Annotated in this window: 81 protein-coding genes, 6 tRNA genes and 3 rRNA genes; 69 read left to right on the top strand and 21 right to left on the bottom strand. The window is 52.5% G+C overall.

The window, feature by feature from the left end; translation table 11 throughout:
* The 4 genes from NNO02_RS01965 to NNO02_RS01980 form a co-directional block, all read left to right on the top strand.
* Positions 1–235: ribosomal RNA gene (locus tag NNO02_RS01965) — 23S ribosomal RNA — on the top strand; the annotation flags it as partial.
* Positions 236–331: 96 nt separating this feature from the next.
* Positions 332–447, top strand: a 5S ribosomal RNA gene (gene rrf / locus NNO02_RS01970).
* A 55-nt stretch (positions 448–502) separates the two neighbouring features.
* A tRNA-Asp gene (locus NNO02_RS01975) sits at positions 503–579 on the top strand.
* A gap of 52 nt (positions 580–631) precedes the next feature.
* A tRNA-Trp gene (locus NNO02_RS01980) sits at positions 632–707 on the top strand.
* 101 nt (positions 708–808) lie between these two features.
* Here the strand turns inward: NNO02_RS01980 and hdfR are convergent.
* Positions 809–1,654: an HTH-type transcriptional regulator HdfR gene (gene hdfR / locus NNO02_RS01985; RefSeq protein WP_271449840.1), complete on the bottom strand. Its 846-nt coding sequence runs from the start codon at positions 1,652–1,654 to the stop codon at positions 809–811.
* Between the two features lie 106 nt (positions 1,655–1,760).
* On the opposite strand from hdfR, the gene maoP reads away from it, so the two are divergent.
* Complete coding sequence (gene maoP, locus NNO02_RS01990) at positions 1,761–2,099, top strand: macrodomain Ori organization protein MaoP (RefSeq protein ID WP_003018025.1); 339 nt, start codon at positions 1,761–1,763, stop codon at positions 2,097–2,099.
* Positions 2,100–2,124: 25 nt separating this feature from the next.
* Here the strand turns inward: maoP and NNO02_RS01995 are convergent, their stop codons facing one another.
* Positions 2,125–3,645 carry a YifB family Mg chelatase-like AAA ATPase gene (locus NNO02_RS01995; RefSeq protein ID WP_271454117.1) on the bottom strand — a complete coding sequence of 507 codons (1,521 nt, stop codon included), beginning with the start codon at positions 3,643–3,645 and terminating at the stop codon, positions 2,125–2,127.
* A 352-nt stretch (positions 3,646–3,997) separates the two neighbouring features.
* On the opposite strand from NNO02_RS01995, the gene ilvL reads away from it, so the two are divergent.
* The 6 genes from ilvL to ilvA all read left to right on the top strand — a co-directional run bounded on the left by ilvL (position 3,998) and on the right by ilvA (position 10,549).
* Positions 3,998–4,096: an ilv operon leader peptide gene (gene ilvL / locus NNO02_RS02000; RefSeq protein ID WP_001311244.1), complete on the top strand. Its 99-nt coding sequence runs from the start codon at positions 3,998–4,000 to the stop codon at positions 4,094–4,096.
* 139 nt (positions 4,097–4,235) lie between these two features.
* Positions 4,236–5,882 carry an acetolactate synthase 2 catalytic subunit gene (ilvG, locus tag NNO02_RS02005; protein WP_271454118.1) on the top strand — a complete coding sequence of 549 codons (1,647 nt, stop codon included), beginning with the start codon at positions 4,236–4,238 and terminating at the stop codon, positions 5,880–5,882.
* Positions 5,879–6,142, top strand: a complete 264-nt coding sequence (gene ilvM / locus NNO02_RS02010; protein ID WP_003018017.1) for an acetolactate synthase 2 small subunit — start codon at positions 5,879–5,881, stop codon at positions 6,140–6,142. The genes ilvG and ilvM overlap by 4 nt, the downstream gene beginning before the upstream one ends.
* A 17-nt stretch (positions 6,143–6,159) precedes the next feature.
* Complete coding sequence (locus NNO02_RS02015) at positions 6,160–7,089, top strand: branched-chain amino acid transaminase (protein ID WP_271440989.1); 930 nt, start codon at positions 6,160–6,162, stop codon at positions 7,087–7,089.
* Between the two features lie 60 nt (positions 7,090–7,149).
* A complete protein-coding gene (ilvD, locus tag NNO02_RS02020) occupies positions 7,150–9,000 on the top strand; it encodes a dihydroxy-acid dehydratase (protein ID WP_271440990.1) in 1,851 nt (616 codons plus the stop codon).
* A 4-nt stretch (positions 9,001–9,004) separates the two neighbouring features.
* Positions 9,005–10,549 carry a threonine ammonia-lyase, biosynthetic gene (gene ilvA, locus NNO02_RS02025; RefSeq protein WP_271454119.1) on the top strand — a complete coding sequence of 515 codons (1,545 nt, stop codon included), beginning with the start codon at positions 9,005–9,007 and terminating at the stop codon, positions 10,547–10,549.
* A 32-nt stretch (positions 10,550–10,581) separates the two neighbouring features.
* Here the strand turns inward: ilvA and ilvY are convergent, their stop codons facing one another.
* A complete protein-coding gene (gene ilvY / locus NNO02_RS02030; protein ID WP_271440992.1) occupies positions 10,582–11,472 on the bottom strand; it encodes an HTH-type transcriptional activator IlvY in 891 nt (296 codons plus the stop codon).
* A 153-nt stretch (positions 11,473–11,625) separates the two neighbouring features.
* On the opposite strand from ilvY, the gene ilvC reads away from it, so the two are divergent.
* The 3 genes from ilvC (at position 11,626) to NNO02_RS02045 (ending at position 14,095) form a co-directional block, all read left to right on the top strand.
* Positions 11,626–13,101: a ketol-acid reductoisomerase gene (gene ilvC, locus NNO02_RS02035; RefSeq protein WP_048214056.1), complete on the top strand. Its 1,476-nt coding sequence runs from the start codon at positions 11,626–11,628 to the stop codon at positions 13,099–13,101.
* A gap of 192 nt (positions 13,102–13,293) precedes the next feature.
* Positions 13,294–13,737 (top strand): Rrf2 family transcriptional regulator, encoded by a 444-nt coding sequence (locus NNO02_RS02040; protein ID WP_271440993.1) that lies wholly within the window; start codon positions 13,294–13,296, stop codon positions 13,735–13,737.
* The gene (locus NNO02_RS02045) at positions 13,730–14,095 is read left to right on the top strand and encodes a DUF1360 domain-containing protein (protein WP_137383186.1); all 366 of its coding nucleotides are present in this window, start codon (positions 13,730–13,732) and stop codon (positions 14,093–14,095) included. Before NNO02_RS02040 ends, NNO02_RS02045 begins: the two co-directional genes overlap by 8 nt.
* A 76-nt stretch (positions 14,096–14,171) precedes the next feature.
* On the opposite strand, the gene ppiC (NNO02_RS02050) is transcribed toward NNO02_RS02045, so the two are convergent.
* Both ppiC (NNO02_RS02050) and ppiC (NNO02_RS02055) read right to left on the bottom strand, forming a co-directional pair.
* A complete protein-coding gene (ppiC, locus tag NNO02_RS02050) occupies positions 14,172–14,453 on the bottom strand; it encodes a peptidylprolyl isomerase PpiC (RefSeq protein WP_003017999.1) in 282 nt (93 codons plus the stop codon).
* Between the two features lie 51 nt (positions 14,454–14,504).
* The gene (gene ppiC, locus NNO02_RS02055) at positions 14,505–14,786 is read right to left on the bottom strand and encodes a peptidylprolyl isomerase PpiC (RefSeq protein ID WP_035896545.1); all 282 of its coding nucleotides are present in this window, start codon (positions 14,784–14,786) and stop codon (positions 14,505–14,507) included.
* 116 nt (positions 14,787–14,902) lie between these two features.
* Here ppiC (NNO02_RS02055) and rep point away from each other — a divergent pair, with 116 nt between their 5' ends.
* The gene (gene rep / locus NNO02_RS02060; protein ID WP_271449835.1) at positions 14,903–16,924 is read left to right on the top strand and encodes a DNA helicase Rep; all 2,022 of its coding nucleotides are present in this window, start codon (positions 14,903–14,905) and stop codon (positions 16,922–16,924) included.
* A gap of 48 nt (positions 16,925–16,972) precedes the next feature.
* On the opposite strand, the gene gppA is transcribed toward rep, so the two are convergent.
* Both gppA and rhlB read right to left on the bottom strand, forming a co-directional pair.
* Entirely contained in the window at positions 16,973–18,454 is a 1,482-nt protein-coding gene (gene gppA, locus NNO02_RS02065; protein WP_271454120.1) for a guanosine-5'-triphosphate,3'-diphosphate diphosphatase, read from the bottom strand.
* Between the two features lie 136 nt (positions 18,455–18,590).
* Positions 18,591–19,859 carry an ATP-dependent RNA helicase RhlB gene (gene rhlB / locus NNO02_RS02070; protein ID WP_137383183.1) on the bottom strand — a complete coding sequence of 423 codons (1,269 nt, stop codon included), beginning with the start codon at positions 19,857–19,859 and terminating at the stop codon, positions 18,591–18,593.
* A gap of 239 nt (positions 19,860–20,098) precedes the next feature.
* On the opposite strand from rhlB, the gene trxA reads away from it, so the two are divergent.
* From trxA to NNO02_RS02170, 20 genes are all read left to right on the top strand, one after another.
* A complete protein-coding gene (gene trxA, locus NNO02_RS02075) occupies positions 20,099–20,428 on the top strand; it encodes a thioredoxin TrxA (protein WP_001280776.1) in 330 nt (109 codons plus the stop codon).
* Between the two features lie 176 nt (positions 20,429–20,604).
* Positions 20,605–20,688: a rho operon leader peptide gene (locus tag NNO02_RS02080; RefSeq protein ID WP_101743114.1), complete on the top strand. Its 84-nt coding sequence runs from the start codon at positions 20,605–20,607 to the stop codon at positions 20,686–20,688.
* Between the two features lie 78 nt (positions 20,689–20,766).
* Positions 20,767–22,026, top strand: a complete 1,260-nt coding sequence (gene rho / locus NNO02_RS02085) for a transcription termination factor Rho (RefSeq protein ID WP_002437993.1) — start codon at positions 20,767–20,769, stop codon at positions 22,024–22,026.
* A gap of 239 nt (positions 22,027–22,265) precedes the next feature.
* Positions 22,266–23,369 (top strand): UDP-N-acetylglucosamine--undecaprenyl-phosphate N-acetylglucosaminephosphotransferase, encoded by a 1,104-nt coding sequence (wecA, locus tag NNO02_RS02090; RefSeq protein WP_005133353.1) that lies wholly within the window; start codon positions 22,266–22,268, stop codon positions 23,367–23,369.
* 12 nt (positions 23,370–23,381) lie between these two features.
* A complete protein-coding gene (gene wzzE / locus NNO02_RS02095) occupies positions 23,382–24,428 on the top strand; it encodes an ECA polysaccharide chain length modulation protein (protein WP_137383182.1) in 1,047 nt (348 codons plus the stop codon).
* 55 nt (positions 24,429–24,483) lie between these two features.
* Positions 24,484–25,614: a non-hydrolyzing UDP-N-acetylglucosamine 2-epimerase gene (wecB, locus tag NNO02_RS02100; protein ID WP_271440996.1), complete on the top strand. Its 1,131-nt coding sequence runs from the start codon at positions 24,484–24,486 to the stop codon at positions 25,612–25,614.
* Positions 25,611–26,873: a UDP-N-acetyl-D-mannosamine dehydrogenase gene (wecC, locus tag NNO02_RS02105; protein WP_271440997.1), complete on the top strand. Its 1,263-nt coding sequence runs from the start codon at positions 25,611–25,613 to the stop codon at positions 26,871–26,873. Before wecB ends, wecC begins: the two co-directional genes overlap by 4 nt.
* Positions 26,873–27,940: a dTDP-glucose 4,6-dehydratase gene (gene rffG / locus NNO02_RS02110; protein WP_271440998.1), complete on the top strand. Its 1,068-nt coding sequence runs from the start codon at positions 26,873–26,875 to the stop codon at positions 27,938–27,940. Before wecC ends, rffG begins: the two co-directional genes overlap by 1 nt.
* Before the next feature lie 33 nt (positions 27,941–27,973).
* Entirely contained in the window at positions 27,974–28,855 is an 882-nt protein-coding gene (rfbA, locus tag NNO02_RS02115; protein ID WP_202037315.1) for a glucose-1-phosphate thymidylyltransferase RfbA, read from the top strand.
* Positions 28,833–29,510 carry a dTDP-4-amino-4,6-dideoxy-D-galactose acyltransferase gene (gene rffC / locus NNO02_RS02120; protein WP_271454121.1) on the top strand — a complete coding sequence of 226 codons (678 nt, stop codon included), beginning with the start codon at positions 28,833–28,835 and terminating at the stop codon, positions 29,508–29,510. Before rfbA ends, rffC begins: the two co-directional genes overlap by 23 nt.
* Positions 29,511–29,514: 4 nt before the next feature.
* Positions 29,515–30,645, top strand: coding sequence for a dTDP-4-amino-4,6-dideoxygalactose transaminase (gene rffA / locus NNO02_RS02125; protein ID WP_040230067.1), 1,131 nt, complete (start codon positions 29,515–29,517; stop codon positions 30,643–30,645).
* Position 30,646: 1 nt separating this feature from the next.
* On the top strand, positions 30,647–31,897 hold the full coding sequence (wzxE, locus tag NNO02_RS02130) for a lipid III flippase WzxE (RefSeq protein WP_271454122.1): 1,251 nt from the start codon (positions 30,647–30,649) through the stop codon (positions 31,895–31,897).
* Positions 31,894–32,973, top strand: coding sequence for a TDP-N-acetylfucosamine:lipid II N-acetylfucosaminyltransferase (locus NNO02_RS02135; RefSeq protein ID WP_271449829.1), 1,080 nt, complete (start codon positions 31,894–31,896; stop codon positions 32,971–32,973). Before wzxE ends, NNO02_RS02135 begins: the two co-directional genes overlap by 4 nt.
* Positions 32,970–34,325, top strand: coding sequence for an ECA oligosaccharide polymerase (gene wzyE / locus NNO02_RS02140; RefSeq protein WP_271454123.1), 1,356 nt, complete (start codon positions 32,970–32,972; stop codon positions 34,323–34,325). The genes NNO02_RS02135 and wzyE overlap by 4 nt, the downstream gene beginning before the upstream one ends.
* Positions 34,325–35,065, top strand: a complete 741-nt coding sequence (gene wecG, locus NNO02_RS02145) for a lipopolysaccharide N-acetylmannosaminouronosyltransferase (RefSeq protein WP_005133328.1) — start codon at positions 34,325–34,327, stop codon at positions 35,063–35,065. The genes wzyE and wecG overlap by 1 nt, the downstream gene beginning before the upstream one ends.
* 279 nt (positions 35,066–35,344) lie before the next feature.
* Entirely contained in the window at positions 35,345–36,730 is a 1,386-nt protein-coding gene (gene thrP / locus NNO02_RS02150; RefSeq protein ID WP_271449827.1) for a bifunctional threonine/serine APC transporter ThrP, read from the top strand.
* 102 nt (positions 36,731–36,832) lie between these two features.
* Positions 36,833–36,909 (top strand) — tRNA-Arg (locus NNO02_RS02155).
* 56 nt (positions 36,910–36,965) lie between these two features.
* A tRNA-His gene (locus NNO02_RS02160) sits at positions 36,966–37,041 on the top strand.
* Positions 37,042–37,061: 20 nt separating this feature from the next.
* Positions 37,062–37,148 (top strand) — tRNA-Leu (locus NNO02_RS02165).
* A 41-nt stretch (positions 37,149–37,189) separates the two neighbouring features.
* Positions 37,190–37,266 (top strand) — tRNA-Pro (locus NNO02_RS02170).
* 424 nt (positions 37,267–37,690) lie between these two features.
* Here the strand turns inward: NNO02_RS02170 and hemY are convergent.
* The 4 genes from hemY to hemC are packed head-to-tail and all read right to left on the bottom strand — an operon-like array spanning position 37,691 to position 41,777.
* Positions 37,691–38,890 (bottom strand): protoheme IX biogenesis protein HemY, encoded by a 1,200-nt coding sequence (gene hemY, locus NNO02_RS02175; RefSeq protein ID WP_271441037.1) that lies wholly within the window; start codon positions 38,888–38,890, stop codon positions 37,691–37,693.
* A 2-nt stretch (positions 38,891–38,892) separates the two neighbouring features.
* Entirely contained in the window at positions 38,893–40,077 is a 1,185-nt protein-coding gene (gene hemX / locus NNO02_RS02180; protein ID WP_271441005.1) for a uroporphyrinogen-III C-methyltransferase, read from the bottom strand.
* A gap of 21 nt (positions 40,078–40,098) precedes the next feature.
* Complete coding sequence (gene hemD, locus NNO02_RS02185) at positions 40,099–40,839, bottom strand: uroporphyrinogen-III synthase (RefSeq protein WP_271441006.1); 741 nt, start codon at positions 40,837–40,839, stop codon at positions 40,099–40,101.
* The gene (gene hemC / locus NNO02_RS02190) at positions 40,836–41,777 is read right to left on the bottom strand and encodes a hydroxymethylbilane synthase (RefSeq protein WP_271441007.1); all 942 of its coding nucleotides are present in this window, start codon (positions 41,775–41,777) and stop codon (positions 40,836–40,838) included. Before hemC ends, hemD begins: the two co-directional genes overlap by 4 nt.
* A gap of 395 nt (positions 41,778–42,172) precedes the next feature.
* Between hemC and cyaA the strand changes: the two genes are divergently transcribed.
* Positions 42,173–44,719, top strand: coding sequence for a class I adenylate cyclase (gene cyaA, locus NNO02_RS02195; protein ID WP_202039645.1), 2,547 nt, complete (start codon positions 42,173–42,175; stop codon positions 44,717–44,719).
* A 75-nt stretch (positions 44,720–44,794) separates the two neighbouring features.
* Here cyaA and cyaY read toward each other — a convergent pair whose 3' ends face one another.
* On the bottom strand, positions 44,795–45,115 hold the full coding sequence (gene cyaY / locus NNO02_RS02200; protein WP_271441008.1) for an iron donor protein CyaY: 321 nt from the start codon (positions 45,113–45,115) through the stop codon (positions 44,795–44,797).
* Positions 45,116–45,252: 137 nt separating this feature from the next.
* Here cyaY and lptM point away from each other — a divergent pair, with 137 nt between their 5' ends.
* From lptM to corA, 8 genes are all read left to right on the top strand, one after another.
* On the top strand, positions 45,253–45,456 hold the full coding sequence (gene lptM, locus NNO02_RS02205) for an LPS translocon maturation chaperone LptM (protein WP_005133315.1): 204 nt from the start codon (positions 45,253–45,255) through the stop codon (positions 45,454–45,456).
* A gap of 36 nt (positions 45,457–45,492) precedes the next feature.
* On the top strand, positions 45,493–46,317 hold the full coding sequence (gene dapF / locus NNO02_RS02210) for a diaminopimelate epimerase (protein ID WP_040230073.1): 825 nt from the start codon (positions 45,493–45,495) through the stop codon (positions 46,315–46,317).
* Positions 46,314–47,021 carry a DUF484 domain-containing protein gene (locus tag NNO02_RS02215; protein WP_271441009.1) on the top strand — a complete coding sequence of 236 codons (708 nt, stop codon included), beginning with the start codon at positions 46,314–46,316 and terminating at the stop codon, positions 47,019–47,021. Before dapF ends, NNO02_RS02215 begins: the two co-directional genes overlap by 4 nt.
* Entirely contained in the window at positions 47,018–47,920 is a 903-nt protein-coding gene (gene xerC, locus NNO02_RS02220; protein WP_271454124.1) for a tyrosine recombinase XerC, read from the top strand. Before NNO02_RS02215 ends, xerC begins: the two co-directional genes overlap by 4 nt.
* Positions 47,920–48,636 (top strand): 5-amino-6-(5-phospho-D-ribitylamino)uracil phosphatase YigB, encoded by a 717-nt coding sequence (gene yigB, locus NNO02_RS02225; RefSeq protein ID WP_271454125.1) that lies wholly within the window; start codon positions 47,920–47,922, stop codon positions 48,634–48,636. Before xerC ends, yigB begins: the two co-directional genes overlap by 1 nt.
* 88 nt (positions 48,637–48,724) lie before the next feature.
* Entirely contained in the window at positions 48,725–50,887 is a 2,163-nt protein-coding gene (gene uvrD / locus NNO02_RS02230) for a DNA helicase II (RefSeq protein WP_045449113.1), read from the top strand.
* 264 nt (positions 50,888–51,151) lie between these two features.
* Positions 51,152–51,208: a YsgD/CorL family protein gene (gene ysgD, locus NNO02_RS02235; RefSeq protein ID WP_212723238.1), complete on the top strand. Its 57-nt coding sequence runs from the start codon at positions 51,152–51,154 to the stop codon at positions 51,206–51,208.
* A 154-nt stretch (positions 51,209–51,362) separates the two neighbouring features.
* The gene (gene corA / locus NNO02_RS02240) at positions 51,363–52,313 is read left to right on the top strand and encodes a magnesium/cobalt transporter CorA (RefSeq protein ID WP_003017920.1); all 951 of its coding nucleotides are present in this window, start codon (positions 51,363–51,365) and stop codon (positions 52,311–52,313) included.
* An 88-nt stretch (positions 52,314–52,401) separates the two neighbouring features.
* On the opposite strand, the gene rarD is transcribed toward corA, so the two are convergent.
* Together rarD and yigI are read right to left on the bottom strand one after the other, a co-directional pair.
* Positions 52,402–53,295 carry an EamA family transporter RarD gene (rarD, locus tag NNO02_RS02245; RefSeq protein ID WP_271449822.1) on the bottom strand — a complete coding sequence of 298 codons (894 nt, stop codon included), beginning with the start codon at positions 53,293–53,295 and terminating at the stop codon, positions 52,402–52,404.
* Between the two features lie 51 nt (positions 53,296–53,346).
* Complete coding sequence (yigI, locus tag NNO02_RS02250; protein ID WP_005133301.1) at positions 53,347–53,814, bottom strand: acyl-CoA thioesterase YigI; 468 nt, start codon at positions 53,812–53,814, stop codon at positions 53,347–53,349.
* Between the two features lie 165 nt (positions 53,815–53,979).
* On the opposite strand from yigI, the gene pldA reads away from it, so the two are divergent.
* The 3 genes from pldA (at position 53,980) to rhtC (ending at position 57,450) form a co-directional block, all read left to right on the top strand.
* Positions 53,980–54,849: a phospholipase A gene (gene pldA, locus NNO02_RS02255; protein ID WP_271441015.1), complete on the top strand. Its 870-nt coding sequence runs from the start codon at positions 53,980–53,982 to the stop codon at positions 54,847–54,849.
* 87 nt (positions 54,850–54,936) lie between these two features.
* On the top strand, positions 54,937–56,766 hold the full coding sequence (gene recQ / locus NNO02_RS02260; protein ID WP_271441016.1) for an ATP-dependent DNA helicase RecQ: 1,830 nt from the start codon (positions 54,937–54,939) through the stop codon (positions 56,764–56,766).
* Positions 56,767–56,829: 63 nt separating this feature from the next.
* The gene (gene rhtC, locus NNO02_RS02265; RefSeq protein ID WP_271441017.1) at positions 56,830–57,450 is read left to right on the top strand and encodes a threonine export protein RhtC; all 621 of its coding nucleotides are present in this window, start codon (positions 56,830–56,832) and stop codon (positions 57,448–57,450) included.
* A 38-nt stretch (positions 57,451–57,488) separates the two neighbouring features.
* Here the strand turns inward: rhtC and NNO02_RS02270 are convergent, their stop codons facing one another.
* Entirely contained in the window at positions 57,489–58,373 is an 885-nt protein-coding gene (locus NNO02_RS02270) for an Rpn family recombination-promoting nuclease/putative transposase (protein ID WP_271441018.1), read from the bottom strand.
* Between the two features lie 162 nt (positions 58,374–58,535).
* Positions 58,536–59,156: a homoserine/homoserine lactone efflux protein gene (gene rhtB / locus NNO02_RS02275; protein ID WP_271441019.1), complete on the bottom strand. Its 621-nt coding sequence runs from the start codon at positions 59,154–59,156 to the stop codon at positions 58,536–58,538.
* Positions 59,157–59,266: 110 nt separating this feature from the next.
* On the opposite strand from rhtB, the gene pldB reads away from it, so the two are divergent.
* The 3 genes from pldB (at position 59,267) to NNO02_RS02290 (ending at position 62,079) form a co-directional block, all read left to right on the top strand.
* The gene (pldB, locus tag NNO02_RS02280) at positions 59,267–60,283 is read left to right on the top strand and encodes a lysophospholipase L2 (protein ID WP_271441020.1); all 1,017 of its coding nucleotides are present in this window, start codon (positions 59,267–59,269) and stop codon (positions 60,281–60,283) included.
* Positions 60,284–60,298: 15 nt separating this feature from the next.
* Complete coding sequence (gene yigL, locus NNO02_RS02285) at positions 60,299–61,099, top strand: sugar/pyridoxal phosphate phosphatase YigL (RefSeq protein WP_202037303.1); 801 nt, start codon at positions 60,299–60,301, stop codon at positions 61,097–61,099.
* A gap of 80 nt (positions 61,100–61,179) precedes the next feature.
* Entirely contained in the window at positions 61,180–62,079 is a 900-nt protein-coding gene (locus tag NNO02_RS02290; RefSeq protein WP_271441021.1) for a carboxylate/amino acid/amine transporter, read from the top strand.
* On the opposite strand, the gene metR is transcribed toward NNO02_RS02290, so the two are convergent.
* The gene (gene metR / locus NNO02_RS02295; protein WP_271449819.1) at positions 61,967–62,920 is read right to left on the bottom strand and encodes an HTH-type transcriptional regulator MetR; all 954 of its coding nucleotides are present in this window, start codon (positions 62,918–62,920) and stop codon (positions 61,967–61,969) included. The genes NNO02_RS02290 and metR overlap by 113 nt on opposite strands.
* Positions 62,921–63,155: 235 nt before the next feature.
* Here metR and metE point away from each other — a divergent pair, with 235 nt between their 5' ends.
* Positions 63,156–65,417, top strand: coding sequence for a 5-methyltetrahydropteroyltriglutamate--homocysteine S-methyltransferase (gene metE / locus NNO02_RS02300; protein ID WP_271454126.1), 2,262 nt, complete (start codon positions 63,156–63,158; stop codon positions 65,415–65,417).
* 77 nt (positions 65,418–65,494) lie between these two features.
* Here the strand turns inward: metE and NNO02_RS02305 are convergent, their stop codons facing one another.
* Entirely contained in the window at positions 65,495–66,301 is an 807-nt protein-coding gene (locus NNO02_RS02305) for a dienelactone hydrolase family protein (RefSeq protein WP_271454127.1), read from the bottom strand.
* A 265-nt stretch (positions 66,302–66,566) separates the two neighbouring features.
* Here NNO02_RS02305 and udp point away from each other — a divergent pair, with 265 nt between their 5' ends.
* From udp to tatD, 9 genes are all read left to right on the top strand, one after another.
* Positions 66,567–67,328 (top strand): uridine phosphorylase, encoded by a 762-nt coding sequence (gene udp / locus NNO02_RS02310; RefSeq protein WP_006686084.1) that lies wholly within the window; start codon positions 66,567–66,569, stop codon positions 67,326–67,328.
* A gap of 140 nt (positions 67,329–67,468) precedes the next feature.
* The gene (gene rmuC / locus NNO02_RS02315; RefSeq protein WP_271454128.1) at positions 67,469–68,899 is read left to right on the top strand and encodes a DNA recombination protein RmuC; all 1,431 of its coding nucleotides are present in this window, start codon (positions 67,469–67,471) and stop codon (positions 68,897–68,899) included.
* Positions 68,900–68,993: 94 nt separating this feature from the next.
* Positions 68,994–69,749, top strand: coding sequence for a bifunctional demethylmenaquinone methyltransferase/2-methoxy-6-polyprenyl-1,4-benzoquinol methylase UbiE (gene ubiE, locus NNO02_RS02320; RefSeq protein WP_202037298.1), 756 nt, complete (start codon positions 68,994–68,996; stop codon positions 69,747–69,749).
* 14 nt (positions 69,750–69,763) lie between these two features.
* Positions 69,764–70,369 (top strand): ubiquinone biosynthesis protein UbiJ, encoded by a 606-nt coding sequence (gene ubiJ, locus NNO02_RS02325; RefSeq protein WP_271454129.1) that lies wholly within the window; start codon positions 69,764–69,766, stop codon positions 70,367–70,369.
* Complete coding sequence (gene ubiB / locus NNO02_RS02330) at positions 70,366–72,006, top strand: ubiquinone biosynthesis regulatory protein kinase UbiB (RefSeq protein ID WP_271441027.1); 1,641 nt, start codon at positions 70,366–70,368, stop codon at positions 72,004–72,006. Before ubiJ ends, ubiB begins: the two co-directional genes overlap by 4 nt.
* Positions 72,007–72,084: 78 nt before the next feature.
* Positions 72,085–72,339, top strand: coding sequence for a Sec-independent protein translocase subunit TatA (gene tatA / locus NNO02_RS02335; RefSeq protein ID WP_003017888.1), 255 nt, complete (start codon positions 72,085–72,087; stop codon positions 72,337–72,339).
* Positions 72,340–72,342: 3 nt separating this feature from the next.
* Positions 72,343–72,891, top strand: a complete 549-nt coding sequence (gene tatB, locus NNO02_RS02340) for a Sec-independent protein translocase protein TatB (RefSeq protein ID WP_271441028.1) — start codon at positions 72,343–72,345, stop codon at positions 72,889–72,891.
* Between the two features lie 2 nt (positions 72,892–72,893).
* Positions 72,894–73,685: a Sec-independent protein translocase subunit TatC gene (gene tatC, locus NNO02_RS02345; RefSeq protein ID WP_137383148.1), complete on the top strand. Its 792-nt coding sequence runs from the start codon at positions 72,894–72,896 to the stop codon at positions 73,683–73,685.
* Positions 73,686–73,726: 41 nt separating this feature from the next.
* Positions 73,727–74,509 (top strand): 3'-5' ssDNA/RNA exonuclease TatD, encoded by a 783-nt coding sequence (tatD, locus tag NNO02_RS02350; protein ID WP_137383147.1) that lies wholly within the window; start codon positions 73,727–73,729, stop codon positions 74,507–74,509.
* A 6-nt stretch (positions 74,510–74,515) separates the two neighbouring features.
* Here tatD and rfaH read toward each other — a convergent pair whose 3' ends face one another.
* Entirely contained in the window at positions 74,516–75,004 is a 489-nt protein-coding gene (gene rfaH / locus NNO02_RS02355) for a transcription/translation regulatory transformer protein RfaH (RefSeq protein ID WP_137383146.1), read from the bottom strand.
* Positions 75,005–75,170: 166 nt separating this feature from the next.
* Here rfaH and ubiD point away from each other — a divergent pair, with 166 nt between their 5' ends.
* From ubiD to NNO02_RS02375, 4 genes are all read left to right on the top strand, one after another.
* A complete protein-coding gene (gene ubiD / locus NNO02_RS02360; protein WP_040230095.1) occupies positions 75,171–76,664 on the top strand; it encodes a 4-hydroxy-3-polyprenylbenzoate decarboxylase in 1,494 nt (497 codons plus the stop codon).
* Between the two features lie 40 nt (positions 76,665–76,704).
* A complete protein-coding gene (gene fre / locus NNO02_RS02365; RefSeq protein WP_271449816.1) occupies positions 76,705–77,406 on the top strand; it encodes an NAD(P)H-flavin reductase in 702 nt (233 codons plus the stop codon).
* Between the two features lie 248 nt (positions 77,407–77,654).
* Entirely contained in the window at positions 77,655–78,563 is a 909-nt protein-coding gene (locus NNO02_RS02370; RefSeq protein WP_271454130.1) for an ROK family protein, read from the top strand.
* Between the two features lie 16 nt (positions 78,564–78,579).
* Positions 78,580–79,560 (top strand): LacI family DNA-binding transcriptional regulator, encoded by a 981-nt coding sequence (locus tag NNO02_RS02375; protein ID WP_271454131.1) that lies wholly within the window; start codon positions 78,580–78,582, stop codon positions 79,558–79,560.
* A 213-nt stretch (positions 79,561–79,773) separates the two neighbouring features.
* Here NNO02_RS02375 and fadA read toward each other — a convergent pair whose 3' ends face one another.
* Both fadA and fadB read right to left on the bottom strand, forming a co-directional pair.
* Entirely contained in the window at positions 79,774–80,937 is a 1,164-nt protein-coding gene (fadA, locus tag NNO02_RS02380) for an acetyl-CoA C-acyltransferase FadA (protein ID WP_271454132.1), read from the bottom strand.
* Positions 80,938–80,946: 9 nt separating this feature from the next.
* A complete protein-coding gene (gene fadB / locus NNO02_RS02385) occupies positions 80,947–83,136 on the bottom strand; it encodes a fatty acid oxidation complex subunit alpha FadB (RefSeq protein WP_271454133.1) in 2,190 nt (729 codons plus the stop codon).
* Positions 83,137–83,325: 189 nt separating this feature from the next.
* Between fadB and pepQ the strand changes: the two genes are divergently transcribed.
* From pepQ to NNO02_RS02410, 5 genes are all read left to right on the top strand, one after another.
* Complete coding sequence (pepQ, locus tag NNO02_RS02390; RefSeq protein ID WP_271454134.1) at positions 83,326–84,657, top strand: Xaa-Pro dipeptidase; 1,332 nt, start codon at positions 83,326–83,328, stop codon at positions 84,655–84,657.
* Entirely contained in the window at positions 84,657–85,271 is a 615-nt protein-coding gene (locus tag NNO02_RS02395; RefSeq protein ID WP_271441035.1) for an IMPACT family protein, read from the top strand. Before pepQ ends, NNO02_RS02395 begins: the two co-directional genes overlap by 1 nt.
* Positions 85,272–85,309: 38 nt before the next feature.
* Positions 85,310–86,761, top strand: a complete 1,452-nt coding sequence (gene trkH, locus NNO02_RS02400; protein ID WP_003017848.1) for a Trk system potassium transporter TrkH — start codon at positions 85,310–85,312, stop codon at positions 86,759–86,761.
* 11 nt (positions 86,762–86,772) lie between these two features.
* On the top strand, positions 86,773–87,318 hold the full coding sequence (gene hemG / locus NNO02_RS02405) for a menaquinone-dependent protoporphyrinogen IX dehydrogenase (protein WP_271449812.1): 546 nt from the start codon (positions 86,773–86,775) through the stop codon (positions 87,316–87,318).
* A gap of 377 nt (positions 87,319–87,695) precedes the next feature.
* Positions 87,696–87,820: ribosomal RNA gene (locus tag NNO02_RS02410) — 16S ribosomal RNA — on the top strand; the annotation flags it as partial.

Below are 87,820 nucleotides of genomic sequence, written 5' to 3' on the forward strand. Positions count from 1 at the left end.
AGTGGACGCATCACTGGTGTTCGGGTTGTCATGCCAATGGCATTGCCCGGTAGCTAAATGCGGAAGAGATAAGTGCTGAAAGCATCTAAGCACGAAACTTGCCCCGAGATGAGTTCTCCCTGAGACTATAAGTCTCCTGAAGGAACGTTAAAGACGATGACGTTGATAGGTCGGGTGTGTAAGTGTAGCGATACATTGAGCTAACCGATACTAATGAACCGTGAGGCTTAACCTTACAACGCCGAAGATGTTTTGGCGAAGAGAGACATTGATTTCAGNTTGATTACAGATTACATCAGAACGCAAAAAGCGGTCTGATAAACAGAATTTGCCTGGCGGCTGTAGCGCGGTGGTCCCACCTGACCCCATGCCGAACTCAGAAGTGAAACGCCGTAGCGCCGATGGTAGTGTGGGGTCTCCCCATGCGAGAGTAGGGAACTGCCAGGCATCAAATTGCAGTAAACCGGGATGAATAATCCGGGTGGTGACAAAGAAATTCGGTGGAGCGGTAGTTCAGTTGGTTAGAATACCTGCCTGTCACGCAGGGGGTCGCGGGTTCGAGTCCCGTCCGTTCCGCCACTTATTAGAAAATTAAGCCTGCTACTAAGCAGGCTTAATGATAAGAAAATTTAGGGGCGTAGCTCAGTTGGTAGAGCACCGGTCTCCAAAACCGGGTGTCGCGAGTTCGAGTCTCTCCGCCCCTGCCAGAAACAATCCTTAGCATTTTTGCTAAGGATTTTTTTTACCTGAACATTTTGTTTGAGATCTTCCTGTTCATTGTTTCCCGGCATCCTTGCCAGCGTTTTCATTAATCTTCCAAAATATTTGTTTTCAGCAGATCACGAATTAGCGCATGTTTGTCGCTATTTTGCAGCCAAACCGCATATAGCGGACGTGAAAGCGTCGTACTGTCAGTAACCGTGTGAAGATCGCTTTTGGTTCTGGCCCAGTTGACGGGAAGCCAACTAAACCCCTTAATTACAGAAAGTTGCTGTCTTGCCAGTTCTGCAGAACTGGTGGTAAGTACCGGCACTTCATCTCCTGCAATCAATCCCGCTTCGTGTTGCTGAAAGTCAGGTCCCCATTCCAGACGCAGATAATTCAGTTCATCTTTGGTTTGTGAAGGAGAACTGCAATAGAGCGCCAGCGTGAAATATCCCAACAGTTGGCTGCTAAATTCGTCCATTTTGGGCGTTTCGGTAGTAATCAGTAGATCAAGCTGTCGTTCATGGAGCTGTTTTACTAACGACTGTCGCTGAGCGATCCTCGCTTCAAACTGCAGGCTGGATTGTGGCTCCTGAGATTGGTATAAACGCCGCAACCAGTCATTGAGCATGCATTCCCAAAGGGATGCACTGGCACCGATCGAAAACTCGTTGTGCCGCGAGGTATTTGCGACCTCCTTACGTGCTGCTTGCCACGTATTCATCAGCGTTTCTGCGTAAGGCAATAATTTCTCACCCGCAGCGGTCAAACGAATATTGTTTCTGTGTCGGGTGAACAGGTTCACACCCAGTTGATTTTCCAGTTGTCTGATCCGAAAACTTACTGCCGACTGGGTCAGGTAGAGCGCTTCAGCTGCCCGACCAAAGTGGCGTGTCCGGCTAACTTCCAGGAAAGTTTTTAACAATTCCGTATCCACAACGCGCTCCATAAAATTATTTGTCGTGATGATTTAAATCTTTTGTTTGACGCTCTGTCAAGCGTAACTAATACTCCGCGCCATAAATAGCTCGGCCAAAGAATTAGGAGCGTGCAGGATGGCGGAAAGCTTTACGACGACTAATCGATATTTCGACAATAAATATTACCCCCGCGGATTCTCCCGTCATGGTGATTTCACCATTAAAGAGGCACAGCTGCTCGAGCGTCATGGCTATGCCTTCAACGAGCTGGATCTGGGCAAACGTGAGCCAGTAACGGAAGAAGAAAAATTGTTTGTTGCGGTATGCCGCGGTGAACGTGAACCGGTTACTGAGGCTGAACGTGTGTGGTCCAAGTACATGACGCGTATTAAGCGTCCGAAACGCTTCCACACTCTGTCTGGCGGGAAACCTCAGGTAGAAGGTGCAGAAGATTACACCGAATCTGATGATTGATAAAAAAAGGGCGTAAGCCCTTTTTTTATGCCTGTAATTTCTGCAGGTGAATTAATAACCGATCTATCGCCCGATAAGCAACGGCCTCCTGTAAGTGCAGGCGGGTGATATGGTTGCACTGTTCAATATCCGCAATTGTACGTGCGACTTTTATCAGACGTAGCCAGGCGCGGATGGACAATCCAAGACGAGCTAACGTGTCCTCAAGCCAGTGCGCATCATCTCTACGAAGCATGCAAAATTTATGTATATCCTGACTGTCCAGATACGCATTTAACTTATTTTGCCGCTGGTACTGACGTTCCCGTGCAGCCAGAACGCGTTGTTTTACCGTAGCGCTGTCTTCTCCTTTCACCGCGCACTGGCTGAGTATGCCTGGGGGTGGCAAGGGGATTTCGAGGGAGAGATCAAAGCGGTCAAGAAAAGGCCCTGATAGTCGATTGAGATAACGCAGCGTCTGTTCTGAACTGCTGCGGTTATGGTTCCCCTGATAATGGCCCGTTGGGCTGGGATTCATAGCAGCAATCAGTTGAAAACGCGCTGGGTAGGTTATTTTAGCCCGCGTGCGGGACAAATGGATCTGTCCAGACTCAATAGGCTCGCGTAGTGCATCCAGCGTGCGTCGCTCAAACTCAGGTAATTCATCCAGAAATAATATACCGTTATGCGCCAGGGAGATCTCTCCCGGGGCGGGAATAGAACCACCCCCCACCATTGCGGTTAATGAAGCACTGTGATGGGGAGAACGAAAAGGGCGTTGCTTCCACTGTTTTTGTATTGTATCGGAATTGACCAGACTGAGGATCGCTGCACTTTCCAGCGCCTCATCGTTGCTAAGTGGAGGAAGCAATCCCCTGAGGCGGCTGGCCAGCATGGTCTTGCCCGTACCCGGAGGGCCGATAAGCAGGAGGTTGTGACCACCTGCGGCGGTGATCTCCAGCCCCCGTTTGCCCTGTTCCTGACCGATGACATCACTGAGATCCTCTGGCGAAGGTTCGGCGGTAAAGTCTGCAGATTGCGGTTTATCTAAATCATGCTTTCCTTCCAGAAATGCGCATACCGCCTGAAGGTGATCGGCAATCAAGCACCCTTCACCGTGTATTAGGCCAACTTCTGCGGCATTCTCTTTAGCGACAATGATTCGCCGGCCTGCACGAATCGCTTCGGTTGCACTTGATATAGCGCCTGGAACGCCGCGTAAAGCGCCTGTAAGCGCTAATTCGCCTACCAGCTCATAGGTATCGAGATTATGGGTTGTAAGCTGCTCAGAGGCGGCCAGAAGCGCAACGGCGATAGGTAAATCATATCGCCCACCTTCTTTGGGGAGGTCAGCCGGAGCCAGGTTGATGGTTATCTTCCTGGCGGGGAATTCATACCCGCTATTAATAATTGCACTGCGTACCCGATCGCGAGCCTCTTTCACTGTCGTTTCAGGTAACCCCACCATGGTTAAACCAGGCAGGCCATTACTAATATGTACTTCGATGGTAATGGCTGGTGCATTCACGCCGAGGGCGGCGCGTGTGTGAACAATCGATAGTGACATAACCCCTCCTGATAGGAATATTATGTCTCAATAGATATTGGCAAGATTCTGCATAATTGGTGTTTTTAGATGCTTATTCCTGTGTTTTTGTGTACTCAGGTATTGTTTGCACTATGTCTGGAATCTCGCTCGCAAATGCGTATGAGTGTGCTGAGAGAAGGGATCGCAGATTGTGCTGATGCGCTGAAACGTGAAATATTTTCATTTTATATTTTTTGTATAAAAAACAACGGTATTTATCTAAACCGTTAACGGCGTCAGAAAAATGAAAACAAAAATATCTTGTGCTATTCGCAAATTCTATGGTAACTCTTTAGGCATTCCTTCGAACAAGATGCAAGAAAATACAAAAATGACAGCCCTTCTACGAGTGATTAGCCTGGTCGTGATTAGCGTGGTGGTGATTATTATCCCACCGTGCGGGGCTGCACTTGGACGAGGAAAGGCTTAGAAAACAAGCCTTAACGAACTAAGACCCCCGCACCGAAAGGTTCGGGGGTTTTTTTTGACCTTAAAAACAGACACGAGGAGCAGAAAGTGAACGGTAGCATAAAATTCTGTTTCTCAAGATTTACGGCGGGGATGTAACTATGAATGGGGCTCAGTGGGTGGTACATGCGTTGCGTGCACAAGGGGTTAAAACCGTTTTCGGTTATCCCGGTGGCGCAATTATGCCGGTTTACGATGCGTTGTATGACGGCGGCGTAGAACACCTGTTGTGCCGTCATGAGCAGGGCGCGGCGATGGCGGCTATTGGCTATGCCCGCTCTACAGGTAAAACCGGTGTATGCATCGCCACTTCCGGTCCAGGTGCTACCAACCTGATTACGGGTCTTGCTGATGCGCTGTTAGATTCCGTTCCTGTTGTGGCCATCACCGGCCAGGTTGCTGCACCATTCATCGGAACCGATGCGTTTCAGGAAGTGGACGTGCTGGGTATGTCGCTGTCCTGCACCAAACATAGCTTCCTGGTCCAGTCACTGGAGGAGTTGCCGCGCATTATGGCGGAAGCTTTCAACGTGGCTAACTCCGGCCGTCCGGGGCCTGTTCTGGTTGATATCCCGAAAGATATCCAGTTAGCCAGCGGTATGCTGGAACCGTATTTCACGACCGTAGAAGATGCGGCCGCATTCCCTCATGCTGACGTTGAGCTGGCGCGTAACATGCTGGCGCAGGCGCAAAAACCAATCCTGTACGTAGGGGGGGGCGTTGGTATGGCGCAGGCGGTTCCTGCCCTGCGTGAATTTATCGCGCTGACCCAATTACCGGTCGCTTGTACGCTGAAAGGTCTGGGCGCCGTTGACGCTGATTATTCGTATTACCTGGGAATGCTGGGGATGCACGGAACCAAGGCCGCGAATTTTGCGGTGCAGGAATGCGACTTACTGATCGCTGTCGGGGCTCGTTTTGATGACCGGGTGACTGGCAAGCTGAACACCTTCGCTCCGAACGCCAGCGTGATCCACATGGATATCGATCCGGCTGAGATGAACAAACTGCGTCAGGCGCACGTAGCGTTACAGGGCGATTTAAATACGCTGTTACCGGCATTACAACAACCTCTGAACGTTGACGCCTGGCGTCAGCACAGTGCAGAACTGCGCGCAGAGCATACCTGGCGCTACGACCATCCGGGTGAGGCCATCTATGCGCCGTTGTTGTTAAAACAACTGTCGGACCGTAAACCTGCGGAAAGCGTTGTTACAACGGATGTTGGCCAGCATCAGATGTGGTCGGCACAGCATATGACCTATACCCGCCCGGAAAATTTCATTACTTCCAGCGGGTTGGGAACGATGGGCTTTGGTTTACCTGCTGCGGTTGGCGCGCAGGTAGCTCGCCCGAACGATACGGTAATCTGTATCTCCGGTGACGGTTCCTTCATGATGAATGTACAGGAGCTGGGCACCGTAAAACGCAAGCAATTGCCGTTGAAGATCGTCTTACTCGACAACCAACGGTTAGGCATGGTTCGACAATGGCAGCAGCTGTTTTTCCAGGAACGTTATAGCGAAACTACCCTTACCGATAACCCCGATTTCCTCATGTTGGCCAGTGCCTTCGGCATCCCAGGTCAACACATCACCCGTAAAGACCAGGTTGAAGCGGCTCTCGACACTATGCTGAACAGTGAGGGGCCATACCTGCTTCATGTCTCAATCGACGAACTTGAGAATGTCTGGCCTCTGGTACCACCAGGTGCCAGCAACTCAGAAATGCTGGAGAAATTATCATGATGCAACATCAGGTCGCCGTTGAGGCTCGTTTCAACCCGGAAACGTTAGAACGTGTTTTACGCGTGGTACGCCATCGTGGTTTTCAGGTGTGCTCCATGAATATGGAAGCCGCCAGCGATGCGCAGAATATAAATATCGAATTGACCGTTGCCAGCCCCCGGTCGGTCGACTTACTGTTTAGTCAGTTAAGTAAACTGGTAGATGTTGCACACGTTGCTATCTGCCAGAGCACAACCACATCACAACAAATCCGCGCCTGAGCGCAAAAGGAAGAAAAATGACGACGAAAAAAGCTGATTACATTTGGTCTAATGGCGAGATGATTCGTTGGGAAGACGCGAAGGTTCACGTGATGTCCCACGCGCTGCATTACGGTACTTCGGTATTTGAAGGCATCCGTTGCTACGACTCTCACAAAGGGCCGGTGGTGTTCCGTCATCGCGAACATATGCAGCGTCTGCGTGATTCAGCCAAGATCTATCGTTTTCCGGTCTCTCAGAGCGTTGATGAACTGATGGAAGCGTGCCGCGCGGTGATCCGCAAAAACAATCTGACCAGCGCCTATATCCGTCCGCTAGTTTTTGTTGGCGATGTAGGTATGGGCGTTAACCCGCCTGCGGGATACACCACTGATGTGATTATTGCTGCGTTCCCATGGGGGGCTTACCTCGGTGCAGATGCTCTGGATCAGGGGATTGATGCCATGGTTTCTTCCTGGAACCGTGTTGCACCAAACACTATCCCTACTGCGGCTAAAGCTGGTGGTAACTATTTGTCTTCGTTGCTGGTGGGTAGCGAAGCGCGTCGTCATGGTTATCAGGAAGGTATTGCGCTGGACGTGAATGGCTACATCTCCGAAGGTGCCGGTGAAAACCTGTTTGAAGTTAAAGACGGCATTCTGTTCACCCCGCCATTTACCTCTTCTGCGCTGCCAGGCATCACGCGTGACGCGATCATTAAGCTGGCGAAAGATCTCGATATCGAAGTGCGTGAGCAGGTACTTTCCCGTGAATCGCTGTATCTGGCCGACGAAGTGTTCATGTCCGGCACCGCAGCGGAAATCACACCAGTACGCAGCGTTGATGGTATTCAGGTCGGTGAAGGCCGCTGCGGTCCAGTCACCAAACGCATCCAGCAAGCCTTCTTTGGCCTCTTCACCGGTGAAACGGAAGATAAATACGGCTGGTTGGATCAGGTTAATCAATAAACATAAATTTGGGACGGCACGCACCGTCCCAATTATTAGACAGACGGGAGTTAATCAAGCATGCCTAAGTATCGTTCTGCCACCACCACCCATGGCCGTAATATGGCGGGTGCCCGCGCATTGTGGCGCGCCACCGGGATGACCGATGACGACTTCGGTAAACCGATTATCGCTGTGGTGAACTCCTTTACCCAGTTCGTGCCAGGGCACGTGCATCTGCGCGATCTCGGTAAGCTGGTTGCCGAACAAATTGAAGCTTCAGGCGGCGTAGCAAAAGAGTTCAACACCATTGCTGTGGATGACGGAATTGCCATGGGCCACGGGGGCATGCTGTATTCACTGCCGTCGCGCGAGCTGATTGCCGATTCGGTCGAGTACATGGTTAACGCCCACTGTGCCGATGCGATGGTCTGCATCTCCAACTGCGACAAAATCACCCCCGGGATGTTAATGGCCTCTTTGCGCCTGAATATTCCGGTGATCTTTGTTTCCGGTGGCCCAATGGAAGCCGGGAAAACCAAGCTTTCTGACCAAATCATCAAGCTCGACCTGGTTGATGCGATGATTCAGGGCGCGGACCCGAAAGTCTCTGACTCACAAAGCGAACAGGTTGAGCGTTCCGCCTGTCCGACTTGCGGCTCCTGCTCGGGGATGTTCACCGCCAACTCGATGAACTGTCTGACCGAAGCGTTGGGTCTGTCGCAGCCGGGTAATGGTTCGCTGCTGGCGACCCACGCTGACCGTAAGCAACTGTTTCTCAATGCCGGTTCGCGTATTGTCGAGTTGACCAAACGCTATTATGAGCAGGATGACGCTTCCGCTCTGCCGCGCAACATTGCCAGCAAGGCGGCGTTTGAAAACGCTATGACCCTGGATATCGCAATGGGCGGCTCCACCAACACCGTTCTGCACCTGCTGGCGGCAGCGCAGGAAGCGGAAATCGACTTCACTATGAGTGACATCGACAAGCTGTCCCGCAAAGTCCCGCAACTGTGTAAAGTGGCGCCGAGTACGCAGAAATACCATATGGAAGATGTGCACCGTGCGGGCGGCGTACTGGGCATTTTAGGTGAACTGGACAGAGCAGGCCTGCTGAACCGTGACGTGAAAAACGTGTTGGGTCTGACGCTGCCGCAAACGCTCGATCGCTATGACGTGATGCTGACCAAAGATGACGCGGTGAAAAAGATGTTCCGCGCAGGCCCGGCCGGCATCCGTACCACCCAAGCGTTCTCGCAGGACTGCCGTTGGGATACGCTGGATGACGATCGCGCCGAAGGTTGTATCCGCTCGCTGGAACACGCCTACAGCAAAGACGGCGGCCTGGCTGTGTTGTACGGTAACTTCGCGGAAAACGGCTGCATCGTGAAAACCGCAGGCGTGGATGACAGCATCCTGAAATTCACCGGCCCGGCAAAAGTGTATGAAAGCCAGGACGATGCGGTTGAGGCTATTCTTGGCGGCAAAGTGGTTGCCGGCGACGTGGTAGTTATTCGCTATGAAGGGCCGAAAGGCGGGCCGGGCATGCAGGAAATGCTCTACCCAACCACCTTCCTGAAATCGATGGGTCTGGGCAAGGCCTGTGCCCTGATAACAGATGGCCGTTTCTCTGGCGGTACTTCGGGCCTCTCTATCGGTCACGTTTCACCGGAAGCGGCCAGCGGCGGTAATATCGCGATTATCGAAGATGGCGACATGATTGCTATCGATATCCCGAATCGTGGCATTCAACTGCAACTGAGTGATGCGGAAATCGCTGCGCGCCGTGAAGCGCAGGAAGCACGCGGTGACAAAGCCTGGACACCAAAAGATCGTCAGCGTCAGGTCTCTTTTGCCCTGCGCGCCTATGCCAGCCTGGCAACCAGCGCCGACAAAGGTGCGGTGCGCGATAAATCGAAACTGGGGGGTTAAGACGATGGCGGATTCACAACCCCTGTCCGGCACACCGGAAGGTGCTGAATATCTCAGAGCGGTACTGCGTGCGCCGGTGTACGAAGCGGCGCAGGTCACACCGTTACAAAAAATGGACAAGCTCTCTTCGCGCCTCGATAACGTCATTCTGGTGAAACGCGAAGACCGACAGCCCGTGCACAGTTTCAAGCTGCGCGGAGCCTATGCCATGATGGCGGGACTGACTGAAGCGCAGAAAGCGCATGGCGTGATCACTGCATCAGCAGGAAACCATGCCCAGGGCGTGGCGTTCTCCTCTGCGCGTTTAGGTGTGAAAGCGCTGATTGTCATGCCGACGGCTACCGCTGATATCAAAGTCGATGCCGTGCGCGGTTTCGGTGGCGAAGTATTGCTGCACGGCGCGAACTTTGATGAAGCCAAAGCCAAAGCAATTGAGCTGTCGCAACAGCAAGGCTTTACCTGGGTCCCGCCGTTCGATCACCCGATGGTGATTGCCGGGCAAGGTACGCTGGCGCTGGAATTACTGCAGCAGGATGCCCATCTTGATCGCGTTTTTGTACCGGTCGGTGGCGGTGGTCTGGCCGCCGGTGTCGCAGTACTGATTAAACAGTTGATGCCACAAATTAAAGTGATTGCCGTGGAGGCTGAAGATTCTGCTTGCCTGAAAGCGGCGCTGGAGGCCGGTCATCCGGTGGATCTCCCACGCGTCGGTCTTTTTGCTGAAGGCGTAGCGGTTAAACGCATTGGTGATGAAACCTTCCGTCTGTGCCAGGAGTATCTCGATGACATTATCACCGTCGATAGCGATGCTATTTGCGCGGCGATGAAAGACCTGTTTGAAGATGTGCGAGCCGTGGCTGAGCCATCGGGCGCGCTGGCGCTGGCAGGAATGAAAAAATACATCGCCCAGCACAATATTCGCGGTGAACGGCTGGCGCATGTGCTTTCTGGTGCCAACGTTAATTTCCACGGCCTGCGCTACGTTTCTGAACGCTGCGAGCTCGGGGAGCAACGTGAAGCATTGCTGGCAGTGACCATCCCGGAAGAGAAGGGCAGTTTCCTGAAATTCTGCCAATTGCTGGGTGGGCGCTCGGTTACTGAGTTTAACTACCGTTTTGCTGATGCCAAAGACGCTTGTATTTTTGTCGGGGTACGTCTGAGTCGTGGGCTGGAGGAACGTAAGGAAATTCTTCAGTTGCTCAACGAGGGTGGCTACAGTGTGGTGGATCTTTCCGACGATGAAATGGCAAAACTGCACGTGCGCTATATGGTCGGTGGACGTCCGTCAAAACCCTTGCAGGAGCGACTGTACAGCTTCGAATTCCCGGAATCGCCGGGGGCGCTGCTGAAGTTTCTGCATACTCTGGGGACGCACTGGAATATTTCATTGTTCCACTACCGCAGTCATGGAACTGACTACGGCCGTGTTCTGGCGGCGTTTGAACTGGGCGATCATGAGCCGGATTTTGAAACGCGACTAAATGAGCTGGGCTACGACTGCCATGATGAGAGTCATAACCCTGCGTTCAGGTTCTTTCTGGCAGGGTAGGCCGGATAAGGCGCTTGTGCCGCCATCCGGCATTAGTGCCCAGGTAGCAAGCTCCAGAACGCATCAATAAGCGGCTCATGCAGCCGCTTTTTTTGTGCGCATACGCCCAGCTCGAACGGTGTTTTTTCGTCGCTACGTTCCAGTATCATCACGCGGTTACGTACCGGCTCCGGGCTGTTTTCCAGCACCACTTCTGGCAACAATGCTACGCCGCAGCCCAGTGCGACCATGGATACCATTGCCTCGTGACCGCCCACCGTGGCGTAAATTGACGGATTGCTGATTTTATTGCGCCGGAACCATAGCTCAATACGGCGGCGAACCGGCCCCTGGTCAGCCATGATAAAGGGTACTGTGGACCAGTCAGGTTCCTCTACGGAAATCTGATTGCGTACCGGGCAAGGCAGTGCTGGCGCTATCAATACCACAGCCAGGTTCTCCAACATGGAAAAGGCCACCGCGCCAGGCAGCGTTTCTGGCTTCCCGGCAATCGCCAGGTCAGCCTCGCCAGTGACCACTTTATCCATCGCATCAGCGGCATCACCGGTAGTGAGTTTGATTTCCACCGACGGGTGTTCGGCACGGAAGCGATCAAGGATCGGTGGTAAATGGCTGTAGGCGGCAGTCACCGAGCAGAAGATATGCAGTTCACCGGACAACGACGGTCCTTGCTGATCAATGGTATGGCGTAATTGCTGATACTGCAGCAGCGTCTGTTGGGCAAAAACGCGCAGCTCTTCACCCGCTTCGGTGAGCGTGACCGTGCGGTTATCACGGACAAATAGCGCCTGACCAAGATCCTCTTCCAGGCGTTGAATCTGCCGGGAAAGCGTAGAAGGACTGACGTGCATGGCCCGTGCACTTCGGCCAAAGTGGCGACTTTCCGCCAGGTGCAGGAAGGTTTTTAGATCGCGTAAATCCACAGACGAGCCTCCGGGTTTCTACGTTGCATAAATTGCAATGTAATGTTGTGAATATATCAATTTCCGCAATAAATTTCCTGTTGTAATGTGGGTTCATTCTCGCTGAAACGCGAACCGAACAATAAGACACACAACATCACGGAGTACACCATCATGGCTAACTACTTTAATACACTGAATCTGCGTCAGCAGCTGGCTCAACTGGGCAAATGTCGCTTCATGGGCCGCGAAGAATTCGCCGACGGCGCAAGCTACCTTCAGGGTAAAAAAGTGGTCATCGTCGGCTGTGGCGCGCAGGGTCTGAACCAGGGCCTGAACATGCGTGACTCCGGTCTGGATATCTCCTACGCCCTGCGTAAAGAAGCGATCGCTGAGAAACGTGCTTCCTGGCGTAAAGCGACCGAAAACGGCTTCAAAGTGGGTACCTACGAAGAGCTGATCCCGCAGGCGGATCTGGTCGTGAACCTGACGCCAGACAAACAGCACTCCGACGTTGTGCGTTCCGTACAGCCGCTGATGAAAGACGGCGCGGCGTTGGGTTACTCCCACGGCTTTAACATCGTTGAAGTGGGCGAGCAGATCCGTAAAGACATCACCGTAGTGATGGTGGCACCGAAGTGTCCGGGTACCGAAGTACGTGAAGAGTACAAACGTGGTTTCGGTGTGCCGACGCTGATCGCTGTTCATCCGGAAAACGATCCGAAAGGCGAAGGTATGGCCATTGCTAAAGCCTGGGCTGCGGCAACCGGCGGTCACCGTGCGGGCGTACTGGAATCCTCTTTCGTTGCGGAAGTGAAATCTGACCTGATGGGCGAGCAGACTATCCTGTGCGGTATGCTGCAGGCGGGCTCTCTGCTGTGCTTCGACAAGCTGGTGGAAGAAGGTACCGACCCGGCTTACGCAGAAAAACTGATTCAGTTCGGTTGGGAAACCATCACCGAAGCGCTGAAGCAGGGCGGCATCACTCTGATGATGGACCGTCTGTCTAACCCGGCAAAACTGCGCGCTTATGCGCTGTCCGAACAGCTGAAAGAGATCATGGCGCCGCTGTTCCAGAAACACATGGATGACATCATCTCCGGTGAATTCTCTTCCGGCATGATGGCTGACTGGGCTAACGACGATAAGAAGCTGCTGACCTGGCGTGAAGAGACCGGTAAAACCGCGTTCGAAACCGCACCGCAGTTTGAAGGTAAAATCGGCGAGCAGGAATACTTCGATAAAGGTGTTCTGATGATTGCGATGGTGAAAGCGGGCGTTGAGCTGGCGTTCGAAACCATGGTGGATTCCGGCATCATCGAAGAGTCTGCTTACTACGAATCACTGCACGAACTGCCGCTGATCGCGAACACCATCGCCCGTAAGCGTCTGTACGAAATGAACGTGGTTATCTCCGATACCGCAGAATACGGTAACTACCTGTTCTCTTACGCTTGCGTACCGCTGCTGAAAGAGTTTATGACTACCCTGCAGACCGGCGACCTGGGCAAAGCGATTGCTGAAGGCGCGGTAGACAACGCCCAGCTGCGCGACGTGAACGAAGCTATTCGCGGCCACGCTATCGAGCAGGTTGGTAAGAAACTGCGCGGCTACATGACCGATATGAAGCGTATCGCAGTAGCAGGCTAATAAAACCTCGTTATCATCCGGCCCGGTCAGCGCCTCGCTACCGGGCCGTTTTTTTATCTGCGTTTGACGGGATCGCTCGCTCCACTCTCTTATCATCTAAATTCATCTTTTTATCATGTAGATAGCTTTTATTTGTACAGATGATCATTTCTGGGATTGCTCATATCTATCTTATGTAATATTGTAAGTTACATGAAAACAAACAACTCATTCTCAGCAACGCTGCACATCCTGCTTCACCTGGAGCAGATGGACAAACCTCTGACATCCGAACAGATGGCTGCCTTTATCGACGGCAATCCGGCATTCATCCGCAAGCTGCTTGCCGGGCTCAGGGAAAACAACATTGTCTGTGCCACTAAGGGGCACCACGGCGGCTGGCGGCTGTGTCGGCCGGTTAGCGACATCACGCTTTACGATATCTACATGGCGCTCGGCGAACCGGCGCTGTTTGCGTTGGGCAACCGCAGCGAAAACCCGCAGTGCCTGGTAGAACAGGGGGTAAACCGGGTGATGTCAGAGACGCTCGCCGATGCGCAGACGCTGATCCTCGATCGTTTTAAACGCCTGACGCTACAGGATATCGGCAGCGAATTTATTAGCTACTTCAACGACAAAGGCCACGACCATGATTGAAAATTTAACCACCTGCCTGATGATTGCGATGGCGGCGAGCAGTATTTCGATGACGGTGACGCAGACGGAGCTGTTTGCCGCGTTTCGCGAATGGACGACGGAAAAGAACGCGCTGATGGGGCACTTATTCCACTGCTTCTATTGCTTAAGCCACTGGGTGGTATTTGGCGGGATGGCGGTATATCGCCCGGCGCTGTTGAACAGCGGGTTTGCGCTGATTGACTGGGTGATGACGGCGTTTATCGTGATTACTATCACTACGCTGATTAACGGCCTGATGTTTAAGGTGTTCCAGGCGGCGGTTAGCACCCACGTGATGAAGCATAACGCCCAGCAGACGCTGCAATCGCAGAAATAAAAATCCGGCGTTGCCTCGTCCGGGCTACGAACGACCGGTAGCCCGGACGAGGCAACGCCGACGCCGGGGATACACCTTAGTTACGGTACAACACCTTAATGATGTGGTAACCGAACTGAGTGTGCAGCGGGCCGGTTGGCTCCAGCACTGGGCAGGAGAAGACCACTTTATCGAACGCCGGAACCATCTGGCCCTGGCGGAATTCACCTAAGTCACCGCCGCGTTTGCCCGATGGGCAGATGGAGTGCTTCTTCGCCAGCTTGCCGAAATCTGCGCCGTTTTTAATCTGTTCCAGAAGATCCAGTGCCAGTTTCTCTTCTTTCACCAGGATATGCACTGCTGCTGCTGTTTTTGCCATGATCGAGCCTTTCTATAAGCGAGTCTGTAAGGCTGGCGATTTTAGCATGGCTTATCGCCGATACAGCACCTTGATGATGTGATAGCCAAATTTGGTTTTGACCGGCCCGAAAGGCTTAAGTAGCGGACAGCTAAAAACGGCGGCGTCGAATGGCCCCACCATCATCCCCTGCTTAAATTCGCCAAGATCGCCACCGTTGCGCCCGGAAGGGCAGCGGGAATAGCGTTTTGCCAGATGATCGAAGCTGATTCCTCGCTCCAGTTTGCTGAGGATCTCCAGCGCCAGTTTTTCTTCTTTTACCAGGATGTGCAGGGCTGCCGCGCTCTTTGCCATAAGGTCACTCTTATCGTTGATTTGCTACCCAACACTTTACCATTCGGCGGGTAAATCTCAGCCTGACTTTCTGCTACAATCCACACCCCCGTGTTTACAGATTGAGCAATGCCCCTATGCGTTTAAACCCCGGACAACAACAAGCCGTCGAATTCGTCACTGGCCCTTGCCTGGTGCTGGCGGGGGCGGGTTCCGGTAAGACGCGCGTTATCACCAATAAAATTGCGCACCTGATTCGCGTTTGTGGCTATCAGGCGCGGCATATCGCGGCGGTGACGTTTACCAATAAGGCCGCCCGTGAAATGAAAGAGCGTGTAGCGCAGACGCTCGGTCGTAAAGAAGCACGTGGATTGATGATCTCCACCTTCCACACTCTGGGGCTGGATATCATCAAGCGTGAATTTGCGGCGTTGGGGATGAAGTCGAACTTCTCGCTGTTTGACGATACCGATCAGGTCGCCCTGCTTAAGGAACTGACCGAAGGGTTAATTGAGGACGATAAACTGATCCTCCAACAGCTGATCTCCACGATCTCCAACTGGAAAAACGATCTGATGACCCCGGCGCAGGCAGCGGCCAGCGCTAAAGGCGAACGCGATCGTATTTTTGCGCACTGCTATGGTCTGTACGACGCGCATATGAAGGCGTGTAACGTTCTTGACTTTGACGATCTGATCTTACTCCCGACGCTTCTGCTTCAACGTAATGAAGAGGTTCGTGAGCGCTGGCAAAACAAGATTCGCTACCTGCTGGTGGATGAATATCAGGATACCAACACCAGCCAGTACGAGTTGGTGAAGTTATTGGTGGGCAGCCGTGCACGCTTCACCGTCGTGGGTGATGACGATCAGTCGATTTACTCGTGGCGTGGTGCGCGTCCACAAAACCTGGTGCTGCTGAGCAAAGATTTTCCGGCGCTGCAGGTGGTTAAGCTGGAGCAGAACTATCGTTCTTCCGGGCGTATCCTGAAGGCCGCGAACATCCTCATTGCCAATAACCCGCATGTATTTGAAAAGCGGTTGTTCTCTGAGCTGGGCTACGGACCTGAGCTGAAAGTACTGAGTGCCAACAACGAAGAGCATGAAGCGGAACGTGTGACCGGGGAGTTGATTGCTCATCACTTCGTGAATAAGACGCAGTATAAGGACTATGCGATCCTGTATCGTGGCAACCACCAGTCACGAGTGTTCGAAAAATTCCTGATGCAGAACCGCATCCCGTACAAAATTTCCGGGGGGACATCGTTTTTCTCGCGTCCGGAAATCAAAGATCTGCTCGCCTATCTGCGCGTGCTGAGCAACCCGGATGACGACAGCGCGTTTCTGCGTATTGTTAATACACCGAAGCGTGAGATCGGCCCGGCGACACTGCAAAAGTTGGGTGAGTGGGCCATGACGCGTAATAAAAGCCTGTTTACCGCCAGTTTTGATATGGGGCTTAGCCAGACGCTGACCGGCCGCGGTTATGATTCTCTGACCCGCTTTACGCACTGGCTAGGGGAAATCCAGCGCCTCGCGGAGCGTGAACCGATTGCCGCCGTGCGTGACCTGATCCATGGCATTGATTACGAATCCTGGCTGTATGAGACTTCGCCGAGCCCAAAAGCGGCGGAAATGCGTATGAAGAACGTCAACACGCTGTTCAGTTGGATGACGGAGATGCTGGAAGGCAGCGATCTGGAAGAGCCGATGACCCTGACTCAGGTTGTTACCCGTTTTACCCTGCGCGATATGATGGAGCGTGGAGAAAGCGAAGAAGAGTTGGATCAGGTGCAGCTGATGACGCTACATGCTTCAAAAGGGCTGGAGTTCCCCTATGTGTTTATGGTGGGAATGGAAGAGGGCTTTTTACCTCATCAGAGCAGCATTGATGAAGACAACATTGATGAGGAGCGTCGTCTGGCCTACGTCGGCATTACCCGCGCACAGAAAGAGCTTATCTTCACGTTGTGTAAAGAGCGCCGTCAGTACGGGGAGCTGGTGCGCCCGGAGCCGAGCCGCTTCCTGCTGGAACTGCCACAGGATGACGTAATCTGGGAACAGGAGCGTAAAGTGGTGAGCGCTGAGGAGCGGATGCAAAAGGGGCAAGCCAGTATCGCGAATATTCGGGCCATGATGGCGAAAGCAAAAGAGAAGTAGGTTTTTGTAGGCCGGATCAGCGTAGCGCCATCCGGCAATACTTGAAGTTTAGTGCACTTCTAAAGGCCAGTGAACATAGCTTTGCCACTGGCTTTCTTGATCGATGAGCTCTTTACCCAGTGGGTGATGCGCCAGCCATCCGGCAGGTAGCGTTACCGTAAGGTGTTCATCTCTTGCATCCAAATGAACCTCCGGCACTAAATCGTCACGGCGGCGGCTTGCGAAGATGATCGCAAGCCGTAACAAGCGACAAAGATGCTCAGCGATACGCGGAGGCACGGCGTTTTGCTGGTGGAGCGAAGAGAGATCGACTGGGTTGGTCTGATTTAATAACAGCGTGGCTAACAGTTTTTTTTGCGCGGGGGTAAATCCCGGGAGATCGAGGTTGCGTACCAGATACGCCGCATGCTGTGGTGCCTGCTTAAAATCGACGCTCAGCCCAATTTCATGTAACTGGCAGGCGCTAATCAGTAGTTCACGACTTATCGCTTCAAGATGCCACTTTTTTTCTACCTGATCGAGGAATTTAGTCGCCAGATTGGCAACCCGATGCGCTTGCTCAGTATCGACCATAAATCGACGCTGAATATTACGCAACGTACGGCTGCGAATATCCTGATCCACTGCCAGATGTAACATGCCGTAGACCAGACCTTCGCGTAAAGCGCCACCTGCGAGGGTCATGCACTGAATGTTCAGTTCCGTGAAAATAGCGATCAGAATGGCCAGTCCGCTGGGGAACACCAATGCGCGTTCCAGCGTTAGGCCCTCTATTTCCAGCTCTTCCAGGCGTCCACAATGAATGGCGCGCTGTCTTAACTGCTGGAGTTTCGCCAGCGTAATACGCTCATCCATTCCCTGCGCCATCATGATTTCCTGTAGTGCCTGCACGGTACCAGAGGCACCAACACAGACTTTCCAGCCATGAAAGCGCAGTTTATCTGCTACCGGGCGTAGAACCTCACGCGCCGCCTTCTCTGCTTCGTCAAAATTTTCCTGCGCCAGATTACGATCGGTGAAGTACCGTTCGAGCCAGGTAACGCAGCCCATTGACAGACTAAACAAGGAGGTGGTTTGTGCGCCGGAACCGGTGACCAGTTCAGTACTGGCACCACCAATATCAACGACCAGGCGCTGATCGGCTCCGCCGGTAGTATGGGCGACACCCTGATAAATCAGTCGGGCTTCTTCTTCGCCGCTAATCACCTGGACAGGACAGCCGAGGATCTCTTGTGCTTTAGCGATAAACGCGTTGGCGTTTACGGCAATACGTAGTGTCGCGGTGGCGACGACGCGGATTTGCGGGTGTGGGATATCCTGCAGACGTTCTGCAAACAGGCGCAGACATTGCCAGCCGCGTTCCATGGCTTCAGCGGAGAGAACGTTGTCGTTGTTCAGGCCGGCAGCCAGACGCACCTTGCGTTTGATACGCGTGAGCGTCTGGATGCTTCCCGCCACCTCGCGTACAACCAGCATATGAAAACTATTAGAGCCGAGATCTATTGCCGCATACAGCGAAGTAGAATTCATACACTTCATCCTTCAACCTGTATCTGTGTTGGCTGCGTTCTCTCACCCGAATCACTGACTAAAGTAAGCTCATCGGGATTCGTTTTCTTGCCGCCTTGATACAGGCTGAATGATTTTGTGTATGGCATAACTTTTCTTAACCTGAACGACGACGATTACGTGGGGCACCGCCGGTACGACGCGGGCCATTGCCTGGGCGTGGGCGCGTCAGGCGCAGCGGCTTCGGCAGGTCGGTCATCAGCGCGTCCGGGTTGTACTTACTGACCGGAATCGAGTGGCCAATGTAGGTCTCGATTGCAGGTAAATTCAGCGCGTACTCTTCACAAGCCAGGCTAATAGAATGACCACTTGCGCCTGCACGACCTGTACGACCAATGCGGTGGACGTAATCTTCACAATCATCCGGCAGGTCATAGTTAAACACGTGCGTTACGGCTGGAATGTGCAGGCCACGTGCCGCGACATCGGTCGCGACGAGAATATCGAGATCGCCACGGGTGAACTCATCAAGGATACGCAGGCGTTTTTTCTGCGCCACATCACCGGTAAGCAGGCCTACGCGATGTCCGTCAGCAGCAAGACTGCCCCAGATCTCTTCACAGCGATGTTTGGTGTTCGCAAAAACAATGGCGCGATCTGGCCACTCTTCTTCAATCAGCGTTTGCAGCAAACGCATTTTCTCTTCGTTTGAAGGATAGAAGAGTTCTTCTTTAATACGGTGGCCCGTCTTCTGTTCCGGTTCAACTTCAACGTACTCGGCGTTGTTCATCTGTTCAAACGCCAGTTCACGGACGCGGTAAGAGAGGGTTGCGGAAAACAGCATGTTCAGGCGTTGAGTGGTTGGCGGCATACGGCGGAACAGCCAACGAATATCTTTAATAAAGCCAAGATCGTACATACGATCGGCTTCATCCAGTACCACGACCTGAATCGCGCCCAGGTTGATATGGTTCTGCTTTGCGTAGTCAATGAGACGACCGGTAGTGCCGATAAGAATATCGACGCCGCTTTCCAGCACTTTCAGCTGTTTGTCATAGCCATCACCGCCATAAGCCAGGCCTAATTTCAGACCAGTGGTCTGTGCCAGCGGCTCAGCGTCGGCGTGGATCTGCACGGCTAACTCACGCGTTGGCGCCATAATTAACGCACGCGGTTGGTTCACCTTACGATCGGCAATCGCGGGATGAGAGAGAAGATAATGAAACGTTGACGTCAGGAACGCCATCGTTTTTCCGGTACCGGTTTGCGCCTGCCCTGCAACATCACGGCCTGCCAGCGTTAGCGGCAGCGCGAGGGCCTGAATGGGCGTGCAGTTATGAAACCCTTTATTTTCAAGGGCTTCTATCACCTTTGGGTGCAGGGCGAAGTCGGAAAACTTCTGTTCTGTTAAATGTGTTTTGCTCATAGTGTGGTAGAATATCAGCTTACTATTGCTTTACGAAAGCGTATCCGGTGAAATAAAGTCAACCTTTAGTTGGTTAATACTGTACACAATTCATTCATGATGCGTCGAGATGGCAAGTGAATGGGTCCACAGAAGCGTACTGAGTACGTAACTGGGACACAGCGCACAGCCAACAAAAAGGCGGCTTGAAGGATGATGTGTAAACACCAACACACCAGGCTTATTCCTGTGGAGTTATTATGAGCGATAAAATTATTCACCTGACTGACGACAGTTTTGACACGGATGTACTCAAAGCGGACGGAGCGATCCTCGTTGATTTCTGGGCAGAGTGGTGCGGTCCGTGCAAAATGATCGCTCCGATTCTGGATGAAATCGCTGACGAATATCAGGGCAAATTGACGGTTGCTAAACTGAACATTGACCAAAACCCAGGCACCGCGCCGAAGTATGGTATTCGTGGCATCCCGACCCTTCTGCTGTTTAAAAACGGTGAAGTTGCGGCGACTAAAGTTGGCGCACTGTCCAAAGGTCAGTTGAAAGAGTTCCTCGACGCTAACTTAGCGTAAGGAAGTATCATGATCGGGCGGCCATACTTCGAAATGATTCGGATGACTGGACGCCCGACTTGAGTCGTGCTAAGTTAGTGTTGACTTCGTATTAAACATACCTTATTAAGTTTGAATCTAGCTTTATCCAATACTTCCCGTTGTTTCTCGTGCGAGAAGTTGACAGATTCAGGGCCTTGTCACTCAATCCGTCTTGTCGTTTCAGTTCTGCGTACTTTCCTGTGACCAGACAGCGAACAGACATGAGTCGATGGCCGTAAACAGGCATGGATGACCCTGCCATACCATTCACAACATTAAGTTCGAGATTTACCCCAAGTTTAAGAACTCACACCATTATGAATCTTACCGAATTAAAGAATACGCCGGTTTCTGAGCTGATCACTCTCGGCGAAAATATGGGCCTTGAAAACCTGGCTCGTATGCGCAAGCAGGACATTATTTTTGCCATCCTGAAGCAGCACGCAAAGAGTGGCGAAGATATCTTTGGTGACGGTGTGCTGGAGATATTGCAGGATGGATTTGGTTTCCTCCGCTCTGCAGACAGCTCCTACCTCGCCGGTCCTGATGACATCTACGTTTCCCCAAGCCAAATCCGCCGTTTCAACCTCCGCACTGGTGATACCATTTCTGGTAAGATTCGCCCGCCGAAAGAAGGTGAACGCTATTTTGCGCTGTTGAAAGTTAACGAAGTTAACTACGACAAACCGGAAAACGCCCGTAACAAAATCCTCTTCGAAAACTTAACGCCGCTGCACGCAAACTCCCGTCTGCGTATGGAGCGTGGTAATGGTTCTACCGAGGACTTAACGGCGCGCGTACTGGATCTGGCATCGCCGATCGGTCGTGGTCAACGTGGTCTGATTGTAGCACCGCCGAAAGCGGGTAAAACCATGCTGCTGCAGAACATTGCGCAGAGCATTGCCTACAACCACCCGGACTGCGTGCTGATGGTTCTGCTGATTGACGAACGTCCGGAAGAAGTGACCGAGATGCAGCGTCTGGTTAAAGGTGAAGTTGTGGCTTCTACCTTTGACGAACCCGCATCTCGCCACGTTCAGGTTGCGGAAATGGTAATCGAGAAGGCGAAACGTCTGGTTGAACATAAGAAAGACGTTATCATCCTGCTCGACTCCATCACGCGTCTGGCGCGTGCTTACAACACCGTGGTCCCGGCTTCCGGTAAAGTACTGACCGGTGGTGTGGACGCTAACGCCCTGCACCGTCCGAAGCGTTTCTTCGGTGCGGCACGTAACGTGGAAGAGGGTGGCAGCCTGACCATCATCGCAACTGCGCTTATCGATACCGGCTCTAAAATGGATGAAGTTATCTACGAAGAGTTTAAAGGTACCGGCAACATGGAACTGCATCTCTCTCGTAAGATTGCTGAAAAACGCGTCTTCCCGGCTATCGACTACAATCGTTCCGGTACCCGTAAAGAAGAGCTGCTTACCACCCAGGAAGAGCTGCAGAAAATGTGGATCCTGCGCAAAATCATCCATCCGATGGGTGAAATTGATGCGATGGAGTTCCTCATTAATAAGCTGGCGATGACGAAGACCAATGATGACTTCTTCGATATGATGAAGCGCTCATAATTCAGACATCATCCGAAAACGCCACGTTTTTACGTGGCGTTTTGCTTTTATAGCTGTAATCTTAACGACACAATAACAATAATACGGTATGACATACCGCCAGGTTGAAAAAGATTCGTAATTTGTATCTTGTGGTTGATAATTATACAGAACCATCGGATATGGAGGCGGGTTTCCCTTCTGAATAAAGGTCTTCGTGGTTATACTTCTGCTATTAATTTTCTCTGAGAGCATGCATTGTGAATTTACTGACAGTAAGCACTGATCTCATCAGTATTTTTTTATTCACAACACTGTTTCTTTTCTTTGCGCGTAAGGTCGCAAAAAAGATTGGTTTAGTGGATAAACCCAACTTTCGCAAACGGCATCAAGGATTGATCCCGTTGGTTGGGGGGATTTCGGCTTACGCAGGTATTTGCTTTACGTTTGTGATTGCTGATTATTACATCCCGCATGCATCTCTCTATCTGGCCTGTGCCGGCGTGCTGGTTTTGGTTGGCGCGCTGGACGATCGTTTTGATATCAGTGTAAAAATTCGCGCAACTATCCAGGCCGCGATCGGCATCATCATGATGTCGGTTGGCAAACTCTATCTTCTTAGCCTTGGGTATATTTTTGGCCCCTGGGAGATGATTCTTGGTCCGTTTGGCTATTTACTGACGCTGTTTGCCGTCTGGGCGGCAATTAATGCTTTCAATATGGTGGACGGCATTGACGGCCTGCTAGGTGGGCTGTCCAGCGTTTCATTCGCGGCGATGGGGTTTATCCTGTGGTTCGATGGGCAGACGAGTCTGGCCGTATGGTGTTTTGCGATGATCGCCGCCATTCTGCCTTATATTCTGCTGAACCTGGGCGTTCTTGGGCGCCGTTATAAAGTCTTCATGGGTGATGCCGGCAGTACGCTGATTGGTTTTACCATCATCTGGATCCTGCTGGAAACCACGCAGGGCAAAACGCATCCTATAAGCCCAGTTACCGCACTGTGGATTATCGCCATCCCATTGATGGATATGGTGGCAATCATGTATCGGCGTTTGCGTAAGGGCATGAGCCCGTTCTCAGCCGATCGCCAGCACATTCATCATTTGGTGATGCGAGCTGGGTTTACTTCCCGCCAGGCATTTGTTCTGATTACGCTGGCTGCGGCCGTGTTGGCATCGATCGGTGTGCTGGCTGAATATTTCCGTTTGGTTCCGGAATGGGCCATGCTGGTGCTGTTTTTAATGGCATTTGGCCTCTACGGATACTGTATCAAGCGTGCCTGGAAAGTGGCGAGATTTATCAAGCGAGTGAAGCGCAGACTGCGAAGAATTCGTGAAGGCAAACCAAACTTAACCAAGTGAATTGAGGATGCGATGACACAACCATTACCGGGGGAAGACGCCGTGAGCGCTGAAAATGAACTGGATATCCGTGGGTTGTTTCGTACCTTATGGGCAGGGAAGGTGTGGATTGTCGGTATGGCGCTCGCATTTGCACTTGTTGCTCTCGCCTATACTTTTTTCGCCCGTCAGGAGTGGAGCGCAACGGCTATTTCAGACAAGCCTACGGTCAATATGTTGGGGGGGTATTATTCTCAACAACAGTTCCTGCGCAACCTGGATATTAAGGCCAGCCTCGCGTCAACCGACCAGCCGTCGGTGATGGATGAAGCCTATAAAGAATTTATCATGCAGCTTGCCTCCTGGGATACGCGTCGTGAATTCTGGCAGCAGACTGATTACTATAAGCAGCGTATGGTTGGAAACAGTAAAGCCGATGCCGCGCTGCTGGATGAACTGATCAATAACATTCAGTTTATGCCTGGTGATGCGTTGCGGAACACCAATGACAGCGTGAAGCTGATTGCGGAAACGGCACCTGATGCCAACAATCTGCTGCGCCAGTACGTGGCCTTTGCCAGTCAGCGTGCAGCACGTCATCTGAACGATGAGCTGAAAGGCGCGTGGGCTGCGCGGACGGTGCAAATGAAAGCGCAGGTCAAACGGCAGGAAGAGGTAGCAAAATCGATTTTCTCTCGCCGTGTTCATAACATTGAACAAGCGCTCAAAATTGCTGAGCAGCATAATATTTCGCGTACTTCTACTGATGTCCCTGCTGAAGAGTTACCTGATTCTGAGTTGTTTTTACTCGGACGTCCTATGCTACAGGCGCGACTCGAAAACCTGCAGTCTGTTGGCCCAGATTTTGATATGGACTATTTTCAAAACAGGGCCATGCTGAACACGCTGAACGTAGGCCCGACCCTGGATCCGCGTTTTCAGACCTATCGTTATTTGCGGACGCCGGAAGAACCGGTAAAACGTGATAGCCCACGTCGTGCCTTCCTGATGATTATGTGGGGCATCGTTGGGGCCCTGATCGGTGCCGGTGTCGCGTTAACCCGTCGCCGTTCGATTTAGCAATACCGTTGCAGTGAGGGGCTGGGCTCTCACTGCCAATCCGAAGAGAATCGATGTGAAAGTACTGACTGTATTTGGTACGCGACCGGAGGCCATTAAGATGGCTCCTCTGGTTCATGCGCTGGCTAAAGATCCTGATTTCGACGCGAAAGTTTGCGTCACTGCACAGCATCGGGAGATGCTCGATCAGGTATTGCACCTCTTTTCCATCGTACCTGACTACGATCTCAATATTATGCAGCCAGGTCAGGGACTGACAGAAATTACCTGTCGAATTCTGGAAGGATTAAAGCCAATCCTCGCTGAGTTCAAACCTGATGTGGTGCTAGTCCACGGTGATACAACAACAACGCTTGCTACCAGTCTGGCCGCGTTTTATCAGCGTATTCCGGTGGGACATGTTGAGGCTGGGTTGCGAACGGGCGATCTCTATTCTCCCTGGCCGGAAGAGGCAAACCGTACACTGACCGGGCGCCTGGCAATGTATCACTTTTCCCCAACTGAAAATTCACGCCAAAACCTGCTGCGTGAAACCATTCCGGATGATCGTATTTTTGTCACGGGGAACACGGTTATTGATGCGTTGATCTGGGTTCGCGATCGTGTACTGGGAAATGAAGCGCTGCGTGCTGAACTGGCTGAGCGCTATCCTTTCCTGGATGCTGATAAAAAGATGATCCTGGTGACCGGTCATCGTCGGGAAAGCTTTGGTCGCGGTTTTGAGCAAATCTGCCATGCTCTGGCGGAAATTGCCGCGGCTAATCAGGATGTACAGATTGTCTATCCGGTACACCTGAACCCCAACGTTAGCGAGCCGGTAAATCGTATTTTGGGTCACGTTGATAACGTGATGCTAATTGAACCGCAGGACTATCTGCCATTCGTCTGGCTGATGAATCATGCCTGGCTTATCCTTACCGATTCTGGTGGGATTCAGGAGGAAGCCCCTTCTCTGGGCAAACCTGTGTTGGTGATGCGCGAAACAACGGAACGGCCAGAAGCTATTACCGCAGGCACAGTACGTCTGGTTGGGACTGACCCTCAGCGGATTGTGGCAGAAGTCACGCGCTTGCTGCATGACGAAAATGAATATCAGACCATGAGCCGCGCCCATAATCCGTATGGTGATGGGCAGGCGTGTGGCCGCATTTTACACGCGTTAAAAAATAATCGGATATCGCTATGAGTTTTACGACCATTTCTGTCATTGGGCTGGGTTATATCGGACTGCCAACGGCGGCCGCTTTTGCTTCCCGTCAAAAACATGTTATTGGCGTAGATGTAAATCAACATGCGGTGGATACCATTAACCGCGGTGAAATCCACATCGTCGAACCCGATTTGGGTGCTGTGGTGAAAACGGCTGTCGAAAATGGCTTTCTGCGTGCGGTTACGGCACCCGTCGAAGCAGACGCTTATCTGATTGCTGTGCCGACTCCCTTCAAGGGGGAGCATGAACCCGATATGGTCTATGTTGAAGCCGCAGCGAAGTCGCTTGCACCGGTGTTGAAAAAAGGGGCGTTGGTGATCCTTGAATCGACGTCACCCGTCGGGGCAACGGAACAGATGGCAGCATGGCTTGCAGAAATGCGCCCTGACCTGACTTTCCCGCAGCAGGCGGGGGAACAGGCTGACGTGAACATTGCTTATTGTCCGGAGCGCGTGCTGCCAGGCCAGGTGATGGTTGAACTGATTAAAAATGACCGTGTGATTGGCGGAATGACCCCCGTCTGTTCTACGCGTGCCAGCGAACTGTACAACATCTTCCTCGAAGGTGAATGCGTGGTGACTAACGCCCGCACCGCAGAAATGTGTAAGTTGACCGAAAACAGCTTCCGCGATGTCAATATCGCCTTTGCTAATGAACTGTCGCTGATTTGCGCCGATCAGGGGATTAACGTTTGGGAACTGATCCGTCTGGCAAACCGCCACCCGCGGGTTAATATTTTGCAGCCTGGACCAGGCGTTGGCGGACACTGTATCGCGGTCGACCCGTGGTTTATTGTGGCGCAGAACCCGCAGCAGGCGAGATTGATCCGCACCGCGCGCGAGGTAAATGATAGTAAGCCTCATTGGGTTGTCGATCGGGTAAAAGCCGCTGTAGCAGATTGTCTGACGGAGACCAATAAACGTGCCAGCGAAGTAAAAATTGCCTGTTTTGGTCTGGCGTTCAAACCGAATATTGATGATTTACGTGAAAGCCCGGCAATGGGGGTGGCGCAAAGTATCGCACGTTGGCACAGCGGCGAGACGTGGGTGGTTGAACCGAATATCCATCAGTTGCCGAAAAAACTGGATGGCCTGTGTCAACTGGCGAAACTGGATGCTGCGTTGGCAAGTGCCGATGTGCTGGTGATGCTGGTTGACCATAATGAATTTAAAGCGATTAAAGGCGATGCGGTTCACCAGCAATATGTGGTTGATACCAAAGGAGTCTGGCGCTAATGAAACGAATTCTGGTTACCGGTGGTGCAGGATTTATTGGCTCAGCGGTTGTGCGTCACATCATTAATGAGACTCGGGATGCCGTGGTAGTGGTTGATAAGTTAACCTATGCCGGAAACCTGATGTCGCTGACGCCGGTTGCACAGAATGCCCGTTTTGCCTTTGAACACGTGGATATCTGCGATCGCGTAGCGCTCGACAACGTGTTTCAACAGTATCAGCCGGATTGCGTGATGCATCTGGCGGCAGAAAGTCATGTTGATCGTTCTATCGATGGCCCCGCCGCATTTATTGAAACCAATATTGTCGGGACCTACACGTTGCTGGAAGCCGCTCGCGCATACTGGAATGTGTTAACCGATGATAAAAAGCAGGCGTTTCGTTTCCACCATATATCAACCGATGAGGTGTACGGCGACCTGCATTCTACGGATGATTTCTTTACCGAAACGACGCCGTATGCACCGAGTAGTCCTTATTCTGCGTCAAAGGCCAGTAGCGATCATCTGGTTCGAGCCTGGTTGCGTACCTACGGGCTGCCAACGTTAATTACTAACTGCTCCAACAACTATGGTCCCTATCATTTCCCGGAAAAACTGATCCCGCTGATGATACTCAATGCACTGGCGGGAAAACCTCTACCGGTGTACGGCAACGGACAGCAGATTCGTGACTGGCTGTATGTGGAAGATCATGCCCGGGCGCTCTATTGCGTCGCGACAACAGGTGCAGTTGGCGAGACCTATAATATTGGTGGTCATAATGAGCGTAAAAACCTGGACGTGGTCGAAACGATTTGCAGCTTGTTGGAAGAACTGGCGCCGCAAAAACCACGAGGTGTCATGCGGTATCGTGAATTGATCACTTATGTTGACGATCGCCCCGGTCATGATTTGCGCTATGCCATTGATGCGTCAAAAATTGCGCGTGAACTTGGCTGGGTGCCGCAGGAAACGTTTGAAAGTGGGATGCGCAAAACCGTGCAATGGTATCTGGCAAATGAGGCCTGGTGGAAACCCGTGCAGGATGGCAGTTACCAGGGTGAGCGTTTGGGTCTGAAGGGCTAACAGCCTGATTTTGGCGCCCGGAGGAGGGATCATATGAAAGGTATCATTCTGGCTGGTGGCTCAGGTACTCGCCTGTACCCCATTACGCGCGGCGTATCGAAGCAGCTATTGCCTATTTACGATAAGCCCATGATCTATTACCCGCTATCGGTACTGATGCTGGCGGGAATTCGCGAGATCCTGATTATTACCACACCGGAAGATAAAGGGTATTTCCAGCGTTTGCTGGGGGATGGCTCTGAGTTCGGTATTGATTTGCACTATGCAGAGCAGCCCAGTCCGGATGGTTTAGCACAGGCGTTCATTATTGGTGAAGCGTTCCTTAACGGCGAACCGTCATGTCTGGTGCTTGGGGACAATATCTTCTTTGGCCAGGGATTTAGTCCAAAACTACGCCACGTCGCTGCCAGAACGCAAGGTGCGACGGTATTTGGCTATCAGGTGATGGATCCTGAGCGTTTCGGTGTGGTGGAGTTCGATGACAATTTTCGTGCAGTCTCGCTGGAAGAGAAGCCGAAAGAACCGAAATCAAACTGGGCGGTGACAGGACTCTATTTCTACGACAGTAAGGTCGTGGAATACGCAAAGCGCGTGAAACCTTCTGAGCGTGGGGAACTGGAAATTACCTCCATTAACCAGATGTACCTTGACGATGGCAATCTGACCGTTGAACTGCTTGGCCGTGGCTTTGCCTGGCTGGATACCGGTACGCACGACAGTCTGATTGAAGCGAGCACGTTTGTGCAGACGGTAGAGAAACGTCAGGGCTTTAAAATCGCCTGCCTGGAAGAGATAGCATGGCGCAATGGCTGGCTGGATGATGAAGGCGTAAGACGTGCCGCCAGCTCGCTGGCTAAAACAGGCTACGGCCAATATTTGCTGGAGCTTCTCCGTGCCCGTCCGCGCCAGTATTGAGTCTCTGGATTGGGAAAATACGTTCTTTGGTGTGAATAGCGCCATCGTACGGTTTGACCCGCATGCACCGATTCTGACAGCAGAAGTCTTACAGCGCTGGGACCGGGTGCAGGCAAAAATTCCTGCTGCAAATACGAATGAAATTGATGCTTTACAGCAGTTGGGTTTTTCACTGGTAGAAGGTGAAATGGACTTTGTTCTGCCGGTTACGTGCGCCCGTGAAAATCCCGGTGCTCAGGTGGCACAAGCTGCGGATATTCCGCTACTGCGTCAACTGGCGGGAGAGGCGTTCGCCCAAAGTCGTTTCCGCGCACCGTGGTATCCCGTGGAGGCCAGTGCGCGTTTTTATGCACAGTGGATAGAAAACGCTGTGCTGGGCACGTTCGATCATCAGTGCCTCATTTTTCGCACACAGACTGGTGGGATTCGCGGTTATGTCTCACTACGTGACGTCAATGATACTGATGCACGAATTGGCCTGCTGGCTGGTCGTGGTGCGGGCGCAGAACTCATGCAAGCTGCGCTTTGCTGGGCGCTGGCTCGCGGTAAAACAACATTGCGGGTGGCGACCCAGATGGGCAACACCGCCGCGCTTAAACGTTATATACAGAGTGGTGCAAATGTGGAAAGCACCGCGTACTGGTTATACAGGTGACAAAATGATTCCATTTAATGCGCCGCCGGTGGTGGGAACCGAGCTTGAATACATGCAGTCAGCGATGAGCAGCGGTAAGCTGTGTGGCGATGGCGGTTTTACCCGTCGTTGCCAGCAATGGCTGGAGCAGCATTTTGGCAGTGAGAAAGTGCTGCTGACGCCATCCTGTACCGCGTCACTGGAGATGGCGGCATTATTGCTGGACATCCAGCCCGGCGATGAAGTCATCATGCCCAGCTACACATTTGTATCTACCGCGAATGCATTCGTGCTGCGTGGCGCAAAAATCGTCTTTGTCGATATCCACCCGGATACCATGAACATTGATGAAACGCTGATTGAAGCGGCGATTACTGAGAAAACCCGCGCTATCGTGCCGGTGCACTACGCCGGGGTTGCCTGTGAAATGGATACCATTATGGCGTTGGCGTCACAGTACAACCTGTTCGTGGTGGAAGATGCTGCTCAGGGCGTAATGTCGACCTACAAAGGCCGTGCGCTGGGGACCATTGGGCATATTGGCTGCTTTAGCTTCCATGAGACCAAAAACTATACCGCAGGCGGTGAAGGCGGGGCGACGCTGATCAACGACCGTAAATTAGTTGAACGTGCAGAAATCATCCGTGAAAAAGGGACGAATCGCAGTCAATTTTTCCGCGGTCAGGTTGATAAATATACCTGGCGTGACATTGGCTCCAGTTATTTGATGTCCGATCTCCAGGCTGCCTATCTGTGGGCGCAACTGGAAGCGGCAGAGCGTATTAATCATCAGCGACTGGTACTGTGGCAGAATTATTATGATGCCCTCGAACCGCTGGCGCGCGCCGGGCGCATTGATTTACCCGTCATCCCGGAAGGTTGTGCGCAGAATGCCCATATGTTTTATATCAAGCTGCGTGATATTGATGATCGCACGGCGTTGATTAACTTCCTGAAAGAAGCCGAAATTATGGCGGTATTCCATTATATTCCGCTGCATGATTGTCCGGCTGGCGATAAATTTGGTGTGTTTTCCGGAGTCGATCGTTACACCACCAAAGAAAGTGAACGTTTGTTGCGTCTGCCGCTGTTTTACAACCTGTCGCCGGTTAACCAGCGCACAGTGATTACGACCTTACTCAACTACTTTTCCTGATATGTCGCTGGCTAAAGCGTCCTTGTGGACGGCTACCAGTACGCTGGTAAAAATTGGTGCGGGTTTGTTGGTGGTAAAACTGCTGGCGGTCTCTTTCGGCCCTGCGGGTGTGGGCCAGGCGGGAAACTTCCGCCAGATGGTCACCGTGCTTGGCGTGTTGGCGGGCGCTGGGATTTTCAACGGCGTCACGAAATACGTTGCGCAGCACCATGATGATCCGGCGCGGTTGCGTAAGGTGGTGGGGACATCATCCGCAATGGTGCTGGGATTCTCTACGCTGATGGCGGCGATTTTTTTGCTGGCAGCAGCGCCCATCAGTCAGGGATTGTTTGGCCATACGCATTTTCAGGGATTGGTGCGCCTGGTTGCGCTGGTACAGATGGGGATTGCCTGGGCAAACCTGTTGCTGGCGTTGATGAAAGGATTCCGTGATGCCGCAGGTAATGCGCTATCGCTGATTATTGGCAGCCTGGTCGGCGTCGTGGCCTACTACGGCTGCTATCGGTTGGGCGGATACGAAGGTGCCTTGTTGGGGCTGGCGCTGGTGCCGGCGCTGGTGGTGGTGCCCGCCATGCTTATGCTGATCAAGCGTGGAACCCTCCCTGTGCAATACCTGAAACCTTCCTGGGATAACGGCCTGGCAGGGCAACTCAGCAAGTTTACGTTGATGGCGCTCATTACCTCTGTGACGCTACCAGTGGCGTATGTGATGATGCGAAACCTATTGGCGGCGCAATACAGCTGGGATGACGTGGGGATCTGGCAGGGGGTGAGCAGTATCTCTGATGCGTACCTGCAATTTATTACTGCTTCATTCAGTGTGTACCTACTGCCAACACTGTCTCGCCTGACTGAAAAGCGCGACATCACGCGTGAAGTTATCAAGTCGCTGAAATTTGTATTGCCGGCAGTTGCCGCCGCGAGTTTTACCGTCTGGCTGTTACGTGATTTTGCTATCTGGCTGCTTTTCTCCGCTAAATTCACCGCTATGCGTGATTTATTTGCCTGGCAATTGGTGGGGGATGTTCTGAAAGTAGGTGCCTACGTATTTGGCTATCTGGTGATCGCGAAGGCCTCGCTGCGGTTTTATATTCTGGCCGAGATTAGCCAGTTCATTTTGTTGACGGCATTTGCCCACTGGTTGATCCCCGCGCACGGTGCTCTCGGCGCGGCACAGGCCTATATGGCAACGTACATCGTCTATTTTTCTCTTTGTTGTGGCGTGTTTTTACTCTGGCGTAGGCGGGTATGACTGTACTGATTCACGTTCTGGGATCGGATATCCCTCACCATAACCAAACCGTGCTGCGGTTCTTCAACGACGCGTTGGCTGTAACAAGTGAGCACGCGCGCGTGTTTATGGTTGCTGGTCAGGATACGGGATTAAGCGAGAGCTACCCGGCGTTATCACTGAGTTTCTACGGCGGAAAAAAGGCGCTGGCAGAGGCCGTTATCGCCAAAGCTAAGATGGATCGCCAGCAGCGTTTCTTCTTTCATGGGCAGTTCAATACTAGCCTGTGGCTGGCATTGCTGAGCGGGGGCATTAAACCTGAGCAGTTTTACTGGCATATTTGGGGTGCCGATCTGTATGAAGTCTCCAGTGGGCTGAAATTCCGTCTGTTTTACCCAATTCGTCGAATAGCGCAAAACCGCGTGGGATGTGTCTTTGCCACGCGAGGAGATCTGAGCTATTTCGCTGAGCAGCATCCGCGTGTACGTGGGGAATTGCTCTATTTCCCAACGCGTATGGATCCATCGCTGAACAATATGAGTAATGAGCGCCTGCGACGCGGGAAAATGACGATCCTGGTCGGAAACTCTGGCGATCGCAGTAATGAGCATGTAGCCGCGCTACGCGCTGTTCATCAGCAGTTTGGTGATACGGTGAATGTGATTGTGCCAATGGGTTACCCGGCAAATAATGCAGGCTATATTGATGAAGTACGCCAGGCAGGTCTGGCGTTATTTAGCGCCGATAATCTGCAAATTCTCAGCGAAAAGCTGGAGTTTGATGACTATCTGGCGCTACTGCGTCAGTGCGATCTGGGTTACTTTATTTTTGCCCGTCAACAGGGGATTGGTACATTGTGTCTGCTGATTCAGGCGGGGATTCCGTGCGTGCTCAACCGTGAAAACCCATTCTGGCAGGATATGGCAGAGCAAAATATCCCGGTTCTGTTTACGACAGATGTACTCAATGAAGGTATTGTACGCGAAGCGCAGCGCCAGCTGGCATCGGTTGATAAAAGTGCAATTACTTTCTTTAGCCCGAATTATCTGCAACCGTGGCATAACGCGCTGCGCATTGCCTCAGGAGAAACCGTATGAGTCTGATGCAATTCAGCGGTCTGCTGGTGGTGTGGCTACTCTCTACTTTGTTTATCGCCACGCTGACCTGGTTTGAATTCCGACGCGTGCGGTTTAACTTCAATGTCTTCTTTTCATTGCTGTTTTTATTGACGTTTTTCTTTGGTTTCCCGTTGACCAGCGTGCTGGTCTTTCGCTTTGATGTGGCGGTGGCCCCACCGGAAATTCTGCTGCAGGCGTTGCTGTCTGCTGCCTGTTTCTACGCAGTGTACTATGTGACCTATAAAACACGCCTGCGTAAACGGAGCCCGGAGAGAACGCGCAGACCGCTGTTTACGATCAATCGCGTTGAAGCACATTTGACCTGGATTATCCTGATGGCGATTGCGCTGGTGAGCGTGGGCATTTTCTTTATGCACAACGGTTTCCTGCTATTCAGGCTGCAATCCTATAGCCAGATTTTCTCCAGTGAAGTCTCCGGGGTGGCTCTGAAACGCTTCTTCTACTTCTTCATTCCGGCGATGCTGGTGGTCTACTTCCTGCGTCAGGACAGCAAAGCGTGGTTGTTCTTCCTGGTAAGTACCGTTGCATTTGGTTTGCTGACGTACATGATTGTTGGCGGAACCCGCGCCAATATTATTATCGCGTTTGCCATTTTCCTGTTTATCGGCATTATTCGTGGCTGGATTTCACTATGGATGCTGGTCGCCGCGGGTGTACTGGGTATTGTCGGGATGTTCTGGCTGGCGCTGAAGCGCTACGGGATGAACGTCAGCGGTGATGAGGCGTTCTATACTTTCCTGTACCTCACGCGCGATACCTTCTCGCCGTGGGAGAATTTGGCGCTATTGCTGCAAAATTACCACAATATTGAGTTTCAGGGGCTGGCGCCGATCGTCCGTGATTTCTACGTCTTTATACCGTCCTGGCTGTGGCCGGGCCGACCGAGCATTGTGCTCAATTCCGCGAACTATTTTACCTGGGAAGTGCTGAACAACCACTCGGGCCTGGCTATCTCCCCGACGCTGATTGGTTCGCTGGTGGTGATGGGCGGTGCCTTGTTTATACCGTTAGGTGCGATTGTGGTCGGCCTAATTATTAAATGGTTCGACTGGTTGTATGAATTAGGTAACCGGGAGACTAATCGCTATAAGTCAGCGATTTTGCACAGTTTCTGTTTCGGCGCCATTTTTAATATGATCGTTTTGGCACGTGAAGGGTTAGATTCGTTTGTCTCGCGAGTTGTCTTTTTCCTCGTGATTTTCGGCGTCTGTCTGTTGGTGGCAAAATTGTTGTACTGGCTGTTTGATAGTGCGGGACTCATCCATAAACGAATAAAGTCGGTGCCCCGGACACAGGTTGAAGGATCGTAATGACAGATAACACAACTGCGCCGCTGTATTCACTGCGCGGATTAGAACTGATTGGCTGGCGCGATATGCAGCATGCGCTGAATTACCTGTTTGCTGAGGGACGCCTCAGGCAGGGGACGCTGGTAGCGATTAACGCCGAGAAAATGCTGACAGCGGAAGATAACCCAGAGGTTCGGACGTTGATCGAGGCCGCTGAGTTTAAATATGCGGATGGGATCAGCGTGGTGCGTTCCGTGTGTAAAAAATTCCCGCAGGCTCAGGTATCACGTGTGGCGGGGGCCGATCTCTGGGAAGCGCTGATGGCACGCGCAGGGAAGGAAGGAACGCCCGTATTCCTGGTTGGCGGTAAGCCTGATGTTCTGACACAAACAGAGGCAAAACTGCGTGCACAATGGCACGTCAATATTGTTGGCAGTCAGGACGGCTATTTTACCGCCGATCAGCGTCAGGCGCTGTTTGAGCGTATTCATGCCAGCGGCGCACAGCTTGTTACCGTGGCGATGGGATCGCCGAAACAAGAAATTTTTATGCGTGATTGCCGCCAGGTCCATCCGCATGCGCTGTATATGGGGGTGGGTGGCACCTACGATGTGTTTACCGGGCACGTAAAGCGCGCGCCCAAATTCTGGCAGAGCCTGGGATTGGAGTGGCTGTATCGCTTGCTGCTGCAACCGAGTCGTATCACCCGCCAACTTCGTTTATTACGTTATCTCCGCTGGCACTATACCGGCAATCTCTGACATCACCTCTGCGTTGTTCAGTAGCGCGTTATGCTAAACGCGCTACTTATTCACAACATAATCGCTGCTTTCTCGCACAATCTATTCATTTTTTGAATGCTTTAATTGCCATTTAGACGATTTTAAGAAACCATTCGCAACAATCATTGCAGTGCCGTGGTGTTTTTGGTGCCAACCGTAAGCGGTCGGTGCTGAATGGCCTGTTATGGCAAAAAAAACGATGTACCCATAACGATAACCGGAAATACCGGAAACAATGCAATCACAACAAGAGGATCTATGGCAGAGAATAAATCTGAGCTACAGCGTGGGCTGGAGGCTCGTCATATCGAATTGATAGCCCTTGGGGGGACCATTGGTGTCGGACTGTTTATGGGGGCTGCCAGTACCCTGAAATGGGCTGGACCATCGGTTCTGCTGGCGTATATCGTCGCTGGGCTGTTCGTCTTCTTCATCATGCGTTCCATGGGGGAGATGTTGTTCCTGGAGCCGGTCACTGGCTCATTCGCCGTTTACGCTCACCGTTATATGAGCCCCTTCTTTGGCTATCTTACCGCATGGTCATATTGGTTTATGTGGATGGCGGTGGGGATCTCGGAGATTACCGCCATTGGGGTCTACGTGCAGTTCTGGTTCCCGGAAATGGCGCAATGGATACCCGCGTTGATTGCGGTGGGTCTGGTAGCGCTGGCAAACCTGGCAGCAGTTCGCTTGTATGGTGAAATCGAATTCTGGTTTGCCATGATTAAAGTGACCACCATCATTGTGATGATTGTCATTGGCGTAGGGGTTATTTTCTTCGGTTTTGGTAATGGTGGTCAGGCGATTGGCTTTGGCAATTTGACCGAGCATGGCGGCTTCTTCGCGGGGGGCTGGAAAGGGTTCCTGACAGCACTGTGTATTGTTGTTGCTTCCTATCAGGGCGTGGAGCTTATCGGCATCACGGCTGGTGAGGCTAAAAACCCGCAGGTCACGCTACGTAGCGCCGTGGGTAAGGTTCTGTGGCGCATTCTGATTTTCTACGTAGGTGCGATTTTTGTTATCGTCACTATCTTCCCGTGGAATGAGATTGGTAGTAACGGCAGCCCGTTCGTTCTCACTTTTGCCAAGATTGGTATTACGGCAGCCGCTGGGATTATCAACTTTGTGGTCCTGACGGCCGCGCTATCTGGCTGTAACAGCGGGATGTACAGCTGTGGCCGTATGCTCTATGCGCTGGCAAAGAACCGCCAATTACCTGCCGCCGTCGGAAAAGTCTCTCGTCACGGAGTGCCAGTCGCTGGTGTGGCGATTTCTATCGTGATCCTGCTGATTGGCTCGTGCCTGAACTACATCATTCCCAATCCGCAGCGGGTGTTCGTTTATGTCTATAGCGCCAGCGTGTTGCCGGGCATGGTTCCGTGGTTTGTGATCCTGATTAGCCAGTTGCGTTTCCGTCAGGCACATAAGGAAGCGATAGCCAGCCATCCGTTCCGTTCCATTCTGTTCCCGTGGGCGAATTATTTGACGATGGCATTCCTGATTTGCGTATTAATTGGGATGTACTTTAATGAAGATACCCGAATGTCGCTTTTTGTTGGCATTGGCTTCCTGTTGGCAGTAACGCTCATTTATAAGGTTTTTGGCCTGAATCGCCATGGTGTAGCCCAAAAACTGGAGGAATAAGCGACAAAACGCACAAAGCGTGACCAAACGATAATTTATTTTAAAAAAGCACTAGACAGCAGACCGAGACCTCCGTAATATCCAGCCCCGCAACGGCGCTAAGCGCCCGTAGCTCAGCTGGATAGAGCGCTGCCCTCCGGAGGCAGAGGTCTCAGGTTCGAATCCTGTCGGGCGCACCATTTAGTAGGGTGCCAGAGCTGCGGTGGTTTTAATACCGCGTAAAAGATTTGCAGTGGTGGCTATAGCTCAGTTGGTAGAGCCCTGGATTGTGATTCCAGTTGTCGTGGGTTCGAATCCCATTAGCCACCCCATTAATTTAAAGTTGTGAAATGCGAAGGTGGCGGAATTGGTAGACGCGCTAGCTTCAGGTGTTAGTGTTCTTACGGACGTGGGGGTTCAAGTCCCCCCCCTCGCACCACGACTTAAAGAATTGAACTAAAAATTCAAAAAGCAGTAAAACGGCGAGTAGCGCAGCTTGGTAGCGCAACTGGTTTGGGACCAGTGGGTCGGAGGTTCGAATCCTCTCTCGCCGACCAATTTTGAACCCCGCTTCGGCGGGGTTTTTTGTTTTCTGTTCCTCACTTTTGTACCTCTTCTCCCCCAAATGTCATGAAGTCTTAAAAAGCCGCAATCCCTGGTTTTTACAGTGCAATCACCACAGACGCTGTGTAATAATATGCGTGTAGATGCTCATTCCATCTCTTATGTTCGCCATCAGGCCTCATAAACTCAGGAATGATGCAGAGCCGTTTACGGTGCTTATCGTCCACTGACAGATGTCGCTTTAGCTTCATCAAACACCATGGACATAACGTTGAGTGAAGCACCCATTTATGTTGTCATACAGACCTGTTTAGCGCCTGCTCCAAAAGAGCGGGCGTTTTTTTATGCATATCCGTCCGGAATGATTTTGTGTATGCGGTAGGCCCGGTAGGCGAAGCGCCACCGGGCAAGGGGGAATTACTGCGGGGGATTGTTGTTCTGCAGCGTCAACATCAGGCCATCACGACGCATTGTTGCGGCCTCTTCCGGCTGATGTAGTCTGTCCAGCGCGTCAGCAAGCCAGGCGTAGTCGTATGCATCCGGGCGTTGTTTAAGCGCGGCACGGAAGGCGAGCGTAGCTTCCTGCCATTCACCGTGCTTCATCAATGACTGACCAAGCGTACTCCACAGCAGTGGGCGGTCGCCCACCACTTTAATTTGCTGGCGCAGCACTTTTTCTATCTGTTCCGGGTTGTTGGTTTTCAGACGTGGGATCGGCAGCACCAGGCGGTCGTCATACTGACGTTTCAGACCATCGATGATGATTTGCTGTGCCGTATCGTGATCGTCACACTCAATCAGATGTTCTGCCATCGCCACCTGTAGGGCAACCTGCTGACGAGTCTTACGGCTCTGGTTTTTCCACCATGCGCGTAATCCCTCGCTGCCCTGATCGGCGCGAACCTGATCCATCAGACCCACCCATGCCTGCTGTTCCAGCATCGCACGGTGTTCTTCATCACCCACATGCGCCTTCGCCATTGATGGAATGATATCCAGCAAAGAACTCCACGCACCGGTGCGAATGTAAGCCTGTTCAGCCAGGCGCAAGACTTCCGGATGGCGTGGCGTCACTTCCAGCAGTTTGTCTACACTGTGGCGTGCGGCATGGTTTTCATTACGGGCCAGCTGCAAACGAACACGGGCGATTTCGACCGGGATCGTATCATTTCCGGCGAGTTCGGCTGCGCGTTCAAGGTGTTGATTAGCGCGAGCTTCATCACCACGCTGCTGAGCCGCTTCTGCCGCCAGAAGGTAATTCACCACCGGTTGTTCTGCGTGATCGGCATTTTTTGACATCAGCTTTTCAACCTGCTGATAGTCGCCTTCTGCCAGTTTAAGCAGCGCCTGCTCGGTCTGCTTGCGCGCACGACGGCGTTTACGCCCCACAAACCAGCCGCGGGTATGCGCACCCGTACGGAATATACGGCGCAGCAGCCACTCAATCGCAAAAAGAATAACCATTGCGACGATCAGAATGATCACCAGACCTGTCACGCTGGTTTCGATGTTGTAGTTATCCGTCTGGATCAGAACATAACCCTGATGACCAGCAATCATCGGACCAACGACGATCCCGGCGATCAACAGCACAAAGAGTAATAATACTTTTAGCATCATTATTCTCCCTGCGGCGCGGTTGCCGGAGCATCTGCCTGAGGTACTGGTGCAGGTGCGGCTTCAGCCGGTGATGTGGATGGCTGGGCCAGCAAATTACGCACGCGAGTCTGCATTAGCTTCTCAAGAACAGCCTGGCTCTGAAGTGTTTCCGGTACGTCCATGCTGATGCTTTGCTGGCTCAGTTGATCGACCTCTTCAAGGAACGCTTTTGTCGCTGCATCGTCAGTGTCGTAATAGGCGCGAACCCACGTGGAGACATTTTCCAGCGCCTGGCGGTATGTTTCTTCCTGATGGCGAGGAACGGCTTGCGCCGCTACGAGCAGGCGTGAGCGGATGTTCTCACGTAAGTAAACATCCTGGTTTGGCGCCAGTAGCGGGACGGCGGTTTCATCACGACGGCGAATGGTGATAAAGCTGTCCATAAAGTTCTGCCAGCTTTTTTGTAGATTGACGCGCCATTCGCTAATGGAGCTGGAAAGCTCGCTGCTGTCCGAATCCATCGGTGAATCATCGGTATCGTTATCAGCCAGACGCAGGTTATCAATTTGGTTAGCGAGCTGGTTTACCTTGAGGATAATGCCGTCATAGTCGACCTGAGTTACCGCAGAGAGGCTGGCGATATCGTCGGTAATCGCGCGACGAGCGGCAATTAAACTGGGGTCATTCATGTCAGCCAGGCTGGCGTCGGCGCTTTTCAGCAACGCTGCGGCGGTGGTAACGTCCTGATCGCTCCATAATTTACGCCCCGCCAGTTTCACCAGAAAATCGGCCTGCGCCAGCAGCCAGGTTTTGGCATCGCTTCCGGAGATAGTGGCGATTTTTTGCTGAACCTCATCAAGCTGTTTGGCCAGCGCAGTCTGCTGGCGATTGGCTTCATCCAGCTGTGTTGCCTGCTGCTTAATAATGCCTTCCAGCTCAGTCTTTTGGGTTTCTTGCGCTTTTTGCAGCGCCATGAGCTGGTTTGCCAGCGCATCACTGGTTGCTGTCTGCGTAGTGGCCTGCTGCTTCCCCCAGCCATACAGCCCCACGCCTGCCGCCAGCGCAATAGCAATCGCCACAGCGCTCAGAATCAGTGCGGTACTGTTCTTACTCTTTTTTTCAGTGTTGTTGACTGGCTGTGATGTGGTGTCCACGGCCTCCCTGGTCTCTTCAACCACGGCGGAGGTTTTTTCTTGTTCCGTCATTATGGCATCCCATTATGAGAGTTATTGTAATGCGCGTAGTAGCGCATCGTTGTCGGCGTTATCAGCGACCTTAATATCTTGCCAGCCCAGTTCCCGGGCGAGGTTCGCCAGACGCTCACTGACGACCAGCAGCCGACAGCGTAGTAACCAGTGCTCACGATACCACTGCGGAATAAGCGCCCAGAGCTGCTGTAGCATCTCTCCGCTGGTGACAACCACTGTTTTCACACCGCGTGATTGCCAGCGCATCGCTTCCTCTGCACCATCGTAATGTTTTGCACTGCGTTGATAACATTCACAAAAATCAACATCGGCTCCGCGCGTTATCAGGGTTTCACCGATCAACTCCCGACCGCCGTTGCCACGTAAAATCAGCGCGCGTTTTCCCGCAATATTTTGTAATTCAGGTAATTGTAGCAAGACTTCGCTAATTTCCCGATCCAACGGATAGTGAATATTGCATCCGCTCACGGTGTGCAACGCCAGCGCCGTTGTACGGCCGATGGCAAAATAGCGCGGGAGAGTGGACCAACTTACCCCTTGCCGCTGAAGTTGAGCATCGGCAAAGGTCACGGCGTGCTGTGAGAGAGCAAAAACCAGATCGTTTTCGGTGAGCGCCGAAAGACGGGGAGCCAGCGTTGGCAGTTCCCGGCCCGGCGCGAACTCAATAAGCGGAAAACTCCAGGCCACCTGCCCCAGTGTGCGCAGACGGCTCACTAACTCTTCCCCTGCGGGAGATGGGCGGGTGACCAGAATACTCATGCGGGGGCATCTCCGTTATAAACTTCAGCCAGAATGGCGCGTGCACCGTTTTCCAGCAGTTCTTCTGCCAGAGATATACCCATTTTTTCCGCATCCTGCGCAGCGCCACGACGTTCTCCACATACCATCTGTGAACCATCTGGCGCACCGACTAACGCGCGTAGCCAAATCTCACCGTTGATGAGTTCCGCATAGCTGCCGATAGGAACCTGACATCCCCCTTCGAGGCGGGTGTTCATGGCGCGTTCTGCTTTTACGCGCAGGGCTGTTTCTTCATGGTTGAGTGGCGCTAACAGTGCCTGAGTGCGCTGATCGTCGAGTCGACATTCGATACCCACAGCGCCTTGTCCGACCGCAGGCAGAGACACTTCTGGTGCCAGTGCTGCGCGGATTCGTGACTCCAGCCCTAAGCGTTTTAATCCAGCGACGGCCAGAATAATGGCGTCGTAGTCACCGTTGTCCAGTTTACTCAGGCGAGTACCTACGTTGCCGCGCAGCGAGCGGATGATGAGATCCGGGCGCTGTTTTGCCAATTGGCACTGGCGACGTAAGCTGGACGTTCCAACGATGCTCCCTGCTGGCAGCTCATCCAGCGTGTTGTATTTATTTGAGACGAAAGCATCACGCGGATCTTCACGCTCGCAAATAGTGACCAGCCCAAGACCTTCAGGAAATTCGACCGGCACATCCTTCATGGAATGCACGGCGATATCTGCGCGTTTTTCCAGTAGCGCGACTTCCAACTCTTTAACAAACAAGCCCTTACCCCCGACTTTTGCCAGTGGGGTATCCAGAATCACGTCGCCACGGGTCACCATGGGAACCAGTTCAACGACCAGACCGGGGTGGTTTGCCATTAAGGCGTCTTTGACATAATGTGCCTGCCAGAGCGCAAGGGGGCTTTGGCGTGTGGCAATTCTCAAAACATTGTCTAACATGCTTGTTACCGTCATTATCAATCATTGACCATCCTAACATCCTTATCAAAGGGATGTCAGCGTTACGCTCAAACGTAAGTGAGAGGAAAAGGCGCTGCATCATCACTGGCAGTGATTAATGACGAGAAACCTCCCGACCGTATGAAGGAATTTACACGTAACGAACGGTGCTACACTTGTATGTAGCGCATCTTTCTTTACGGTCAATGAGCAAGGTGTTAAATTGATCACGTTTTAGACCATTTTTTCGGCTGTACTCCCTAAAAAAATAGGGGTGAAAAAACGGTAACGGTTATTTTTGACATACGGTTTATCCGAATTGCTGAAGATTGTTGATGAGCGCTTGCGCCGCAGCAATCGACAACATGATGGATAGCAACATCAGGCGATACGTCTTGTACCTCTATATTGAGACTCTGAAACAGAGACTGGATGCCATAAATCAACTGCGTGTGGATCGCGCGCTTGCTGCCATGGGACCTGCCTTCCAGCAGGTATACAGTCTGCTGCCGACATTATTGCACTACCACCACCCACTGATGCCGGGTTACCTCGATGGTAACGTTCCCAAAGGCATATGCTTTTACACGCCTGATGAAACCCAACGCCACTACCTGAATGAGCTGGAACTGTACCGCGGTATGTCACCGCAGGACCCTCCAAAGGGCGAACTGCCGATCACCGGCGTTTACTCTATGGGCAGCACCTCTTCCGTAGGGCAAAGCTGTTCCTCTGACCTCGATATTTGGGTCTGCCATCAATCCTGGCTGGATAGCGAAGAGCGGCAGTTGCTGCAACGTAAATGCAGCCTGCTGGAAAGTTGGGCCGCCTCGCTGGGCGTGGAAGTCAGTTTCTTCCTGATTGATGAAAACCGTTTCCGCCATAATGAAAGCGGCAGTCTGGGTGGTGAAGACTGTGGCTCGACGCAGCATATTCTGCTGCTTGATGAATTCTATCGCACCGCTGTGCGCCTCGCAGGTAAGCGTATTCTGTGGAATATGGTGCCTGGCGATGAAGAAGAGCATTACGACGATTACGTCATGACGCTCTACGCGCAGGGGGTGTTAACGCCAAACGAATGGCTGGATCTGGGTGGACTCAGTTCGCTTTCCGCCGAAGAGTACTTTGGTGCCAGCCTCTGGCAGTTGTACAAGAGTATCGATTCCCCGTACAAAGCGGTGCTGAAAACGCTGCTGCTGGAAGCCTATTCCTGGGAATACCCCAATCCACGCCTGTTGGCGAAAGACATTAAACAGCGCCTGCACGACGGCGAGATTGTCTCTTTTGGTCTCGACCCATACTGCATGATGTTGGAACGTGTAACCGAGTACCTCACTGCGATTGAGGATCCAACACGTCTTGATTTAGTGCGTCGATGTTTCTACTTAAAAGTCTGTGAGAAACTGAGCCGTGAACGCGCCTGTGTGGGCTGGCGTCGTGAAGTGTTAAGTCAGTTAGTACAAGAGTGGGGTTGGGATGAAGCCCGCCTGACAATGCTGGATAACCGCGCTAACTGGAAAATTGACCAGGTACGCGAAGCGCACAACGAACTGCTCGATGCAATGATGCAGAGCTATCGTAATTTGATTCGTTTTGCGCGCCGCAACAATCTTAGCGTCAGCGCCAGTCCGCAGGATATTGGCGTGCTGACCCGTAAGCTGTATGCCGCATTTGAAGCCTTGCCCGGCAAAGTGACGCTGGTGAACCCGCAGATCTCACCGGATCTCTCAGAACCCAATCTGACCTTTATCCACGTGCCGCCAGGTCGCGCCAACCGTTCGGGTTGGTATCTCTACAACCGCGCACCTAACATGGATTCGATCATCAGCCATCAGCCGCTGGAATATAACCGCTATCTCAATAAGCTGGTGGCGTGGGCATGGTTTAACGGCCTGCTGACATCGCGTACGCATTTGTTTATTAAGGGTAACGGTATTGTCGACTTGCCGAAGCTGCAGGAGATGGTCGCCGATGTCTCGCACCACTTCCCGCTGCGTCTGCCGGCACCAACGCCGAAAGCGCTGTACAGCCCGTGCGAAATTCGCCATCTGGCAATTATCGTCAACCTCGAATATGACCCGACGGCGGCGTTCCGCAATCAGGTCGTGCATTTTGATTTCCGTAAGCTGGATGTCTTTAGCTTTGGCGAAGAGCAAAATTGTCTGGTGGGTAGCGTAGATCTGCTGTATCGCAACTCGTGGAATGAAGTGCGAACCCTGCACTTCAACGGCGAGCAGGCGATGATTGAAGCGTTAAAAACGATTCTGGGCAAAATGCATCAGGATGCCGCGCCACCGGATAGCGTTGACGTGTTCTGTTACAGCCAGCATTTGCGTGGTTTAATCCGCACGCGTGTCCAGCAACTGGTGTCTGAGTGCATCGAACTGCGCCTGTCCAGTACGCGCCAGGAAACTGGGCGCTTCAAAGCGCTGCGTGTTTCCGGTCAGACGTGGGGCCTGTTCTTCGAACGTCTAAACGTCTCGGTGCAGAAACTGGAAAACGCCATTGAATTCTATGGCGCGATTTCGCACAACAAATTGCACGGTCTTTCCGTTCAGGTTGAGACCAACCATGTGAAATTGCCGTCGGTGGTGGACGGTTTTGCCAGCGAAGGGATCATTCAGTTCTTTTTTGAAGAGACGGGTGATGAGCAGGGCTTTAACATCTACATTCTGGACGAGAGTAACCGTGTCGAGGTGTATCACCACTGTGAAGGCAGTAAAGAAGAGCTGGTGCGGGATGTCAGCCGCTTCTATTCATCGTCGCACGATCGCTTCACTTACGGCTCCAGTTTTATCAACTTTAACCTGCCGCAGTTTTATCAGATTGTGAAAACTGACGGGCGCGCGCAGGTGATCCCGTTCCGCACCCAGCCGATTAGTCCAGTCCCACAAACCAGTCAGGATAACGACACGCCGCTGTTGCAGCAGTATTTCTCGTGAGTTAACTTTCCCGGATGCATGACGCTTATCGGGCCAGAGTAGGCCGGATAAGCGAAGCGCATCCGGCACTAAAACTTAACGGAAGCTCACCTCTTCACCCGCCTGCAGCGTAGCAGCCTGTTCCAGCAGATCCCAGAACGTTTCGCCGCTGCGGTCGCAAATCCACTCGTCGCCTTTCAGGTCAAAATGGTAACCGCCCTGTTTAGTGGCCAACCATACCTGGTGCAGCGGTTCCTGACGGTTAATGATAATTTTGCTGCCATTTTCGAAGCTGATAGTCAGTACGCCACCGTTGATCTCACAATCGATATCGCTGTCGCCGTCCCAGTCGTCCAGACGCTCTTCAATGGTCATCCACAGGGTGTCGGCAAGGCGATGAAATTCACTGTCGTTCATTTTTTTATCCTGTTTTTCGTGATGGTCGCAGTATAACGCGGAATAAATCACGTTGCAGTTTTTAGCCAAACTCTTGCTTTTACGCCTTCTCCTGCGATGATAGAAAACAGAAAGCATGAACTTACAGGCAATCCATAATGAAAAACGTGTTTCAGGCACTCGCTGTACTTTTTACACTGTTCAGCCTGACGGGCTGTGGTCTGAAGGGACCTCTCTATTTCCCGCCAGCAGACAAAAACGCGCCGCCTCCGACGAAGAGCATTCAGTCGCCAGCACAATCTACGACGCCGGATAAAAACGATCGTGGAATCAGTGATGGACCTTCTCAGGTGAATTACTGACGGTAAGTTTCTGTACCCGCGTGAACGGAGTAAACAATGCAATTCTCTAAAATGCATGGCCTTGGCAACGATTTTATGGTCGTCGACGCGGTAACGCAGAATGTCTTTTTCTCACCCGAGCTGATCCGTCGTTTGTCTGACAGGCATCTGGGTGTTGGGTTCGATCAATTACTGGTCGTCGAGCCGCCTTACGATCCGGAGCTGGATTTCCATTACCGCATTTTCAATGCTGATGGCAGTGAAGTCTCGCAGTGTGGAAATGGCGCTCGTTGCTTTGCCCGTTTTGTGCGCCTGAAAGGGTTGACGAATAAGCGTGATATTCGTGTCAGTACCGCGAATGGCCGCATGGTATTAAGCGTAACGGACGATGAGCTGGTGCGGGTCAACATGGGAGAACCCAACTTTGAACCCTCGCAGGTCCCTTTTCGTGCCAATAAAGCAGAGAAGACCTATATTATGCGAGTGGCCGAGCAGACAGTATTGTGCGGCGTGGTTTCAATGGGGAATCCGCATTGCGTGATTCAGGTTGATGATGTTGATACGGCCACGGTGGAAACTCTGGGGCCGGTTCTGGAAAGCCATGAACGCTTCCCTGAGCGCGCCAATATCGGCTTTATGCAAGTGGTCAAACGTGAGCATATCCGACTGCGTGTTTATGAGCGTGGCGCAGGTGAAACGCAGGCTTGTGGCAGCGGCGCGTGTGCGGCTGTCGCTGTCGGTATTCAGCAGGGCCTGCTGGCAGATGAAGTGAGGGTGGAATTACCGGGCGGTCGACTTGATATCGCCTGGAAAGGTCCGGGTCATCCGTTATATATGACTGGCCCGGCGGCACATGTCTACGACGGATTTATTCACTTATGAAGCAACCAGGGGAAGAACTACAGGAAACGCTCATGGAACTGGACGACCGGGCGGTCGTCGATTATCTGCAACGTAATCCTGAGTTTTTTATCCGTAATGCTCAAGCGGTTGAAGCGATGCGCGTCCCGCACCCGGTGCGGGGCACGGTCTCTTTAGTTGAATGGCATATGGCTCGGGCACGTAATCATATCAACGTGCTGGAAGAGAACATGGCGTTGTTGATGGAACAAGCGAATGCCAACGAAAGCCTGTTCTATCGACTGTTAAATCTGCAAGGACGACTGGTGTCCGCGAACAGTCTCGATGACATGCTGATGCGACTTCATCGCTGGGCGCGTGAGTTAGGACTGGCGGGAGCGACGGTTCGTCTGTTTCCGGATCGCTGGCGACTTGGTGCTCCCTCGAAATTTACCCATCTGGCATTAAGCCGTCAGGCTTTTGAACCGCTGCGCATTCAGCGTCTTGGTCAGTCACAGCACTACCTTGGACCACTCCACGGCCCGGAACTGTTAATCATGATGCCGGAAGCGAAAGCCATCGGCTCGGTGGCAATGTCGATGTTGGGGCAAGATGGCTCACTTGGTGTCATGTTGTTCAGTAGCCGTGATGCCAATCATTACCAGCAGGGGCAGGGCACGCAGTTATTGCAGGAAATTTCGCTGATGTTGCCGGAACTGCTGGAGCGTTGGATTGAACGCGTATGACCGATTCACCTCTTTCTCAGGATGTGACGCGCTTTTTACGTTATCTGGGCGTTGAGCGCCAGCTTAGCCCGATCACATTGCTAAATTATCAGCGTCAGCTTGATGCCATCATTGCGTTAGCCGGAGAAACCGGTCTGCAAAGCTGGCAGCAGTGTGATGCGCTCATGGTTCGTAGTTTTGCCGTACGTAGTCGCCGTAAAGGGCTGGGACCTGCCAGTCTGGCGTTGCGCCTGTCTGCACTGCGCAGTTTCTTCGACTGGATGGTTAATCAGGGCGAGCTGAACGCTAATCCGGCAAAAAGTGTTTCCGCGCCGAAAGCGCCGCGCCATTTACCTAAAAATATTGATGTTGATGATGTTAATCGCCTGCTGGATATCGATCTCAACGATCCCCTCGCAGTGCGCGACCGGGCAATGTTAGAAGTGATGTACGGCGCAGGGCTGCGTCTGTCTGAACTGGTTGGGCTGGATATTAAACATCTCGATCTTGATACTGGCGAAGTGTGGGTGATGGGCAAGGGCAGTAAAGAACGCCGTCTGCCGATTGGCCGCAATGCGGTGACGTGGATTGAGCACTGGTTGGATCTGCGCGGACTGTTTGGCCGCGATGAAGATGCGCTGTTCCTGTCAAAACTGGGCAAACGCATCTCTGCGCGGAACGTGCAGAAACGCTTTGCTGAATGGGGTATCAAGCAGGGGCTGAACAGCCACGTACATCCCCACAAATTGCGCCACTCTTTTGCGACACATATGCTGGAGTCGAGCGGCGATCTTCGCGGTGTGCAGGAGTTATTGGGACATGCCAACCTCTCAACGACCCAAATCTATACCCATCTTGATTTTCAACACCTGGCTTCAGTGTACGATGCGGCGCATCCACGCGCCAAACGGGGGAAATAATGCGTTTTTACCGGCCTTTGGGGCACATTTCTGCGCTCACCTTTGACCTTGATGACACTCTTTACGATAACCGTCCCGTTATCACACGCACCGAGCAGGAAGCGCTCGCTTTTGTCCAAAATTACCATCCCGCGCTGCGCGCGTTACAAAATAGCGACCTCCAGCGCTTACGCCAGGTTGTGCGCGACGCTGAGCCGGAAATCTACCACGATGTTACCCGTTGGCGTCATCGTGCCGTCGAGCGCGCTATGCTGGAAGCTGGGCTGTCGACAGCAGAGGCGCTGATGGGGGCGAACGCGGCGATGATGAATTTCGCCAAATGGCGTAGCCGTATTGACGTCCCGCAGACAACGCATGACACGTTAAAGGCCCTGGCTCGCAAATGGCCGCTGGTGGCGATCACCAACGGTAATGCGCAACCAGAGCTGTTTGGTCTGGGGGATTACTTTGAGTTTGTGCTGCGTGCGGGCCCGGATGGGCGATCAAAACCGTTCAGCGATATGTACTCGCTGGCCGCGGAAAAACTGAATCTGCCTGTGGGGGAAATCCTGCATGTGGGTGATGACCTGACGACAGACGTCGCCGGTGCCATTCGTTGCGGTATGCAGGCTTGCTGGATCAAACCGGAAAATGCCGACCTGATGCAGACTGCAGATAGCCGTTTGCTGCCGCATATCGAAATTTCACAGTTGGCATCTCTGACCTCGCTGATATAATCACCAACAGAACTCTGTATATATACCCAGCTTTTTGGCGGATGGCGCTACGCTTATCCGCCCTACCTACTTTTACGCGGCGGTGCCAATGGACGTTTCTTACCTGCTCGACAGCCTTAATGACAAACAGCGTGAAGCGGTGGCCGCGCCACGCAGCAACATGTTGGTTCTGGCGGGCGCGGGGAGTGGTAAAACGCGTGTGCTGGTGCACCGTATTGCCTGGTTACTGACGGTTGAGAACAACTCGCCGTACTCCATTATGGCGGTGACGTTTACCAACAAAGCGGCGGCAGAAATGCGCCACCGTATTGGTCAGATCATGGGAACCAGCCAGGGCGGTATGTGGGTGGGGACGTTCCATGGCCTGGCACACCGTCTGCTGCGTGCACACCATATGGATGCGAATCTGCCGCAGGATTTCCAGATCCTCGACAGCGAAGACCAGTTGCGTCTGCTTAAGCGCCTGATCAAAGCAATGAATCTGGATGAGAAGCAGTGGCCACCGCGTCAGGCGATGTGGTTCATCAACAGCCAGAAAGACGAAGGGCTACGTCCGCACCATTTACAGAGCTATGGCAACCCAGTTGAGCAAACCTGGCAGAAAGTCTATCAGGCCTACCAGGAAGCGTGTGACCGCGCGGGGCTGGTGGATTTCGCCGAGCTGCTGCTGCGCGCCCATGAACTGTGGCTCAACAAGCCGCATATCCTGCAGCACTACCGCGAACGCTTTACCAATATCCTGGTGGACGAATTCCAGGATACCAACAACATTCAGTACGCGTGGATCCGTCTGCTGGCGGGTGACACCGGTAAAGTGATGATCGTGGGTGATGACGACCAGTCAATTTACGGCTGGCGCGGCGCGCAGGTGGAAAACATCCAGCGCTTCCTCACTGACTTCCCCGGCGCAGAAACCATCCGTCTGGAGCAGAACTACCGTTCGACCAACAACATCCTCAGCGCGGCCAACGCCCTGATTGAAAACAACAACGGGCGTCTGGGTAAAAAGCTGTGGACCGACGGCGTCGACGGCGAACCGATCTCTCTGTATTGCGCATTCAACGAACTCGATGAAGCGCGCTTTGTGGTCAACCGTATCAAGACCTGGCAGGACAACGGCGGCGCGCTGGAACAATGCGCCATTCTGTATCGTAGCAACGCCCAGTCGCGCGTACTGGAAGAGGCGTTGTTACAGGCCAGCATGCCGTACCGTATTTACGGCGGTATGCGCTTCTTTGAACGCCAGGAAATCAAAGATGCGCTCTCTTACCTGCGTTTGATCGCTAATCGCAACGATGATGCCGCGTTTGAACGCGTGGTGAATACGCCAACCCGCGGGATTGGCGATCGTACTTTAGATGTGGTGCGTCAGACCTCGCGTGACCGCCAGTTGACGCTGTGGCAGGCATGTCGTGAGTTGCTACAGGAAAAAGCCCTTGCCGGTCGTGCTGCCAGCGCGCTACAGCGTTTTATGGAGCTTATTGATGCCCTGGCGCAGGAAACGGCCGATATGCCACTGCATGTGCAAACAGACCGGGTGGTGAAAGACTCCGGCCTGCGCATGATGTACGAGCAGGAGAAAGGCGAGAAAGGCCAGACACGTATCGAAAACTTAGACGAACTGGTCACAGCAACACGCCAGTTCAGCTACAACGAAGAAGATGAAGATTTAATGCCGCTGCAGGCATTTCTCTCCCACGCCGCGCTTGAAGCGGGCGAAGGGCAGGCGGATACCTGGCAGGACGCGGTACAGCTGATGACCCTGCACTCGGCGAAAGGCCTTGAGTTCCCGCAGGTGTTTATCGTGGGGATGGAAGAAGGTATGTTCCCCAGCCAGATGTCGCTGGACGAAGGTGGTCGTCTGGAAGAAGAACGCCGTCTGGCCTATGTCGGCGTCACCCGTGCTATGCAGAAGCTGACACTAACCTATGCCGAAACGCGCCGTCTGTACGGCAAAGAGGTGTACCATCGCCCATCGCGCTTTATCGGCGAACTGCCGGAAGCGTGCGTGGAAGAGGTTCGCCTGCGTGCCACCGTCAGCCGCCCGGTCAGCCATCAACGGATGGGAACGCCAATGGCGGAGAACGACACCGGTTATAAGCTTGGCCAGCGCGTGCGCCATGCCAAGTTTGGCGAAGGCACTATCGTCAATCTCGAAGGCAGCGGTGAGCATAGTCGCCTGCAGGTGGCGTTCCAGGGGCAGGGCATCAAATGGCTGGTGGCGGCCTACGCCAGACTGGAAACGGTGTGATCGGTTCTGCTTTGCCGGATGGCGACGCTGTAGCGCCTTATCCGGCCTACAGACCGGGTACATTTTTATTTGTAGGCCGGATAAGGCGAAGCCGCCATCCGGCTATCTGTCGGTTAATATTCTGAAATCATAGATAAATAATTCCCCTCTGCTAACCTTTCTGTATAAGGGGAAATTATTACTTTTTCGCCATCCGTTGCGTGTTGACGTCAAAATTTTGCTGGCGTAACATGCGCGCACGATTACGCTAAGAGGACATTCGCCTTGGACACACCCAGTAGATACTGGCTCATTATCCTGTCATCCAGGATCAACTCCTAAGGCTATCCCTTTTTGCTGATAGCCTTCGCGGTTGTCAGCGACCTTCTGTTTTTTCCCGTCGCGCTGAGTCAGGCTGTTTAATGGTCTGAAACCCAATTTGTTTCTGTGTGCCCACCGAACTGTCCGATAATTTTTTGCATTGGGAGTCCCGGTCATGCTGAGCGCATTTCAACTGGAAAACAATCGTTTAACTCGCCTTGAGGCAGACGAGATCGAGCACCTGGCCAGTTCGGTTTGGGTCGATTTAGTCGAGCCGGATGACGAAGAACGAAACCGTGTGCAAAAGGACTTGGGCCAGAATCTGGCTACGCGCCCTGAACTGGAAGACATCGAAGCATCCGCACGTTTTTTTGAAGACGAAGACGGTCTGCACATTCACTCCTTCTTCTTTTATGAAGATGCCGACGATCATGCGGGTAACTCAACCGTCGCATTTACCATTCGCGAAGGTCGCCTGTTTACTCTGCGCGAGCGCGAACTGCCGGCTTTCCGCCTGTACCGCATGCGTGCGCGTAATCAGGCGATGGTGGATGGCAACGCCTATGAGCTGCTGCTCGACTTGTTCGAAACCAAAATTGAACAGCTGGCGGATGAAATAGAAAACATCTATAGCGATCTGGAAAAACTCAGTCGTGTGATCATGGAAGGGCGTCAGGGTGATGAGTACGACGAAGCGCTGTCCACGCTGGCGGAGCTGGAAGATATCGGCTGGAAGGTACGTCTGTGTCTGATGGATACCCAGCGCGCACTGAACTTCCTGGTGCGCAAAGCGCGTCTGCCGGGTAGTCAGCTGGAGCAGGCGCGTGAGATCCTGCGCGATATCGAGTCCCTGTTGCCGCACAACGAATCACTGTTCCAGAAAGTTAACTTCCTGATGCAGGCGGCGATGGGCTTTATCAACATCGAGCAGAACCGCATCATCAAGATCTTCTCGGTGGTTTCTGTCGTGTTCCTGCCGCCGACGCTGGTCGCTTCCAGCTACGGGATGAACTTTGAGTTTATGCCAGAGCTGCACTGGAGCTTCGGTTATCCTGGCGCGATTGTCTTTATGATGCTCGCAGGTCTGGCGCCGTATCTGTACTTTAAGCGCAAGAACTGGCTGTAATGATATGCCGGATGGCGCTTCGCTTATCCGGCCTACAAAAGCACATCTCCGTAGGCCGGATAAGGCGTAGCCTCCATCCGGCACTTCTTCAGTTCCGACGTACCCGTCTTTGCGTATAAATTGCATCCATCACGAAAATTGCCAGCGCTACCCAGATAAAGGCGAAGGTGACCATTTTATCCGCTCCCGGCACTTCACCGTAGAACGTTACCGCCAGCAGGAACATCAGCGTTGGCCCGATATACTGGAAAAAGCCCAGCGTGGACAGACGTAAACGGGTTGCCGCTCCGGTAAAGCACAGCAGTGGGATAGTGGTCACGACACCCGCAGCAATCAGTAGCAGATTGAGTGACATGGGGTTCTGACCCATATGGCTGGTCGGGCTGTCTGCGATACCAAACAGATAGATGGCCGCAATGGGCAAGAGCCACAGAGTTTCGATCAGCATGCCGGTTTGTGCTTCGACAGCGATTTTCTTGCGTACCAGACCATAAAAAGCAAAGCTGAATGCCAGCCCCAGCGCGATTATTGGCAGCGATCCAAAGGTCCACAGCTGTACCAGTACGCCGCAGGCGGCTAACAGTACTGCCAGCCACTGCATACGGCGGAAGCGTTCTCCGAGGAAAATCATCCCCAACACGATATTTACCAGTGGGTTAATAAAGTAACCGAGGCTGGCTTCCAGCATATGGTGGTTATTGACCGCCCAGATAAAGAGCAGCCAGTTTCCGCCGATTAGGACCGCCGAGAGCGCCAGCAGAAAAATCTTCTTTGGCGTTTGCAGCAGCGTTTTGACACCTGACCATTGGCGACTAACGCTCATCAGCGCCACCATAAAGAAAAATGACCAGATGACGCGGTGCGTCAGGATCTCATCCGCCGGGACGTAGTAAATCAGTTTGAAGTAGGCGGGAGCGATACCCCAAATAAAATAGGCAGCAAGAGCGAGTAACACGCCCTGCCGCGTTTGTTTAGCATCCATTGGGAGAACTCATTGCAGAAAAGTAACCGTAGTTTACCTTTTTTCAGGCGCTTACCCCACCATATAAGTGGCAGTTGCACTGGCGATATAAAGCTGTTCTTCGTTGTGCAGTTCCACCCGCGCGACTGCCACTTTATTGCCTGCTCGCAGCAGACTGCTGGTGGCCGTAAAGCGATTTCCTCTGCCTGGTCGCAGGTAATCAACGCGCAGATCGATGGTGCCCATTCGTGACATTCGCTGGCGTAGCTCGTCCTCGCTGATGGTTTCGTGGCGGGTTAGCGTACTGCCAACGCACACCAGCCCGGCGGCAACGTCCAGCGCTGAGGCGATCACCCCGCCGTGCAGGATGCTTTGTGCCCAGTTACCCACCATCATCGGTTGGTTATTAAACGCTAATTGCGCAAATTCTTTTTCATAACGTTCCAGTTCCAGCCCCAATGCCCGATTAAACGGCATATGATAGACAAACATTTCACCCACTAATTTAAGGGCTTGCTCAGCAGTAAGAACAGCAGACATACGATCCCGACACCTTATTGGTTAATGAAATGTTGATATTATGCTTATTATTTGTTGTTTTCTACTTTAGGACGGGATAACTAACGAGGAACTAGCTAAGTATGTAGAATACTTGGCAGATAATTATACAATTCATCAATATTTTGGTTCAGGAGAACACTACCGATGCGGGCGATTCTGGGTTGGTTACTACCAGCAGTCATGCTGCCGTTGACCGCGTATGCGCAGGAAGCGACAGTGAAAGAGATTCATGATGCACCAGCAGTGAGAGGCAGTATTATCGCCAATATGCTGCAAGAACACGATAATCCTTTCACGCTGTACCCCTATGACACCAACTATCTCATCTACACCAATACCAGCGACATGAACAAAGAGGCGATCAGCAGCTATAACTGGTCGGATAATGCGCGCAAAGATGAGGTTAAGTTTCAGCTAAGCCTGGCATTTCCGCTTTGGCGCGGGATTTTGGGCCCGAATTCAGTGCTCGGTGGTTCATATACTCAGAAATCCTGGTGGCAGCTTTCTAATAGTGAAGAGTCTTCACCGTTTCGTGAAACTAACTACGAGCCGCAGCTGTTTCTGGGTTTCGCCACGGATTATCGCGTTGCTGGCTGGACGCTACGTGATGTCGAAATGGGCTATAACCATGATTCAAATGGGCGATCCGATCCCACCTCGCGCAGCTGGAACCGTCTGTACACTCGCCTGATGGCTGAAAATGGCAACTGGCTGGTGGAGGTTAAACCGTGGTACGTCATCGGTAGCACCGACGATAACCCCGACATCACCAAATATATGGGCTACTACCAGCTTAAAATGGGTTATCACCTCGGTGATGCCGTCATCAGCGTGAAAGGCCAGTACAACTGGAATACCGGTTACGGTGGTGCTGAAATCGGTGCGAGTTACCCGATCACTAAGCATGTTCGCTTTTACACCCAGGTCTATAGCGGCTACGGCGAATCGCTGATCGACTACAATTTCAATCAGACGCGTGTGGGTGTGGGTGTGATGCTTAACGATATCTTCTGATAGGTTTGATAGCATTTTAATCATTGCAGTTTCTCTCTCAGGCGCTGAAAATAGCGCCTGTTTTTCTTTAAGGCTAATGGGGTTAATGTGGCGCAGGCGGAAGTGTTGAATCTGGAAATGGGCGCTAAACAGGTTTTGCAGGAAACCTTTGGCTACCAACAGTTTCGCCCTGGTCAGGAAGAAATCATCGATACTGTGCTCTCTGGTCGCGACTGCCTGGTCGTCATGCCGACCGGTGGTGGTAAATCCCTGTGCTATCAAATCCCCGCATTATTGCTGAACGGACTCACCGTAGTTGTCTCGCCGCTTATTTCCCTGATGAAAGATCAGGTCGACCAATTATTAGCAAACGGTGTGGCGGCGGCGTGTCTGAACTCTACCCAAAGTCGTGAACAGCAGCTTGAGGTCATGGCTGGCTGTCGCAGCGGGCAAATTCGGTTGCTGTACATTGCGCCCGAACGTTTGATGCTGGATAACTTCCTCGAACATCTGGCGCACTGGAATCCGGTATTGCTGGCCGTTGATGAAGCACACTGCATCTCACAATGGGGGCACGATTTCCGCCCTGAATACGCCGCGTTGGGTCAATTGCGTCAGCGTTTCCCGACGCTGCCGTTCGTGGCGCTGACCGCGACTGCGGATGACACCACTCGCCTGGATATTGTGCGCTTGCTGGGGTTGAACGATCCGCTCATTCAGATCAGCAGTTTTGACCGGCCGAACATCCGCTACATGTTGATGGAGAAGTTTAAGCCGCTCGATCAACTGATGCGCTATGTACAAGAACAGCGCGGCAAGTCCGGCATTATTTACTGTAACAGCCGCGCGAAGGTCGAAGACACCGCAGCGCGTCTGCAAAGTCGTGGTATCAGCGCGGGTGCCTATCATGCTGGACTGGAAAACAGTGTACGTGCCGAGGTGCAGGAAAAATTCCAACGCGATGACCTGCAAATCGTGGTGGCGACCGTAGCGTTCGGGATGGGAATCAACAAACCTAACGTACGCTTTGTGGTGCATTTTGATATCCCGCGTAACATCGAATCTTATTACCAGGAAACCGGCCGTGCCGGGCGCGATGGCCTGCCTGCGGAAGCGATGCTGTTTTACGATCCCGCTGATATGGCATGGTTACGGCGTTGCCTGGAAGAGAAACCAGCCGGGCAGTTACTGGATATTGAACGGCATAAACTCAATGCGATGGGAGCGTTTGCCGAGGCGCAAACCTGTCGTCGTCTGGTATTGCTGAATTATTTTGGTGAAGGGCGTCAGGAGCCGTGCGGCAACTGCGATATTTGTCTCGATCCGCCAAAACAGTACGATGGTTTAATGGATGCGCGTAAGGCGCTGTCGACAATCTACCGCGTCAACCAACGCTTTGGTATGGGGTATGTCGTGGAAGTCTTGCGCGGAGCCAATAACCAACGTATTCGCGAGCTGGCTCATGACAAGCTGCCGGTCTATGGCATTGGTCGTGAACAGAGCCATGAACATTGGGTGAGTGTGATCCGCCAATTGATTCACCTTGGTCTGGTGACGCAGAATATTGCCCATCACTCTGCGTTACAGTTAACCGAAGCCGCACGACCGGTTCTGCGTGGCGAAATCTCGTTACAACTTGCCGTGCCGCGTATTGTGGCGCTGAAACCGCGTGCGATGCAGAAATCCTTCGGTGGCAACTATGACCGCAAACTGTTCGCCAAATTGCGTAAGCTGCGTAAGGCGATTGCCGATGAAGAAAATATCCCGCCGTATGTGGTTTTCAACGATGCGACGCTGATAGAAATGGCCGAGCAGATGCCGGTTTCTCCGAGCGAAATGTTAAGCGTCAACGGCGTGGGCATGCGTAAACTTGAGCGTTTCGGCAAAGAGTTTATGGCGCTTATTCGTGCGCACGTTGATGGCGACGACGAAGAGTAGTCAGCCGGGCAAAAAAGTGCCAGGATGGTGACTCACTGAACTATTCCCCCGCGAGTCATTTTTATGTTAACGCTATTTTTCACCGTTGCGTTGGTGCATATCGTTGCACTGATGAGTCCCGGTCCCGATTTTTTCTTTGTCTCTCAAACGGCTGTGAGCCGTTCGCGTAAAGAAGCGATGATGGGTGTGCTGGGTATTACCTGTGGCGTCATGGTATGGGCTGGCGTGGCACTGCTCGGTTTACACCTGATTATCGAAAAAATGGCCTGGCTGCATACCATTATTATGGTCGGCGGGGGGCTGTATCTGTGTTGGATGGGCTACCAGATGCTGCGCGGCGCGTTTAAAAAGCAGAATGTTGCGACTCCAACACCACAGGTTGAACTGGCACAGAGCGGGCGCAGCTTTTTAAAAGGTCTGCTCACCAACCTGGCGAACCCTAAAGCCATTATCTACTTTGGCTCCGTGTTCTCATTGTTCGTTGGCGATAACGTAGGAACGGGCGCGCGCTGGGGGATCTTTGCCCTAATCATCGTGGAAACGCTGGCGTGGTTTACCGTGGTCGCCAGCCTGTTTGCACTGCCGAAAATGCGTCGTGGTTATCAGCGTCTGGCGAAGTGGATCGATGGATTCGCTGGCGCACTGTTCGCGGGCTTCGGTATCCATCTGATCATTTCGCGCTAAGTCGGTTATCCGCCTGGGGGACCCAGGCGGAATGCGATTTATTGCGCAAGTTTCTGTAACTCGTCCTTCGAAAGGCCGGTCATTTCCATAATTGCGTCGGTATCAAGACCTCGCTTGAGCATTGCTTTTGCTACATCAGTAAGGGCAAGGCGCCTCCCTTCTTCACGGCCTATCTGTTTTAGCTGATCCGCCATTGTCATCAGTTTGTCTCCATGCTGCGGCACACGCTGTGCCAGCTTATACAATAATGTCTGAACATCTTGTGTATTCCCTGCTTGCACCATGTAGTTTACCAGCACGGTTATTTGTTGTCCGCTCATCTTATTCAGCATAAACAGGCGGGTAAGTTTATCCAGCAGCTGCGCCATATCGCGCTGGCGAATATGTTTTTGTACTAATGTCAGCGCCGCCATACTGCGATGCTGCATAATCTCATCATCTGGAATAACCGTCACATCCACCAACGGAAACGGTGTGCTGTAAAGTTGAAGGGCGGTCGCTGAATCCTCAAAGTGATCCAACCAGTTCATTGAGCCTTGCCATGGACTTTGCTTGCCATGGTAAAAGAGCACTGGAATAACCAGCGGTAACGTGTCGTTTCCCGCCTCAAGATGACGTTGCATCGCTGCGATAGCGTAGCGCATCAGGCGAAATGACATGTGCTTGTCCGGTGAGCTTTGATGCTCAATGAGCACATGTACATAGCCATGCCCACTGGTGGTCTCCAGTGAGTAGAGAATATCGCTGAAATAGGGGCGCAGATCGTCCTCCACAAAGCTGCCTGATTCCAGACGGAGCGTTTCCAGCTTGCAGATTTTGATTAACGAGGGAGGAAGATGAAGTTCGATAAAGTCCCGCGCGGTTTCCACGCGGGAGAGGAAGGTCTTAAAGACTGCGTCATGTGGTGTTGTTGCTTCCGCCATCGTGCATCATCCGTGAGAAGTGAATATGGCGGCATTCTGGCATTAGCAATCAACGTCTAACAGTACAAAATTAAAGGCTTTTCTACCTTTGCGGCGAAGTACGAGAACTCATGTCCAAACGCTCTTACTGTTAGCATTTCATTGCGAGCGTCGTTCCATTTGCTAGGCATGTCTTGCTGACGCCAGCAGGGCACCTATCAGCATAAACAGTGAACCAAACACTTTGTTCAGCGCCTTCATTTGCTTTGGCCCCTTAATCCAGCCTGCAATGCGGGTGGCCAGCGTCGCGTAACCGATCATCACAATGATATCGACAACAATGGTGGTGATACCAAGCACCACATACTGCATGACCTGAGGTTCTTGCGGCATGATGAACTGTGGGAACAGGGCGGCAAGAAAAACAATGCTTTTAGGGTTGGTCAGGTTAACGAAAACCGCCCTTTTGAACAGGCGGCTGCGTGTTTGCGTGTTCGCCATGGTGTTCAGATCGATAGCGCCCGCTGCCCGCCATTGCTGAATACCCAACCAAATCAAATAGGCCGCTCCCGCCCACTTCAGTACTTCAAACGCGATGACTGAACGTGAGAACAGTGTCCCCAGCCCAACACCAACCAGTACGATATGAATGCCAAGCCCGGTCTGCAAACCGGCAATAGAGGCGCTGGCACCACGATAGCCGTGACTGATGGCGGTGGTCATGGTGTTGATTGCGCCAGAGCCCGGAGACAAGCTCAAAATAATAGAGGTCAGCAGGTAGGCGAACCACCATTCAAAGGTCATGAGAAACTCCCGGATTGTCTATTTTTATGCCACAATACGCTACTGCCGTTGCGTTGTATCAGGCGCGGCGAAAAAAACGATTTTACTTGGTCAGCGAGGCTGGATACCCGATGTTTCAGCAGCAAAAAGACTGGGAAACAAGAGAAAACGCGTTTGCCGCTTTTTCCATGGGTCCACTGACAGATTTCTGGCAGCAACGGGAGGAAGCGGAGTTTACGGGTGTAGATGATGTTCCCGTACATTTTGTTCGCTTTCGTGCCGAAAAAAACGATCGCGTCATCGTTGTCTGTCCCGGGCGCATTGAAAGCTATGTGAAATACGCTGAGCTGGCGTATGACCTGTTTCATTCTGGTTTTGACGTACTCATTATCGATCACCGTGGTCAGGGGCGTTCCGGGCGGATGTTATCGGACCCGCATCGTGGTCATGTCGATAACTTTAATGACTACGTCGATGATTTAGCCGCCTTCTGGCAGCAGGAAGTACAACCTGGCCCGTGGCGAAAACGCTATATACTGGCGCATTCCATGGGCGGCGCTATTGCCACCTTGTTCCTGCAGCGCCATCCCAATCAATGTGATGCCATTGCGCTTTGTGCGCCCATGTTTGGTATCGTGATGCGTTTTCCCGACTGGATGGTGCGCCACATTCTTGACTGGGCCGAAGGGCATCCACGCATCCGTGAAGGCTATGCGATGGGGACCGGCCGCTGGCGGGCGCTGCCATTCGGTATGAATGCGCTCACCCATAGTCGACAGCGCTATCGGCGTAACCTACGCTTCTACGCAGATGATCCACGGTTACGTGTGGGTGGCCCTACCTATCACTGGGTGCGTGAAGGTATTCAGGCGGGCGAACAGGTTCTGGCCGGAGCGGGTGATGACGCAACGCCAGCGCTGCTTATTCAGGCCGAAGAAGAGCGTGTGGTGGATAACCGCATGCACGATCGTTTTTGTGAACTCCGCGCTGCAGCAGGCCATCCGGTAGAAGGAGGTCAGCCGCTTGTCATAAAAGGCGCGTACCATGAGATCCTTTTCGAAAAGGACGCAATGCGCTCAGTCGCGCTTAACGCCATTGTTGATTTTTTCAACAGGCATAACTCATCCAGCGGAACTCGCTTTTCCTAGAGGTTTAATTTTCTTATGTATCAGGTTGTTGCGTCTGATTTAGACGGTACGCTGCTTTCTCCCGACCATACTTTGTCCCCTTATGCCAAAGAGACGCTGAAACTTCTGACGGCTCGCGGTGTTCACTTCGTGTTTGCCACTGGTCGTCATCATGTTGATGTGGGGCAAATTCGCGATAACCTCGGCATTAAAACCTACATGATCACGTCCAACGGTGCCCGCGTACACGATCCTGACGGAAATCTGGTGTTTTCCCACAACCTGGATCGCGACATTGCCAGCGATCTGTTTGGCGTTGTGAACGCCAACCCGGATATCGTGACGAATGTTTACCGCGATGATGAGTGGTTCATGAACCGCCACCGCCCGGAAGAAATGCGTTTCTTTAAAGAGGCGGTATTCAATTATTCACTGTTTGAACCTGCGCTGCTGGAGCCGGAAGGCGTCAGCAAAGTGTTTTTCACCACCGATTCTCACGAAAGGTTGCTGCCGCTGGAACAGGCGATTAACGCCCGCTGGGGCGATCGCGTGAACGTCAGTTTCTCCACACTGACGTGCCTGGAAGTGATGGCAGGTGGCGTGTCGAAAGGCCATGCGCTGGAAGCTGTGGCGAAAGCGATGGGCTATAGCCTGAAGGACTGTATCGCCTTCGGCGACGGTATGAACGACGCGGAGATGCTCTCCATGGCAGGCAAAGGCTGTATCATGGGCAACGCGCATCAACGCCTGAAGGATCTGCATCCGGAACTGGACGTGATTGGCCTCAATGCCGATGATGCCGTGCCGCATTATCTGCGAGAGCTTTTTCTGCAGTAACGTTGTTGGTCGTTAGTTGACCAGTTGTCAACCGTGTTCTTCGCTACAATGGGTGTACCTTTTGTTAAGAGACATCCATTGTGGCGTTACTCATCATTACCACAATTCTGTGGGCCTTTTCCTTCAGCCTGTTTGGCGAGTACCTTGCCGGTCATGTCGATAGCTATTTTGCGGTGCTGGTGCGCGTTGGGCTGGCGGCTCTGGTGTTTTTACCGTTTTTGCGTACCCGTGGGCACAGCGTAAAAACAATCGCGCTGTATATGCTGGTGGGAGCCATGCAGCTTGGCATTATGTATATGCTGAGTTTTCACGCCTATCTGTATCTGACGGTTTCAGAATTGCTGCTCTTTACCGTTCTGACGCCGTTGTACATTACGCTAATTTATGACCTGATGAGCGGGCGCCGTTTACGTTGGAGCTATGCGTTCAGCGCACTACTGGCGGTAATTGGCGCAGGGATTATCCGTTACGATCAGGTGACCAGCCACTTCTGGACCGGCCTGCTGCTGGTACAGCTTTCTAACATTAGCTTTGCCATCGGTATGGTGGGTTACAAACGCCTGATGGAAACGCGCCCGATGCCACAACACAACGCCTTTGCCTGGTTTTACATGGGCGCCTTTATGGTGGCGGTCGTGGCCTGGTTCATGCTGGGCAATGCTCAGAAAATGCCTGCAACCCCGCTACAGTGGGGAATTCTGGTGTTTCTTGGCGTGGCGGCGTCCGGCATTGGTTACTTTATGTGGAACTACGGCGCGACCCAGGTGGATGCCGGTACGTTGGGCATTATGAACAATATGCATGTGCCGGCGGGGCTGCTGGTCAATCTGGCTATCTGGCACCAACAACCGCACTGGCCAAGCTTTATCATTGGCGCGGCTGTGATAGTGGCTTCACTGTGGGTACATCGTAAGTGGGTCGTTCCGCACTCCGCACAAACGGCAGGTGGTCACAGGCGTGATTCCGCGCTGAACGAATAAACGCTTCTGTTACCGGCTGGCGCTGTTCTCCGTCGCGCACGGCGGCGTACAGTCGGCTCCACAACCCATCGCCCAGGGTTTTGGTTACGACCAGACCCTGGCGTTCAAAACTCTCTACTACCCAGTGCGGCAAAGCCGCGATACCCATTTTTGCGGCAACCATCTGAATCAGCAGCAGTGTGTTATCCACACTCTTCAGCGACGGACTGATGCCTGCGGGCTGCAGGAAATGCCGCCAGACATCCAACCGACTACGCTGCACCGGATAAATAAGCAGAGTTTCGCTGGCCAAATCTTCCGGCGTGATTTGCGTTTTGCTGGCCAGCGGATGGTCGGGGGCCAGGATCAGGCGTACTTCAAAATCGAACATCGGTGAGTAGTGCAATCCGCTGCGCGGCAGAATGTCGGATGTCATCACCAGATCCAGCTCATCCTGCTGTAGCGCCGGTTGCGGATCGAAGGTCACACCGGATTTAAAATCCATCTCCACCTGCGGCCAGTTGGCACGAAAATTCTCCAACGCGGGCGTCAGCCACTGAATGCAACTGTGGCATTCGATAGCGATACGTAATCGGGTTTGCTGCGGTTCGTTGCATGCCTGCAGCGCGCGACCTATTTGCGGCAATACCTGGTTTGCCAACTGGAGCAGAATTTCACCCTGTGGCGTAAAACGCAAAGGCTGGCTCTTGCGGACAAAAAGCCGAAAGCCAAGGCGCTGCTCCAGATCGCTGAACTGGTGGGAAAGGGCGGATTGCGTCTGATGCAACGTGGCCGCTGCTGCTGCCAGAGAGCCACTGTTCCGCAACGCCTGGAGCGTTTTCAGGTGTTTAATCTCGATCATGAAAGTCCTTCACTTCGGCATGAACAAATTGCGCTTGAGGAATATACAGTAACTGGCAAATATGGATGTGTAAACATCTGGACGGCTAAAATCCTTCGTCTTTTAAATTTATGGTGCGTTGGCTGCGTTTCTCCACCCCGGTCTCTTACTTCAGTAAGCTCCCGGGGATGAACAAACTTGCCGCCTTCCCTAAATTCAAAATCCATAGGATTTACATATAATTAGAGGAAGAAAAATGACAATATTGAATCACACCCTCGGTTTTCCTCGCGTTGGCCTGCGTCGCGAGTTGAAAAAAGCGCAAGAAAGTTACTGGGCGGGTAATTCTTCCCGTGAAGATTTGCTGACCGTTGGCCGCGAGCTGCGTGCCCGCCACTGGGATCAGCAGAAACAGGCGGGTATAGACCTGCTGCCGGTGGGTGATTTTGCCTGGTACGATCACGTGCTGACCACCAGCCTGCTGCTCGGCAACGTTCCGGCTCGCCATCAAAATAAAGATGGCTCCGTCGATATCGATACCTTATTCCGTATTGGCCGTGGCCGTGCACCGACGGGTGAACCGGCGGCGGCGGCAGAAATGACCAAATGGTTTAATACCAACTATCACTACATGGTGCCGGAGTTCACCAAAGGTCAGCAGTTCAAACTGACCTGGACCCAACTGCTGGATGACGTGGACGAAGCGCTGGCGCTCGGTCACAAGGTAAAACCCGTACTGCTTGGCCCGGTAACTTACCTCTGGCTGGGGAAAGTGAAGGGCGAACAGTTTGACCGCCTGAGCCTGCTCAACGACATTCTGCCGGTTTACCAGCAGGTGCTGGCTGAGCTGGCGAAACGCGGTATTGAGTGGGTGCAGATTGATGAACCTGCTCTGGTACTGGAACTGCCGCAAGTGTGGCTGAATGCCTTTAAACCGGCTTATGACGCCCTGCAGGGCCAGGTGAAGTTGCTGCTGACCACCTACTTCGAAGGCGTAACGCCAAACCTGGAGACCATTACCGCGCTGCCGGTGCAGGGTCTGCATGTTGACCTGGTCCATGGCAAAGATGATGTCGCCGAGCTGCACAAACGCCTGCCTGCCGACTGGCTGCTGTCAGCGGGTCTGGTAAATGGTCGTAATGTCTGGCGCGCCGATCTCAGCGAAAAATACGCGCAAATTAAAGATATCGTCGGGAAACGCTCGCTGTGGGTGGCTTCTTCATGCTCTCTGCTGCACAGCCCAATTGACCTGAGTGTTGAAACCCGTCTGGATGCCGAAGTGAAGAGTTGGTTTGCCTTCGCGCTGCAAAAATGCGGAGAGCTGGCGCTACTGCGTGATGCGCTGAACAGCGGTGATACCGCGGCGCTGGTTGAATGGAGCGCACCGATTCAGGCGCGTCGCCACTCCACCCGTGTACACAACGCCGCAGTGGAAAAACGTCTGGCGGCGATCACCGCCCAGGACAGCCAACGCGCCAACGCTTACCCGGTTCGCGCCGAGGCGCAACGTGCCCGCTTTAATCTGCCAGCATGGCCGACCACCACTATCGGCTCATTCCCGCAAACCACGGAGATTCGCGGTCTGCGCCTGGACTTCAAAAAGGGCAACCTGGATGCAGGCAACTACCGTACGGGGATCGCAGAACATATCAAACAGGCGATTGTTGAGCAGGAACGTCTGGGCCTCGACGTACTGGTACACGGTGAAGCTGAACGTAACGACATGGTCGAATACTTTGGCGAACATCTGGACGGCTTCGTCTTTACCCAGAATGGCTGGGTGCAGAGCTACGGCTCACGCTGTGTGAAACCACCGGTTGTTATTGGCGATGTCAGCCGTCCGGAAGCGATTACCGTTGAGTGGGCTAAATACGCGCAGTCGCTGACTGACAAACCGGTTAAAGGCATGCTGACCGGACCGGTGACCATTCTTTGCTGGTCGTTCCCGCGTGAAGATGTGACCCGTGAAACGATCGCGAAACAGATTGCGTTGGCGTTGCGTGATGAAGTGGCAGATCTGGAAGCGGCGGGTATCGGTATTATCCAGATTGATGAACCTGCACTGCGTGAAGGCCTGCCGCTGCGTCGCAGTGACTGGGCGGCATATCTGGAATGGGGCGTTGAAGCCTTCCGCATCAACGCAGCGGTGGCGAGGGATGAAACTCAGATCCACACCCATATGTGTTACTGCGAGTTTAACGACATCATGGATTCCATTGCTGCGCTGGATGCGGACGTGATCACCATTGAAACCTCGCGTTCCGACATGGAGTTACTGGAGTCGTTTGAAGAGTTTGATTACCCGAACGAAATCGGGCCGGGCGTCTATGATATTCACTCACCCAACGTCCCGAGCGTGGAGTGGATTGAGGCCCTGCTGAAGAAAGCGGAACAGCGTATTCCGGCTGAGCGTCTGTGGGTGAACCCGGACTGTGGCCTGAAAACGCGCGGTTGGCCGGAAACTCGGGCAGCGCTGGCTAACATGGTCAAAGCTGCGCAGAATCTGCGTCAGGCTTAACGCAACGTAGGCCCGGTCAGCGAAGCCGCTCCGGGCAATAGGTCGGGTAGCGGCTTTGCCTTACCCGACCGACTCGATTATCTCTTCTCACCGTATTGCGCAAACCACTCCAGCATTCTCTGCCAGCCATCCTTCGCGGACTCTTCGTGATAGCTCGGGCGATAATCGGCATTAAACGCATGGCCAGCATCGGGATAGACGACGATTTCCGCTTTAGCATTGGCGGCACGCAGTGCCTGACGCATGGTTTCCACGCTGTCCTGTGGAATACTGGTATCCTGGCCGCCATACAGTCCCAACACGGGAGCGTTCAGATCGGTGGCAATATCGACAGGGTGTTTGGGGGAGTTCAGCGTTTTATCGCCAACCAATTTGCCATACCACGCCACCGCCGCTTTTAGCTGTGGATTGTGTGCGGCATACAGCCAGGTAATACGCCCACCCCAGCAAAAACCCGTCATCATTAATTGATGCACATCGCCGCCGTTGCGGGAGGCCCAACTGGCAACATGGTCCAGATCCGCCAGGACCTGTGAGTCGGGAACTTTCGCCACCAGGCCGCTTAGAAGCGTCGGGATATCGGCAAAGTCACTGGGATCGCCCTCGCGAAAATAGAGTTCGGGTGCGATAGCCAGATAACCTTCCAGCGCCAGTCGACGGCAAACATCACGAATGTGCTCATGAAGACCAAAAATTTCCTGCACGACAATGACGACGGGCAGCGGGCCATCGGTCTGTTGCGGTCGTGCGTGATACGCAGGCATATCATCGCCTTGTGATGGAATTGATGTCACTCCGGCGATAATCGCGTGATCCGGGGTATGAACCGTCGTGGACGCCGGTGGGGATACAGCAGGTGCAAAACCAGATTGTCGTGTTGTCATGGTATTCTCCGTACCCTTAAATATTATGCAAAATAGCGCATTGTTAACTATAGACACATGCAACGAACCACATTGCCTCAAACGGTCTATCTTTTGTGCAAGGCTTCCTTACATTGCGCCATTAATGTGATGATCATCACTATTTCACGGTAAATCAATGCAATTGATTTGCGTCATAGTGATGACTGTCACGAAAAGATGTTTATGCCTTCGGTAAAGTGTGTTTTTGCTTCTTCTGACAAAACCGATTCACAGAGGAGTTTTTATGTCTAAGTCTGATGTTTTTCATCTCGGCCTCACTAAGAACGATTTACAAGGGGCCCAGCTCGCTATCGTCCCTGGCGACCCGGAGCGTGTGGAAAAGATCGCCGCGCTGATGGATAAGCCGGTCAAGCTGGCATCTCATCGCGAGTTCACTACCTGGCGTGCTGAACTGGATGGTAAAGCCGTGATCGTTTGCTCTACCGGTATCGGCGGCCCGTCCACCTCCATCGCCGTAGAAGAACTGGCGCAACTGGGCATCCGTACCTTCCTGCGTATCGGTACGACTGGCGCTATTCAGCCGCATATCAATGTGGGTGATGTACTGGTGACTACCGCATCTGTCCGTCTGGACGGTGCGAGCCTGCACTTTGCACCAATGGAATTCCCGGCTGTTGCAGACTTCGAGTGCACCACCGCGCTGGTGGAAGCGGCGAAATCTATCGGTGCGACTACTCACGTAGGCGTTACCGCGTCTTCAGACACCTTCTACCCGGGCCAGGAGCGTTATGACACCTTCTCTGGCCGCGTAGTGAGCCGTTTCAAAGGCTCTATGGAAGAGTGGCAGTCGATGGGCGTCATGAACTATGAAATGGAATCTGCGACGCTGCTGACCATGTGCGCAAGCCAGGGTCTGCGTGCAGGTATGGTTGCTGGCGTTATCGTCAACCGTACTCAGCAAGAGATCCCGAATGCAGAAACGATGAAGCAAACGGAAAGCCACGCGGTGAAAATCGTGGTAGAAGCCGCGCGCCGTTTACTGTAATTCTCCCTTCTTTGCTAAAAGGCTGACGTGTTCGGCCTTTTTATTTTGCGTAGTACCTCGCAGGAAATTCCTTTTAAACTGGACGTTTATACAGCACAATTCTATTTTGTGCGGGTAAGTCGTTGCTGTAAGGGGGCGTTGTGGATATTTCAATTATGATGAGTGCCGTGCTGGCATTAGCCGCAGGGCTGCTGGTGGGCTGGCTGGCGACAAAAGCGCGCGCCGATCAGATCCGCGCAGACCTCATCGAAGAACGACGAGAACTGGATATTGCCCTCAGTGCAGCCCGGCAACAGCTCTCGCAGGAAGCCCACTGGCGTGACGAATGCGAGCTGCTGAATAACGAACTCCGTAGCCTGCAGAGTATCAATACCTCACTGGAGGCCGATCTCCGGGAAGTCACCACCCGTCTGGAAGCAACGCAGCAGCATGCGGAAGATAAAATTCGCCAGATGATCAACAGCGAACAGCGCCTGAGCGAACAGTTCGAGAATCTGGCTAACCGCATTTTCGAACACAGTAACCGTCGCGTCGATGAGCAAAATCGCCAAAGCCTTAACAGTCTGCTGACACCATTACGCGAACAGCTGGACGGTTTTCGCCGCCAGGTTCAGGATAGCTTTGGTAAAGAGGCGCAAGAGCGCCACACCCTGGCACACGAAATTCGTAATCTCCAGCAACTGAACGCGCAGATGGCGCAGGAAGCCGTTAACCTGACACGGGCATTGAAAGGTGATAACAAAACACAGGGCAACTGGGGAGAGGTGGTACTCACGCGGGTACTGGAGGCGTCCGGTCTGCGGGAAGGCTATGAATATGAAACACAGGTCAGCATAGAAAATGACGCACGATCGCGGATGCAACCGGATGTTATTGTCCGATTGCCGCAGGGCAAAGACGTGGTGATCGATGCGAAAATGACGCTGGTGGCCTATGAACGCTACTTTAATGCAGAAGATGAATACACCCGGGAGGGTGCGCTGCAGGAGCATATCGCCTCTGTGCGAAATCATATTCGTCTGCTGGGTCGTAAAGATTATCAACAGCTTCCAGGGCTGCGTACGCTGGACTATGTGCTGATGTTTATCCCCGTCGAACCTGCTTTCCTGCTGGCGCTGGACAGACAGCCCGAACTGATTACCGAAGCGCTTAAAAATAACATTATGCTGGTCAGCCCCACGACGTTGTTGGTGGCATTACGTACTATCGCTAACCTGTGGCGCTATGAGCATCAAAGCCGCAACGCGCAACAAATTGCGGATCGGGCGAGTAAACTTTATGACAAGATGCGCCTGTTTGTGGATGATATGTCAGCAATCGGCCAAAGCCTGGATAAAGCCCAGGATAACTACCGACAGGCAATGAAGAAGCTCTCTTCGGGGCGTGGAAATGTCTTATCACAGGCGGAAGCCTTCCGCGGCTTAGGCGTGGAAATTAAGCGTGAGATTAATCCTGAGTTGGCTGAACATGCCACGAGTCAGGATGAAGAGTACCGTTTGCGCTCGGTCTCCGGGGCGCAACAAGAAGAGACATACGCCGATAATGCGGCGGTAAATCAGCAATCGAGCTAGCCCATTTGGGGTAGTTGAACCCGGCAGAAGGGTAGGGCAAATTGGCCCAATCTGTTACACTTCTCGAACATTTTTTGGATGAGCAGGCACTGAGATGGTGGATAATTCACAAGAAACGACGCACTTTGGCTTTCAGACCGTCGCTAAAGAGCAGAAAGCTGACATGGTGGCCCACGTTTTTCATTCTGTGGCGTCTAAATATGACGTTATGAATGACTTAATGTCATTTGGCATTCATCGTTTGTGGAAGCGCTTCACCATTGACTGTAGTGGCGTGCGTCGTGGACAAACCGTTCTGGATTTAGCGGGCGGCACGGGCGATCTGACGGCGAAATTTTCTCGCATGGTTGGTGAAACCGGTAAGGTTATTCTGGCAGATATCAATGACTCAATGCTCAAAATGGGTCGCGAAAAGCTACGCAATATTGGCGTGATTGGTAACGTTGAATATGTCCAGGCAAATGCTGAGGCACTGCCATTCCCTGACAATACCTTTGATTGCATCACCATTTCTTTCGGCCTGCGTAACGTTACAGATAAAGAGAAAGCGCTACGCTCGATGTATCGTGTGTTGAAACCTGGTGGGCGCTTACTGGTGCTGGAATTCTCCAAACCGATCATCGAACCGCTGAGCAAAGCGTATGATGCGTACTCTTTCCATATCTTGCCACGTATTGGTTCGATGGTTGCGAGCGACGCAGATAGCTACCGCTATTTGGCTGAGTCTATCCGTATGCATCCCGATCAGGACACGTTAAAAGCAATGATGCAAGATGCCGGGTTCGAAAGTGTTGATTACTACAACCTGACGGCAGGTGTCGTTGCGCTGCATCGTGGTTACAAGTTCTGACAGGAGGACCGGGGATGCCTTTAAAACCCTTAGTGACCGCTGGCGCTGAAAATCTGCTCAACACCTTTCTGTATCGTTCACCTGCGCTAAAATCAGCCCGAACGCGTTTGCAGAGCAAGGTACTGCGTGTTGATCTCAAAGGATTTTCTACGCCGTTAGTCCTGGTGTTCAGTGAGCGCCAGGTCGATGTGCTGGGGGCATGGGAAGGCGAAGCAGATTGCACCGTGATCACTCATGCCAGCGTGTTACCAAAATTACGCGACCGGCAGCAGCTCACCACGCTTATTCGTAGCGGCGAACTGGAAGTGCAGGGCGATATTCAGGTGGTGCAGAACTTTGTGGCTCTGGCTGACCTGGCGGAATTTGACCCTGCAGAGCTATTAGCACCTTATACCGGTGATATTGTCGCGGAAGGTGTTAGCAAAGTCCTGCGCGGTGGCGCGAAGTTCCTGCGTCGTGGCATTCAACGTCAGCAACGTTATGTTGCCGAAGCGATCACTGAAGAGTGGCGTATGGCCCCTGGCCCGCTTGAAGTTGCATGGTTTGCGGAAGAAACGGCAGCGGTTGAGCACGCGGTTGAATCTCTGGCCAGACGGCTGGAAAAACTGGAGGCCAAATGACGCCAGGAGAAGTACGGCGCCTTTATTTCATCATTCGCACTTTTTTAAGCTACGGTCTTGATGAACTCATCCCCAAAATGCGTATTACGCTGCCGCTCCGTTTGTGGCGTTACACATTGTTTTGGATGCCAAACCGACATAAAGATAAGCCGCTGGGTGAAAGGCTGAGACTGGCTTTGCAGGAATTGGGGCCGGTGTGGATCAAATTTGGTCAAATGCTCTCCACCCGTCGTGATCTGTTTCCGCCGCATATCGCTGATCAGCTCGCTCTGTTGCAGGATCGGGTTGCTCCATTCGATGGACAACGAGCAAAAGAACAGATTGAAGAAGCAATGGGTGGGCTACCTGTTGAAGAGTGGTTTGATGATTTTGAGATCACACCACTGGCATCTGCGTCTATTGCTCAGGTGCATACCGCACGACTGAAGTCGAATGGCAAAGAGGTGGTGATCAAGGTTATTCGTCCGGATATCCTGCCGGTAATCAAAGCCGATTTAAAACTGATCTATCGTCTTGCTCGCTGGGTCCCTCGCCTGTTGCCGGACGGACGTCGTCTGCGGCCAACCGAAGTGGTCCGTGAATATGAAAAAACATTGATCGATGAGCTGAACCTGCTGCGTGAGTCGGCAAACGCCATTCAACTGCGACGCAATTTTGAAGACAGCCCGATGCTGTACATCCCGGAAGTGTATTCCGACTATTGCAGTCAGAACATGATGGTGATGGAGCGTATTTACGGTATCCCTGTTTCGGATGTTGCAACGCTTGAGAAGAACGGTACCAACATGAAACTGTTGGCCGAGCGTGGTGTTCAGGTCTTCTTTACTCAGGTATTCCGCGACAGTTTTTTCCATGCCGATATGCACCCGGGTAACATTTTCGTCAGCTATGAGCACCCTGAAAACCCGAAATACATCGGTATTGATTGCGGGATCGTGGGCTCATTAAATAAAGAAGATAAGCGCTATCTGGCTGAAAACTTTATTGCGTTTTTTAATCGCGATTACCGTAAGGTTGCCGAGCTACATGTCGATTCTGGTTGGGTACCCCCCGATACCAATGTTGAAGAATTTGAATTTGCAATTCGTACCGTGTGTGAGCCGATCTTCGAAAAGCCGCTGGCAGAGATCTCCTTTGGTCACGTGTTGTTGAATCTGTTCAATACAGCACGTCGATTTAATATGGAAGTCCAGCCTCAACTGGTGTTGTTGCAGAAGACGCTGTTGTACGTTGAGGGTGTTGGCCGACAGCTCTATCCTCAGTTGGATTTGTGGAAAACGGCCAAGCCTTTCCTTGAATCCTGGATTAAAGATCAGGTAGGTATTCCGGCGCTTGTCAGGGCATTTAAAGAAAAAGCACCGTTCTGGGTCGAAAAAATGCCAGAAATACCTGAACTTGTGTATGACAGTTTGCGCCAGGGCAAATATTTACAGCACAGTGTTGATAAGATTGCGCGCGAGCTTCATGCGAATCACGTACGTCAGGGACAATCCCGTTATTTATTGGGTATTGGCGCAACGTTGCTGTTAAGTGGGACATTCCTGCTGGTAAGCCGTCCTGAGTGGGGGCTTATGCCTGGCTGGTTAATCGCGGGTGGTGTTCTCGCCTGGCTGATCGGCTGGCGCAAAATGCGCTGATTTTTTCATCGCCCAAGGCAGGTCGTGTAACGTATACTACGGCCTAATTAATTCATCATCTATGACAGAGGAACATGTATGGGTGGTATCAGTATTTGGCAGTTGTTGATCATTGCCGTCATCGTTGTACTGCTATTTGGCACCAAGAAACTCGGCTCCATCGGTTCCGACCTTGGCGCGTCTATTAAAGGCTTCAAGAAAGCGATGGGTGATGATGAACCTAAGCAGGATAAAACCAGCCAGGACGCTGATTTTACCGCTAAATCCATCACCGATAAGCAGGGTGAAGTGAAGAAAGAAGACGCCAAAAGCCAAGATAAAGAGCAGGTATAATCCGTGTTTGATATCGGTTTTAGCGAACTGTTATTGGTGTTCGTTATCGGCCTCATCGTACTGGGGCCACAACGATTGCCCGTAGCGGTAAAAACGGTCGCGGGCTGGGTCCGTGCGCTGCGCTCTCTTGCAACTACCGTGCAGAATGAACTGACCCAGGAGCTTAAGCTTCAGGAGTTTCAGGACAGCCTGAAGAAAGTAGAAAAAGCGAGCCTGACAAATTTGACGCCGGAGCTGAAAGCATCGATGGATGAGCTGCGCGAAGCGGCTGAGTCGATGAAGCGTTCTTACAGCGTGCACGATCCTGAGAAAGCGAGCGATGAAGCGCACACTATCCATAACCCTGTGGTGAAAGGAAGTGAAGCGCAGCACGAGGGGGTTACCCCTGCTACTGCTGAAGGACAGGCCAGTTCGCCGGAGCAAAAACCGGAATCCACGGGTGCTGACGCGCCGGAGTTGAAGGAAACTGCTTCCGTTACGTCGATGGACGCGGAAAAGAAACCTGCTGCACCTGCTGTCGAATCCTCACCCTCGTCGAGTGATAAACCGTAAACATGTCTGTAGAAGATACTCAACCGCTCATCACGCATCTTATTGAGCTGCGTAAGCGACTCCTGAACTGCATTATTGCGGTTATGGTGATCTTTCTGGCGTTGGTTTATTTTGCCAACGACATTTACCATATGGTTGCGGCACCGCTGATTAAGCAGATGCCTCAGGGTGCAACGATGATCGCCACCGATGTGGCTTCACCGTTCTTTACCCCGATAAAGCTAACCTTTATGGTGTCGCTGATCCTGTCGGCACCTGTGATCCTGTACCAGGTATGGGCATTTATCGCGCCTGCTTTGTATAAGCATGAACGCCGCCTTGTCGTGCCGCTGCTGGTCTCAAGTTCGCTGTTGTTCTATATCGGGATGGCATTCGCCTATTTTGTCGTCTTCCCGCTGGCGTTTGGCTTCCTTGCCAACACAGCTCCGCAAGGCGTGCAGGTTTCGACAGACATTGCCAGTTATCTCAGCTTTGTCATGGCACTGTTTATGGCGTTTGGTGTCTCTTTTGAGGTTCCTGTCGCCATTGTATTGCTGTGCTGGATGGGCATTACGACACCTGATGATTTACGTAAGAAACGTCCTTACGTAGTTGTCGGGGCATTTGTCGTGGGGATGTTACTGACTCCACCAGATGTCTTCTCGCAAACGCTGTTGGCTATACCGATGTACTGCCTGTTTGAAGTGGGTGTTTTCTTCTCTCGTTTCTATGTCGGTAAGCGACGTACGCGAGATGAGGACAACGAGGCTGAAGAAGCAAAAGAAGCCGACGCCACCGAGAAAACCGAAGAGTAAATTCAGCCGCCCGTAAGGGCGGTTGTCATATGGGAGGAAGCATGTTTGATATTGGCGTTAATCTAACCAGTTCACAATTTGCGAAAGACAGGGATGAGGTTGTAGCACGCGCTTTTGCTGCCGGTGTAAACGGCATGCTTCTGACCGGAACAAACCTGCATGAAAGCCAGCAGGCGCTAAAGCTGGCACAGCATTATCCACATTGCTGGTCCACTGCAGGCGTCCATCCGCATGACAGTAGCCAATGGCAATCCTCAACAGAGGCGGAAATTATTGCACTGGCGAACCAGTCCGAAGTGGTCGCCATTGGTGAATGCGGCCTGGATTTCAATCGTAATTACTCCACTCCACAGGAACAGGAACGGGCTTTTGAGGCGCAATTGCGTATTGCCGCCGAATTGCAGATGCCTGTTTTCATGCATTGTCGGGATGCCCACGAACGTTTTCTGACGCTGCTGGAACCCTGGCTGGACAGCCTCCCTGGCGCAGTGCTGCACTGTTTCACTGGCTCGCGCCAGGAGATGCAGGACTGCGTGGACAGAGGGCTTTATATCGGGATTACCGGATGGGTCTGCGATGAGCGTCGGGGTATGGAACTACGGGAGCTACTGCCTTTTATCCCGGTGGAAAGGCTGCTGATAGAAACAGATGCTCCCTATTTACTCCCACGCGATCTGGCCGTGAAGCCGACTTCCCGACGCAATGAACCTGCGCACCTACCGCATATTCTTGAGCGTATTGCGCACTGGCGCGGGGAAGATCCTCAGTGGCTATCAACGGCGATTGATGCCAACGTCAGAACGTTATTCGAAGTGACTTTCTGAGTCTGTTTATATCTTTCGAAAGCCGGTGTTTTTCACGCTCTGCTTAACCTCTTTATTCAACAGGTTAAGCAGGAGCATGGAACGCGCTTCGCCGTCGGGTTCGGTGAAAATCGCCTTCAACCCTTCAAATGCCCCTTCAGTGATAATGACACTGTCGCCAGGATGCGGCGTTTCCGGGTCTACAATCCCCTCGGGCTTGTAGATAGAAAGCTGGTGAATAACGGGAGAGGGAACGGTAGCTGGTGTTGCCCCAAAGCGTACAAAATGGCTGACGCCACGCGTCGCATTGATGGTCGTGGTGTGGATCACTTCCGGATCGAATTCGACAAACATGTAATTAGGGAAAAGTGGCTCACTGACTGTGGTACGTTTACCCCGCACCATTTTTTCCAGGGTGATCATTGGCGTCAGACAGTTGACTGCTTGTCTTTCCAGGTGTTCCTGGGCACGCTGAAGTTGCCCGCGTTTGCAGTACAGTAAATACCAGGCTTGCATAATAACTCTTATCCGCTTGTTCTGAGCGCAAGCATAGCAAAAGTCATTATACACTTCATCTTTCAAGCCTCATCGGTGTTGGTTGCCAGAGTTCACGCTAATTTAACAAAAATACAGCATCACAATGATGAACGCCGTATAATGAGGCGCTTACAAAGAGGCCAAAATGGACGCCATGAAATATCACGATTTACGCGACTTCCTGACGCAGCTTGAACAGCAGGGCGAGCTCAAACGCATTACGCTTCCAGTGGATCCTCATCTGGAGATCACTGAAATTGCCGATCGCACCTTGCGTGCTGGTGGGCCTGCACTGTTGTTTGAGAATCCAAAAGGCTATTCAATGCCGGTACTGTGCAATTTGTTTGGCACTCCGAAGCGTGTCGCCATGGGGATGGGGCAAGAAGATGTCTCAGCACTACGGGAAGTTGGTAAGCTGTTGGCGTTTTTGAAAGAGCCGGAGCCGCCGAAAGGATTCCGCGATCTGTTTGATAAGCTGCCGCAGTTCAAGCAGGTGCTTAACATGCCGACCAAACGGCTACGCGGTGCGCCTTGTCAGCAAAAAATTTCTTCAGGCGATGACGTTGATTTAAATCGTATACCGATCATGACCTGCTGGCCGGAAGATGCCGCGCCGCTAATTACATGGGGACTCACCGTCACGCGTGGTCCGCATAAAGAGCGACAGAATCTGGGTATTTATCGCCAACAGTTGATTGGCAAAAATAAGCTCATTATGCGTTGGCTTTCACATCGTGGCGGCGCGCTGGATTATCAGGAGTGGTGCGCTGCACACCCTGGTGAGCGTTTCCCTGTCTCCGTTGCGTTAGGGGCAGACCCAGCGACCATCCTGGGTGCTGTGACCCCTGTGCCTGATACATTATCAGAGTACGCCTTTGCTGGGCTGCTGCGTGGCACTAAGACCGAAGTTGTCAAATGTATCTCCAACGATCTCGAAGTACCCGCCAGCGCTGAAATTGTTCTGGAAGGCTATATCGAGCCGGGTGAACTGGCACCGGAAGGACCGTATGGCGATCATACGGGTTATTACAATGAAGTGGATAGCTTCCCGGTTTTCACTGTCACACACATTACCCAGCGTGAAGATGCGATTTATCACTCCACCTACACCGGACGTCCCCCAGATGAACCAGCGGTGCTCGGTGTGGCGCTGAATGAGGTCTTTGTCCCTATTCTGCAAAAGCAGTTCCCGGAAATCGTCGACTTTTATCTGCCACCGGAAGGCTGTTCTTATCGACTGGCCGTGGTGACGATGAAAAAACAGTACGCAGGCCATGCCAAACGCGTCATGATGGGCGTTTGGTCATTTTTGCGTCAGTTTATGTACACCAAATTTGTTATTGTCTGCGATGATGATGTCAACGCACGTGACTGGAACGATGTGATTTGGGCAATTACTACCCGTATGGACCCGGCCCGGGATACGGTACTGGTAGAGAATACGCCGATTGATTACCTGGACTTTGCCTCGCCGGTTTCCGGCCTTGGTTCAAAAATGGGGCTGGATGCCACAAATAAATGGCCGGGTGAAACCCAACGAGAGTGGGGACGCCCGATTAAAAAAGATCCTGAAGTGACTGCGCGTATTGACGCAATTTGGGATGAATTAGCCATCTTTAATGACGGCAAAAGCGCCTGAGGCGCGATCGTTTTGCCTATTGATCCGACAGAGAGAGCGCATGACAACCTTAAGCTGTAAAGTGACCTCGGTAGAAGCTATCACTGACACCGTATATCGCGTACGTTTAGTGCCGGACGCGGCGTTTTCCTTTCGTGCTGGTCAGTATTTAATGGTCGTGATGGACGAACGTGATAAACGCCCGTTCTCCATGGCATCTACGCCGGATGAGCACGGGTTCATTGAGCTGCACGTGGGTGCTTCTGAGCTAAATCTTTATGCCATGGCTGTTATGGACCGAATTCTGAAAGATCGGGAAATTAAGGTCGATATCCCGCACGGTGAAGCCTGGCTGCGTGATGATGAGAATCGTCCGCTGATCCTGATTGCTGGCGGCACAGGGTTTTCATACGTACGTTCGATTTTGCTGACAGCACTGACGCGCAATCCAAACCGGGATATCACTATTTACTGGGGCGGACGAGAAGAGAAACATCTCTACGATCTCTCTGAACTGGAGGCACTGTCAGTTAATCATCCGAACCTGCGTGTTGAGCCGGTAGTGGAACAGCCTGAAACGGGCTGGCGTGGTCGTACGGGAACCGTATTAACGGCGGTGTTACAGGATTACGGCACTCTGGCGGAACATGATATTTATATCGCCGGGCGTTTCGAGATGGCTAAAATCGCGCGCGACCTGTTCTGCAATGAACGTCAGGCACGTGAAGATCGTCTGTTTGGCGACGCGTTCGCGTTTATTTAAGCGATATGCGCCGGAACCCCGCCGGCGCATTGATAAATTCCCCACCTTCCACATAACGGTTGCTGGCCCAGCATCTTTGCATATCTCCTGCTTTACAAAACCGTATTATTTTTAGTAAACAAAACTATTTTTCTGTTTATCTGCAGACATCACAGCATTTTGTGACATCTCACTATTTGTTTAGTAAACAAATTGGGCACTCTATGCAGCATCATAACTGCGAGATGCCAATGAGAGGAGAGGTCACCATGAGGCTCGGACTGGATATAGGCGGGACTAAAATTGAAGCGGTGGTAATTGATAAAACGGGTGAGATTATTTACCGCGAACGATGCGCTACACCCAGGCAAAGCTACGGCGATTTTTTCCAGGCCGTGACGGATATGATTGCTAAGGCTATGCAGACCGTTAACCAACCTTTGTCGGTCGGTATCGGAGTTCCTGGAGCAGTAGACAGCAAGGGATTAATTAAAAATTCCAACATTCTGGTGCTAAATCAGCAGGCTTTTACCCGTGACCTTGAACACGCATTAGGGATGCCTGTGCCCGTCACTAACGATGCTAACTGTTTTACACTGTCAGAGGCTATGGACGGCAGTGGACGCGGACACAGTGTGGTATTTGGCGTAATTCTCGGTACTGGCTGCGGAGGCGGATTGTGTATTGATAACCGTTTGATCTCCGGTCCTAATGCCTGTGCAGGGGAGTGGGGGCATAATGCATTGCCACGTTACCATGAGTCCCGGGATGGTGAGGTGGTTACCTGTTATTGCGGACAACAGAACTGTATTGAAAGTTTTATCTCTGGCAGTGGTCTGGAACGCCAGTACATGAATCACACTCATCAACATGTCAGCGTACCTCACATCATGCAGCAGGTAGAATTGGGTGATGCAGACGCTTGCCTGTTATGGGAGCGTTACTGTGATCAACTGGCGCGCGCGTTGGCAGGCATTGTGAATACACTCGACCCTGATGTCATTGTGCTGGGAGGGGGGGTCTCTAATATCACATTACTGTATTCGGGTTTGCAGGCACGCGTGGCACAGTACGTGTTCGGTAAACAGTGCCATACACCGATTATTCAGGCCCGACACGGTGACAGCAGCGGTGTGCGTGGTGCAGCATGGCTGGGGGCACAACGGGCCACCGTGTAGAGTTAATGAGAGAGAAATGACGAAACCTGTACGAATCAGAGATATCGCCGAAGCCTGCGGCGTCTCAGTTGGGGCTGTATCCCGCGCACTAAAAGGTCAACCCGGATTGCGTGAAGATACCCGATTGCGCATTATTTCTGTGGCGCAACAGCAAGGTTATGATTTTTCCCGCCTGCACAGTGACAAGCTTAAGCGAGTCCTGTTTTTGTTGCATCGACAACACAATATTAGCCGGGCATTGCCGTTTTACTCGCAGCTGTTACTGGGTATTGATGATGCATGCCGTGATCAGGGTATTGCGCTGAGCTTTCTCTCTATCGGTCCGGGCGATGCGGTAAGTGAGCAGGTGATGCTGCACCAGCCGGATGCGCTGATCTGCGCCGGATTTTTTGAGCCAGAGCTGCTTGGACTGCTGCAACAAATGAAATTGCCGCTGGTGCTGGTGGATCTGTGGGCTCCGGGTTTGCCATGCGTCAATCCGGACAATATCCAGGGCGGCTATCTGGCGACAAAACATTTGATCGAACAGGGGCGTAGCCGTATCGCTTTTCTTGCCAGTACTCTCTCACACTTCAGTATTCGTCAGCGTGAAAAGGGTTATCGCCTGGCACTGTATGAAGCCCGTCTGCTGATGCCTCCAGAGTACGAAGCCATCGCACCGCCGCTGCTGGATACCGAGCAATCGTTGGTCGAGGCGGTTAATGAACTGCTCAGACTGCCGGAACCGCCCGATGCCATTTTTGCTTATAACGATGCGGCGGCGATGGTTGTTCAACGGGTTTGCGCGCAGCAGGGGATTCGTATTCCGGAAGATCTTGCGCTGGTAGGATTTGATGATATTGATGCTGCGGCCTGGTCACATCCGCCGCTGACTACAATCGCGGTTGATAAGCAGCAACTGGGGCGCGAAGCACTGCGTTTACTGCTGGAAGGCAAGCCGGAAGAGAATCTGTTGCTGCCGGTGCAGTTGGTGGTACGTGGTAGTTCAGGGAAATAAAAAACCCGCCCCTGACAGGCGGGAAGAACGGCAACTAAACTTTCTCTCTTCGCCATTGGCACCATAACTGTGTTGGCTGCGCTCATTCACCCGAATCACTTACTACACGTAAGCTCATCGGGATTCATTCACTTGCCGCCTTGTTCTGGTACCAATGGCTTTGAGATAACATTTCGTAGGCCGGGCAAGCGAAGCGCCCCCGGCATGCTTTGATTACACTCGCTCAAATACTGTCGCGATACCCTGACCTAACCCGATACACATCGTCGCCAGACCAAACTGCACGTCTTTGCGTTCCATCAGGTTGAGCAGGGTGGTACTGATACGCGCACCAGAGCATCCCAGTGGGTGACCCAGTGCGATCGCCCCGCCATTGAGGTTGATCTTCTCGTCGATCTGCTCCATCAGCCCCAGATCTTTAATGCACGGCAGGATCTGGGCGGCAAAGGCTTCGTTCATCTCAAACAAGCCGATGTCGCTGGTGGAGAGTCCCGCTTTTTTCAGCGCCAGCTTTGAGGCAGGAACCGGACCATAACCCATGATTGAGGGGTCACAGCCGACTACGGCCATCGAGCGGATACGCGCACGCGGCGTCAGACCCAGTTCACGAGCACGGCTCTCACTCATTACCAGCATCGCGGCAGCACCATCGGAGAGCGCGGAAGAGGTACCCGCGGTGACGGTACCGCTGACCGGATCGAATGCCGGGCGAAGGGTGGACAGCGCGTCGACAGTGGTTTCCGGACGGATAACCTCATCATAGTTAAACTGTTTCAACACGCCATCGGCATCGTGACCGCCAGTCGGGATGATCTCGTTTTTAAAGGCACCGGACTGAGTAGCAGCCCAGGCACGAGCATGTGAGCGTGCGGCGAAGGCATCCTGCATTTCACGGCTGATACCGTGCATACGAGAGAGCATTTCTGCCGTCAGCCCCATCATTCCCGCGGCTTTCGCTACGTTACGGCTCATACCCGGGTGGAAATCAACGCCATGGCTCATTGGCACATGGCCCATATGTTCCACGCCGCCCACCAGGCACGCCTGTGCATCGCCAGTCATAATCATGCGTGCCGCATCGTGCAGGGCCTGCATCGACGAACCACACAGACGGTTGACCGTAACCGCAGGAACGGAGTGTGGGACTTCTGCCAGCAGTGCGGCGTTACGGGCGATATTGAAACCCTGCTCCAGCGTCTGCTGCACACAACCCCAGTAAATATCATCGAGCGCGGTGGGTTCCAGCGCGGGATTACGCGCCAGCAGACTACGCATCAAGTGTGCGGAGAGATCTTCTGCCCGCACGTTGCGAAACGCGCCCCCTTTCGAACGGCCCATCGGGGTACGGATCGCATCAACAATTACAACCTGTTCCATTGTGACTCCTTAAGCCGTTTTCAGGTCGCCAACCGGGCGGGCAGGCTCAACCGGGGGATAATACGGTTCGTTATGGCGTGCTTTATCACGCAGACCGGCTGGTACTTCGTACAGCGGACCCAGGTGCTGATACTGCTGCGCCATATCGAGATACTTCGCACTGCCAAGTGTATCCAGCCAGCGGAACGCACCACCGTGGAACGGAGGGAAGCCCAGGCCATAAACCAGTGCCATATCGGCTTCTGCCGGGCTGGCAATGATGCCTTCTTCCAGGCAACGCACCACTTCGTTGACCATTGGGATCATCATACGAGCGATAATCTCTTCGTCGCTGAAGTCGCGTTTCGGCTGGCTGACGTCTGCCAGTAAGCCATCAACGGCGGCGTCTTCTTCTTTCTTCGGCTTGCCCTTGTTGTCTTCTTTATAGCGCCAGAATCCAAGACCGTTTTTCTGTCCGAAACGGCTGGTATCAAACAGCGCATCAATCGCGTCGCGATAATCTTTCTGCATACGCTGCGGGAAGCCCGCGGACATCACCGCCTGAGCGTGATGCGCGGTATCAATACCCACCACGTCCAGCAGATAAGCCGGGCCCATTGGCCAGCCAAACTGTTTCTCCATCACTTTGTCGACTTTGCGGAAATCCGCACCGTCGCGCAGTAACTGGCTGAAGCCCGCAAAGTAAGGGAACAGCACGCGGTTGACAAAGAAGCCTGGGCAGTCGTTAACCACAATAGGTGTTTTACCCATCTGGCTTGCCCACGCGACAACCTTGGCGATAGTTTCATCCGAGCTTTTCTCTCCGCGAATGATTTCAACCAGCGGCATACGGTGTACCGGGTTAAAGAAGTGCATACCGCAGAAGTTTTCCGGGCGTTTGAGAACGCTGGCCAGCTCGTTAATTGGGATCGTGGACGTATTCGACGCCAGTACCGTATCCGGGCGCACCTTTTCTTCGGTTTCTGCCAGCACTGCTTTTTTCACTTTCGGGTTTTCGACGACCGCTTCAACTACCACATCTACACGCTCGAAACCGCTATAGTCGAGAGTTGGCTGAATGGTTGAAATGACGCCGGCCATTTTCAGACCGTCTATCTTGCCGCGCTCAAGCTGTTTGTTCAGCAGCTTGGCCGCTTCGGTCATACCCAGCGTCAGTGATTTGTCATTGATGTCTTTCATCACTACTGGCACGCCTTTCCAGGCAGACTGGTAAGCAATACCGCCGCCCATAATGCCTGCGCCCAGCACCGCCGCTTGCTTTGGTGCCTCAATATTTTTGGTGAGCTTTTTGGCTTTGGCTTTCACGAACTGATCGTTAAGGAAGATCCCAACCAGCGCGCGGGCTTCACTGGTGTGCGCCAGTGGAACAAAGCTTTTATTTTCCAGATTCAGCGCTTCTTCACGGCCAAAACGGGCCGCTGCTTCAATGGTTTTTACCGCGGTAATCGGTGCGGGGTAATGCTTACCGGCCGTCTGCGCCACCATGCCTTTGGCGATGGTAAAGCTCATGGCTGCTTCAATTTTGCTGAGTTTCAGTGGTTCCAGCTTCGGCTGGCGTTTGGCTTTCCAGTCGAGGTCGCCGTTAATCGCCTGACGTAATACCGCGATCGCGCCATCAAGCAGTTTGTCTTGTTTCACTACGCCATCGACCAGGCCGATTTTTAGCGCCTGCTCAGCACCAACATCTTTACCCGCAGCAATGATTTCCAGCGCACTGTCCGCACCCAACATGCGCGGCATACGCACGGAACCGCCAAAGCCCGGCATAATGCCCAGTTTGGTTTCCGGCAGACCAATGCGCAGATCCGGTGTTGCCAGACGATAATCAGTTGCCAGCACACACTCGCAGCCGCCGCCCAGCGCGTAACCGTTTACCGCAGAGATAGTTGGAACAGGCAGATCTTCCAGGCGATTAAAGACGCTATTGGCAAAGTGCAGCCACTGGCTCAACTGCTCTTCGGGAACGAGGAACAGTGAAAGAAATTCGGTGATATCGGCACCGACAATAAAAGCCGCTTTATTAGAGCGCAGGAGCAGCCCTTTTAAATTTGGTTGTTTTTCCAGCACGTCAAGCGCATGGCCCAGGCTGGCAACGGTGGCCGTGTCGAGTTTATTGACCGAACCAGGGGCATCGAACACCAGTTCGGCGATGCCATCTTCCAGCCAGTCAAGGTACAGGGTGTCGCCTTTGTAAAGCATGTCAGTCTCCTGAATCCGCAAGGTGATCTGGTCATACCAGATGAATCGAAGTGTGTGTTTTATGTTAAAAAAATGCAAATAAATGATTAAAGAAATGACGATTCGATCACGCTCGGCAGAAATCACGCAGTCATAAAGCGATGTGCTAAGATGCGGAGACTTGAGGTCAAAAAAACAGAAGGATAGAAAATGGAATCACTGGCCGCACTCTATAAGAATCATATTGTTACCTTACAAGAACGTACGCGTGATGCACTGGCTCGCTTCAAGCTGGATGCGTTACTTATTCATTCTGGCGAGCTTGTTAACGTTTTTCTCGACGACCATCCGTATCCGTTTAAGGTCAACCCGCAGTTTAAAGCCTGGGTTCCCGTAACGCAGGTTCCCAACTGCTGGTTGCTGGTGGATGGTGTGAATAAGCCAAAACTGTGGTTCTATTTGCCGGTTGATTACTGGCACAACGTAGAGCCGCTGCCGACCTCCTTCTGGACGGAAGAAGTCGAGATCATTGCGCTGCCTAAAGCGGATGGTATCGGTAGCCAACTGCCTGCTGCACGCGGCAATATCGGTTATATCGGTCCGGTTCCGGAACGTGCGCTGCAACTGGACATCGCGGCCAGCAACATCAACCCGAAAGGGGTAATCGACTACCTGCACTATTACCGCGCCTATAAAACAGATTACGAACTGGCCTGTATGCGTGAAGCGCAGAAAATGGCGGTGAGTGGGCACCGTGCCGCGGAAGAAGCGTTCCGTTCCGGGATGAGCGAGTTTGATATCAACCTCGCCTACCTGACCGCGACCGGTCACCGCGATACCGACGTACCGTACAGCAATATCGTCGCGCTCAATGAACACGCCTCTGTGCTGCATTATACCAAACTGGATCATCAGGCTCCGTCCGAAATCCGCAGCTTCCTGCTGGATGCGGGGGCGGAATATAACGGTTATGCAGCAGACCTGACGCGTACCTGGTCGGCGAAAAGCGACAACGACTATGCACAGTTGGTGAAAGACGTTAACGACGAAGAGCTGGCGCTCATCGCGACGATGAAAGCGGGTGTCAGCTATGTGGACTATCACATTCAGTTCCATCAGCGTATTGCGAAGCTGCTGCGTAAACATCAAATCATCACCGACATGAGTGAAGAGGCGATGGTGGAAAATGATCTCACTGGACCGTTTATGCCGCACGGTATCGGTCACCCGCTGGGTCTGCAGGTGCATGATGTTGCCGGTTTCATGCAGGATGACACGGGCACACACCTTGCCGCGCCGTCGAAGTACCCTTACTTGCGTTGCACCCGTGTGCTGCAGCCGGGCATGGTTCTGACCATCGAACCGGGTATCTACTTCATTGAATCGCTGCTCGCCCCGTGGCGTGAAGGGAAATTCAGCAAGCACTTCAACTGGCAGAAAATTGAAGCGCTGAAGCCCTTCGGCGGGATTCGTATTGAAGATAACGTGGTTGTCCACGAGAGCAATATTGAAAACATGACGCGGGATTTGAAACTGGCGTAATGGACAGTTGGTTAATCCCTGCGGCGCCGGTTAGCGTCGTTGAAGAAATCAAAAAAAGCCGCTTCATTACGTTACTTGCCCATACGGACGGTGTAGAAGCGGCGAAAGCGTTTGTTGAGTCAGTCAGAGCGGAACACCCGGATGCCCGTCATCATTGTGTGGCGTGGGTGGCGGGTGCGCCGAATGACTCGCAGCAGCTGGGGTTTTCAGACGATGGTGAACCGGCGGGTACGGCAGGAAAGCCGATGCTCGCACAATTGATGGGGAGCGGCGTTGGTGAGATTACCGCGGTGGTCGTGCGCTACTATGGCGGTATCCTTCTTGGCACCGGCGGGCTGGTGAAAGCCTATGGTGGCGGTGTAAATCAGGCGCTGCGTCAGTTGACGACACAGCGCAAGACGCCATTAACCGAATATACTTTGCAGTGTGAGTACGGCCAACTGGCAGGTATTGAAGCCTTGCTGGGGCAGTTTGACGGTAAAGTCGTCGCCAGTGATTACCAGGCTTTTGTTCGGCTCAGGGTGGCGCTTCCTTTTGCGAAAGTGGATGAATTTTCAGCAAAGCTGGCGGATTTTAGTCGTGGTTCATTGCAATTGTTAGCGATTGAAGAATAATCCCCACCTCATTTTAAAGAACTAAGGAAGCGGCAGAGATGCATTTTCGCGCCATCACCCGAATCGTTGGACTACTGGTCATCTTATTTTCGGGGACGATGATCATCCCCGGACTGGTAGCACTTATCTACCGTGATGGTGCGGGTCGTGCATTTACGCAAACTTTCTTTGTTGCCCTGGCGATTGGCTCCATGTTGTGGTGGCCGAACCGTAAGGAGAAGGGCGAGCTGAAATCCCGTGAAGGGTTTCTGATAGTCGTCTTATTCTGGACTGTGCTGGGCAGCGTGGGTGCGCTACCGTTTATTTTCGCAGAGAGCCCGAACCTCACGATCACCGATGCTTTTTTTGAATCCTTCTCCGGGTTAACCACCACGGGGGCGACGACGCTGGTGGGGTTGGATTCACTGCCGCATGCCATTCTCTTTTATCGTCAGATGCTGCAATGGTTTGGTGGTATGGGGATCATCGTCCTGGCGGTAGCTATCCTGCCTATCCTTGGCGTGGGTGGGATGCAGCTCTATCGTGCAGAAATGCCGGGGCCGCTGAAAGATAACAAAATGCGCCCACGTATTGCCGAAACTGCGAAAACCTTGTGGCTCATCTATGTGCTATTGACGGTTGCGTGTGCGCTGGCGCTGTGGTTTGCCGGGATGCCTGCCTTTGACGCTATTGGCCATAGCTTTGCCACCATTGCCATCGGCGGCTTTTCAACACACGATGCCAGTGTGGGCTATTTCGACAGCCCTACCATCAACACCATTATCGCTATCTTCTTGCTGATCTCCGGTTGTAACTACGGTTTGCACTTCTCTTTACTAAGTGGACGCAGCCTGAAGGTTTATTGGCGCGACCCTGAATTCCGCATGTTTATCGGAGTGCAGTTAACACTGGTGGCCGTTTGTACGCTGGTGCTGTGGATACACAATACATACGGTTCGGCGCTTACGACAATCAACCAGGCATTTTTCCAGGTTGTATCGATGGCGACCACTGCCGGATTTACCACAGACAGTATTGCTCGCTGGCCGTTGTTCCTGCCGGTGTTGCTACTGTGTTCTGCGTTTATTGGTGGCTGTGCCGGGTCAACGGGCGGTGGTTTGAAGGTGATTCGTATCCTGTTACTGTTTAAACAGGGTAACCGCGAACTGAAGCGACTGGTTCACCCTAATGCGGTCTATAGCATTAAGTTAGGCAACCGTGCGTTGCCGGAACGAATCCTTGAAGCGGTATGGGGCTTCTTTTCTGCCTATGCGCTGGTCTTTATTATCAGTATGCTGGCAATTATTGCGACCGGTGTTGATGACTTCTCTGCGTTTGCCTCCGTAGTGGCGACGTTGAATAACCTCGGGCCTGGGCTCGGGGTTGTTGCCGACAATTTTGCCAGCATGAACCCGGTGGCGAAATGGATCCTGATTGCCAACATGCTGTTTGGTCGTCTGGAAGTCTTTACTCTGCTGGTGCTCTTTACCCCTACTTTCTGGCGTGAATAATGGAGTAACACGTGAAAACACTGATTCTTTTTTCTTCCCGGGACGGACAAACGCGCGAAATCGCTGAGTATCTGGCTTCTGAACTTAAAGAGCTGGGTGTCTGGGCAGATGTCATGAATTTGCATCGTACCGAAGAGCCTGAGTGGAAAAATTATGACAGCGTGGTGATTGGCGCATCAATTCGCTATGGCCATTACCATTCTGCATTTCAGGAGTTTGTGAAAAAGCATGCCACGCAACTGAATACAATGCCGAGTGCGTTTTACTCTGTTAACTTGGTTGCCCGTAAACCGGAAAAACGCACACCGCAAACTAATAGCTATGCGCGTAAGTTTCTGATGGGCTCTCCGTGGCGGCCAGATCGCAGTGCGGTGATCGCGGGTGCTTTGCTTTATCCTCGTTATCGTTGGTATGACCGTGTCATGATCCAACTGATTATGAAGATGTCAGGCGGTGAAACGGATACGAAGAAAGAAGTGATCTATACCGACTGGGAACAGGTAGCGGGTTTTGCGCGGGAAATAGCCCAATTAACCAACAAAACGTTGCCAAAATAAACGGAAAGAATAAAAAATACGCACTCAGTAAATAATTTCAAATTTCCCCTTGTCAGCCTGAAATAACTCCCTATAATGCGCCTCCACTGACACGGAACAACGGATTACAAGCCGCCGGGTCAGCGGGGTTCCACTGAGAACCTCACGAAGAAAAGCGAAATTAAATGCTTGACTTCGTAGCGGGATGGCGTAATATGCACACCCCGCGCCGCTGAGAAAAAGCGAAGCGGCACTGCTCTTTAACAATTTATCAGACAATCTGTGTGGGCACTCGAAGATACGGATTCTTAACGTCGCAAGACGAAAAATGAATACCAAGTCTCAACGAGTGAACACGTAATTCATTACGAAGTTTAATTCATTGAGCATCAAACTTTAAATTGAAGAGTTTGATCATGGCTCAGATTGAACGCTGGCGGCAGGCCTAACACATGCAAGTCGAACGGTAGCACAGAGGAGCTTGCTCCTTGGGTGACGAGTGGCGGACGGGTGAGTAATGTCT

Source organism: Citrobacter sp. Awk 2, assembly GCF_028069815.1.
Classification (GTDB): Bacteria; Pseudomonadota; Gammaproteobacteria; order Enterobacterales; family Enterobacteriaceae; genus Citrobacter.

Coding starts and splice junctions, on each gene's coding strand:
- hdfR (WP_271449840.1), bottom strand. CDS start 1,654: ATGGAGCGCGTTGTGGATACGGAATTGTTAAAAACTTTCCTGGAAGTT.
- maoP (WP_003018025.1), top strand. CDS start 1,761: ATGGCGGAAAGCTTTACGACGACTAATCGATATTTCGACAATAAATAT.
- NNO02_RS01995 (WP_271454117.1), bottom strand. CDS start 3,645: ATGTCACTATCGATTGTTCACACACGCGCCGCCCTCGGCGTGAATGCA.
- ilvL (WP_001311244.1), top strand. CDS start 3,998: ATGACAGCCCTTCTACGAGTGATTAGCCTGGTCGTGATTAGCGTGGTG.
- ilvG (WP_271454118.1), top strand. CDS start 4,236: ATGAATGGGGCTCAGTGGGTGGTACATGCGTTGCGTGCACAAGGGGTT.
- ilvM (WP_003018017.1), top strand. CDS start 5,879: ATGATGCAACATCAGGTCGCCGTTGAGGCTCGTTTCAACCCGGAAACG.
- NNO02_RS02015 (WP_271440989.1), top strand. CDS start 6,160: ATGACGACGAAAAAAGCTGATTACATTTGGTCTAATGGCGAGATGATT.
- ilvD (WP_271440990.1), top strand. CDS start 7,150: ATGCCTAAGTATCGTTCTGCCACCACCACCCATGGCCGTAATATGGCG.
- ilvA (WP_271454119.1), top strand. CDS start 9,005: ATGGCGGATTCACAACCCCTGTCCGGCACACCGGAAGGTGCTGAATAT.
- ilvC (WP_048214056.1), top strand. CDS start 11,626: ATGGCTAACTACTTTAATACACTGAATCTGCGTCAGCAGCTGGCTCAA.
- NNO02_RS02040 (WP_271440993.1), top strand. CDS start 13,294: ATGAAAACAAACAACTCATTCTCAGCAACGCTGCACATCCTGCTTCAC.
- NNO02_RS02045 (WP_137383186.1), top strand. CDS start 13,730: ATGATTGAAAATTTAACCACCTGCCTGATGATTGCGATGGCGGCGAGC.
- ppiC (WP_003017999.1), bottom strand. CDS start 14,453: ATGGCAAAAACAGCAGCAGCAGTGCATATCCTGGTGAAAGAAGAGAAA.
- ppiC (WP_035896545.1), bottom strand. CDS start 14,786: ATGGCAAAGAGCGCGGCAGCCCTGCACATCCTGGTAAAAGAAGAAAAA.
- rep (WP_271449835.1), top strand. CDS start 14,903: ATGCGTTTAAACCCCGGACAACAACAAGCCGTCGAATTCGTCACTGGC.
- gppA (WP_271454120.1), bottom strand. CDS start 18,454: ATGAATTCTACTTCGCTGTATGCGGCAATAGATCTCGGCTCTAATAGT.
- rhlB (WP_137383183.1), bottom strand. CDS start 19,859: ATGAGCAAAACACATTTAACAGAACAGAAGTTTTCCGACTTCGCCCTG.
- trxA (WP_001280776.1), top strand. CDS start 20,099: ATGAGCGATAAAATTATTCACCTGACTGACGACAGTTTTGACACGGAT.
- rho (WP_002437993.1), top strand. CDS start 20,767: ATGAATCTTACCGAATTAAAGAATACGCCGGTTTCTGAGCTGATCACT.
- wzzE (WP_137383182.1), top strand. CDS start 23,382: ATGACACAACCATTACCGGGGGAAGACGCCGTGAGCGCTGAAAATGAA.
- wecC (WP_271440997.1), top strand. CDS start 25,611: ATGAGTTTTACGACCATTTCTGTCATTGGGCTGGGTTATATCGGACTG.
- rffG (WP_271440998.1), top strand. CDS start 26,873: ATGAAACGAATTCTGGTTACCGGTGGTGCAGGATTTATTGGCTCAGCG.
- rfbA (WP_202037315.1), top strand. CDS start 27,974: ATGAAAGGTATCATTCTGGCTGGTGGCTCAGGTACTCGCCTGTACCCC.
- rffA (WP_040230067.1), top strand. CDS start 29,515: ATGATTCCATTTAATGCGCCGCCGGTGGTGGGAACCGAGCTTGAATAC.
- wzxE (WP_271454122.1), top strand. CDS start 30,647: ATGTCGCTGGCTAAAGCGTCCTTGTGGACGGCTACCAGTACGCTGGTA.
- NNO02_RS02135 (WP_271449829.1), top strand. CDS start 31,894: ATGACTGTACTGATTCACGTTCTGGGATCGGATATCCCTCACCATAAC.
- wzyE (WP_271454123.1), top strand. CDS start 32,970: ATGAGTCTGATGCAATTCAGCGGTCTGCTGGTGGTGTGGCTACTCTCT.
- wecG (WP_005133328.1), top strand. CDS start 34,325: ATGACAGATAACACAACTGCGCCGCTGTATTCACTGCGCGGATTAGAA.
- thrP (WP_271449827.1), top strand. CDS start 35,345: ATGGCAGAGAATAAATCTGAGCTACAGCGTGGGCTGGAGGCTCGTCAT.
- hemY (WP_271441037.1), bottom strand. CDS start 38,890: ATGCTAAAAGTATTATTACTCTTTGTGCTGTTGATCGCCGGGATCGTC.
- hemX (WP_271441005.1), bottom strand. CDS start 40,077: ATGACGGAACAAGAAAAAACCTCCGCCGTGGTTGAAGAGACCAGGGAG.
- hemD (WP_271441006.1), bottom strand. CDS start 40,839: ATGAGTATTCTGGTCACCCGCCCATCTCCCGCAGGGGAAGAGTTAGTG.
- hemC (WP_271441007.1), bottom strand. CDS start 41,777: ATGTTAGACAATGTTTTGAGAATTGCCACACGCCAAAGCCCCCTTGCG.
- cyaY (WP_271441008.1), bottom strand. CDS start 45,115: ATGAACGACAGTGAATTTCATCGCCTTGCCGACACCCTGTGGATGACC.
- lptM (WP_005133315.1), top strand. CDS start 45,253: ATGAAAAACGTGTTTCAGGCACTCGCTGTACTTTTTACACTGTTCAGC.
- dapF (WP_040230073.1), top strand. CDS start 45,493: ATGCAATTCTCTAAAATGCATGGCCTTGGCAACGATTTTATGGTCGTC.
- NNO02_RS02215 (WP_271441009.1), top strand. CDS start 46,314: ATGAAGCAACCAGGGGAAGAACTACAGGAAACGCTCATGGAACTGGAC.
- xerC (WP_271454124.1), top strand. CDS start 47,018: ATGACCGATTCACCTCTTTCTCAGGATGTGACGCGCTTTTTACGTTAT.
- yigB (WP_271454125.1), top strand. CDS start 47,920: ATGCGTTTTTACCGGCCTTTGGGGCACATTTCTGCGCTCACCTTTGAC.
- uvrD (WP_045449113.1), top strand. CDS start 48,725: ATGGACGTTTCTTACCTGCTCGACAGCCTTAATGACAAACAGCGTGAA.
- corA (WP_003017920.1), top strand. CDS start 51,363: ATGCTGAGCGCATTTCAACTGGAAAACAATCGTTTAACTCGCCTTGAG.
- rarD (WP_271449822.1), bottom strand. CDS start 53,295: ATGGATGCTAAACAAACGCGGCAGGGCGTGTTACTCGCTCTTGCTGCC.
- yigI (WP_005133301.1), bottom strand. CDS start 53,814: ATGTCTGCTGTTCTTACTGCTGAGCAAGCCCTTAAATTAGTGGGTGAA.
- pldA (WP_271441015.1), top strand. CDS start 53,980: ATGCGGGCGATTCTGGGTTGGTTACTACCAGCAGTCATGCTGCCGTTG.
- rhtC (WP_271441017.1), top strand. CDS start 56,830: ATGTTAACGCTATTTTTCACCGTTGCGTTGGTGCATATCGTTGCACTG.
- NNO02_RS02270 (WP_271441018.1), bottom strand. CDS start 58,373: ATGGCGGAAGCAACAACACCACATGACGCAGTCTTTAAGACCTTCCTC.
- rhtB (WP_271441019.1), bottom strand. CDS start 59,156: ATGACCTTTGAATGGTGGTTCGCCTACCTGCTGACCTCTATTATTTTG.
- pldB (WP_271441020.1), top strand. CDS start 59,267: ATGTTTCAGCAGCAAAAAGACTGGGAAACAAGAGAAAACGCGTTTGCC.
- yigL (WP_202037303.1), top strand. CDS start 60,299: ATGTATCAGGTTGTTGCGTCTGATTTAGACGGTACGCTGCTTTCTCCC.
- metR (WP_271449819.1), bottom strand. CDS start 62,920: ATGATCGAGATTAAACACCTGAAAACGCTCCAGGCGTTGCGGAACAGT.
- metE (WP_271454126.1), top strand. CDS start 63,156: ATGACAATATTGAATCACACCCTCGGTTTTCCTCGCGTTGGCCTGCGT.
- NNO02_RS02305 (WP_271454127.1), bottom strand. CDS start 66,301: ATGACAACACGACAATCTGGTTTTGCACCTGCTGTATCCCCACCGGCG.
- udp (WP_006686084.1), top strand. CDS start 66,567: ATGTCTAAGTCTGATGTTTTTCATCTCGGCCTCACTAAGAACGATTTA.
- ubiE (WP_202037298.1), top strand. CDS start 68,994: ATGGTGGATAATTCACAAGAAACGACGCACTTTGGCTTTCAGACCGTC.
- ubiJ (WP_271454129.1), top strand. CDS start 69,764: ATGCCTTTAAAACCCTTAGTGACCGCTGGCGCTGAAAATCTGCTCAAC.
- ubiB (WP_271441027.1), top strand. CDS start 70,366: ATGACGCCAGGAGAAGTACGGCGCCTTTATTTCATCATTCGCACTTTT.
- tatA (WP_003017888.1), top strand. CDS start 72,085: ATGGGTGGTATCAGTATTTGGCAGTTGTTGATCATTGCCGTCATCGTT.
- tatC (WP_137383148.1), top strand. CDS start 72,894: ATGTCTGTAGAAGATACTCAACCGCTCATCACGCATCTTATTGAGCTG.
- tatD (WP_137383147.1), top strand. CDS start 73,727: ATGTTTGATATTGGCGTTAATCTAACCAGTTCACAATTTGCGAAAGAC.
- rfaH (WP_137383146.1), bottom strand. CDS start 75,004: ATGCAAGCCTGGTATTTACTGTACTGCAAACGCGGGCAACTTCAGCGT.
- ubiD (WP_040230095.1), top strand. CDS start 75,171: ATGGACGCCATGAAATATCACGATTTACGCGACTTCCTGACGCAGCTT.
- fre (WP_271449816.1), top strand. CDS start 76,705: ATGACAACCTTAAGCTGTAAAGTGACCTCGGTAGAAGCTATCACTGAC.
- NNO02_RS02370 (WP_271454130.1), top strand. CDS start 77,655: ATGAGGCTCGGACTGGATATAGGCGGGACTAAAATTGAAGCGGTGGTA.
- NNO02_RS02375 (WP_271454131.1), top strand. CDS start 78,580: ATGACGAAACCTGTACGAATCAGAGATATCGCCGAAGCCTGCGGCGTC.
- fadA (WP_271454132.1), bottom strand. CDS start 80,937: ATGGAACAGGTTGTAATTGTTGATGCGATCCGTACCCCGATGGGCCGT.
- fadB (WP_271454133.1), bottom strand. CDS start 83,136: ATGCTTTACAAAGGCGACACCCTGTACCTTGACTGGCTGGAAGATGGC.
- pepQ (WP_271454134.1), top strand. CDS start 83,326: ATGGAATCACTGGCCGCACTCTATAAGAATCATATTGTTACCTTACAA.
- NNO02_RS02395 (WP_271441035.1), top strand. CDS start 84,657: ATGGACAGTTGGTTAATCCCTGCGGCGCCGGTTAGCGTCGTTGAAGAA.
- trkH (WP_003017848.1), top strand. CDS start 85,310: ATGCATTTTCGCGCCATCACCCGAATCGTTGGACTACTGGTCATCTTA.